Genomic DNA, 115343 nt, shown 5'->3' with positions numbered 1-115343 from the left:
CATCGGGGCCGGCAACATGGCCAGCGCCATTTTCGGCGGCATGATCGAGAGCGGCTATCCACGCGAAGCGATCACCGCCACGTCCCCAAGCGATGAGTTCTTGGCTCCGTTGCGGAGCCGCTATGGCATTCATACCCAAACCGACAACCGTACTGCCGTGGTCAATGCCGACGTGGTGGTATTGGCGGTCAAGCCACAAATCATGCAAAGCGTCTGCGCCGAGCTATGCGAGACCATCCAGGCGCGTAAGCCCCTGATCGTCTCGGTTGCGGCCGGCCTGCCCGCTGAAACACTGGAGCGTTGGTTGGGCGGGGATCTGGCGGTGATCCGATGTATGCCCAACACTCCTGCATTGGTGGGGGCCGGCGCCGCAGGTCTGTTCGCCAACCCACGTGTCACGACCGACCAACGCGAGTTGGCAACCCAATTGATGCAAGCAGTAGGTTTGGCGGAGTGGGTCGATGACGAGACACAGTTGGAAGCGGTAACAGCGATCGCCGGCAGTGCGCCAGCCTATTTCTTCCTGATCTTCGAAGCCCTGGAAGCCGCGGGCACACGCTTGGGGTTACCGGCAGACAGCGCGCGTCGGCTTGCCTTGCAAACCGCCTATGGCGCTGCTTGCATGGCCCAGCATAGTGATCAATCCCCGGATCAACTCAAACGTAATGTGATGTCTCCTGGCGGTACTACAGAACGCGCCATTCAGGTGCTCGAGGATGCCGGTCTACGCCAGACTTTTCTCGATGCCACCGATGCCTGCGCCAAGCGTGCTCGCGAGATGGCCGACGAACTCGGCAAACGTTAGCCCCATTCAGCCACAAGGAGCCCCCATGGGCAGTCAACTGGGAAATGCCGGCCTGCTGCTGGTCAACACACTGATCAACATCTATCTATTCCTGCTCATGCTGCGCTTTTTGCTGCAGGCATCGCGAGCGGATTACTACAATCCCATCAGCCAGTCCGTGGTCAAGATCACCCAGCCCGCGGTCGGTCCCTTCCAGGGGTTTTTACGTCCGATCGGCTCTTTCGATCTGGCCACCTTGGCTGCAGGTTTTCTCATCAAGGCCGTAAGCATCATCGTCATCCTGCAGATCGCCGGCTTTGGTATTCCTCCCATTGTGGGTGCGGCCATTGGGGCGGTGGCGGCGCTGGCCAATGCCATTCTCAAGATCTATTTCTTCGCACTGATCGCCATGATCATCCTGAGCTGGGTAGCACCTCAGGCGAGCCATCCTGCGGCACTGCTGATCTTTCAACTGGTCGAGCCGATCATGGCCCCGGTCCGCAAAGTGATTCCTCCACTTGGCATGATCGATTTATCTCCGATCGTGGTTTTCATCGGCATCAGTATCGTCGATGGCGTGGTGGTTGGCTCTCTGACCCGTGCCGCCGGTGTTTCCGGTGCCTTGGTAGGCTTGTGAAGCGACGCCATGCCAACGACAGGAACTAGAACACCATTGGACAGCGATACCCTGATGCCCGAGCTTCCTAGCGATTCGGTCGGTCTGGTCGCACCGCAGACGGCCCACTTCGACGTTCCCCTGGCCCTAGCCTGTGGCAAGACGTTGCAGTCCTATGATCTGGTCTACGAAACCTATGGCAAGCTCAACGCTAGCCGCAGCAATGCCGTGCTGATCTGCCACGCCCTGTCGGGACATCATCATGCCGCCGGCTACCATAGCCGCGAGGACCGTAAGCCTGGCTGGTGGGACGCTCACATCGGCCCCGGCAAGAGCATTGATACCGATCGATTCTTCGTAATATCGCTCAATAACCTCGGTGGCTGTCACGGCAGTACCGGCCCCTGCGCCATCAACCCCGACACCGGCCGCCAATGGGGGCCGGACTTTCCGATGATGACCGTTGGCGACTGGGTCCACAGTCAGGCCAGGCTAGCAGACAGGTTGGGCATCGAACGCTTTGCCGCAGTGATTGGCGGCAGCCTGGGGGGAATGCAAGTTCTGCAGTGGTCCCTGGCCTATCCGGAGCGCATAGCCAATGCCGTGGTGATCGCCGCCACTCCTAAGTTGTCAGCACAGAACATCGCCTTCAACGAGGTCGCGCGTCAGGCCATCCGCTCCGATCCCGATTTTTACGATGGTTGGTACGCAGAACACGACACGCTACCAAGACGTGGTCTTAAGCTGGCACGCATGGTCGGCCACATCACCTATCTCTCCGAAGATGCCATGGGCAGCAAGTTCGGCCGGGACCTGCGCAGTGACGATCTCAATTTCGGCTATGACGTCGAGTTCCAGGTCGAATCCTACCTACGCTATCAGGGCGACACTTTCTCGACCTCCTTCGATGCCAACACCTACCTGCTGATGACGAAGGCCCTGGACTATTTCGATCCGGCCGCTGCTCACGACGGTGACTTGGCGGCGGCAGTCGCACCAGCGTCCTGCCCTTTCCTGGTGGTGAGCTTCTCCACCGACTGGCGCTTCCCACCTTCGCGGTCGCGAGAGTTGGTCGACGCCCTGATTCGAGCCGGTAAGCCGGTGAGCTATGTCTGCATCGACTCTCCCCACGGTCACGATGCTTTCCTATTACCGGAAACACGCTATCAGGCAATATTCGCTAGTTTCATGGGGCGTGTAGCCCACGACTCCGGTCTGGAGGACAGTTGATGCGAGCCGATCTCGAACTGATTCATGGCTGGATACCGCATGGCGCCCATATCCTCGACCTGGGCTGCGGTGACGGCGCCTTGCTCGATGCTTTGGCCCGTGACAAGAACGTCACCGGCTATGGTCTGGAAATCGACCCCGACGGCATCACCGCCTGTATCGCACGTGGTGTCAATGTCATCGAACAGAACCTCGACCAGGGCCTGGCCAACTTCGACGACGACGCCTGCGACCTGGTGATCATGACCCAGGCCCTCCAGGCGCTACGCCGTCCAGACCGCATGCTCGACGAGATGCTACGCGTGGCGAGTGAATGCATCATCACCTTCCCAAACTTCGCCTACTGGCGCCACCGCGCCTATCTAGGTTTCAAGGGCTACATGCCGGTATCCAAGTCGCTACCTCATGCTTGGTACGATACACCCAATATCCACCTCTCGACCTTCAACGACTTTGAACGCCTATGCCGCGACAAAGGTCTGATCATCAGTGACCGCGCCGTGGGAAACGGCGACCATGAAGGTCACTGGAGTTCTCGGTGGTGGCCCAACTTGTTCGGTGAAACGGCCATCTTCCGTGTCAGTCGCGGCAGATAGTCAGGCCACCGCCAAACGACACGAGGAGGGAGAAAAACATGGCCATAAGAACTACCTTTCTCGCCTGGGGACTTGGCCTGTTGCTGACACTGAGCGCTGATCTGGTATCAGCCCAACAGTTCGAACGAGTCGGCGATTACCAGATTCACTACAGTGCGGTGAACACCAGTTTTCTGACCCCCGAGGTGGCTGCAGCCTATGACATCCAACGCAGCCAGGTGCAGGCACTGCTCAGCATCAGCGTGCGCCAGGAACTCGATGACGGCTCGACCCGTGCAGTCAACGCCACGGTCAATGGCCAAGTCAGCAATCTTGCCGGCCAGATCCAAGAGCTATCGTTCCGCACTGTGCGCGAGGACGAGGCCATCTATCATCTGGCAACGTTCCGCATCCAGGAAGACGAAGCGCTACGCTTCAACCTCGACGTAACCTACGACCGCAACCAGGAGCCAGCCAACATCAGTTTCATGCAACGCTTCTACTTCGACCGCTGACCGCCGGCAAAGCGCTCACGCAGCGCGCCACATACATCGCCACGTTCAACGGTGGGGGTGAACCAAGCCAAGTCGTAGGGCGGAGCATCGTCGACACTTACGGGAAGCGCTGAACGCCAGTCGTTCTGACTTGGAGCGAGTTCGATCAACCCCAGCGATAGTGGCATGCCATCAGAGTGCAGAGCCACGCCAAGATCGCGACGCGCATGCCCACTACCGCAGATCAGGACCGCGGTAGCCGGCAACTCGCCGAGCGCCACTGCCATGGCTTGATCACGCGCCACCTGCGCGGCAAGCAGACCATCCAACATGTGTTCCGGGAGCATGTTGCAGTGCCCTTCTATCAGTGCCTGCCGCTGCGCCGCTATCACCACCTGCGGTAACTCAGGCGCCTGATTGGCAGCCACGAGCTCCTTGATCGTCTGGCGTTCCAGGTTGGCTGCACGAGGCATTACCCCCAATTCCAGCACTCGTCGTAGTGTCGGGCCATAGGCCTGCCAGTCCCATCCTTCGTTCCATTGCAACAAGTTGCGTAAGTCGGCCTCCGACAACGCCAGCAGCTCGGCAGTCGAGTGCCTAGCCAATCGCGCCTGTTGGCTGGGATCGAGCATTTCCATCGCCACACCGCCCAGTTGGTCGTAGTGGGCCAGTCGATTGATCAACCAACGCTCCAAGCGATGGTGTTCCGGGTTGTCATGATGCTCACCAACGATCACGGCTTCCGCTGCAAGCAATCGCTTCATCAGCGCTGTCTCGCTCAACCAGATATCAGCTCGCAGATCGCGTACACGTCCCAGCGGACGTACGGCTTCGATGTCGGCCACGGCAGCGGGTATCATGCCCAGCGCCGCCAGGGCAACGAATCCCTTGAGACACTCGCGTCGCTGCATGGCAGCTCCTTGAACGACATGACATGAGGTTCCTTTGTCCCATCCTATCATTGCCCACGTGTCACAACTCGATGCTACCGGCGACCTCGGCACGACACTGCCTGACGGTCGCACCATCTTCATGGTTCGAGTACATGGCCGGATCAGTGCCTTCGAAAACCGTTGCCCCCATCAAGGAGTCGACTTGGATGGTGGTACCGACACCTTTCTCGAAGGTGGTAGGGAACTGATCCAATGCAGTAGGCACGGGGCTCTTTTCCTCCCAGAGAATGGTGAGTGCGTGTTTGGCCCCTGCCAAGGACGCATGCTCACCTCGCTGCCCATTTCAATCGATGGTGCGGGCAATATTCGCTTGTCGAGTCAGTGATACTGGCAGGTGCCGAGCCAAGCGAATGGCCTGGGGAATACCATTCACACACTCAACCTGGCATCCGTAAGCCAGCACCTCGACGCCACACTCAGCCACAGCACGCAATGTATGGGCATAAGCGGAGTCGAGGTGTGCTGCCGGGGCCACATCAGGGATACCGGTATGTGCCACGCAAAACAGCAGTACCGCCCGCAGCCCCTGATCGGCCAAGGCTGCCAAACTCTCCAAGTGCCTGCGCCCACGTTCGCTCACGGCATCGGGGAAGTAACCATGACCGTCGCTCTCTTTGAGGGTCACTTGCTTGACCTCTACGAAGGCACTGGGAGCGTTGGCCCGGTCGAGGCGAAAATCCAGCCGCCCCCCCGCGACCTTCACTTCACGTCGGAGCTCGGTATAACCATGCAATTCCTCGACCACTCCGTTACGCAGTGCTTCTTCAACGATGGCATTGGCACGCCCGGTCTGCACCGACGCCAAGGCAGCCGTGCCATCGGGCTGGGGAAGTTCGATCAGTTCCCAAGTCCAATCCAGCTTGCGCTTGGGGTTGTCGCTTGGCGACAGCCATACTCGGCAACCCGGCACATTGACCGCTCGCATCGAGCCGGTATTGGGGCAATGCGCTACCACTAGTGAGCCGTCAGCAAGTTCGACATCGGCCAGAAAGCGCTTGTAGCGGCGCCGCAAGAGGCCCGGTACCAAGGCGGGATATTCCATCAGGAGCTCACTCTATTGTCGGGCCAGGAAACGCTCTAGGCGATGCACCGCCTCCTCAAGGCGGTCTACGTCGTTGGTGAAAGCGATGCGCACGTGATACTCGCCACCGCGTACGGCAAAATCGACTCCTGGGGTAATGGCAACGTTTTCCTCTTCCAGCAAGCGTTGGCAGAACGTCTGGCTATCACGGCTGTAGCGTGAGATATCCAACCACACATAGAAGGCTCCTTGAGGGGGCACGGAGGGCGCCAACTCCAGCCGCCCCAGTCCTGCCAACAAGGCATCGCGTCGCCGTTGCAGCTCTCTCCGACGATGTTCGAGTTCCTCTCGGCATTCCGGGGTGAAAGCTGCCAAGGCGGCATGCTGGGACGGTGTCGGTGCGGCCAGGAAGACATTCTGCGCCAGGCGGGTAAGCGGTTCGATAGCGGCCTGCGGCGCTACCAGCCAGCCCAGACGCCAGCCCGTCATGCCGAAGTATTTCGAAAAGCTGTTGACGACGAACGCCTCGGACGTCACCGATGCTGCCGACACCGGATCGATGTCATAAGTCAGTCCTTGATAGATTTCGTCGACCAATAGATGACCGTCTCGCTGCCTTACTTCTTGAGCCACGGCCGCAAGCTGTGCCTTGTCGAGCATGTGCCCGGTAGGATTCGAAGGGGTCGCCAACATCGCCAAACGGGTATCCGCCTGCCAGTGAGTAGCAACGAGAGCGGCATCGAGTTGCCAACCACTCTCTGGCCCCACCGGCACCGTATCCAGCTCGGCGTCCGCCAGGAACATGAAGTGACGGTTACACGGATAAGTGGGATCGGCCATCAGCACCCGGTCACCCCGTTGCACCAGCAGTTGGCTGGCCAACAGCAGTGCTCCGGAAGCCCCAGGGGTCACGATGATACATTCAGGCTCAACCGTGGCATTGAAATGACTAGCGTAATGGTCGGCGATGGCCTCACGCAGGGCAGGGAGCCCCCCTGCTGGCGTATAGCGCGTATGTCCAGCCGCTAGGGCTTGCTGGCCCGCTGCCACCACCGCCTGGGGCGTGGCAAAATCGGGTTCCCCCACTTCCAGGTGAATGATATCGTGTCCAGCGGCTTCGCGTGCTTGAGCTTGTTCCAGCAGGCTCATCACGCGAAAGGGCTCGACATGATCGATTCGCGAACTAAAACGCATTTCCGGCTCCCACTTTATTGCGTGACGAGAGGGCCGATTTGATTACGGCACCCTTGGGGACCTCTGCGGTCAAAGCTGCATTGTACCCGCTTCTTCTACCTTGCTTCAGCCAAAACCCTTATCGTAGCGGTTGCAATGGCGGCGTTTTTTCGCTAAATAAGCAAGGTTTTGGGCGGGTGAGGCCGCGCCCACATCAGATCACGATGAGTCCCTGTATCGAACGATTCGTCAGCGATCGGAAACGGCCGGGCATCGGCCCCAATCACTTGTCAGTAATGAGGCAGCCCCATGCCAGTAGCAGAACAGAAGACGGAAGCGCCTAAAAAATTCACCCCGTACGAGCCGGCGCCGGGTGAAGAATACATGAACGAGAAACAGTTGGAGCACTTCCGGCAGATCCTGCTCGGCTGGAAACAGGAATTGATGGAAGAGGTGGACCGCACGGTCCGCCACTTGCAGGAAGACGCCAACAATTACGCTGACCCAGCGGATCGGGCCACCCAGGAAGAAGGCTTCAGCCTCGAACTGAGAACACGTGACCGTGAGCGCAAGCTGCTCAAGAAGATCAATGAAACCATCGACAAGATCGATGAAGAAGACTATGGCTTCTGCGAAGCTTGCGGTGTCGAGATCGGCATTCGCCGCCTTGAAGCACGTCCCACTGCCACGCTATGTGTCGACTGCAAGACGCTGGCCGAACTCAAGGAAAAGCAGCTCGGCGGATGAGACGAGAATGCGCCACCGCTCTCATAGACTGCGTAACGGGCACCTTGAGGTGCCCGTTAGCATTTGGTCCTTACCGACACCCTCGAATGCGTTATGAGTCACTATTGCGGCCGTTTCGCCCCCACACCGTCAGGCCCTTTGCACTTCGGCTCGCTAGTCGCGGCACTAGGTAGTTTTCTCGATGCCCGGCATGCGGGAGGGCAGTGGCTGTTGCGTATTGAGGATATCGATCCACCACGCTGTCCACCAAGTGCCAGCGACACCATTCTGCGCCAGCTGGAAGCCTTTGGCCTGCATTGGGATGGCCCAATACGCTATCAGCGTGAGCGTGGCGATGCCTATCAACAAGCACTGATACGTTTGTGCGATCTTGGGTTGGTCTACCCTTGCAGCTGCTCGCGTCGACAGTGGCGCGACCATCCTATCTATCCCGGCTGGTGTCGCACAGGCGCTTATGCTATGCACAAACCGCAGGCATGGCGGCTGCGTAGTGACCTGGGGTTACGACCGGCTGTCTGGTGCGATCGCCTCTACGGTGAGCAGACCTTCGACCCGGCGGAACTTGGCGATGTGATTCTCAAGCGTAAAGACGGCCTATGGGCCTATCAACTCGCCGTCGTGGTCGATGATGCCGACCAAGGCGTCAGTGACGTGGTGCGTGGCGCCGATCTACTCGATAACACTCCCTGGCAACGTCAGCTACAGCATGCGCTGGGACTGCCCGGACCACGTTACCTGCATCTGCCCTTGATCATTGGCAGTGATGGCCAGAAGCTATCCAAGCAGAACTTGGCTCCGGCACTGCCATACGACGAGGAACAAGCACGCCCACTACTGCATCGCGCCCTGCTTGCCCTCGACCAGCCAGTGGAAGACGCACAACGGCAAGCCCCCGTCGCCGAACAGCTTGCCATTGCCATAGAACGATGGGATAGCGAGCGGCTACAACCGGTTGCGCAGCGAGACTGTTAAACTCGGAATAATCAAGCACGCAAGGACTCCCATGTACGTCTATCGCATCATGCTGTTCCTGGTATTCGGTGGCTATCTACTGTCGCCGTTGCTGATGAGCGGCTGGTCGAGTCCCGACACGGCCTGGTACCGCCCCTTCGCGATTTGGGGAATACTGATTGCCCTGTCGATCTGGCTAGAGCAAAAGAGGAAGCTGGATGAGCGCTAGCCTAAGTGGCGTCTTCCTCCTCGGTGCCAGCTATCTGGCGCTGCTATTTGCTTGCGCTCTAGCAGTCGAACGAGGCTGGATCCCACTTCGTCTCGTACGCCATCCCGCTGTTTACACTCTGGCACTGGGGGTTTATGCCAGTGCCTGGGCGGTTTACGGTAGCCTCGAGTTGGCCAGTCAGGTCGGCTATGGCTACCTAGCCTATTATCTCGGTGTAGCTGGCGCTTTTCTACTGGCGCCGGTGCTGTTGCTACCGATTCAGCGCATGACACGCACGTATCAACTCTCGTCGCTGGCCGACCTATTCGCATTCCGCTTTCGTTCACGTTGGGTCGGAACTCTGGTGACCCTGGTCAGCAGCCTGGCCGTATTACCGCTGCTGGCACTGCAAGTGCAGACCATGGGCGATGCCATTCATCTGATGACGGGATCCACCTCTCCAGGCTTGCTGGCACTGGCCTTCTGCGCACTAATCGCGCTATTCACGACGCTATTCGGTGCTCGACATACCCGTTTGCACGCACGCCATGACACTCTGTTGGCCACCATCGCCCTAGACTCCTTGATCAAGTTGGCTGCCATGCTCGCCTTGGGTGCCATCGCCCTGTTCGGAATATTCGATGGCCCCACCGATCTGCAAACCTGGCTCGGAGGCCCAGGGCTGGCGCGTCAGGCAGCAGTGGCTCAACTCGACCCCGGACAATGGCGCACCCTGCTGTTACTGTTCTTCGCTGCGGCCTTCCTGATGCCGCACATGTTTCATATGACCTTCGCCGAGACTCTGTCTCGGCGCGCCCTGCTCCAGGCCGGCTGGAGCTTGCCACTATTCCTGTTGCTGATGGCATTGCCAGTGCCACTGATCCTGTGGGGCGCCCAGCGTCTCGGTGCCGACGAAGCAGGGTTGGGCTCCGCCTATCTTGTCTTTGGACTATCCAATGCCTGGTGGGTTGATGCATTGGCCTTCATTGCGGGTCTCGCCGCAGCCACCGGCACTCTGATCATCATCTCGCTGGCACTCTCGGGGATGATCCTCAACCACCTGGTACTGGTAGCGCACCCACCCGCACACCAGCCTGATCTCTATCGTTGGCTACGTTGGCTGCGCCGGGCATTGATAGCGGCGGTCATCTTCAGCGGCTGGCTTTTCTATCGCACTGTCGGTATCCATCATGACCTGGCCACACTGGGATTGGCATCGTTCGTCGGCATGGCACAATGCCTGCCAGGCATGCTCGCCGTGCTCTACTGGCCAGGAGCCAACCGCAAGGGTATGGTCGCTGGTTTGCTGGTGGGCGTGGCAATCTGGCTACTGGGATTATGGCTGCCGCTGCTGACCGGCATTCCCACACTGATATTTCTCCCTCCTGGCCTGGAAGCCCTACAGGGAGAGCCCGTCTGGTACATCGTTGCCCTGGAAGCATTAGCGGCCAACATCCTCACTTTCATTGTGGTCTCCCTGGCAACCCGCACCTCCGAGGGTGAACGTGCCGCCGCCGAGGCGTGCTCGGTGGATGCCGTCATCCGCCCCAAGCGCCTACCCCTGATGGCCAGTAGTGGGGAGGATTTCAAACGTCACTTGTCCGACGCCCTGGGTGAGGACGTCGCCACCCGAGAGGTGGACCGTGCCCTCTCCGCCTTGCACATGTCGCCTCTCGATGGTCGCCCCTATGCTCTGCGCCGCTTGCGTGATCGGATTCAAGCCAATCTCTCGGGCCTGATGGGTCCTTCAGTGGCTCAGGACATCGTCGACCGATTCCTGCCCTATCGGCACGATGGCCAAGCTGCCACCGACGATATCCATTTTGTCGAAAGCCGACTCGAAGCCTATCGTTCCCGACTCACCGGCCTGGCTCGCGAACTCGATGGCCTGCGACGCTACCACCGACGTACCCTCACCCAGTTGCCCGTTGGCTTATGTGCTTTCGGCGACGATGACGAACTACTGATGTGGAACGATGCCTTGGCCGAACTCAGCGGCATCGATGGGGCAAGTGTGATCGGTTCCCGACGTAATAGCCTGCCGGCTCCCTGGGCCGAGCTACTTGGGCGTGCTCTCGCCAACCCGAACAGCCATCTCTACAAGCAACCAGTCGAGTTGAGCAAAGGGCAACGCTATCTCACCTTGCACAAGGCCATATTGAACGAGGGTGAAGAGGAGCGAGGCGGCACCGTGATCCTGGTGGAAGATCACAGCGAGATGAAGTGGCTGGAAGACGAACTGGTGCATGCCGCTCGACTGGCCTCGATTGGCCAATTGGCCGCCGGGGTCGCCCACGAGATCGGCAACCCCATTACCGGTATTTCATCACTGGCCCAGAACCTTCGCTATGACACCGATGACCCCGCACTGCTGGAAACCGCCAACCAGATCCAGCAACTTACGGACCGCGTCTCGCGCATCGTCGGCTCCCTGGTCGGTTTCGCGCATGGCGGTCGCCACGTGCACGGCACGTCCTTCACTGACGTCACCCTACATCATGTCACCGAGGAAGCCCTGCACTTGATCCACTTGGCGCGCTCGGGTCAGGATGTAGTTTATCGTAACCTGTGTCCGCCCGATCTGCTGGTCAAAGGTGATGCCCAGCGCCTGATCCAGGTGTTGGTCAATTTGTTGAGCAATGCCCGCGACGCCAGCCCGGCAGGAGGGGAAGTGGTCATTGCCGCTGAACCGGAAGGCTTGGGCGCCTCACTGACGGTGACCGATGAGGGGCAAGGTATCGACGCCCGGATTCGCGACCATCTTTTCGAGCCTTTCACCACAACCAAGGCCCCAGGAGAGGGCACGGGACTGGGCCTGCCATTGGTCTACAGTATCATTGCCGAACACCACGGGCAGATACATATCGAGTCACCGCCCTCAGGGCGTGAACACGGCACCCGCATTCACTTGTGGTTGCCCACCACCAGAGAGGACGACGAAGACCGCGATGAGCCGGATTCTGATCGTTGAAGACGAAGCCATCATCCGCAGCGCCCTCAAGCGGCTGCTAGAGCGCCATGATTACCAGGTCAGCGAGGCTGGTTCAGTCGCCGAAGCTGAGGCCTTGGACCCTCAGCGTTTCGACCTGGTGATCAGCGACCTGCGCCTGCCCGGCGAGGCTGGCACTGCCCTGATCGAACGTGCTGCCCCCACGCCCGTGTTGATCATGACCAGTTATGCCAGCATGCGCTCGGCAGTGGATGCCTTGAAGCAAGGTGCCGTGGATTACATCGCCAAACCTTTCGACCACGACGAACTGCTCGATACGGTGGCCAAGACGCTTGCACAACACCGCCACGAAGCGCCTAGAGAGGTGTCGGCCACGTCTACGACCATACCCCAGGCCATGATTGGCAACTGTCCTGCCATGCAAGCGGTTTACACCCGCATTCGCAAGACTGCGCCGGCCGACGTCACAGTACTGATCCAAGGGGAATCAGGCACCGGCAAGGAACTTGTCGCACGCGCCATTCACCACCAGAGTCAACGCGCCCGGGCACCATTGATCTGCGTCAACTGTGCCGCCATTCCCGAAACCCTGATCGAGTCCGAACTGTTCGGCCACGAGAAGGGGGCTTTCACCGGCGCCAGTGCTGCCCGTACCGGCCTGGTGGAAGCTGCCGATGGCGGCACTCTATTCCTCGACGAAATCGGTGAATTGCCACTGGATGCTCAGGCACGCTTGCTACGTGTATTGCAGGAAGGAGAGATCCGCAAGATCGGCTCGGTGGAGACACGGCATGTGAACATACGCTTGATCGCTGCCACACATCGCGACCTGCATGCACTTTCGAAGAGTGGGGAATTCCGTCTCGATCTCTATTATCGTCTCAACGTGATGCAGATCGATCTGCCACCGCTGCGCGAGCGCGAGGACGATATTCTCGAGCTAGCCGACGTGTTGCTGGCAAGTGCTTGCCGTCGCCATGCTCGTGAAGGCCTTAAACTGTCACGTTCCGCACGTCGGGAGATTCGCGATTACCCTTGGCCCGGAAACGTCCGTGAGCTGGAGAATGCTCTCGAGCGAGGAGTCATTCTCGCCGAGGGCCATCTGATTCATCCTGACGACTTGGGTCTTAGCCCTCAAGCAGCATTGCGACCGATGACACCCCCCACCCCTCCCCCCCGAAGCGCAGCTGGCGCCCAAGACGACACCATTAGTGAAGAGGACCTCTCACTGGAGGATTACTTCCAGCACTTCGTGCTCGAACACCAAGACCAGATGAGCGAGACAGAGCTGGCCCAGAAATTGGGGATAAGCCGCAAGTGCCTGTGGGAGCGCCGCCAACGACTTGGTATCCCGCGCAAGAAAAGTGCCCGCAGCCGGGCAAGCTGATCACTCTCCCACATACAACACGACCATTGTCTAAGTGCCCGAGGACCAGCTTCTCGGGCATCTTCTTGCAACGAGAAGGAGCTGGGATGCACCAGTTGTTACCATCTCACACAACCAGCGCCCCGGGATGGCGCAGCAGAGGTAACACACAGCAAGTGCATATCGGAAGGAACTCAAGAAGAAAAAAGTAACCATCTGAAAAACAATGACTTTATCAAGCATGGCACGAGGCATGCAGTATCTAGGACAAGAAAAACAACACCCGGACGCCGAAGGCCACCTCCAACAACAACAAGGTGATACCACGGCGCTGACCCGGCACTTCAATAACAACAATGCTGCCGGGTGATCACCATGGGTAATGCATGGCGGTGCCAACAATAACAACACCGCGCGACCCAGCTTTGACGACAACAAGAACAATATGGTCGAAGATCCGGAAATGATTCAGGACGCGACGCATCCCGAACGGGCAACAACAAGAACAAGCTCGACAGCGATGCAACCTCGGCAACAAGAACAACAGGCCGAGGGGAGGTAGAATCCCTACCGTCGTGGTTGGATTATTGTTTTGAATACGAGACGGTCGCCGTCGGGAGATCGACAACAACAAGAATGCTGTTTGCCTGATGCTTCTTGGTGACTGTGGTGCGTATTCAAGGCGATGCGCCATCACGAAGAAAAATCAACAGCACGGACGCTAAGCGAGTGCTTGCAGGGGAGGCCATCGAGCCTCCCCTTTCTGCTTTTTGATAACCCCTCACCCTCGACACAGACAATAGGGAAGGTATGCCTCCTGCGACACAATGGTTCCCAAGGTGTCGGCAGTCGGCTACACTTGAAGTTTTATGACATAGCGAGTCGATATCGCTGCATGTTCAAAGGATTTGCACGCTTTCTCCAACGCCCCGGTGAACGATTGAAGACATTTCTCGGCAGCCAGGACGGCTCCAGTGACGGACCCGGCCTTCGAATCATTCCCCGCGAGGAGCACCCCGTTTCACGCAAGTTATTCAGTGAAGCGGCCCTGAAGGTACTTTACCGTCTGCACAATGCTGGCTTCGAGGCCTATCTGGTCGGCGGCTGTATTCGCGATTCATTGCTCGGTAAGGTGCCCAAGGACTTCGATGTCGCCACCAACGCCACCCCCGGGCAACTACAGGACCTGTTCCGCAACTCGCGCATCATTGGCCGTCGATTTCGCATCGTTCACGTACGTTTCGGTCGTGAAGTCATCGAGGTCACGACGTTCCGCGGTAAGCCCAATGACGACCACGGCGAGCACCTGGCCCACAGGTCCGAAGATGGCCTACTACTGCGCGACAACGTCTGGGGTAACATCGAGGAAGATGCACTGCGTCGTGACTTCACTGTCAATGCGCTCTACTACAATATCGCGGATTTCTCGATCCATGACTGGGCCAATGGCGTGCGCGACATCGAGTCACGTACCCTACGCCTGATCGGCGACCCTGAAACGCGCTATCGCGAAGATCCGGTGCGTATGCTGCGTGCTATCCGCTTCGCCACCAAGCTTGACTTCCGCCTCGCTGACGCGACTGAAGCCCCGATCCGCGAGTTGGCTCCATTGCTGCTGCGGATCCCTCCAGCACGTCTGTTCGATGAAATACTCAAGCTGTTCCTGGCTGGCCACGCTGTCGATACTTTTCATGCTCTGCGTACCTACGGCCTGTTTGAGATGTTGTTTCCCGAAGCCGAAGAGGCCATGGCAGAGTTACCCTGGGCCGAATCCCTGATCGAACGCGCCCTGGCTAATACCGATACGCGCATTCGTGAGGAGCGGCCAGTGACACCGGCCTTTTTGTTCGCCGCTCTGTTGTGGCCCGGTGTGACTCGGCGCATGGAAGCCATCCAGGCCGAAGGCATGCCGCCCATCCCCGCCTTGCAGGCCGCCTCGCAACAAGCCGTATCTCGTCAATTGCAGCATATCTCGATCCCCAAGCGTTTCAGCATGCCGATGCGTGACATCTGGGACTTGCAGCAACGTTTGCCCAAGCGCCGCGGCAAACGGGCCATCCAGACACGCGAGCATCCACGCTTCCGGGCCGCCTACGATTTCCTTCTACTGCGCGAGGAAGCCGGTGAGATCGAACCAGGACTTGGTCAATGGTGGACAGCCTTCCAGAATGCCGACGATCATGAGCAACACCGCATGCTGAGCAAACTTGGCGACGATCAAGCAAGCAATGGAAGCCGCAAACGCCGCCCACGCAAACGCCGTCGCCGGGCACCTTCCTCACTTGGGCATCATGACTGACCCACACGATCATCGCGTCTATATCGGCTTAGGTAGCAACCTCGAGTCACCTCGCAATCAGATCAACCGCGCCTTGGTCGAGCTGGAACACTTGCCGCTAAGCCATCTGGTCGCCCATTCACGTCTCTATGCCAGCCGGCCAGTGGGTCCTCAGGACCAGCCTGACTTCATCAATGCTGTCGCTGCCCTCGATACCCGACTATCTCCGCTTGCACTGCTCGATCAGCTTCAAGCCTTGGAGCAACGTCATGGTCGCCAACGCAAGCGCCACTGGGGGCCCCGCACGCTGGATCTCGACCTGCTACTCTACGACAATGCTCGAATCGAACTGCCCCGCCTGCGAGTCCCCCATCCGCAAATGAGCACCCGCGGCTTTGTCCTGATACCGTTGGCAGAACTGGCACCGACGTTGCGTCTACCCGATGGGCGTGACATCGCCAGCCTAGCGGGAGACCATGCACAAGATGACTTGCGAGTGTTGTTACCCTAAAGGTAGAGTTGTCCGAATTTTGTTACCGATCCACACTTCCCTGGATTAGAGGTAACAACCTGCGTAACAGTTCGAGTCCTAACGCGCCAGCCTGATGGCCACGGAATCCATCCAGCATGGCCGTCTGCACAAGAACGATGAGATCGAGCGCCTATGAAAACGGTTACCTTGAGTACACTGCAAGCCTACAAGCAAGCTGGTGAATCCTTCAGTTGTTTGACTGCCTATGATGCCACCTTTGCTCGCACGGCCAGTGACGCGGGCATTGAAGTACTTCTGGTCGGTGATTCCCTGGGGATGGTACTTCAGGGCCATCACAGCACCCTTCCCGTCACTCTCGCTGACGTCTGTTACCACACCCGCTGTGTGGCGCGGGGCAAGGGAAACAGTCTGTTGATGGTCGATCTGCCGTTCATGAGCAATGCAAGCCTGGAACGGCTGTTGCTGGATGCTGGTGAGTTGATGCGTGCTGGCGCCGAGTTGATCAAGGTCGAAGGTGAAGCCTGGATGGCTGACGACATCCGCGAACTAACTCGCCGTGGGGTACCAGTGTGCGTTCATCTTGGTTTGACACCCCAGACGGTCTATCAACTCGGCGGCTACAAGGTACAAGGCCGCGAGACCGAACGAGCCGAACAGATCATTGCCGATGCCTGTACCCTGGTCGACGCTGGTGCCTCGTTGGTCCTGCTCGAATGCGTACCTGCCGACCTGGGCCGCGCCGTGAGCGAAGCGGTGTCGGTCCCGGTGATCGGTATCGGTGCGGGACCGGATGTAGATGGCCAGATTCTGGTGATGCACGATGTGCTCGGCGTCACCCACGGCCGCACACCGCGCTTCGTCAAAAACTTCCTGGCTGAGACTGACGACATAGCGGGGGCATTCCGCCGCTACCACGAGGACGTCAAGGCCCGGCGCTTCCCCGCCGAGGAGCATTGTTTCTGATGCGTACGATCCACGCCATTGCTGACCTTCGACAGGCCTTGGGCGATGCCCGGCGACAGGGGCATCGCATCGCTTTGGTGCCGACCATGGGCAACCTGCATGCCGGCCACTTGGCCTTGATCGAGTCGGCCCGGGCCCGAGCGGATCTGGTAGTGGCCACTATCTTCGTCAATCCGCTTCAGTTCGGACCGAATGAAGACCTCGACAAATATCCACGCACCTTGGCCGAGGATCAAGCCGGGCTAGAAGCGGCTGGATGCGACCTGTTGTTCGCACCAGATACCGCCACCTTGTATCCTCGCGGGTTCGAGTCCCAGACTCGTATCAGCGTTCGTGGTGTAAGCGAGGGGTTATGCGGCGGTAGCCGGCCCGGCCACTTCGACGGTGTAGCCACCATCGTCGCCATGCTGTTCAACCTGGTGCAGCCGGACGTAGCCTGCTTTGGCGAAAAGGATTACCAGCAGTTGGCGGTGATTCGCCAACTGGTAGCCGACCTGCATTTCCCCATCGAGATTGTCGGCGTACCCATTGTGCGCGCTGAGGATGGCCTGGCGCTGTCCTCGCGCAATGGCTATCTGAGTGCCGAGGAGCGCGCCAAGGCCCCAGGCCTGTATCGCACCTTGTGCGAGGTACGGGACGCCTTGCAAGCCGGCCAACCCGCCCAACAGGCCATCGACGACGGCCTATCACGGCTTGCCGAGCGTGGCTTCGACCCAGACTACCTCGAAGTCCGCCACCCCCTTAATCTGCGACCACTCGACGAGAAGAACGATACCGATGCAGTGATTCTCGTGGCAGCCCGTCTAGGGCCAGCACGCCTGATCGACAACCTGACTGTTAGTTTGCCGCGCTAACGCGGCGAAGAAGATAAGGAAGAGCCAAACGCCATGTACACCATCATGCTCAAGGCCAAGCTACATATGGCCCGTGTCACACATGCCGTCCTCAACTACGAAGGTTCCTGCGCCATCGACGGCGAACTTCTCGACCTGGCGGGAATCCGCGAGAACGAACAGATTCAAATCTACAACGTCGAGAATGGTCAACGATTCACCACCTATGCCATTCGTGGTGAAGAAGGCTCCAGAATCATTTCGGTCAATGGCGCCGCTGCCCATCTGGCCAGCGCCGGTGATCGCGTCATCATTTGCAGTTACGCTCACTACAGTGAAGCCGAACTGGACGACCATCAGCCGGCACTGGTCTACCTGCAGGAAGGGAATGCGATCAGCCACACCAGTCATGCGATTCCCGTCCAGTTCGCCTAACGGTTTCCGAAAGCGGCAATGGATTGAGAATAGGCCGAATTGCCAAGACTTTGTCAGTTGGCATTGCCGCGGTGCACAAGGCTCACCTATGCTAGGAAGTCCATAGTCCAGTATCGAGGAGTCTCTTATGCAAGACGTGGTGATTGTCGCGGCTCGCCGTACCGCTATCGGTACCTTCGGAGGGTCGCTCTCCGGTATTCCCGCCAGTGACTTGGGTGCTCTCGTCATCAAGGACATCCTCGAGCAAACCGGTGTCGCCAGTGATCAGATCGATGAGGTGCTGCTTGGCCAAGTACTGACCGCCGGTGTCGGACAGAACCCAGCTCGCCAGGCAGCCATCAAGGCCGGCCTACCGGACGCCGTACCGGCCATGACCATCAACAAGGTCTGTGGCTCAGGGCTGAAAGCCTTGCATCTGGCCACCCAAGCGATCCGTTGTGGCGATGCCGAGCTGATCCTGGCTGGAGGTCAGGAGAACATGTCGTTGGCCCCCCATGTGTTGCCCAACTCACGCACCGGCCAGCGAATGGGAGACTGGAAGGCGCTCGATTCCATGGTTCATGACGGCCTATGGGATGCTTTCAACGACTATCACATGGGAATCACCGCCGAGAACCTGGCCGCGAAGTACGGTATTACCCGTGAAGAGATGGATGAGTTTGCTGCCGCCTCGCAGCAGAAGGCCAGCGCCGCCATCGAAGGTGGTAAGTTCAAGGGCCAGATCGTGCCGGTAGAAATCCCGCAACGCAAGGGAGCCCCCCTCGTCTTCGATACGGATGAAGGTCCGCGCGCCGGTACCACCGCCGAGAAACTGGCCGGCATGAGAGCGGCCTTCAAGAAAGATGGCACCATTACTGCCGGCAACGCCTCCACGATCAACGACGGTGCCGCCATCACCATGCTCTGCTCCGCCGAGAAAGCCAAGTCACTGGGACTGACACCTCTGGCCTATATCAAGGCCTACGCCAACGCTGGCGTCGATCCTTCTATCATGGGCATCGGCCCTGCCCCGGCGACTCGCCGCTGCTTGGAGCGTGCCGGTTGGAGCTTCGACGATCTGGAACTGATCGAAGCCAACGAAGCCTTTGCTGCACAGGCGCTTGCGGTGAACAAGGAACTCGGTTGGGACACCAGCAAGATCAACGTCAATGGTGGTGCCATCGCCTTGGGTCACCCCATCGGTGCTTCCGGCTGCCGTGTGTTGGTAACCCTACTGCACGAAATGATCGCCCGTGATGCCAAAAAAGGCCTGGCCACCCTATGTATTGGTGGCGGTCAAGGTGTGGCACTGGCTATCGAACGCTAACCCTTACGCCAGCTATATCCCGCATAGAAAAATGCCCGCGACACTGTCGCGGGCATTTTCGTTCCACCAACAAGATCGAGCGTTATTCGACCGTCACCTCGGAAGCCTCGAACTCGGCCTTCTCTTCCGGTGTGATTTCCTTGATCGAGAGCTTGACGCGGTTACGGTTGTCGATATCGAGCACCTTGACGATCACCTCATCACCCTCATTAAGGTAATCGCGTACGTCGTTGACCCGTTCGGGCACAATCTGCGAGATGTGCACCAGACCATCGGTGCCCGGCATGATGTTGACGAAGGCACCAAAGTCAGCAATACGCACCACCTTACCCTTGTACAGCTTACCTATCTCGGCCTCTGCAGTAATCGACAGTACGGTATCGATAGCCTTCTTGGCCGAAGCTTTATCCTCAGCGTATATGCGCACGGTACCGTCGTCGTCGAGATCGATGGAAGCGCCAGTGTCCTCGCAGATCTTGCGAATGGTAGCACCGCCCTTGCCGATCACGTCGCGGATCTTCTCCGGGTCGATCTTGATGGTAGCCATGGAGGGCGCGTTCTCGGAGAGCTCGCTACGGCTCTGGCTAATCACCTGGTTCATCTCAGTGAGGATATGCAGGCGAGCCTCGTGAGCCTGCTGCAGGGCAGTCTCCATGATCTCCTCGTTGATCCCCTCGATCTTGATGTCCATCTGTAAGGCGGTCACACCTGCTGCAGAACCGGCCACCTTGAAGTCCATGTCGCCCAAATGATCCTCGTCGCCAAGGATATCGGTCAGCACGGCGAATTTTTCATCGTCCTTGACCAACCCCATAGCGATACCGGCCACAGGAGCCTTGAGCGGTACCCCGGCATCCATCAAAGCAAGAGAGGTGCCACAGACCGAAGCCATCGAGCTGGAGCCGTTGGACTCGGTGATCTCTGATACCACGCGAATGGTGTAGGGGAAATCATCTTCTTCCGGCAACATGGCCTGCACACCGCGACGCGCCAAACGTCCATGACCGATCTCACGACGCTTGGGGCCACCCATGAAGCCAGCTTCACCGACGCAATACGGTGGGAAGTTGTAGTGCAGCAGGAAGCGATCCTTGCGCTCACCCTCCAAGGACTCAATCAACTGCGCATCACGCAGCGTGCCTAGGGTGGCGATGACCATCGCCTGAGTTTCACCACGGGTGAACAGTGCTGAACCGTGGGTCTTGGGCAACAGGCCAACGCTGATATCCAGCGGACGCACGGTCTTGTGGTCACGACCGTCGATACGCGGTTCGCCATTGATGACACGGGAACGCACCACCCGCTTCTCCAGGCTAGCGAAAGCACCGGCCACTTCTTCAGCTTCGAACTGACCCTCGCCCTCACCAGCAAGCTGCGCGATAGCGTCTTGCTTGAGCGCAGTCAGGGCGTCCTGTCGGGCCATCTTGTCAGTGATGCGATAGGCATCGCCAACTTTGGCTTCGAAGCCAGTCTTGATGGCATTCTTGAGCTCAGTATTCTCGGCGGGCGGTTGCCAGTCCCACTTGGGCTTACTGGCTTCCGACACCAGCTCATTGATCGCCTTGATAGCGACCTGCATCTCCTGGTGCGCGTAAAGCACCGCGCCCAGCATCTCGTCTTCCGAGAGTTCCTTGGCCTCGGATTCAACCATCAACACAGCCTTCTCGGTGCCAGCGACGACCATGTCCAATTCAGAGCCGGTGAGTTCTTCGACGCTAGGATTGAGGAAATACCCCTTATCTTCATGGAAGCCGACACGAGCGGCACCGATGGGCCCATTGAACGGCAGCCCAGAGATAGCCAATGCTGCCGAGGTGCCGAGCATTGCGGCGATGTCCGGATCCTGATTACGATCGGCAGACAAGACGGTACAGATGACCTGGACCTCATTCATGAAGCCCTTGGGAAATAGGGGACGGATCGGGCGATCGATCAGCCGCGACGTCAGGGTTTCCTTTTCCGTGGGACGCCCTTCGCGCTTGAAGAAGCCACCGGGAATCTTACCTACCGAGTAGGTCTTTTCCTGATAATGTACGGACAACGGGAAGAAGTCTTGGCCCGGCTTGAGCTCCTTCTTGCCGACCACGGTGCAAAGCACCACGGTGTCATCCATGGTTACCTGAACGGCGCCGGTGGCTTGACGAGCGACACGGCCCGTTTCGAGAGTGACGGCACTACGACCGTACTGGAATGTTTTCTTGACCGGATTCACGGTGGACATCCTTTACCTTGTCGATTTCATGTATGGGTCGTTTTGACTCGGCGACCATTTTAGGAGTTCGCCGGGGCAAGAGCCACCGCTAGTGCACAAAAAGAACAAGCAACCCCGAGAGGTTGCTTGTTCGAGAGCCCAAGGATGGTCCGAGGGCCCAAAGCAGACGCCAAGCGCTACCCTTGATGGGGACTGTCTATCAGCGACGCAGACCCAGACGCTGAATCAGCGACTGATAGCGCTCAAAGTCCTTACGCTTGAGGTAGTCGAGCAGCTTGCGGCGCTGGTTGACCATACGGATCAGGCCACGACGCGAGTGGTGATCCTGCTTGTTGGTCTTGAAGTGATCCTGAAGGCCATCGATGTTGGCGCTCAGCAGGGCCACCTGGACTTCAGGGGAACCGGTATCGTTTTCGCCACGGCCGAATTCCTTGACGATCTCGGCCTTTTTCTCAGCGGTCAATGCCATCTGTTTCTCCAGTAAGCAATATGCCTGAATGATGAATGTCGGAGACCACGCATATTTGCAGTCCCCACTTTCTCTACCACATTACTCCCCCTTACAGGAGGAGGTACTCAACAGGCGGCGAGGAGCAACTTCTCCCACCGCCTTGACCGTGGCCAGGCCCATAAAGGCCTCGTCACAGTAGAGTCGTGCCAAACTATCTGGCTCCAACCCATCGGTATCGGCACGAGCCGGCTGTCCATGCAAGAGACGCTCGGCTTGCGCATCCTCGACGGTAATCACCGGCAAGTGCGCAACCAGCACGTCCATCGGCAGCAATAGCGCTTCGCGAGCGGCCTGATCGGGTAACGCCTCCAGGCTCTCCACTGTATGCATGCCACTGGCATCGAAGGGTCCGGTGCGCAGTCGACGCAGCGCGGTGATATGCGCCCCACAGCCTAAATCCCGGCCGATGTCTTCGGCCAGGGTGCGAATGTAGGTGCCCTTGCTGCACGACACTTCAAATTCGAAGTCATTGTCACAGTGCGACAGAAGGCGCGTATCATAAACCTTAACGCGCCGAACTGCACGCTCGATCGTCTTGCCTTCCCGGGCCAATTCGTAAAGCGGACGCCCCTGGTGCTTGAGAGCCGAATACATCGGCGGCACCTGCTCGATTTCGCCACGAAAACGGCTCAGGACACCCTGCAAATCAGCCTCGTCGAGACGCGGTACCGGCAAGCGCTCGAGCACCTGTCCCTCGGCATCGCCGGTATCGGTCACCTCTCCCAGCCTGGCACGGGTGCGATAGACCTTATCGGCCTCGATCAGATGGGAGGAAAACTTGGTTGCCTCACCAAAACAGACCGGTAGCAGACCAGTTGCCATCGGATCCAGAGTGCCGGTGTGCCCGGCTTTCTGAGCCTGATATAACCGACGCACGCGCTGCAGTGCTTGATTACTCGATACCCCTTGGGGCTTATCAAGCAGCAACACACCATTCACCGGCAAGCCACGACGCCGACGTGCCATTAACGCGGACCCTCATCATCGCCATTCTCCGGCTCGTCATCACCTTGACGAGCACGGTCGCTGGCCACCGCCTCTTCAATCAGTGACGACAAACGCTGACCGCGGACCACGCTCTCATCGTAATGAAAGCGCAACTCCGGCACATGGCGCAGCTTGATGCGTCGGGCCACCTGGGTGCGCAGGAAGCCTGCGGCACGCCTGAGCACCTTGAGGTTGTCTTGGATGCGCTCGGGGTCATTCTCCCCGAGCAGCGTTATGTAGACATCCGCATAGCCGAGATCACGGCTGACCGTGACCCCGCTGACGGTGACCATGCCCAGGCGCGGGTCCTTGACCTCGCGCTGGATCAGCACCGCCAACTCCTGTTGCAGCTGATCGGCGACCCGGTCGGTACGCTTGAACTCACGCATGGACGTCGCTCCTAGGTGGCCTACAGGCTACGCTCGACTTTGACTTGATCGAATACCTCGATCTTGTCGCCCGCCTGGACATCATTGTAGTTCTTGACGCCGATGCCACACTCCATGCCGTTACGCACTTCATTGACGTCATCCTTGAAGCGACGCAGAGACTCCAACTCGCCTTCGAAGATCACCACATTGTCGCGCAACACACGAATCTTCTTGTTGCGATGGACGGTGCCCTCGACCACCATGCAGCCAGCCACGGCACCGATCTTGGGCGCCCGGAAGACATCGCGTACCTCGGCCACACCAATGATCTCTTCCTTCCATTCCGGTGCCAGCATGCCACTCATGGCTTGCTTGACCTCGTCGATCAGCTGGTAGATGACGCTGTAATAGCGCAAGTCCAATCCTTCGCGCTCGATGATCTCGCGGGCGGACGCATCGGCACGCACGTTGAAGCCGACCACGATGGCATCACTGGCCAGTGCCAGGTTGGCATCGGTACCGGTGATGCCACCAACCCCGGAAGACACCACGGCGACCTGCACCTCGTCGGTGGAGAGCTCCTCGAGTGCACCTTTGATTGCTTCCAGCGAGCCTTGCACGTCGGCCTTGAGGACAATATTGACCTTGGCTGCCTCGTCCTGGCCCATCTGGCTGAACATGTTCTCCAGCTTGGCCTTCTGCTGGCGCGCCAAGCGCACTTCGCGATACTTGCCCTGACGGAAGTTGGCCACTTCACGCGCCTTCTTCTCGTCAGCGACGACCATGAAGTCGTCACCAGCGTCGGGAGTCCCGTCCAGCCCCTGAATTTCCACTGGCATCGCCGGACCGACTTTCTCGACCTGCTGACCGAGTTCATTGGTCAGCGCCCGCACACGGCCGTAGTGCAAGCCGGCAAGCACGATATCCCCCTTCTTCAGGGTACCGTTCTGGACCAGCACGGTTGCCACGGGGCCACGCCCCTTATCGAGGCGCGACTCGACTACGACTCCTTTGCCAGGCGCTTCGGGTACTGCCTTGAGCTCGAGCACCTCGGCGACCAGCAATACGGCCTCGAGCAGTCCGTCAATGCCTTCCCCGGTTTTGGCGGAAACATGCACGAACTGAGTATCGCCGCCCCACTCCTCGGAAATCACCTCATGCTGGGATAGCTCGTTCTTGACCCGGTCCGGATCAGCGCCCTGCTTGTCGATCTTGTTGACTGCCACCACCAGCGGCACCCCGGCAGCCTTAGCATGCTCGACGGCTTCGATGGTCTGTGGCATCACACCGTCATCGGCGGCCACCACCAGAATCACCACGTCCGTGGCCTGGGCGCCACGAGCACGCATGGCGGTAAAGGCCGCGTGCCCCGGGGTATCGAGGAAGGTGATATCGCCATTCTCGTGTTCGACGTGATAGGCCCCGATATGCTGGGTAATTCCCCCAGCCTCCCCGGTAGCCACCTTGGTGCGGCGGATATAGTCGAGCAGCGAGGTCTTGCCGTGGTCAACGTGTCCCATCACGGTTACGACCGGCGCACGGGAGATCTCTTCGCCTTCGTAGGAGATACCCTCGAGCACCTCGGTCTCCAGCGCATCGTCCTTGACCAGCTTGGGCTTGTGCCCCATCTCCTCGACCACGATGGCCGCGGTGTCCTGATCGATGGTCTGGTTGATGGTCACCGCTGCACCCATGGTGAACATGGTCTTGATGACTTCGTTCGCCTTGATCGACATCTTGTCGGCCAAGTCAGCGACGCTGATCGACTCAGGAATGGACACCTCACGGACGATCGGCTGAGTCGGCTTCTGGAAGCCATGCTTGCCACCACCTGCATCGCGTCCACCACGACGACTCCCGCGGCGCTCGGCACGTTTGACTTTCTTACCGCCACGGCGACGCTCATCGCGGTCACCACGATCATCGTCATCGTCACGCCCACCATGACGACCTTTCTTGGCCGCTGCCTTCTTCGGCGGTGCAGTGCGGCGATCGCTTCGCCCTTCCTTGGGTGGCGCCGGCGGCTGCTCGGACGGCTGTCCGTCTAGCTCCGGCACAGGAACCTCGAGCTCAGGCTCCGGACGGGGCGCCTTAGCTGTGTGGGCCTTGGCTTGCTCAGGCTTGGCCTTCTGCTCAGGCTTGGCCTGCTGCTCAGCTTTCGCTTTAGCTTGCTCGGCTTTGGCCGCTTCCTCGCGGGCACGCTCCTCGGCCGCTTTGGCTTCGGCCTCAGCCTTGGCCGCCTGCTCAGCTTCGGCTTGAGCCTGCTGCGAATCGGCCATGTCACCTACGAGCTGACGCGGACCGGTTTCCTCTGCCTGAGGTTCGGTCGGCGCTTGTTCCTCTTCAGCACGCTTGACGTAGGTGCGCTTCTTGCGTACCTGCACCTCGATAGTCTTGCCACGCTCACCGGTCCGGATACGACTCTTGGTTTTACGCGTCAGGGTGATACGGTTCTTGGGACCACGACCGCCACCATGGCTTTTGGTAAGGTGGTCGAGCAGACACTGCTTGTCTTCCTCGGACACGGCATCGGCCTCTGACTTGTGAGGCAGACCCGCTTCCTTCATCTGTTCCAGCAGGCGAGGCACTTCTCGCCCCACCTTGGCTGCAAAATCTTTCACGGTCATTTCTGACATTACGACCCTCCTGAGCCCGTGACCTGTTTACTGTTCGCTCTCGAACCAAGGCGCACGGGCAGTCATGATCAGTGCCGCAGCGCGCTCCTCGTCCACGCCCTCGATGTCCTTGAGATCATCAACGGACTGCTCGGCAAGATCCTCCATAGTGACGATGCCCCGGCTGGCCAGAATAAAGGCCAGGTGACGTTCCATCCCTTCCATTTCGAGCAGATCATCGGCAGGCTGAGCGCCATCGAGCTGCTCTTCGGAAGCGATCGCCAGGTTCAACAGCTCGTCCTTGGCGCGCGCCCGTAGTTCCTCGACGAGATCCTCGTCGAAGTCCTCGATCTCGAGCATCTCCTCAAGTGGCACATAGGCAATCTCCTCGAGCGAGGTAAAACCCTCGTCGACCAGTACCCGTGCCAGTTCTTCATCGATTTCCAAGTGCTGGATGAAGTGCTCGACCAGGCTGTCAATCTCCTGCTCGCGCTTGCCTTCCGCTTCTTCCTCGGTCATCACGTTGAGCTTCCACCCGGTCAGCTCAGAAGCCAGACGCACGTTCTGTCCACTACGCCCAATGGCTTGTGCGAGATTGTCCTCAGCAACGGCGACGTCCATGGAGTGTGTGTCTTCATCGACGAGGATCGAGGCCACATCCGCCGGCGCCATGGCGTTTATCACCAACTGCGCGGGATTGTCATCCCACAGAATGATGTCAACGCGCTCGTTGCGCAGCTCGGTAGAGACTGCCTGCACGCGTGAGCCGCGCATACCGACGCACGCACCTACCGGGTCGATACGCTTGTCGTTGGTTTTGACGGCGATCTTGGCACGTGAACCGGGATCACGTGCCGCGCCCTTGATTTCGATGAGTTGCTCGGCGATCTCCGGCACTTCGATCTTGAACAACTCGATGATCAGTTCAGGGCAGGTTCGCGACAGAATCAACTGAGCACCCCGCGCATCGGCATCAACCTTGACCAGCAAAGCCCGCACGCGCTCATTCATGCGATAGCGTTCGCCGGGGATCATCTCGCTACGTGGTAAAAAGGCTTCAGCGTTATCCCCCAGATCGATGATCAACCCATCCCGGGTGGTCTTCTTTACGATACCGGCGACCAGTTCACTCTCACGCTCGGCATACTGCCGTACCACTTCGGCACGCTCGGCCTCGCGCACTTTCTGAACGATGACTTGTTTGGCCGTCTGCGCCGCGATACGACCGAACGCCGCGTTCTCGATATGCTCTTCGACCACATCGCCCAAACTCAGCGGTGGATCGCGACGCTCAGCAAACGACTGCTTGATCTCAGCATCCGGGTTCTCGAACTCATCGTCTTCAACGACCACCCAGCGTCGGAAGGTTTCATAATCGCCTGTCGAGCGATCGATCTTGACCCGGACGCTGACTTCCTGGCCCTCGAAACGCTTACGGGAAGCGCTCGCCAGAGCGGCTTCCACTGCCTCGAAAATCACGTCACGGGGCACGCCCTTTTCATTCGAGATGGCGTCAACGACCATCAGAATCTCTTTGCTCATGCCTTTGCCTCGCCAGAAAACCAGTCCTTATGCATCGATCTTAGTCATCAAACTGAGGCACAACTCGCGCCTGATCGATGGTATCAATGGGAAAGCAGTACTCTTCGCCGTCGAGCTGCAACAGCACCTCGTCACCTTCGATCCCAGCCAACAGCCCCTGAAACTTGCGCCGACCATCGAAGGGCGCTCGCAATTTCAGAGCAACCACGTGACCCTTGAAGCGCGCAAAATGGTCGAGGGTGAACAGAGGACGGTCCATTCCAGGCGAGGACACTTCCAGGCGATATTCGCCGGCAATCGGATCCTCGACATCGAGCACGGCGCTCACTTGTCGGCTGATACTGGCGCAATCTTCCACCGATACACCTTCGGGGCTGTCGATAAAGACCACCAGTCGAGAATGTTTACCCTGGGAAAGATAGTCTATTCCCCAGAGTTCGAAGCCCATGGATGTCACCACTGGCTCGATGAGCGCATATAGCGCCACGTCCTTGATTGCCACAGACGAAGACTCCTACAGCCGTTGCATCAGGCACCTGGCCAGGAGTTCATGAAAAAGCTAGGTGGCTGATTGGCATTGCTGTTAACACCTGAACGGTCAACAGATGAGCTGCTAACAAAAAGCCCCTTCACTGGAAGGGGCCTTTTACAAGAAACCTTTCACACCATCCACCGAGGCCCCTCGACAAGGCAACGACTTCGGCGAAATGGTAGCGGGGACCGGATTCGAACCGATGACCTTCGGGTTATGAGCCCGACGAGCTACCAGACTGCTCCACCCCGCATCATTACAGGTCGGCGATTATACGAGAGACTCACGATTCCGTCAAGAATGCGAGGCATCGCCGGAGTGCCAATCTTGCACTGAATACCCACAAACATATAGCATTCAGTTGGTGCCGAAGGCGGGACTTGAACCCGCACGACCATAAGGTCACTACCCCCTCAAGATAGCGTGTCTACCAATTCCACCACTTCGGCATCGGGGGATGCATCGAAAAGCGGCAACATCAGCTGCCGCTTTCCTCCAGCACTGGCGCGGCATTATCCACGTCCTTTGACTCCTCGTCAAGGGTCGGCACCCCGTTTTGCTGCTGTTCGATCAAGCGCGCATCTGGGATACCAGCCTTGGGCGCCTGACCAGTCTCAGAGGCAAAATATGCCAGCGCCATGGAGGTCACGAAAAACGCCGCTGCAAGCACTGCGGTCAGTTTGGACAGAAAACTGCCACTGCCACGTGAGCCAAACACGGTCTGGGAAGCTCCACCACCGAAGGCGGCTCCAGCTTCGGCTCCCTTGCCCTGCTGCAGCAGGACGAGAGCAATCAAGGCGATAGCGATCGCCACATGGATCATAAGGATGGCAACTTGCATGGATTCAACCTGCTGACTGGCAAATGGCTAGAAAATCGTCGATTTGTAGCGAAGCACCGCCCACCAGGCCGCCGTCGATATCCGGCTGGGCAAGCAGTTCCGCGGCATTGGCGGCCTTCATGCTACCGCCGTACAACAAACGTGTACCTGCAGCCAACGCTGCATCATATTCCTTGAGCCGGGCACGAATCGCCGCATGCACTGCCTGTGCCTGCTCCGGGGAAGCTGTCTTGCCGGTACCGATGGCCCATACCGGTTCATAGGCGATGAGCATTCGTTCCCGCTCGGAGGGCTCAAGAACGTCAAAAACCGCCGCCACCTGCCCCAACACAATGGCCTCGGTGCGGTTGGCTTCGCGTTCAGTCAGGCTCTCACCGACACACAAGATAGGGACCAGGTCCACAGCAAGCGCTGCCTTGACCCGCGCCAGCACTGCGGCATCATCCTCGTGGAACAGGGTACGCCGCTCGGAGTGGCCGACCAGCACATAGCGTGCCCCGAACTCGGCGAGCATTGAGCCGCTCACCTCGCCGGTGAAGGCGCCACCAGATTCCGAGTGCAACGTTTGAGCCCCCGTCGCCACCAGCGTACCACCAAATGCCTGCCGTGCTGCATCCAGGTAAGGTGACGGTACCATCAATGCCACTTCGACACCTGCCGGCATACGTGTCTCGACAAAGGCTTGAGCGAAACGCTCGACCAGCGCCAATGACCCGTTCATCTTCCAGTTGCCGGCAATCAGCGCCGTCCGCATAAGCAATCCCCTCTCAAGGTGGAGCGAAATGGTATAGGAGCGCTCCTAGCATGACAACCAACTCATGGCAACCGAAGCGACTATCCTTCGACTCGATGCCTCGACCTCGCGAGGCATGCGCTCATGTCAGCAACGCTTCGACATCATCGGCGATACGCTGAGCCAACCCCCTGACATCCAGGTGTGGCCGCCCTTCGACCATCACACGGATCAGCGGTTCGGTACCTGAGGGCCGCAACAGCACACGCCCCTCATCACCCAGTTCGGCCTCTACTGCCGCCACAGAGCGTTTCAAGTCATCACTGGCCATCAACGCGATCCGATCGACATCGGGGGTCAAGCGCACGTTGACAAGCGCCTGTGGAGCCTTCTCGAACCCTTCCAGCAGCCGGGCTAGCGACACACCCTCACGCACCATGATCGCCACGACCTGGAGCGCCGAGACAATGCCGTCACCGGTGGTCTGCACATGACCACAGACGATGTGTCCCGAGGATTCACCTCCGAGCTGCCAGCCATTGGCAACCAGGCGCTCAGTTACATATCGATCACCGACCTGCGCACGCTCGAAAGGCACCCCCATCTCTTCAAGTGCGGCGGCCAGACCAAAATTGGACATCAAGGTACCTACCACCCCCCCCCCAAGCTCACCACGCGCATGTCGGTCCCGGGCGATCAGGAACAGGATATCGTCACCATCGACCTCGCGGCCGTCGGCATCCACCAGCAGCACCCGGTCACCGTCACCATCCAAGGCGATACCGAGATCGGCTCCAGCCCCGATCACCGCCGCTCGCAAGCTGGAGGGATGGGTCGAGCCCACTTGCTGATTGATATTCAAGCCATCGGGTGTAGCACCGATCAGGCTGACCTCGGCGCCCAATTCACGGAACACGCTGGGGGCGATGTGATAGGTAGCACCATGGGCACAGTCGAGCACAATCTTGAGTCCATGCAGACTGACCCGATCGGGGATCGTCGATTTGCAGAATTCGATATAACGCCCCGGCGCGTCGCTAATGCGTACCGCCTTTCCCAGCGCATCGTTGGCCACTGTGGTCAGGGGCTTATCGAGCTCTTCCTCGATACGCGCTTCAATACCGTCATCGAGCTTGGTGCCCTCAGCGGAAAAGAACTTGATGCCGTTGTCGGCAAAAGGATTGTGAGAGGCCGAAATAACGATCCCGGCATCGGCCCGGAAAGTCCGAGTCAGATAGGCAATGCCAGGCGTCGGCATCGGCCCCAGCAACGATACATCGACACCCGCCGCCGACAACCCCGCTTCCAGCGCTGATTCAAACATGTAACCGGAAATCCGAGTATCCTTGCCGATCAGCACCTTGGCCCGTCCCTTTCGAGCGAGGACCCGCCCCATGGCCCAGCCCAGTTTGAGCATGAAGTCCGCGGTAATGGGATATTCGCCAACGGTACCGCGAATGCCGTCAGTACCAAAATAACGTCTTGTCATGGCTCCAAGCCTTCTTGTAGTACGGCCCAGGTCATATCGACCGCATCCACGCTGGGCCCAACATCATGAACACGCAGAATCCGCGCGCCACGCTCGACGGCCAAGGCGGCCAGTGCCAACCCTCCAGCCAAACGCTCTTCCACCGGTCGCTCCAACACTTTCCCGATCATGCTCTTGCGTGACATACCGGCTAGCAATGGCAATCCCAATATCTTCAACTGGTCCATGCGATTGAGCAGACGCAGATTGTGTTCGACGGTCTTGCCAAAGCCAAAGCCCGGATCGAGGATCAAACGCGAACGGCGCAACCCGGCCGACTCGCAGGCAGCAATCCTCTCGTCGAGAAAGGTCAACACCGCATCCTCGATATCCACATCATAGTGCGGCGCCTGTTGCATGTCCCCAGGCTCGCCAATCATGTGCATCAAGCACACCGGCAAACCGCTGCAAGCAGCCGCCTGCAGGGCACCCTCGCGCCTCAGTGCGCGCACGTCATTGAGCATGCCAGCCCCCAGACGAGACACCTCTCGCATCACCTCTGGCGCACTGGTATCCACCGAGACCAGGGCATCGAGTTCACGGACCAGATGCTCGACCACTGGTGCCACACGATCCAGTTCCTGCTGTGGCGAAACCGGCGAAGCCCCAGGACGCGTCGATTCTCCTCCTACATCGATGATCGCTGCACCTTCGGCCAGCATTCGCTCGGCATGGCGCAGGGCGTCATCGAGCAAGGTATGTTGACCGCCATCGGAGAAGGAGTCGGGCGTGACGTTGAGAATCCCCATCACTCTGGGGTAGGACAAATCGAGCCGATGTCGGCCACAGTGCAAGGGAGCCGTTGTCGGGGAATCATTCATGAAGGTGGATCCTACCGATGAGACATCTGCCACTCGCACGCTCTTGGGCGAAGACCGATGCCACTCGCAAAAAACATTCACTGTAAACAGCACCTAACCATGGTGCAAGAAGGCGCCCGATGCGGGCGCCTTCGCTTGCGACATCCATCGAGGTCAGTGACCAGCCGGCCCCCCCAAGGGATCGGAAGGCCGGCGGCGCGGGCCGTCATCATCCTCTTCCTCGTCGCCATCATCGACCGGCTCCGTCACATCAGAGGGTGACTCAGCCTTTGGCTCTTCAGCCACCGGCGTGCCGCTGCCCGGATCGTTCCAGCCCTCGGGTGGGCGAGGTTTGCGCCCCTCCATAATATCCTTGAGCTGATCGGCATCGATGGTTTCGTACATCATCAACGCTTCGGCCATGGTATCCAGCTTGTCGCGGTTATCTTCGAGGATCTGCCGCGCCTGGGCATAACACTCGTCGACGATACGGCGCACTTCCTTGTCGAGCTTGGTGGTGGTTTCCCCAGACTTGAGCTTGCCACCGCTGCCTGGCCCACCAAGGAACTGGTGCGACTCGTCCTCGTCGTACATCAGCGGCCCCATCTCGTCGGACAGGCCCCACTTGGCGACCATGTTGTGCGCCAGCTCGGTAGCGCGCTTGATATCGTTCGACGCGCCGGTAGTGACGCCATTCGGCCCCAGTGTCATCTCCTCGGCGATACGACCGCCGAACAGTGAGCAAATCTGACTGATGATCTGCTGACGCGAGAGGCTGTAGCGATCCTCTTCCGGCAAGAACATGGTCACGCCCAGTGCTCGGCCACGGGGTATGATAGTCACCTTGTACACGGGATCGTGCTCGGGCATTACCAGCCCAATGATGGCATGCCCTGATTCGTGATAGGCCGTGTTGCGTTTCTCTTTCTCGGACATGACCATCGACTTGCGCTCGGCGCCCATCATGATCTTGTCCTTGGCCAGTTCCAGTTCTTCCATGCTGACCAGACGCTTGTTGCGACGTGCCGCAAACAGCGCCGCCTCGTTGACCAGGTTAGCCAGATCGGCACCGGAAAACCCTGGAGTACCGCGAGCAATCAACTGCGGCTTGACGTCCTCGGCCAGCGGCACTTTGCGCAGGTGCACACCCAGAATATGTTCGCGGCCTCGAATGTCAGGCAGCCCCACGGTGACCTGACGGTCGAAGCGGCCTGGACGCAACAGTGCCGGATCGAGCACGTCGGGACGGTTGGTGGCAGCAATGACGATGATGCCCTCGTTAGCCTCGAAACCGTCCATTTCCACCAGCAACTGGTTGAGAGTCTGCTCACGCTCATCGTTGCCGCCGCCCATGCCAGCACCACGCGAACGGCCCACGGCATCGATCTCGTCGATGAAGATGATGCACGGCGCCTGCTTCTTGGCCTGCTCGAACATGTCGCGTACACGGGATGCCCCGACACCGACGAACATCTCGACGAAGTCGGAACCGGAAATCGAGAAGAAGGGTACTTTGGCTTCGCCGGCAATGGATCTGGCCAGCAGTGTCTTACCGGTACCTGGCGGGCCGACCATCAACACGCCGCGCGGAATGGTTCCGCCCAAGCGTTGGAACTTACTCGGATCACGCAGGAAGTCGACCAATTCCTCGACTTCCTCCTTTGCTTCGTCGCAGCCGGCCACATCAGCGAATGTCGTCTTGACCTGATCGTGGGACAGCAGCTTGGCCTTGGACTTGCCAAAGCTCATTGGGCCACCCTTGCCACCGGCCCCACCCTGCATCTGACGCATGAAGAACAGGAAAATAGCCAGGATGATCAGAATCGGGAAGCTAGCAATCAACAGCCGCGTCCACAGACTCTGTTCCTGAGGCTCTTTGCCAACAACAGTGACGTTGTTGGACAGTAAGTCATCCATCAACTTGGGGTCATCCGCCGCCGGGCGGATGGTCTGGAACTGCGATCCATCGGTGCGCTCACCGCTGATGGTATAACCATCGATGGTCACGCTACGAACCTGCTGGTTTTGCACCTGCTGGACGAACTGCGAGTAGTTCATCGACTGCGGCGCGCTATCGACGCTGAAGTTGTTGAACACCGTCAGCAGTACTGCTGCGATGACCAACCACAGGATCAGGTTCTTCGCCATGTCATTCAAGGGAGTACCCTCATTTTAAAAATCGGTCTACCAAATGAGCCTAGTAATTCGACACTACAGTACAAGGGGGCGTTCATCCATCCATCCCAGTCTTGACCTAATGTGCCATACGCTGTCTCGGGTGTCTGGCTATCGCCTCGTTAGCCCATTGCTATCGGCCAAGCGACGCTTAGCCACGAAATCCTTGCGCTAGCAGATAAACTTCGCGTGAGCGTGTGCGCGAAGCCTCCGGCTTGCGAGTGGCCACCTTGGCGAAACTGCCGCGCAACTCCGCCAGGTAGTCATCGAATCCTTCGCCCTGGAACACCTTGGCCAGGAAATGGCCTCCTGGCGTCAATGTCTGACGCGCCAGATCCAGAGCCAACTCGACGAGATACATTGCCTGAGGCTGATCAATGGCGGCCATACCACTCATATTGGGGGCCATATCGGACATCACAAGGTCTACTGGCCTATTACCCAGGGTGGTGAGAATGGCATCCAGCACTTCCTGCTCGGTGAAATCGCCAACAATGAACTCCACGCCAGCCACGGCATTCATGTCGAGAATATCGGAGGCAATCACCATCCCACCATCACCGACCTTCTCGGCTGCGACCTGGCTCCACCCTCCTGGCGCAGCCCCCAAGTCGATCACCGCCATACCTGGCTTGAACAACTTGTCCTTGGCATCAAGCTCGAGCAGCTTATAGCTGGCACGCGAGCGATAACCATCCTGCCAACTGCGCTGTACATACTGGTCGTCAAAGTGCTCCTTGAGCCAGCTTGCACTGGTTTTACTGACAGCGCTCTTGCTGGTACCGCGTCGGGACGCGGAAGGCTTGCTGGAGCTGGAGGCACGAGCCACGGCATCACCTGCGTATCAAACTGGGAATCACGGGGATTGCGGAAGGGGCCTGCATCGAGACGGCGGTTGGTGCTTTCACCGTTGCGACTTTCACCGTACCATGACGCGTTCAGCGCAACCGGAGCCGTTAAGATACCATGAGCTTGTCACAGGCACAAAAGAAAGCATTCCGCAGCATCGGCCACCACCTCGATCCAGTGGTCACGGTCTCCGAGAACGGTATCTCCGAGGGGCTATTGGCCGAACTCGAGCGCGCCTTGAACGATCATGAACTGATCAAGATCAAACTGGCCATTACCGAGCGCGACGATCGTGCCATCGTGCTCGACCAACTGATTGCCCAAAGTGGAGCGGAACGAGCACAGACCATCGGCAAGATGGCGTTGCTCTATCGCTCCAATCCCAGGGCCAATCCCAAGCTATCCAATATCAAACGCTTCGAAGACCATCACGGCCGCCACTGAGCTTACGCTCAGGGCTGTAAGTCGAGAGCTATAAGCTGTAAGCAAAATCAAACACCTCGCGGCTGATGCCACGAGGTGTTTTCTTACAGCTTACGGCTTGAAGCTTACAGCTGACCGAAGGTCAAAGATGCTCGACTCGGCCAATCTCATATTCGACTTCACCACCGGGCGTCCTGACCATCACCACATCGCCTTCTTCCTTGCCGATTAGAGCGCGGGCGATAGGCGAGGTGACTGAAATCTTGCCATCCTTAATGTCGGCCTCGTCCTCGCCGACGATGCGATAACGCATTTCTTCATCGGTATCCAGATTGCACAGCTCGACGGTCACGCCAAAGATTACCTTACCCGTCTTGGGCAGTTTGGTGACGTCGATTACCTGCGCGGCCGACAGCTTGCTTTCGATCTCCTGGATCCGCCCTTCGATGAACCCTTGCTGCTCGCGAGCTGCATGGTACTCGGCATTCTCCTTGAGATCGCCATGTTCACGCGCCTCGGCGATAGCATTGATCACCTTGGGACGCTCGACGCTCTTGAGCTGCTCCAGCTCTTCACGCAATCTGGCTTCACCTGCGACGGTCATCGGGACCTTGTTCATTGTGCCGCTCCTGCATGCAATTCTTGCAACCGCCGCACGGTAATCTCATTACCGTATTCCAACGCCATACACACCGCTCGGGCACCAGCCAACGTCGTGGCATAAGGTACCTTGCGGGCAAGGGCCGTGCGACGGATTACCGAGGAGTCGCTGATCGCCTGGCGTCCCTCGGTGGTATTGACGATATAGGCCACCTCGTCGTTCTTGAGCATGTCGACGATGTGTGGGCGACCTTCATAGACCTTGTTAACGACGTCCACCGCTAGACCGGCAGCCTCAAGAGCGGCCGCAGTCCCGCGAGTAGCACATAGTTTGAATCCTAATCCTAACAAAGATTTCGCCACCTCGATAACACCATCCTTATCCGGATCGCGCACCGAGAGGAAAGCCTTGCGTTCGCCATCGAGAGCAGGGATCGCCTCACCAGCACCCAACTGGGCCTTGTAGAAGGCTTCAGCGAACGTGGACCCCGAGCCCATCACCTCGCCAGTAGACTTCATTTCCGGCGACAGAATCGGGTCGACACCAGGGAATTTGTTAAACGGGAATACCGCTTCCTTGACGCTGTAAAAGTGCGGCACGATTTCACGCTCAAAGCCCTGAGAGGCCAGTGACCTACCAGCCATGCAACGAGCGGCAACCTGGGCCAGTGACGTTCCGATGCACTTGGAGACGAAAGGCACGGTACGCGAGGCACGCGGGTTGACCTCTATGACGTAAATCTCACCATCCTGCCAGGCCAACTGCACGTTCATCAGCCCCACCACACCCAGTTCCACCGCCATGCGCTTGACCTGGTCGCGCATCTCATCCTGCACGTTCGCTGGCAATGAATAGGGTGGCAAGGCACAGGCCGAATCGCCGGAGTGAACACCGGCCTGTTCGATATGCTGCATGATACCGCCGATTACCACCTGCTCCCCGTCGCTGACGGCATCGATATCGATCTCGATGGCAGCGTTTAGGAAATGATCAAGTAGTACCGGCGAGTCGTTGGAGACCTTCACCGCATGGGTCATATAGCCTTCCAACTCCGAGGCCGTGTAGACAATCTCCATAGCCCGGCCACCCAGCACATAACTGGGACGCACTACCAGCGGATAGCCAATGGCTTCAGCCTTGACAAAGGCATCCTCGAAGCTGCGCGCAGTAGCATTCGGCGGCTGCTTGAGACCCAGCTTGTCGATCATCTGCTGGAAACGTTCACGATCTTCGGCACGGTCGATGGCGTCCGGCGTGGTGCCGATGATCGGCACACCAGCAGCTTCGAGTTCACGGGCCAACTTGAGCGGTGTCTGGCCACCGAACTGCACGATGACTCCGACCGGATTCTCCTTGTCGGCAATCTCCAGCACGTCTTCCAAGGTCACCGGCTCGAAGTAGAGGCGATCACTGGTGTCATAGTCGGTGGAAACAGTCTCCGGGTTGCAGTTGACCATGATGGTCTCATAACCATCATCGCGCATCGCGAGTGCGGCGTGCACGCAGCAGTAGTCGAACTCGATTCCCTGCCCGACACGGTTCGGCCCACCACCCAGCACCATGATCTTCTGGCGGTCCGAAACCTCTGCTTCGCACTCCTCCTCGTAAGTGGAGTACATGTAGGCGGTGCTCGAGGCAAACTCGGCGGCACAGGTATCGACACGCTTGTAGACCGGGCGGATACCCAATTTCTGACGTGTCTTGCGCAATTCCTTCTCGGCAACACCCAGCAAGCTGGCCAGACGCGCGTCGGAAAAGCCCTTGCGCTTGAGCGCGAACAGCTCACGCGCACTGAACTCGGAGAGTGAGCGCTGGCTTATCTCAGCCTCGATACGTACCAGATCCTCGAGCTGAACCAAGAACCAGCGGTCGATCTTGGTCAAGGCGAAGACCTCATCGACGCTCAAACCGGCGCGCATGGCATCGGCGACATAGAAGATGCGCTCCGCACCAGGCGTCTGCAATTCGCCCTTGATATGGGCAAGGGCTTCCTCATCAAAGCTGGCAACCTTGGGATCAAGGCCGTCGTTACCAGTCTCCATGCCACGCAGCGCCTTCTGCAGCGACTCCTGGAAGGTACGACCGATGGCCATCACCTCACCCACCGATTTCATCTGGGTGGTCAGGCGGTCGTTGGCCTGGGGAAACTTCTCGAAAGTGAAGCGCGGGATCTTGGTAACGACGTAATCGATCGACGGCTCGAAGGAAGCCGGCGTGGCACCTCCGGTGATATCGTTTTGCAGTTCATCCAGGGTGTAGCCAACCGCCAACTTGGCGGCCACCTTGGCGATCGGGAAGCCGGTGGCCTTGGAGGCCAATGCCGAGCTACGCGATACCCGTGGGTTCATCTCGATGACCACCATGCGCCCGGTATCGGGGTCGACGCCGAACTGCACGTTGGAACCACCGGTTTCGACGCCGATCTCGCGCAGCACCGCCAGCGAGGCGTCGCGCATGATCTGGTATTCCTTATCGGTCAGCGTCTGCGCCGGCGCTACGGTGATCGAGTCGCCGGTATGCACGCCCATAGGGTCGAAGTTCTCGATCGAGCAGACGATGATGCAGTTGTCGTTCTTGTCACGAACGACCTCCATCTCATACTCCTTCCAGCCCAGCAGCGACTCGTCGATCAGCAGCTCGTGGTTGTTGGAGAGCTCGAAGCCGCGGGCGCAGATCTCCTCGAACTCCTCCTTGTTGTAGGCCACGCCGCCGCCGGAGCCGCCCATGGTGTAGGAGGGGCGGATGATCACCGGGAAGCCCAGAGACTCCTGGATGCGCCAGGCCTCCTCCATGGAGTGCGCCACTTCGGCCTTGGGGCACTCCAAGCCGATGCGCTTCATGGCCTGGTCGAACAGGTCGCGGTCCTCGGCCTTGTTGATGGCGTCGGCGTTGGCGCCGATCATCTCCACGCCGTACTTCTGGAGCACGCCATGCTTGTCCAGGTCGAGCGCGCAGTTGAGCGCGGTCTGGCCACCCATGGTGGGCAGGATGGCGGCGGGGCGCTCGGCCTCGATGATCTTCTCAACCGCCTGCCAGGTGATCGGCTCAATGTAGGTGGCGTCAGCCATGGCCGGGTCGGTCATGATGGTGGCCGGATTGGAGTTGACCAGGATGACCCGGTAGCCCTCTTCGCGCAGTGCCTTGCACGCCTGGGCGCCGGAGTAGTCGAATTCGCAGGCCTGGCCGATGACGATCGGGCCAGCGCCAATGATCAGGATGCTCTTGATGTCGGTACGCTTGGGCATGACGGTTTTCCGCGGCAAATTCGGTGAAAAACGGGCGATCTAACGATGACGTGCGCCTAACGGCGTTCTTTCATCATCTTGACGAAACGATCGAACAACGGCGCGACATCACGCGGCCCCGGGCTCGCTTCGGGGTGCCCCTGGAAGCTGAAGGCCGGTAGATCGATACGCTCGATACCCTGCAGCGAGCCGTCGAACAGCGAACGATGGGTGGCCCGTACATTGGCTGGCAAGGTCGTTTCGTCGGCGGCAAAGCCATGGTTCTGGCTGGTGATCATCACATGCCCGGTATCCAGATCCTGGACCGGATGATTGGCGCCGTGGTGACCAAACTTCATCTTCACCGTCTTCGCCCCACTGGCCAAGGCCAGCAGTTGGTGCCCCAGGCAAATGCCGAACACCGGGATCTCAGTTTCGAGAATGTCGCGAATGGCAGCGATGGCATAATCACAAGGCTCGGGATCACCAGGACCATTGGCCAGAAACACACCATCCGGATTCATGGCCAACACCTCGCTAGCCGGGGTTTGGGCCGGCACCACGGTCAGGCGACAGCCACGCGAGGCCAGCATGCGCAGAATGTTACGCTTCACCCCATAGTCGCAAGCCACCACGTGAAAAGGCCGCTCATGCATCGTGGTGTCAGCATATCCGGCACCCAGCGTCCATTCGCCTTCGCTCCATTCATAGGGCGCCTGGCAAGACACCACCTTGGCCAGGTCCATGCCTTTGAGCCCCGGAAACTCCCTGGCGGCCTGCAAGGCACGCGCTACGGCATTCTCCCCTTCAGCCTCGTCACCGGCGAGGATGGCACCGTTTTGCGCGCCTTTGTTGCGCAGGATGCGCGTCAGACGTCGGGTATCGATATCGGCGATACCCAGTATGTTCTGACTCTTGAGATAGTCGGAGAGCGTCTGTTCGGAACGGAAGTTACTGGCGATGAGCGGCAGATCGCGAATCACCAATCCAGCCGCGGCAATGGCGCCAGATTCGACATCCTCGTCATTGACCCCGGTATTGCCAATATGCGGGTAGGTCAGGGTCACGATCTGCCGGGTGTAGGAAGGATCGGTGAGGATCTCCTGATAGCCGGTCATGGCCGTATTGAACACGACCTCACCGCTGGTTTGCCCATCGGCGCCGATGGCAGTGCCGTGGAATACGCTACCATCTTCCAAGGCCAGTATCGCGGGTCTGTTCAACGCAACTTCCTCCCATGATCATATGAGACCGTCTGACGAGATCACCCCTCATCCGACGAATGAATCCGCTGACCGGCACCGGCATCGAGTCGTAAAAAAGCGGGACGAAACCCGATAAAGACCGGTTTCATCCCGCTTGTTGTCATTCGCTCGGAATGCCTGTGGCCCGACTCAACAAGCGCTAACACGGATGTCACACCCGGCGCCCGGCCAAAATTTTGGGGATGTTACAGGATTTGGCGCTCCACGGCTAGCCTTTGCCCTAGAAAAGTGCCCTAGAAAAGCATGCCGCAACCTTTCGGCATCAGGCCAGGCCCAGCACGTCCTGCATATCGTAGCGTCCTGCCTCGCGTGAAGCGACCCAACGTGCCGCACGTACTGCCCCCTTGGCAAAAGTCATGCGACTACTCGCCTTGTGGGTGATCTCGATACGCTCTCCTTCGGTGGCGAACATCACGGTGTGCTCACCGACGATATCCCCCGCACGCACCGTGGCAAAGCCAATTTCCTTGTCGGTACGCGGCCCACACTGGCCTTCCCGAGCAAACACGCCGTCCTCCTTCAGAGTCCGCCCCAAGGTGTCAGCGACCACCTCGCCCATCTTCAGCGCCGTACCTGAGGGGGCATCTACCTTGTGGCGGTGATGCGCCTCGATGACCTCGATGTCGTAGCCCTCGTCACCCAGCGCCTTGGCCGCGGTCTCCAGCAGCTTGAGTGTGAGATTGACGCCCACGCTCATATTAGGTGCAAATACCATCGGCACCCTGTCTTGATAACCATCGAGCTCAGCGAGCTGGTCGTCGTTCAGCCCCGTAGTACCAATCACGATGCGCTTGTCATGCGCGCTACAAAAGGCCAGATTGGCCAGGGTCACCTGTGGCGTGGTGAAATCGATCAGCACATCGAAATCATCGACGATGTCGGCCAACGATTCCGCCGTCGAAATTCCCAGTCTTCCCTGCCCGGCCAGTTCGCCGATATCCGCCCCGACCAGCGAGCTACCCGGCTCGACGATCCCACCAGCCAGGGTGGCGTCGGGGTCCTGTTCCACGGCGGCAACCAAAGTGCGGCCCATGCGGCCAGCGACGCCCATAATGGCAATACGAGCTGCGATACGGGTCATTCGGACTCCTGAATTCGATAGCCTGACGATGGTGGCAGTATATCAAAGCCAGGAAGGCTCCGGGGTAAGCGAACCTTGGGAGACATGGAATAAATCACCCACACTAGAGACCTATCGGACTGTCCTCGCGACGACTGGCCAAATCGACAGGCTATTGTGGCGGCAAAGGAGAGCACTCCCATGCGGCAGAACATTCTCCCACTCCCCGAGGATCACCCGCTGTTGGCCCTGATCAAACAGCATCGGCGAGCACTGCTGGTGGGTGCTCCGGGCAGTGGCAAATCCACACTTGTCGCGCAGGCCGCCGCTACCCTCGAAGCCCAAGGAATATCTTGTCATTGCCTGAGCGCCGACCCAGGATCCCCTGGCTTCGGGCCACCCGGCGCCGTGTGTCTGGGGAGTTGGTATCGAGATCGGTGGTATACCCAGCAACTCGAGGCGCTGTGCACGCTGGACGCTGCACGTTTCCGCCTACCGCTGATCGAGGCGGTGCGACGACTGGCCAGTGCTTTCGAGACTGGATTCCTGCTGGTGGACCCTCCTGGTGTCGTACGCGGTACAGCCGGCGCCGAGTTGCTACCCGCCCTCGCCGATGCCAGCGGAGCCAATGCTCTGGCGGTGCTGACACCGACAGGGACAGCGCCTCCTCTCTCCGAAGAGAGTCGTATCCTGGGACTCCCTCTCTTGCGTCTGGAAACGGACCCGCAAGCGCATTACCCAGGACGGCTCAGCCGCTCGCAACGCCGCACCAACATCTGGAATGACTACCTGAAGGGCAGTAGCGAGCAGACCCTGAATCTGGAAACACTACCGGTGATCGGCACCCCACCTCCACAATCCGCCCCGGAGGCCTGGCACAGTCGACAGGTTGGTCTGCTCGACGCCGCGAGAAACACGCTCTCGATAGGAGAAGTGATGGTGCTGGATGGTACGCAACTGCGACTACGAGCGGCACTACCGACACAGCCGGTTCAAGCACTGCTGGTCCGGGATGCCCACCGCGATGACGAACGCCTGTTGACCACCGCTCGCCCCTATCGCAACCCCACCGAAACCAAGCAATCACTGCCGGAGCTGGTATCACTGCCCCGTTCACAGGCAAACGATGACACCTCTCGTCCGGTAATACGCTTGGGCATGGCCACGGCGACCCTGGTGAATGGCGTCTATGGCGACCCTGCGTTGCACATCCGTTTGCGGCATCACCGCCGCAGCCTACTGTTCGATCTCGGCGATGTTGGCCGGCTGCCGGCACGCCTCGCTCATCAGATCACCGATGTTTTCATCACTCATGCCCATTTCGATCATATCGCCGGCTTCCTATGGTTGCTGCGCTCACGAATTGGCGAGTTCCCACCCTGCCGGATATACGGTCCGCCAGGGCTCGCCCAACACTTGGCCGGCATGGTGCGCGGCGTACTTTGGGACCGGGTGGGCGACAAGGCGCCACGCTTCGAAGTCAGCGAGTTGCATGAACACCACCTGCAACGCTATTACCTCGTGGCCGGCCAAACAGAACCGACACCCATGCCACCACGCTCGACCATCGATGGTGTATTGATTGAGGAGCCTTGGTTTCGCGTACGCGCGATAACGCTGGATCATGGCACGCCAGTGCTAGCGTTTTCCTTCGAGCCCTGCACACAGGTCAACGTGCGCAAGGAACGTTTGAGTGAGCATGGTTGGCCACCGGGCCCATGGCTGGGAGAGCTGAAATATAGAGTGTTGACCGGAGAGCTCGGCGCCACAGTCACACTTCCCGATGGCCACGTCGCACAGGTGCGAAAACTGAAGGAAGAACTGCTACTGACGCAACCAGGGCAGCGGTTGGTATACGCTACCGATCTTGGCGATACACCGGAAAATCGCCGGCGCCTCATCGACTTGGCTCGGGAGGCACAGACCCTGGTCTGCGAGGCCCCCTTCCTTCAATGCCAGGCTGACCAAGCCATGCGCACCAGGCACCTGACGGCCCGCGCCTGTGGCGAAATCGCAGCGGCAGCCCATGTCGAGCGGCTGCTGCCCTTCCACTTCTCGCGTCGCCATACCAACGACCGGCAAGCCCTCTACGACGAAATTCGCGCTGCCTGTCCCCAAGCAATCATGACATCCAATACCCATTCGGAATAAATCACAGACATACCAGAATCAGGTGCTTACCCGACCGTTGCGCAGCAACAGTGCGATAGCCGTCAATACCAAGGCACTACCTGGCAGCCACACCCAACCCGTCCTCTCGGGATGCTGGATGAACAACAGCAACATCGACACGAAAGGAACCAGATAGTTGTAGGCTGTCACTGCCCCGGGGGTCAGGGCTGCCGTGGCTCGTTGCAGCAACCAGAAGGTCAGTGCACTGGAGCACAATCCCAGATAGACCAGCAGTAGAGCATCACGCGGCGTCATGACCCCTAGGTTCGCCACCGGCTCCAGCGCTAGCCCGACAAGCCCGATCAGCACAGCACCGATGGCCAGGCTCCAGAAAGTACGTACCGCCGCCGACTGCGACAGCCATTCCCGCGACAACCCCCACTTGCTTAGTACCGGATACATTGCCGACGAGATACACCCCAGGAAGAATCCTGCCTCACCCAGGCCAAAACGCAGGCCGGTCGAACCATTCCGGGATTCTGCCCAAGCGAGGCCCAGGGCCCCTACCGCACCCAGCGCCAAAATTACGGGCAACCGCCACGCCAAACGTTCGACTCCAGCGGCAAGTCCAAGAACGAAGGCCAGCAATGGAACGCTGACGAACAACGTGGCCATCGATAGTGCCGTAGTGTGATGCGCTGCCCAGAACATAGTGCTGAAAAAGCCCGCTAGACACAGCCCCATCAGTGAGTAAAGAGGAAGTGAGCGTCTACTCGGCCACCAGTCTGGAGCCCGGCGCGCCAGTGCCCATAACGCGAGAGAGGCGATGATGAAGCGCAACGATGTGAGTAACAGAGGGGGCAGCGCTTCACTGACCAAGCCCACAGCGGGAAACGACAATCCCACCAGCATCGCCCACAACAACATTCCAAGATGGGCCTGGCGAGCTCCAGGCGGAGCAAAGGTCACACGCATGGGCACTCCCTAGGCTAGAGAAGGAGCGCCCAGCCTACCATGCGTCACGAACGATCAGTTTTCCCAGACGATATCCAGGCTTTCCTTGCCCGCCATACGCTCCAAGTGGCTATCCACCACCTCTTCCAGGCGATCGAGGCTCTCATCATCCAGCGCCTCGAGCGCCACGGTCAGCTTGCTATCCTCAGCATGCATCAGGCAAGTGCCCTCTTCGAAGGTCACCCGCGCCTGCCCTTCGCTCTTCTCCACATCCAGCTTATGTGCCCAGTGCTTGCACAAGCGATCGATCAATTTCACCCCCGATTCGGTGGTGATTTCGGCTCGGGAAATCGGCATGGCGGCCTCCATTCCATTGATGACGGATTCCTTAGACTATGACGCCTGAACACAAGAATGCCAGTCGTCGTCAGAAATCGGCGAAGCGCTCGGCACGAAACGGCGTCATATCCACGATAGGGGGTTCGCCAGACATCATTTCCCCGATCAGGCGCCCCGTTATCGGACCGAGCGTAAACCCCTGATGACCATGGCCGAAGGCAAACCACAACCCCATATGCCGAGAGGCAGGCCCGATCACCGGCTTCATGTCCGGCATGCAGGGACGACTGCCTTGCCACGGCTCGGGGTCTCGCCGCTCTCCCAAGGGAAGCAACTGCTTGGCCACCGCTTCGGCAGCATCGAGCTGGCCGTAATGCGCCGGCCCTTCGAGGGTAGTCAGCTCGGCCCCTGTGGTCAGACGGATACCAGCCTGCATCGGGGCTAGCAGAAACCCTGACTCGAAGTCCATCAGCCAGTGATGGAGTTGGGCACCACCATGCATAGCGTAATGCATGTGATAGCCGCGCTTGGGGAACATTGGCAGCCGATAGCCTAACGGCCGCAGCCAGTTCTGTGACCAAGGCCCAGTGGCAAGCACCACTTCCTCGGCGTCAAAACTTCCTGAGGCTGTGGTCAGTCGCCAGCCTGAAGAAGTCTGCTCGAGCTGATGTGCCTCAGTTTGTTCGATGTCTCCGCCCAAGGCATTGAAAGCCTGGGCATAAGCCTGCACCAGGGCACCCGGGTCGACCACCGTCCAGGCATTGGTCCAGTGAATGGCGCCGATCAGCTCATCGGAAAGATGTGGTTCCTTGGCCTTGAGCGCCTCACGATCCAACACCTGATGCTCTACCCCAAAGCGCACCTCGTTATTACGCGCGATATCGAGCTGCTCGTCGAAGACACGCTGGGTACGAAAGCCCTTGAGCCAACCGTTCTTGCGCACCAGCGACTCGGCCCCCGCCGCCTCGATCATGACCTGGTGCTCCTCCGTGCAACGCATGATCAGCGAAGCGTACTCGGGGACGATCTCGGCATAAGCCCGCGGTGCAGAGTGACGCCAGTACTCCCACAGCGGCCTGGCGGCAGCGAGCATGCCCTGGGGACGATAACGGATGTCGATGCGCCGATTGGGTAACACCCGCAGCAGCGTCGCCATGTCACGGGGAAAGGCATACGGTTTCACTGCCTCGCGCTGGATGATCCCGGCATTGCCGAACGACGTCTCGCGCCCCGGCTCACGCCGATCGACCAGCAGCACCGACCGACCGCGGCGAGCCAGATGAAAGGCAAGGGAAGTGCCGACCATGCCGGCACCCAGTACGATGGTGTCGCGAGTCATGCTGTCTGTCCTTACGCAAGAGGGTCATCCGCGTGATACTCGCAGCTCAGTACAACCTTTGATAGCACTATAAACGACGAAGCCCTCGCCATTTCATAATGACAAGGGCTCCTAGCCTACGTCGAAGTCCAGCCACTCTACGGCTTCATGTCCTCGAAGAATTTCTTCACGCCGTCGAAGAAGCTGCTTTTCTTCGGCGAGTGACTGTTGCTTTCGCCGAGGCTGTCCTGGAAGCGGCGCAGCAGTTCCTTCTGATCTTCGTTGAGCTTGATCGGGGTTTCCACCACGACCTTGCACAGCAGGTCGCCGGGGGGACCGCCACGCACCGGCTTGACGCCCTTGCCGCGCAAGCGGAACAGCTTACCGGTCTGGGTCTCGGGTGGAATCTTGAGCTTGACCCGACCATCGAGGGTCGGCACTTCGAGCTCACCACCCAACGCCGCGTCGACGAAGTTGATCGGCACCTCACACTGCAAGTGGCGGCCATCACGCTGGAAAATCGGGTGCGACTTGATCGCCACCTGCACGTAGAGATCGCCGGGCGGGCCACCGTTCATGCCGGCCTCACCCTCGTTATTCAAGCGGATACGGTCGCCGGTATCGACGCCGGCTGGAATCTTCACCGACAGAGTGCGAGTCTCACGCACTCGCCCTTCGCCGTGGCATTTGTGGCAGGGCACCTTGATCATCTGCCCGCTGCCATGGCAGGTCGGACAGGTCTGTTGCACAGCGAAGAACCCCTGCTGCATTCGAACCTGGCCGTGGCCACCACAGGTGGGGCAAGTTTCCTTGCTGGACCCCGGCTCCGCCCCATTGCCGTCACAGCGCTCGCACTCCACGTGACGCGGTACACGGATATCGACGGTAGTTCCCGACACGGCATCCTCAAGATCGAGCTCGAGGTTGTAGCGCAGATCCGAACCACGCTGCGGGGCATTGGGATTGCGCCGTGCGCTTCCGCCACCGAAGATATCGCCGAACACATCGCCGAAGATATCGCTGAAGCCACCGGCTCCAGCACCGCCGAAACCACCCGCACCGAAGCCACCGGCCTGACCCTCGACCCCAGCGTGACCGAACTGGTCGTAAGCAGCGCGTTTCTCGCTATCGGCCAGAACTTCGTAGGCCTCGGAGACTTCGCGGAACTTCTCGGCCGCGGTCTCGTCATCGGGATTGCGGTCGGGGTGATATTTCTGAGCGAGCCGCCGGTACGCCTTCTTGATCTCTTTCTGATCGGCTCCGCGCTCTAAGCCCAGCACCTCGTAATAGTCACGTTTGGACATGAATCTGTCCGCCTCCTATCGGCGCTACGCAAACGCCAACGCGGGAGTCGTGTAGCCCCCGCGCTGGCGTCGTCCATAGCGACTGACGTGGTTACTGCTTCTTCTGGTCGTCGTTGACTTCTTCGTACTCGGCGTCGACCACGTCGTCTTCCTTCTTCTCGCCGGCGCTGGCTTCGTCACCGCCCGACTGTGCACTCTCGGTCTGCTCGGCATACATCTTCTGTGCCAGCGAGCCAGAGGCTTCGGTCAGGGCATCCAGCTTGGACTGAATGGCATCCTTGTCGTCGTCCTTCACCGCTTCTTCCAGCTCGGTGATGGCAGATTCGATCTTCTGCTTCTCCTCGTCGCTGGCTTTATCGCCAGCTTCCTCGAGCGTCTTGCGCGCAGCGTGCACCATACCGTCGGCTTGGTTGCGCAGCTGTACCAGCTCCTCGAACTTCTTGTCCTCGTCGGCATGTGCCTCGGCATCGCGCACCATCTGCTCGATTTCTTCCTCGGACAACCCGCTGGAAGCCTTGATGACGATCGACTGTTCCTTGTTGGTCGCCTTGTCCTTGGCGGACACGTGCAGAATACCGTTGGCGTCGATGTCGAAGGAGACTTCGATCTGCGGCACGCCACGCGGCGCCGGCGGAATGTCGGCCAGGTCGAAACGGCCCAACGACTTGTTCTGGCCAGCCTGCTTGCGCTCGCCCTGCAGCACGTGAATGGTCACGGCTGTCTGGTTGTCATCCGCGGTCGAGAAGGTCTGCGTCTTCTTGGTCGGGATAGTCGAGTTCTTCTCGATCAGCGGCGTCATCACGCCACCCAGGGTCTCGATACCGAGCGTCAACGGCGTCACGTCGAGCAGCAACACGTCCTTGACGCTGCCACCCAGAACACCGCCCTGGATCGCGGCACCGACGGCCACGGCTTCATCCGGGTTGACATCCTTGCGTGCATCCTTGCCGAAGAACTCGGCGACTTTCTTCTGCACCAGCGGCATGCGCGTCTGGCCACCGACCAGAATTACGTCGTCGATCTCGGATGCAGACAGTCCGGCATCGGCCAGCGCGGTCTTGCACGGTCCCATGGAACGCTGCACCAGATCTTCCACCAGCGACTCCAGCTTGGCGCGGGTCACCTTGACGTTGAGGTGCTTGGGTCCGGTGTTGTCGGCGGTGATATAGGGCAAATTGACATCTGTCTGCTGAGCGCTGGACAGTTCAATCTTGGCCTTCTCGGCAGCTTCCTTGAGGCGCTGCATGGCCAGGTTGTCGCCTGACAGATCAATGCCGCTATCAGCCTTGAACTGGCTGACCAAATAGTTGATCAGCTGCATGTCGAAGTCTTCGCCACCCAGGAAAGTGTCGCCATTGGTGGCCAGCACCTCGAACTGGGTTTCACCATCGACATCGGCCACTTCGATGATCGAGATATCGAAGGTACCACCACCCAAGTCATAGACGGCAATGGTCTTGTCACCACGAGACTTGTCCATGCCGTAGGCCAATGCCGCTGCGGTGGGCTCGTTGATGATGCGCTTGACCTCGAGGCCGGCGATGCGACCCGCGTCCTTGGTAGCCTGGCGCTGGGAGTCGTTGAAGTAGGCCGGCACGGTAATGACTGCCTCGGTGACTTCTTCACCCAGGTAGTCTTCCGCCGTCTTCTTCATCTTCTTCAGCACTTCGGCGCTGACCTGCGGCGGCGCCAGCTTCTTGTCCTTGACCTCTACCCAAGCATCACCGTTGTCGGCTTCGGTGATCTTGTAGGGCACCATCTTGATGTCCTTCTGCACCACATCGTCGGAGAAACGACGACCGATCAGACGCTTGATGGCGTACAGGGTGTTCTTGGGGTTGGTGACCGCCTGGCGCTTGGCCGCCTGGCCCACCAGAATCTCGCCATCATCGGTGTAGGCGATGATGGACGGCGTGGTGCGGCCACCTTCGGCGTTCTCGATGACTTTGGCACTATCGCCGTCGAGTACGGCAACGCAAGAGTTGGTCGTTCCCAGGTCAATACCGATGATGCGTCCCATAGGAAATCCTCGAAATTCGTGTCACTGATTCACTGTTCGCGGCATTTACCGCAGAGTTGTCGTCTATGTGGGGGCCGCGGCGACCATTTCAAGTCCACCCCCGCGTTATGTCGTCAGCTTGCCGCCTGGCTCACCACCACCATGGCCGGACGCACCAGGCGACCGTTGAGCACATAGCCCTTCTGCATCACTTCCATCACAGTGTTGGGCTCGAGCTCCGGGTTAGGCACCATGGCCATGGCTTCATGGTATTGAGGATCGAACGGCTCGCCTTCCGGCTCGACCGTTTCGACGCCAAACTTGGTCAACACATCAAGCTGCATCTTCAGGGTCATTGCCACCCCTTCGCGATGAGTCTCGTCGGCACCTTCCTGCATGGCATCCAGCGCCTTCTCGAGGCTATCGACGACCGGTAGCAATTCCTTGACGAACCTCTCCAAAGCGAACTTGCGCGCCTTGTCGACATCCTGTTCGGCACGACGCCGTATATTTTGCGCTTCAGCAGCGGCACGCAATGCTTGATCCTTGGTTTCAGCCAGACTTTGCTCGAGTTCCTCGACGCGTGCGGCCAGCACCTCGGCCTCAGGTTCAGCCAAATTCTCGGCGTCCGCCGCTGTTTCTTCGGCGGCCTTGGCCGCATCGGCCTCTTCCAGCTCACCCTCCACGGGCTCTGACTGAGGCTCTCCGTCGCGTTCGGCGCGCTCCACTTCCTCTTCGAAGGGCGTCTGAGGTTCTTTGGCCATGAGCATCTCCTGACAGCGAAAACGGCGATGGGCCGTATTCGGCATGCATTGGTTCAACGAAAAACCGCATTACTAAAAGAGTTTCAGGCTATATGGGGATACCCCTATGAATCTCAAGGGATCATGACAAATCCCCTGTGACTGGCGATTGAAGGGTTAACCTGACTACTGTATAAACACACAGAATGACGATTCATGGGAACCCGCATTGCGGACGTTGCTCTTGGAGGTGGCCATGCTGGTGCAGCTTGCGATTCGTGATTACGCCATTGTCGATAGTCTGGACCTGGAACTGCACGGCGGCATGACCGCCATTACCGGCGAAACCGGTGCCGGCAAGTCAATCTTGCTCGGCGCCCTCGGCCTGTGCCTGGGCGAGCGAGCCGATGCCGGCAGCGTGCGCCATGGCGCCGAACGCACCGATCTCTCCGCTCGCTTCGACATTGCTGCCTTACCCGAGGCGCGCGCCTGGCTTGCCGAACGCGAGCTACCCAACGACGACTGCCTGCTACGCCGAGTCATTACCGCGACTGGCCGCTCGAAGGCATGGATCAACGGCCAGCCGGCAACCGTGTCAGACCTCAAGTCACTTGGCGAATACCTGATCGAGATCCACGGTCAGCACGCCCACCAGGCATTGCTGCGTGAAGAGACCCACCTACGCCTGCTCGATGATTTCGCCGGCCATGCCAATTCGGTCGACGAATTGTCTGCCCTCTATCGTCAGTGGCAGGACACACGCCGTCGTCTCAAGCGGCTCAGTGAAGATGGAGAGGAGATCCAGGCCCGCCGCCAACTGCCGCGCTACCAAGTCGAGGAACTCGATCAACTGGCACTAGCCGACGGCGAGTTACAAGCCTTGGAAGAAGAGCAGGAACGACTGGCCCACGCCGAAGAGACTCTGCGCGAAGCTCAGTATGCGGCCGAATGCTGCGACAATGACGAGGGCGGTGCCCTTCGCCTTCTGACGCAAGCGACTCAACGGCTCGGCCCGCTGCCCGGCAGCGACCGCGGCCTCCTGGCCGAGGTGCTGGGCATGCTGAACGAAGCCCATATCCAGATCGAAGAAGCCGCCCGCGAATTGCATCGCTTCGTCGACACCACGGAGTTGGACCCCGAGCGCCTGGCCTGGGTGGAAGAACGCTTGGGGGAAGTCCATCGTATCGCCCGCAAGCACCATGTGATGCCTGAAGAACTCGCCGGACTTCACCAGCGCCTGCGCGGTGAACTCGAGAACCTGGAAGGCGACGAACACGACCTCGAGTCGCTGTCCACTGAGGTAGAGGCGCTACGTGAGCGTTGGCGTCAGGAGGCCAAGGTCATCAGCGAGGCTCGCCGGGAAGCAGCCGCGCGATTCGGCCAGGCAGTACAGGAGCAGATGGCCTTTCTGGCCATGGGCAAGGCCACTTTCCAGGCACAGGTGGAAAGCCGTGACACGCCAGCACCGAACGGCCTGGACAACGTGCGTTTTCTGATCAGCGCCAATCCCGGACAGCCGGCACGAGCCTTGACCAAGGTCGCTTCCGGTGGCGAGCTGTCACGCATCAGCCTGGCCATCCAGGTGGTGGCCGCCAGTCACTCGACCATTCCCAGCCTGGTATTCGATGAGGTCGACGTGGGGATCTCCGGGGCCACTGCCGAGATCGTGGGCCAACTACTCAAGCGCCTGGGCGAAAGCGGCCAAGTGATGACCGTCACCCATCTACCCCAGGTCGCCGCACAGGCTCACCAACATCTGCATATCGAGAAGCAAGCACACGAGGAAACCACCCTGACGCGGATGGCGCTACTGGACACCTCCGGCCGTGTGCGCGAATTAGCGCGCATGCTGGGAGGCGTCACGCTTTCCGACCGCACCCTTGCCCATGCGCGGGAAATGCTGGACGCCAGCCAGCGTGCCCATCATTAGGACACGGGCCTAGAACGACATAAGCATACGACACTGCTGCTCCCCGACCAGGGAGCGGCAGTAATGGGCAAGGAGAGTCGCTCTCGGCAAGCTAGCCTTTCTTGACACCTTCCTGGCGGGTCGCTTTGGAGCCTTTAGGGCGTACATAAAGCACCAACGCGTGATCGACGAGCTCGTAACCGTGCTCCTCGACGATTTCCTGCTGGCGACGCTCGATGGCCTCATCGAAAAACTCGATGATTTCGCCACTCTCGAGACACACCATATGGTCATGGTGCTCGTCTTGGGACAATTCGAACAGGGCATGCCCACCATCGAAATTGTGGCGTATCACCAGGCCGGCGGATTCGAATTGCGTCAAGACGCGATAGACGGTAGCCAGCCCGACATCCTCCCCAGCTTCCAACAACGCCTTGTAGACGTCTTCGGCGCTCAAGTGGTGCTGCTCGGGAGCATTTTCGAGAATTTGGAGGATTTTGACGCGCGGCAGGGTCACTTTCAGACCCGCCTTGCGCAATTCATGGTTCTGATCAGCCATGGTTGCTCTTCGCAGTGACGTGTAGGGTCGGGTATCATCGACCGACTCAACGATAGTGAAGAACAGGCGCAAATGCAAAAGCTGATTAAAACGGTCACCCTTTCCCTCGCGCTGTCGCTGGCTGGCGGCTGCAGTTATGTCGGCGTGTACAAACGCGATCTACCCCAGGGAAATCTGGTGACACAGGAAATGGTCGCCCAACTCGAACAAGGCATGACACGTGAACAGGTCAAGTTCGTGATGGGTAGTCCGTTACTCGAGGCTCCCTTCAATGCCAACCAGTGGGACTACCTGTACCGTCTCGACGAGGCCTACGGAGGCGTGGAGCAACGCCGCGTAACCCTGACCTTCGCCAACGACCGCCTGGTGAACATCACCAGCGAGGGCAACCTGTCGAGCGACATAGAGCTGCCGTCATACGAGGGCCCGGGGCCGGCAACGGAGGGCACCGGACCTGATGACGGCATCATGTCTCCCCAGCCCACGACGCCGGATGGCCCCACAACCACACCTGGCGTGTAACAGCAATGGAAGTCACCCCGGCCGAAAGCGAGCCCGGCGATTTCTGAAGCGATGCTAGTGGCGGGACGCCCGCCGCTTGCGAGCATCCTTCGGATCGGTCTTCAGTGGCCGGTAGACTTCGACACGGTCCCCTGCCTGCAATTCATGGCGCTCGGGGTCGCGTAGCGGTTTGCCGAAAATCCCCAGGCTCGCCTCGCTGAACGTCTCAGGGGACAGCTCAGGAAAATAACGCGGCAGTTCCGCCAGCTCGACCGCACGACGTGCCGTGGTGCCCGGCGGTACCGCCAACGTTACGATCTTCTGCCGCTCGGGTAACGCAAAGGCCACTTCCACTTCGAAGGCGGGTTGAGCCGTACCTTTTCGCTCAGTAACGGCCATAGACCTCGTCGGCTCGACGTGTGAAGGAGTCCACCAACTGTCCCGCCACCTGCTGAAACAGCTTGCCGAAGGCCATGCCCAGCAGTCGGTTGGCGAATTCGAATTCCATTTCCAGGCTCACTTTGCAGGCATTTTCACCCATCGGCGTGAACAGCCAACGCCCTCTCAGGCGCCGAAAAGGACCTCGTACCAGCGACAGCTCGATCCGCTCCGGCGAATACAGGTCATTGCGCGTAGTGAAGCTCTGCTCGACACCCGCCTTGGACAGTGTCAGCTCACCGATCAAATGGGCCTCATCCTGCTCTATCAACCGTGCCCGGCGACAGCCCGGCAGAAACTCCGGGTAGCGCTCGAAATCATTGACCAGGTCGAACATCGCCTGGGGAGAATGCCGCACCAGGGCGGACTGATTGACCGTTGGCATCTACCTCTCCGCTGACTTTACAAGGCCTTGGGCGTATCATGGACGGTTATTTCGTCAAGCCTTGAATGGTACCACGCTTCCCCCCATCTCGAAGGGGGTAGCTGGCAACCGGCATATCGATCAACGAGGTTTCATGGCCAATAAGAAAGGCAAGAGCAAAGGGCCCAGCAGCAACGTCATCGCCCAGAACAAGAAGGCACGCTTCGAATATCATATTCAAGAGACCTTCGAGGCGGGACTGTCGCTGTCGGGCTGGGAGGTGAAGAGCCTGCGCGCGGGCAAGGCTCAGCTTACCGACACCTACATCCTGGTCAAGAACGGAGAAGCATGGCTGCTGGGCAGCCATATCACGCCGCTCAACACCGCCAGCACACACGAGCTGGCCGATCCAACACGCACCCGCAAACTGCTGCTGCATCGCAAGGAGATCGCCAAGATCTTCTCGCGGACCCAGGACAAGGGGCACACCTGCGTGCCGCTGAAACTGTACTGGAAGAACAACCTGGTCAAGTGCGAACTGGCACTGGTGACCGGCAAGAAGCTGCATGACAAGCGTGCCACGGAGAAAGACCGCGACTGGAACCGTCAGAAGGCGCGCATCATGCGTGAGAACAAGTAATGACGAGCCCTTGATCTGGTGCCCTCGAGACCCCATGTGATATAGTGGCGACGTGTTATGGGGGCGACATGGCTTCGACGCCGGTGGCAACCCCTGAGGTGCATGCCGAGAGCGTGATGTATCTCGTAAATCCAACATCACGACTAAATAGTCGCAAACGACGAAAACTACGCTCAGGGTGCCCTGGCAGCTTAAACGCTGTTAGCGGTTAGCCCGGCCCAGAAGCGATGTGCCCATTCATCGTGGACGGGAGATGAGCAAAGATTGATGGGATCGCGATTGGCGGCGTCTTCACGTCAATCGTTAAACTTTAGAAGACTCGCGTTGCTGGATCCTGCCCGTCGGAGCCAGTGGCGTTAAATCAGAAGACGGAACTAAGCATGTAGAGCCAATGGGCGAGTACCGACGGACGCGGGTTCGATCCCCGCCGCCTCCACCAATCAAGCAATGAAATCAGCCGCTTACGAGCGGCTGATTTCATTTATAGGGCATAGTTTGGTCTGTTTCGGCCATGGTGTGGTCAGCTTTTCCGATGACCGCCTGGTAGCGGCCAACAATCGAGGCATAGCTCTTGCCGGTCTGGAAATTTACCAAGCTATCTCGGGATCATGCGGCTTGCGAGCGGTGATACAGTGACACTCGAGGCCAAGATGAACTCGACCGTCTGCAGCCTGATATGGCTGAACCGCCTCGACGACAGCCTGCCAGGTGTCTTGCTGTTGCTCAGGAGACTGCCCTTCGGTGAGCCTCACGATGTCTTGGGCAACATCCTGCAGGAAGCGGACATAGGCATCGGGGGAGTCATGGACACATTCGCTAGCGACTTGCTCGAGTGCTATCTCACGGAAGCCTGCCGAATGGAATCGCCGTTCAAGGTCCGCACTGTCGGCGAGCCGGAAAATATTCGGTTCGTCGGGATTCGGCGGCCCGATACCGGTCGCACGGCGCACAGTGGCACCTGCAACCGACAGCAACGGCGTCTTCGCGGGCTCACTGAAAACCGCCATGGCAACGCGACCACCTGGCTTCAACAACTCATGGACCCGACTCAGACACGCATCCGGGTCGGCCATCAGCATTAATCCCCACCGGCACAGTGCGGCGTCGAAACCGGTTTCCGGAATCTCCAGTACCTCACCATTGCACGCATAGAAGGAAACGTTCGACATTCCCGTTTTGGCAACCCGCTCACGGGCGAGCGCGATCATCTCTGGCGAAAGATCCGTCGCCACGACCACTCCGCTGGAGCCCACCCGCTCTAGGATGCTCATCAAAGGCTCGCCATAGCCCGTGGCAATGTCGAGAACCTTGTGTCCGGCTTCGAGCTGCGCCATATCCACCAGTCGGTCGTTGACCACTTGGGCTGCCAGTTCAATAGTTGGGGCCCACTTTTGCCAGCCATAGGCCACCGAGTCCCAGCCCCGACGGGCTGCTTCCGTCCTCTGTGCTGAACCGTATGAGTTCTCGGTCATGGCGGCTTCTCCACCTGAACAAGCGTCCCGCCTTGCGCAAGACCACAAACACAGCTTAGCAGCAGTTCGGCAAGACGTTATCTAGACCGCTTGCCACTTTCCCCCTCGAATGGAATCATTTTTGTTTCCGCTACTCCCATGTTGCTGTGTTCCAAGCAGAGGAGAGTCAATGTGACGCACAAGGGAATCTATCGAGCGCTGAAGGCCACGGCTGGCGCGCTGTTGTTGTGTACCACCTCCCTGGCCCAAGCCGATGACGAGCAGAAGGTCTTTGGCTGGGTGGAGAAAGCCACCGTCGAGCCTTGGGGGGTCGAAGTGAAGGCCAAGCTCGATAGTGGCGCCCTGACCTCATCGTTGGACGCCCGCGATATCGAACGTTTTCAGAAGGATGGCGAGGAGTGGGTACGCTTTCGTCTTGAACTAGAGGACGAGGAGACTGGCGAGGTAACGTCTGAAGTCCTAGAGCGCGAGGTCAACCGCAAGCTGATCCTGCGCGGTGCTGGCGGGGAGTCCCGACGCCCTACCGTGATCATGACGATCTGTGTCGGCGATACTCTCTACGAGGAAGACTTCAGCCTGCGCAACCGCAGCAACATGCTTTATCCAATGCTGCTGGGGCGCCGCACCATCGAGCACCTGGGGCTTCTCGATGTCACCCAGACCTTCCAGCACCAGCCTGAATGCGACGAGGACTCACCACTAGTTCCCTATGAAGAAGATGAAGACGACGACGATGACTGACGCCTGCTGACACTAGGAGTACCTCGCGCATCACCAACAGCGCGACATATGCATAAACACGCCCCCGCCCTGGACGGCGAAAGGTTGCAATTATCTGTCACTCAAAGCGTCTTTCGCTATAATCTGGCGTAAGCATCGCATCATGTACAATATTTGTACAGCATGTGACATGCTCGACGCCAGACACTCGGGGCCCCGAGTCCAAGTGCATGGCACCTCTGATCGGTCCCGCCTTCTCACGCTGATTCATGGAGGTCCAAGCGTGCTTCAATCACGCCTTATCTGCTTGCTGGCAAGCTGGGTGCTGATGATAGCGATGGTCGTCAGCTCCCCCATCCAGGCCCAACAGAGTGAGGAATCCGCTACCCCTGCCTACTCGACATTGGCCGACCTACTCGAGAACGAGCAGGCCCGCAACAAGCTGATCGAGCAACTACGCAACCTGGCCTCACAAACTGAAGGGGCCGGATCCCAAAGCGGCGGAGAGAAAGCGCCGGCAACGGAAGGCACCGATGCCGCAAGCTCGGGCGGACAGAGCGACGAGCAGACGTCGCTGCCCCGACGCCTTGCTGAAACCACCAGCGGTATCGCTGGAGAGATCGGCAGCCAATTCAACAACTTGCTCGGAGTCATTGGAGCACTGTTCAGCGGCGACCCCACCTCGGGAGAGGGCGCTTTCGATATGGAGGCCTTCACCAATGCAGCGCTCAACCTCGCATTGGTGATCCTGGCCACCTTCGTGCTGTTCATGGGCTTCCGACGCCTCGCCAGGCCAGGATTCACCCGCGTCAGCCAATGGTCACTGCAGGGAGAGGGGCTCACGCCTGTTCTACGTCTGGTGATCGCCGTGGCAGTTGCTGCTGCGATCGACGTGCTGGTCGTGGCCTTGGCTTATGTCGGCGGCAACCTGATCGCCACCTTCGCGGTAGGCGAAAGCGGTGAACTCTCGACCCGCGCCTCGCTGTTTCTGAATGCCTTCCTGGTCATCGAGCTGCTCAAGGCAGCCATACGCATGCTGTTCTCGTCACACTACGAAGGACTGCGCCTGCTGCCGATCACGGCCAGCGATGCCTCGTACTGGAATCGCTGGATCGCCCGCCTGATCGGCCTCGTCGGTTACGGGCTGTTGGTCGTCGTGCCGCTGATCAATGTCTATCTGTCGCCGGCTCTGGGGCAGGGAATCGGCACCCTGATCATGCTTGGCGCCTTTGTCTATGCCGTTGTGGTGGTGGTCAAGAACCGCCTCAAGATACGCCGTGCCATCGAAGCAAAGGCGGAAACAACCACCATGAATGCCACGCGCCTGTCACTGCGCCTGTTCGCCCGGGTCTGGCACTGGATCGCCATTGCCTATTTCCTGATGGTGTTGGTGCTGACCCTGGTTCGCCCGGCCGATGCACTCCCCTTCGTGATGCTGGCCACGCTCAAGACACTGCTGATCGTCGGTGCCGGCATCCTGATCTCCAGCCTGCTGACCCAGACCATCGGTCGGCGCATCACCCTGCCCGAAGATCTGCGCCACAAACTGCCGAAGCTGGAACCACGCCTCAACTCCTACATTCCCAACGCACTGCGGGTGATCCGCGCGATCATTCTGGTAATCGTCGTCATGCTGGTGCTGAGCGCATGGGGCGCCTTTGACTTGAGCGCCTGGTATGCGTCTGAGTCTGGTCGTGATCTGATCGGTAGAGTCATCAGCATCGGCGTGATCCTGGTCGTGGCGGCGGCCATCTGGCTCACCTTGGCCAGCCTGATCGAGCATCGCCTGAATCCTGATGCGGGAGGTGGAGAACCGTCAGCACGGGCCAAAACCCTACTCAGCCTGTTCCGCAACGCCCTGGCCGTTGCCATCATCACCTTGACGGTGATGATCGTGCTCTCGGAACTCGGCATCAATATCGGCCCATTGATCGCCGGTGCGGGGGTGCTGGGTCTGGCGATCGGCTTTGGCGCCCAGAAACTGGTGCAGGACATCATCACTGGTGTCTTCATCCAGGTCGAGAATGCCATGAATACTGGCGACGTGGTCACCGTAGGGGGTATCACCGGCACCGCTGAGCGGCTGAGCATCCGCTCGGTTGGTATCCGTGACCTATCGGGCACCTATCACATCATTCCATTCTCCAGCGTCGACACGGTGTCCAACTACATGCGCGAGTTCGCCTATCATGTCGGCGAGTACGGCATCGCCTACCGCGAGAATATCGATGAAGCCATTGTCCGGCTACGTGAGGCCTTCGACGAGCTAGCCAGCGACGACGAGCACAAGATGAACCTGTTGGCACCGCTGGAAGTGGCCGGCGTTATTGCCCTGGCCGACAGTTCGGTGAATATCCGTGTGCGCATCAAGACCACACCAGGCACCCAGTGGGCGACCGGCCGTGCCTACAATCGCCTGGTCAAGATGCACTTCGATGCTGCCGGGATCGAGATCCCCTTCCCACACACCACGCTGTACTTTGGCGAGGACAAGGACGGTACCGCACCACCAGCCCGCTTGCACGTCGCACGGGAAGCGCGTCCCAGTGCCGATGACGGCAAGGACTACAGTGACGACCCCCGCTCCCAGCCCAACCCGAAGTTCAAGGGTGACTTCGACGAGGATTGACGCTATCTCATCTCTCATGAAACAGGGGGCTGCCGAATGGCAGCCCCCTGTTTCATTGGCGGTAGCGGCGTACCGGCTTGGTTCAGTGTGTGGTGACCAGCATCACCACGCTGAGCGCCGCCGAGGCCCACATCGCCGGCTTGATCTCTTCGATGCGCCCGGTGAAAACCTTGATCAGCACGAAGCTCAGGAAACCGAAGGCGATTCCCAGGGTGATCGAATAGGTCAGCGGCATCAGGATGATCGCCAGAAATGCCGGGAAGGCCTGGTCGTAGCGGGTCCAGTCGATCTTGGTGATCGGCGCCAGCATGAACAGGCCGACCAGCACCAGGGCCGGCGCGGTGGCAATGCTTGGCACCAGTGACAGCAGCGGCGACAAGAACAGGAACGGCAGGAACAGCAAAGCGATGACCACCGCCACCAGACCGGTACGACCGCCCTGTGCCACACCGGCACCGGACTCGATGAAGGTCTGGGCGGCACTGGTGCCCAAGGGCGCGGCGACCATCGAAGCGAAGGCATCGACTGTCATCGAGCGCTTGAGGTTGCGCGGATTGCCGTCCTTGTCCTTGAGGTTGGCCGACTCGGAGAGTGCCATGAAACATGACAGTGCGTCGAAGAAGTTGGTGAACAACATCACGAAGATGAACGGTAGATAGGCCACCTTCAGGGCACCCCAGATATCAACCTTCATCACCGCGCTGAAATCGGGCCAGGCGGCCAGACCGCTCCACTGCACGACCACTTCCTCGCCCCACAGACGCCCCATGGGCGCCGCCAATAACGTGGTCAAGGCAATGCCCAGGATCAGCGCCCCGTTGAAACGCAGGATTACCATGATCGCCGTGGCCATCATGCCGATGAAGAAGGTGATCAACGACGGCTCCAAGCTGCCCAACGACACCAGAGTGGCCTCGCTGCTGACGATGAAGCCGGCGTTCTTGAAGCCAATGAAGGTGATGAACAGGCCAATGCCACAGGTAATCGCATAGCGCAGTGAGGCTGGGATCGCCTCGATGATCGCCTTGCGCACGTTGAACATCGCGAGCAGCGCGAACAACACCCCGGACCAGAACACACAGCCCAGTGCCACTTCCCAGGACAGGCCGGCACCGAGCACCAGGGTATAGGTGAATAGCGCATTCATACCCATGCCCGGCGCCACCAGGATCGGGTTGCGCGCGTAGAGGCCCATCGCCAGGCTGCTCATGAAACTGATCAGCACGGTGGCCGACAGCGCCGCCGAGAAGGGTATGCCAGCGTCGCTGAGGATAGCCGGATTGACGACGATGATGTACATGGAAGCCAGGAAAGTGGCGATTCCAGCCAGGATCTCGGTACGCAGACTCGAACCCCGGCGGCTCACGCCAAAGTAGGTATCCAGCCAGCTTTCCCCCGTGGCAGATCCGGTAGTCGTATGTCGCGGGGCTTCAGGACGAGCGGTCGAGGTCTGTTCCATGGTGCGGTCCCATTGTTGTTGGAGTGGATAACAAGAGTGCTAGAAGCGGTTATCGTGTCATTGGAATCAGGATGCCAGCAATTTGACCTTTTGGTCAGAATCATGGCCCGCACCACAGCGTAGGCAATTTTTGACCGATTGGACAACACGGAAATGTGATGCCGTATATCCACAAAGCAAATACACCACCCATTGCAGACAATGGGTGGTGTATAAAAAAGGACGCCTCTCGGCGCCCAGGAGAGCAAAACGTCAGGCTTAGCGATTGGTGTCGCTGGGCTGAGGCAAGGCAGGAAGCGACTTGTCGAGCAATTCCACGCTCTGGCGGTAGTAGAGCTGGCTCTTGTTGTGTTCGCCGAGATTGGCATACAACCTGGCCAGCTCGGCACACACGACGCCGCTGGAACGCTGCCGCTGGCTGGCTTCGAAGTATTCCTGTGCCTTGCCCCAATAGGCATTGCGTAGCGACAACCGCCCCAGCGTAAGCAATAGATCCGGGTCGTTGGGGCGTTCCTGCAGCCATTTCTCGGCATACATCAATTGACGTGCGGCATCGACGTTGAGCAACCCATAACGCAATACCAGACGTGGATCCCAGTGTTCCTTGAGCGAATGACGCAACAATCGTTCGGCAATGCTTTCTTCACCACCGCGGACCAGCGCTTCGGCGTACAGCACCACCAGCTCCACGTCACCACGCAGGTGGTCCGGCATGTCAGCCCAAAGGCTACGCACCCGTTCTATGTCGTTGGGATTGCGTGCCGCCTGGACAATGAGTTCACGATAGGCGCGCTGCTCGAGTTCCTGGCGCTCTTCGTCGGCTATCAGTTGCTGCTGGGCCAGACGTGGCGTCAATCGTCGCAGACCGTCCCAATCACTAACGCTCAAGTAGGCTTGCTTGAGGAGCTTGAGCACCTGCGGGTGATTCGGCAGTTGCTTGTCGAGCCGGGTCAGCGTGGCAAGGGCCTCCTCGAACTGCTGTCGGTCGAGCATCAACTGCGCCTGCACCATGCCCACGGCGGTATCGGCACCTTCGGTACTCAGATGAGCGCGCTTGAGCAAAGTGTCGGCCTGCTCATAGCGGCCTTGGTAGTGCGCCGCCAGTGCCGCCGAGAGGTAATTGACCAAGGGCGTGCTGGAATCATTGGCGGCTTTGACCAAGGACTTCTCGGCACGCTTCCAACGCCCTTCGGCCAATGCCACCAGGCCACGCACGGTGCGCTTCATGGCGTTACGGTGGCGCGTTCGGCTGTTCCAGACCTTGAGCCGGCTCACGGGGCGTCGTAATCGCACCAGCACTCGCAAAATGAAATGCAGAAGCAGGAAACCCGCCAACAGCAGGATCAGCCCGAACCAGAACGATGTCTGGAATGAGGTGTCGCCGACTCGCACCAGCCAATAGCCAGGGAAGGAGTGCATTAATTGTCCGAACAGCGCCCCGATGGCCAAGCCGAAAACGACGAGGAGAATCAGCTTTCTCATGCTTCGTCTCCCCCTCCGCCATTGGCCGGCGACTCGAAGCGACGCTCGATGAAAGTGGCCAATGCTTGCTGGGAACCGCTGATGTCCGGCAACTCGGGACGAATCGATGCCTCGCGCAACTCGCTCAAGCGATCGACCGAGGTCTGAACATTACTGCGGTCGGTGGCGTAATAGTCGTGAACCATGCGCAATGCCTTGTCGAGGCTTGCGCGGTAAAGCTCCGGCTCTTCCCTGAGCAGCGCCAGTTGCGCCTGCTCGAGCACCAGTCGCACGTTTTGCCGCAGGTAGGACTCCTGCTCCGGCGTGATCAGCGCTTCGAGCGCCTCGTCATGTCTTCGTACCGTGACCAGTTCCTTGAGCTCCCCGGCAAAGCGCGCCAACTGCTGCTGCCAACCGCCACTCGGTGGCGTGTTATTACCCGGCTGGGCAGCAATCTGTTCGATGTCCTGTTTGAGCGGCAGACGGGCAAGTTGCTGTTGCTGGGCATTGAGTGACAGATACAGGCCAGTACGGTCGATACGCGGTACGGCGTCCAACGCCGCAAGTTCGGAGGCAATTTCCCGACGCACAGGCACCAGGGCCGGGTTGTCGGCGTCACGCAGGCGCGCATCTGCCGTACGCAACAACGCCGCAGCACCTTCGACGTCACGCTCGAATTGCAGACGCTGATTGGCCAGGCGCAGCAGGTAGGCAGCTTCGGCATGCAACCACTCACGCTCGTCGGTCTGCTGCTGACTGGACAGCTCATCGAGAACCCGATCCAGGGTCTCGTCGACATTGCTACGGTAATCGCTGAACTCGTTGCGCAACGATGCCAGGGCTTCATCGATAGAAGCCTGACGCTCCTTTTCGCTGGACTCGAGCCGCGACTCCAACCCGGCAATCGCCTCGGCATTGGCCTCCACTTCTGCCAGACGTTGTTGCTGCGCTTCGAGTCGCTGCCAGCCCAGCCCCACCGCCACGACCAACACGACCGCCAGCACCAGGGCGGCAACAGCCAAGGGTTTGCCAGACCGGCCACCTCTACCCGAAGTGCCACTACCCCCGGAGACTCCGCCCCCACCGCTCGGGGGGGGCGTCTTATCTGTCTTGCGCTTGTCAACCGTGTCGTCGGCAGCAGGTTTGTCGGTACGCGACGAACCACTGCCAGAGGTGGAAGTCTCCGCTTTCTTGTCAGTGCCACTGGTTTTCTTTTCGGTATCGGGCTTGTCGGTACCAGAGGGCTTGTCATTGCCGTTAGTACCTTTCTCCTCGTCGCCGTCCTTCTTGTCACCTTCCTTTGGCGCCACTGGCTCGGATGCCGCTTGGTTGGCCGCGGCACTCTTGCCGCCTTGACGGCTACGCCCTTGCCTCGGCTTATCGGTATTCGACGCTTGGGAAGCAGAATCCGACGTGGAATCCCCGGCTGTCTCGGAAGGTGCCGACGTCGACTCGTCCTTGTCCGAGCGGGAAGCATCTGCGCCGCTAGGCGCCTGCTGTTTGTCCTGATCGTGTGGTTGCTTGCTCATCTATCGCTAGCCTTTTTCAAGATCGTCATGATCGACATCGGCACCATTCAGGTCACAAGCTTCGGCGACCGCCGCCGCCAGAGCGGCTGGCATGGCACCTGGCGCCACATGAAGGGCGGAAAATCCCAGGCTGCCGGCCAGTGTAGCCAAACGCTGACTGGAAACGATTAGCGGTTGGTTCAACGCTGCTCGAGTACACCATCCTGCCAGATATTCGAGTATTTCTCCGCTGCTCACCACCAACGCATCGAAATCGCCCTGTGTCAGCAAACGGACGCTGGTATCGTCTGGCGGCACGAGAATACGCCGATAGAGTGCCAGACGCGTGAGACGCGCGCCACGTGTCTCGAGTGTCTCGGCCAGCAACGAGCGGCCACCAACGCCGGCCACCAACAACACCTTTTGCTCGTTGGGCGCCTGCAGCGAAGGCAGTGACAACAGAGCCTCGCTGGTATCCCCCCGACCAGGGGCCGCCACGTGCACGCGTACGCCAAGCCGCTCATGCAATGTCTCGGCAGTGGCGCGGCCAACGGCATAGAATTGTGGACCCACCGGCAACTGCGGCCAATAGCGATCCAATGATTCAGCCAGGCACTCGGCAGCAAAGGGGCTGACCACCACTACCTTGGCGAATTGATCGAAGTCTAGCCAGACATTGCGCATGGCCTGAGACTCGGGCAGGGCTTCCTGGCGCATGATATCGAGTAGTATTGCCTCGGCTCCCAATGCCGTAATGGCACGTGTCAAGGGCAGGGCCCGCCTGCCCGGTCGCGTGATCAGAACCCGCGGCCGCATACCCATTCAAGCGTCGCCATAGACCTGAGCCAGAATCTCACCGGCGCCCTGCTCGAGCAGGTCTTCGGCAACCCGTACCCCCAGCGCTTCCGGTTCACTGGCCGCCCCCCGGCCCTCGGCACGCAAGACTTGGGTACCATCAGGGCTACCCACCAGACCACGCAACCACAAGGTCCGACCATCGCTTTCGAACACCGCGTGACCGCCGATAGGCACCTGACATCCGCCATCCAGGCGGGTATTCATGGCGCGTTCGGCACGTACCCGTGTGGCGGTGACGGGATCGTCGAGTGGTGCCAGCATGGCAATCAGTTCGGCATCGTCGGTGCGGCACTCGATTCCCAGTGCCCCCTGCCCACAAGCTGGCAGGCATACCTCGGGCGGCAATTCCATAGCGATCCGCTCCCCCAGGCCCAAACGACGTAAGCCGGAGGTTGCCAGGATGATGACGTCGAACTCGCCGGCGTCGAGTTTGCCCAGGCGGGTCTGTACATTGCCACGCAACGTGAGGATCTCCAGATCGGGCCGTGCTTCGCGTAATTGCAGGCCTCGACGCAGACTCGAGGTACCGATCCGTGCACCTTCAGGCAGAGCCTCGAGCGAGTCGTAGTCGTTGGAGACGAAGGCATCGGTAGGCTCGGCACCTTCAAGGATCACCGACAGACCCAGCCCTTCGGGAAAGTGCATGGGCACATCCTTCATGGAATGCACGGCAATATCGGCACGGCCATCGAGCATCGCCTCTTCCAACTCCTTGACGAACAGCCCCTTGCCGCCGACCTTGGCCAGCGGCGTATCGAGGATCTTGTCGCCACGGGTGGACATGGCGACCAACTCCACCTCGAGCCCGGGGTGTACCGCTTGCAGGCGGTCACGAACGTGTTCGGCCTGCCAAAGGGCCAAGCGGCTCTTGCGGGTAGCGATACGCAGGATGTTGTCGGCGAGCACGATGATCCCCCTGTGGGCGGCCTGTCTGGGTTCTATTGATCCCTTATCATAAAGCACGCGCCGGATCAGGAAAAATGCCTGCCACGACCCTGGCATGTCCCCCTGCATCCGCCCTCACCTGTCTGGCCGACTCTGGTACACTTCCCTGCAACTCCTCACTTCAACCATGCAGGATGTCCAGTTCGATGTCGCAGCCAACCAATCAGTCCTGGGGTGGACGTTTCAGCGAACCCACCGATGCCTTCGTCGAGCGTTTCACTGCCTCGGTGGACTTCGACCAGCGCCTCGCCCAGCACGACATACAAGGCTCCATTGCCCACGCCACCATGCTGGCCCGAGTCGGTGTGCTCGATGAAACCGAGCGTGACGCCATTATCGCCGGACTCCAGGAGATCGGCCAGGAAATCGCCGACGGTACCTTTGCCTGGTCGGTCAAGCTCGAAGACGTGCACATGAACATCGAAGCACGCCTCACCGAAAAGATCGGCATTACTGGCAAGAAATTGCACACCGGTCGCTCACGCAACGACCAGGTGGCCACCGACATTCGCCTCTACCTACGTGACGCCATCGACGCGGTGGATGGCGAATTGCTGCGCTTGCGCAAGGGCCTGATCGAGTTGGCAGCTCGTGAGGCCGATACCATCATGCCCGGATTCACCCATCTGCAGACCGCACAGCCAGTCACCTTCGGCCACCACCTGCTGGCCTGGCAGGAGATGCTGGCTCGCGACCAGGAACGTCTGCGCGACTGCCGCAAGCGGGTCAATGTGATGCCGCTCGGCGCCGCCGCACTGGCCGGTACTACCTACCCCATCGATCGCCATGTCACGGCCGAGTTGCTGGGCTTCGAGCGTCCGGCCGAAAACTCGCTCGACGCAGTAAGCGACCGCGACTTCGCCATCGAGTTCACGGCGTTTGCCAGCTTGCTCTTGATGCACCTGTCGCGCATGAGCGAGGAACTGGTGCTGTGGACCAGCGCCCAGTTCGACTTCATCGACCTACCCGATCGCTTCTGCACCGGTTCATCGATCATGCCGCAAAAGAAGAACCCCGATGTCCCGGAGCTGGTACGTGGCAAGACCGGGCGTGTCTATGGCCACCTGATAGGCCTACTGACACTGATGAAGTCACAGCCGCTGGCTTACAACAAGGATAATCAGGAAGACAAGGAGCCGCTGTTCGACACCCTCGACACCGTGCAGGGTTGTCTCAAGGCATTTGCCGACATGGTGCCAGCGATCGAAGCCAAGTCCGATAACATGTATGAAGCCGCACGTAAGGGCTTTTCCACCGCCACAGACCTGGCCGACTATCTGGTACGCAAGGGCGTGGCGTTTCGCGATGCCCATGAGATCGTCGGCCAATCGGTGGCCTATGGTATCGAGCACAAGAAGGACCTGTCCGAGATGAGCCTCGACGAACTGCGCCAGTTTTCCACATCGATCGACGATGACGTCTTCGAGGTGCTGACGCTCGAGGGTTCGGTCGCCGCGCGCAACCATATCGGCGGCACCGCCCCGGATCAGGTCCGCGCTGCAGCGCAACGCGCGCGGGATTCGTTGACGGCCCTGCGTGAGGAAAATTGAGATGCGCTGGCTTGCCATCACCGCTTTGTTGCTGGCACTTGTCGGCTGTGGACAGAAAGGGCCGCTCTATCTGCCTGGCGACGAAGCGGCCGAAGAGCGCTACGGCACCGGTGCCGCGCGCGAGGAAGCGGACAACGACAAAGACGCCCAGAACGGCAGTGATACCGCCAGCGACAGCGAAGACGAGAACTGAGCATGGACCATTTCGAATACCGCGACGGGGTGCTGTTCGGCGAAGAAGTCTCTTTGGCCGATATCGCCGAACGCTTCGGCACCCCTTGCTACGTCTATTCACGAGCGACCCTGGAGCGACATTTTCGGGCTTATACCGAGGCATTGGGTAGTCATCCACACCTGATCTGCTATGCCGTGAAGGCCAATTCCAACCTGGCAGTGCTGGGGTTATTAGCACGTCTCGGTGCTGGCTTCGATATCGTTTCTCAAGGTGAGTTAGAACGTGTATTAGCAGCCGGCGGCGACCCCGCCAAGGTAGTATTCTCCGGTGTCGCCAAGCAGGAAGGCGAGATGGCCCGCGCACTGGAGGTCGGCATCAAGTGCTTCAACGTGGAGTCGCTGTCCGAGCTTGAACGACTCGATCGTGTTGCCGGGAAGTTGGGCAAAATTGCCCCGGTCTCACTGCGCGTCAACCCGGATGTGGATGCACGCACCCATCCCTACATCTCCACCGGGCTCAAGGCCAACAAGTTCGGGATTCCCGTCGACGAAGCGCTCAAGGTCTACGAAATTGCCGCTGGCATGGACAACCTGCGTGTGGTGGGGGCCGATTGCCATATCGGCTCTCAGCTTACTGAGCTTTCGCCTTTCCTCGACGCGCTGGATCGCCTTTTGGTATTGCTCGACCGGCTCAAGGACCGTGGCATTACAGTCGAGCACCTGGATCTCGGTGGTGGCCTGGGTGTGCCCTACCATGACGAACATCCACCAGCTCCTTTCGACTACGCTGCCTCGCTGCTCGAGCGGCTTGCCCAACGTCATGGCGAACAGCAGTTGACGCTGCTGTTCGAGCCAGGGCGCTCGATCGCCGCCAATGCCGGGGTATTGCTGACCCGAGTCGAATTTCTCAAGCCCGGCGAAACCAAGAACTTCGCTATCGTCGACGCGGCCATGAACGACCTGATCCGCCCCGCGCTGTATCAGGCCTGGCAGACGATCCTACCGGTCGATACCCGGTCAACCCGCGAAACGAACACCTTCGACGTGGTCGGACCGGTCTGCGAAACCGGTGACTTCCTGGGCAAGGATCGTGAACTAGCGATTGCCGCAGGCGACCTGCTGGCGGTACGCTCGGCAGGAGCCTATGGGTTCGTGATGGCCTCGAATTACAATAGTCGCCCGCGCCCACCCGAGGTAATGGTCGATGGCGATCAGGCCCACCTGATCCGCCGACGCGAACGCCTCGAAGATCTGTGGGCCGGCGAGTCCCTGCTACCCAGCAAGGGGTCGGAGACAGAGTGATGCTGCTGCACTTCACCAAGATGCATGGCTTGGGCAATGACTTCATGGTCGTCGACCTGGTTACCCAGCGTGCGCGGCTGCGCGACGAGCAGATCCGCCACCTGGCCGATCGCCACTTCGGCATCGGCTTCGATCAGTTGTTGACCGTCGAGCCCCCGCTCAACCCGGACATGGATTTTCGTTACCGGATCTTCAACGCCGACGGCGGCGAAGTCGAGAACTGTGGCAACGGCGCTCGCTGCTTCGCTCGCTTCGTGCGCGATCAACGCCTGACGCACAAGCGCGAGATTCGTGTCGAAACTGCTGGCGGGCCGCTGACGCTAGTCGTGGAGGACGATGACCGGGTAACCGTCGATATGGGCACGCCACGCTTCGCGCCGTCGGCACTGCCCTTCGATGCCGCCGAGGACCGGATGCTGCACGAACTCGTCGTCAATGACGAGCGCCTGGAAGTCGGGGTGGTCTCGATGGGCAATCCACATGCCGTGTTGCGCGTGGATGATGTGCAGCAAGCTCCAGTGGAACGTCTTGGGCCCTTGATCGAGGCGCACCCGCGCTTTCCTCAGCGTGTCAACGCCGGCTTCATGCAGATCGTCTCGCGCCAGGAAATCCGCTTGCGAGTGTTCGAGCGCGGTAGCGGGGAGACCTTGGCTTGTGGCACCGGTGCTTGTGCCGCGGTGGCCTGCGGTATTCGCCAGGACCTGCTGGATAGCCCGGTGACCGTGCATCTGCGCGGCGGTGACCTGACCATCGCCTGGGCCGGTGGCGATGCCAATCTCAAGATGACCGGTCCCGCCGAACGTGTCTTCGATGGACGAGTGGCGCTGAACTGAACTCGCCACCCCAGTGACAGGAGAATCCTGCATGTCTCGTGCCCAGGCTCCAGAACCACGTCAGACGCTGGATCCCGACCGGGTCGCCCAGTGGCTAGCCCGACACCCCGATTTCTTCGTCGGTCGCGAAGGGCTGTTGCAACAGCTCAAGGTGCCGCATCCTGAAGCCCGCGGCGCCACCTCGCTACTCGAACGCCTGATCCATGACCTGCGTGCGCGCGCCGAAAGCGCCGAGTGGCGCCTCGAACAGCTCCTCGACTCAGCGCGCCACAACGAAGCCCAATACCGGCGAACCCGAGAGCTGGTTCTTGCCCTACTCGAGGCGGAAGATAACGACGCTCTGGGTCAGGCACTCGCCACCCAGCTCAGCGAGCGCTTCCGCACCCCAGCGGTGGCATTATGGTGTCCTGCCTCACTAACTGACCGCGAACCACGTCCCCCCCAGGCACCCCGCCACGTACTCGACGACGCTGCGGGTCTGCGGCTGGCCGCCTTGCTCGACGGTCGAACCAGCCGCTGTACACGTCTAAGTCGCACCGACTGGCAACGCCTATTGCCACATGCCCCCCCTCCCGAGCAAGCCGGCTCCTGTGCTCTGACCCGTTTGACCCTTGGCGAGCCTCTGGGTTACCTGGTGCTGGCCAGTCCTGACCCGGAGTACTTTCGTGCCAGCCTCGACACCCTATTTACCGAGTACCTGGGCGAGGTCATAGCACGTTTGCTGGTACGGCTGGCAGAACCTCGGCATGGCTAAGGACGTTGACCATGGTTGAGGGCCCAGGCATGACCGAGTCGGTTCTGCGGGCCGATATCGAGGCCTTTCTCGCCGACTTGGCCCAAAGCGCCAGCCCAGCGACGCTCGACGCCTACCGTCGCGACCTTGCTGCCCTGACTGCCTTCGCTGCGGAGCAAGACCTGCCTGGCTGGCACGCCTTGGATACTGCCCTGTTGCGCCGCTTCCTTGGTCGCGAGCGCTCACGCGGTCTTGCACCGCGCAGCCTGGCTCGGCGCCGTGCTGCCTTGTCACGTTTCACTGAGTATCTGGTCAGCCTTGGGCGCTTGTCCCACAATCCGGTCAGCTTGACCCAAGCTCCGCGCCAGCCCAAACACCTGCCGCATCCGCTGGATGTCGATCGGCTGGCACAATTTCTGGATGCACCGCATGACGACACGCCACTGGCACGCCGCGATCAGGCGATGCTCGAGCTGTTCTACTCCAGCGGACTACGTCTAGCCGAACTGGCAGCACTCGACCTCGACCAACTCCAAGGCCCCCGGGTAAGGGTGATGGGCAAGGGCAGCAAACCACGTCAAGTACCGGTTGGCAGCCGCGCCAGAGCGGCTCTAGAGGCCTGGCTGACGGTTCGCGGCCAGCTGGCCGCTAGCGGCGAAACTGCACTGTTCGTCGGCATCCGCGGCCAGCGTCTGGGGCATCGCGCCATCCAGTTGCGTCTGGCACACCTGGCCAAGGAGCGCGGGTTGGCCGAGCACCTGCATCCACACAGGTTGCGACATTCATTCGCCAGCCATTTGTTGGAGTCCAGCCAGGACCTGCGCGCCGTCCAGGAATTGCTGGGTCATGCCAACCTGTCGACGACCCAAATCTATACCCGGCTCGATTGGCAACACCTGGCCGACAGTTACGATGCCGCCCATCCCCGTGCTCGGCGTAGTGAAACTCGAAAGAAATAAAAACTACCCATCAACTCTGGCGATGATCCACTCCATGAAGTTCTTCACTTTGGCTACTTCACCCATGTTTTCTGGGCAAGCCATGTAATACGCATCAGGACTTCTTAGCGAGAAATGCCAGGGGATGATCAGCTTCCCCTCCTCCAACTCCTCCGTCACCAGGAATCTTGGGATCAAAGCGACGCCACACCCAGCCTGTGCAGCACGAATTGCCATATAGAACGTATCGAAGCGAGGCCCATGGTAGCTATGCTCCGTATAATAGCCTTGTGCTTCGAACCAATCGTGCCAGGCTTCGGGCCGGGTAGCGCTCTGCAACAGGACTAGCTGTGTCAACTGCAAGGGATCGTCAAAAGGAATTTGCGGGACGATCGTAGGCGAACAGACGGGCACGACATCTTCGTCGAGTATTTTGATACATTCAGTCTTGGGCCAAGCACCATGCCCATAAAAGAAAGCGACGTCCACTCGCTCCTTATCCATGTCGAATGGTTCCACACGGTTGGTTATATTTAGATATATCCCTGGATGCGAATATCTAAATCCATTGAGTCTCGGTATCAGCCAACGCGCACCAAACGTAGGCAACGTGGTGACATTGAGCACCTCGCTTTCTCCGCCATAAGACAGCATATACCGAGTGGACATCTCTACCTGAGCAAGAATCTTGCGCGCTTCTGTCAAATACAACGACCCCTCCGGGGTCAATTGAAGCCGCTTTCTCACACGCCTGAACAGTTTATGCTCCAGCGTGGCTTCCAGTTGAGCCACCTGCTTGCTGACAGCACTTTGCGTCAGGTTCAGCTCCTCGGCCGCACGGGTGAAACTCAGGTGCCGAGCAGACGCCTCGAAGCATTGCATGGACGACAATGAAGGTAAGTGTCTGCGGCTCATGATAAAACCATATTCATGAAAATTAGGAATGACGTCTATCTTAAACGTCGTTTGCCTAAGCCCAAAGCCCCTTATGATACTGGGATTCACCCCTTACACGGCAACAAGAACGATAGGAGAAAGAATGATTGACTCTATCATGAAACGCCTCGGTGTCTCCCACGACCTGTACCGGAATGGGAGTTACGCGGTTAGAAGCCCCATCGATGGCAGCGTCATTGGACAAGTATCGCTGGAAGGCGCCGAGATTGTTGATGAGCGAATTGCCAATGCTCAGCAAGCCTTCGAAGCCTGGAAAGAAGTGCCTGCTCCTCGGCGAGGTGAGCTGGTAAGGCTCTTTGCACAGCAACTACGCGACCATAAAGAAGACCTGGGCCAACTGGTTACCTGGGAATGTGGAAAGATCCTCCAGGAAGGCCTGGGGGAAGTTCAGGAAATGATCGATATCTGCGACCTGGCCGTGGGTCAGTCCCGCCAGCTCTTTGGGTTGACCATTGCCTCCGAGCGCCCCGGCCACCACATGCGTGAATCCTGGCACCCACTGGGCCCGATCGGCCTGATCACCGCATTTAACTTCCCGGTAGCGCCTTGGGCATGGAACGCTGCGCTGGCCCTGGTCTGTGGCAACAGCCTGCTTTGGAAACCTTCCGAGAAGACGCCGCTCTGCGCCCTGGCCTGCCAGGCCTTGCTGGAACGCGCCATGGAGAAATTCGGCGATGAAGCCCCTGCCAACCTTAGCCAAGTAATCATTGGTGACCGGGACGCCGGCGAACGATTGGTAGATGACCCGCGCGTCCCGCTCATCAGCGCCACTGGCAGCACTCGTATGGGGAAGGAAGTCGGTCCGCGTGTCGCCGCCCGCTTCGGCCGTAGTATCCTCGAGTTGGGTGGCAACAATGCCATGATTCTGGCACCCAGCGCCGATCTCGACATGGCGGTGCGTGCCATTCTGTTCTCTGCAGTCGGAACGGCGGGGCAGCGTTGCACGACGCTTCGCCGGTTGATCGTTCATGCGTCGCTCAAAGATGAAGTCGTTGAACGCCTGAAGAAGGCCTATACCAATATTTCCATTGGCGATCCGCTTTCCGGAGCACTTGTTGGCCCGCTAATCGACAAGCAGAGCTTCGAACTCATGCAAGATGCCTTGGAAAAGGCACGCCAACAAGATGCAAAAGTCTTCGGTGGCGAACGTCAGCTTGCCGAGCAATACCCTGAGGCCTACTACGTCTCTCCCTCCATCGTGGAAATGCCACAGCAAAATGAACTCGTCCGCAGCGAAACCTTCGCGCCGATACTCTATGTCATGACTTATAACGAACTCGATGAGGCCATTGCCATCAATAATGATGTCCCGCAAGGATTATCATCGTGTATTTTCACCACCGATGTAAGAGAAGCGGAAACCTTCGTCTCCGATGTCGGTAGTGACTGCGGTATTGCCAATGTCAACATTGGGCCAAGTGGTGCCGAAATCGGTGGTGCGTTCGGTGGTGAGAAAGAAACCGGTGGCGGACGTGAATCCGGATCCGATGTCTGGAAGAGTTATATGCGCCGTCAAACAAACACGGTCAACTACTCTCGAGAGCTTCCTCTAGCCCAAGGCATAAAGTTCGATTAATTGATGGTTAACCCCCTGGGTTCGAAAGTGCCGAGGGGGTATTCGCCTAGGAATGAGCACCGGCATCGTATTTGGAATGAGGCCTCTTGATGGAAATACGTTGTTTATGGGAAGCCACATCCCTCGAATCACCTATCGTCTCTTCCACACTTGACTCACAGCAGGATACCGATGTCTGTATCATCGGTGGCGGAATTACAGGACTGTCTACAGCGCTCCATTTAGCCGAGCAAGGTGTGGCCGTTTCTCTCCTCGAGGCCAAGGAGATCCCCAGCGGTGGCTCAGGACGCAGTGTCGGATTGGTAAACGCAGGCCTCTGGATCCCGCCGGAGGATAATGTCGATGCCCTTGGCAAGGAAAATGGAGAAAGAGCCAATTCCGTTCTTGGTAGCGCTCCCGGCGAAGTTTTCAACATAATCGAAAAGCACAATATCGCGTGTGACGCAACGCGCACCGGTACACTGCATTTGGCACACAACGCCAAAGGGGCCAAGGAATTGGCGAGACGCCGCGACCAGCTACAAAGTCGCGATGCTCCTGTCGAGCTTATCGAGGGCAACGACTGCCAGAGATTGACAGGGACCGAACATATCAAGGGAGCGCTTCTCGATCGGCGAGCAGGTACGCTGAACCCAACGGCATACACAAGGGGATTGGCTCGCGCAGCTCAGTCGGCCGGAGCGAACATTTACACACAGAGCCCAGTCCTGCGGGTGGAGAGTACTGGGGATGCTTGGCGTGCCACGACACCGAAGGGCAGTATCACGGCCCAAAGGATCGTACTGGCGACCAATGCCTACACCGAAGAAGCTTGGAATCAGGTACGCAACAACTTCTTCCCTGGATACTTCTTCCAAGTGGCATCCGGTCCGCTAACGGAAGATATCCTTCCCGATATTCTGCCTGAGCGGCAAGGCGCATGGGATACACGCACTGTGCTAAGCAGCATTCGCCGAGATAGCGCAGGAAGGTTGATCCTGGGTAGTCTGGGATGCGGTGACGATAAACCCTTATCGTATATACAGTGCTGGGCAAACCGTGTGAAGGATCACTATTTCCCGCAGCTTGGGAAATTGGAGTGGGAGTGCACATGGACAGGAAGAATTGCTTTCACTCCTGATCATACACTTAGGCTTTTCGAGCCTGCTCCAGGCATATTGGCAGTTACCGGTTATAACGGACGTGGTATCACGACAGGAACAGTGGTTGGAAAAGGGTTTGCGCATTACATAATCAATAATGACGACCAACTTCTTCCATTGGAAATGCAGTCATCCCGACCGATTCGTGGAAGATGGTTATGGCAAGCCGCTTATGAAACCGGCTTTTCTCTTTACCATACAGGACAATGCCTCAAGATATTGATTTAGTAAATTATGGAGAAAGCCATGCAACCCTGTGTTAGCCAGTCCTTAGGAATTATTCATCCAATCGTGCTCGAAAAAGGACTGAATTCTGAGGTATGGGATAGCAACGGGAAACGCTACATTGACTTTGTTGGTGGCATAGGCGTTCTTAACTTGGGCCACTGTCACCCTGCCATCACCGCCGCCGCCAAGAGTCAGATAGACAAGCTCATTCATTCAGCATTCAATGCCGTCCCTCATCAAGGATACTTGGATATTGCAGAGGCTCTGCAGTCCTTCATCCCGGTTGGCTATGCGCTTTCCTGCATGCTGACTAACTCTGGCGCTGAAGCCACGGAAAATGCCTTGAAAATATCTCGGGCTGCCACTGGCAAACAGGCAGTGATTGCATTTGACGGTGGTTTCCATGGCCGAACGCTTGCAGCGCTCAACTTGAATGGCAAGGTGAATCCGTACAAGGTCGGGATAGGAACGCTTCCTGGTCCTGTGTATCACATACCCTTTCCAAGTCCTGACAATGGAGCCAGTACTAGCGAAGCCATTCAAGCATTGGATAGGCTCTTCGAGGTTGAGATTTCATCAGATGAGATCGCCTGCATAATCGTCGAGCCTGTTCAGGGAGAAGGCGGCTTTCGCGTACTCGATCATGTCTTTGCTAAGCACTTGCGCAAGGTCTGCGACGAACGAGGCATTGTTCTGATAATGGATGAAATCCAATCGGGGTTTGGAAGAACCGGGACACGTTTTGCCTTCACTCACTTAGGTATCGAGCCCGACCTGTTGCTGATGGGGAAAAGCATGGCGTCAGGGCTCCCTCTGGCTGCCGTAGCCGGACGTGAGAGCCTGATGAGCGTGCTACCGAAAGGTGGGCTTGGCGGGACATATTCTGGCAATGCCGTCGCATGTGCCGCTGCCAAAGTTGTCATGGAAGTTATGAGCGATGCCAACCTCTCTCAGTGGAGCAATGCTCAAGAGTCTCTCTTGCTGGAAACCCATGACCGCTGGAAGAGAAGCCAGCGTTTCCCAATGCTGGGCCCCATCACGGGTATCGGCTCGATGCGGGGTATCGTCTTTGAAGATACCGTCAATGCCACGGCGGCCGAACACTTGGCAGCTTTGCTGATCGCTGCTCGACAGGCGGGGGTCCTGTTGATGCCTAGCGGCAGGAAGCGCAACGTCCTTCGCCTACTTCCCCCATTGACTATCTCGCAAGAGCACCTGTCGGAAGGTCTGTCCAAAATCGAGCGGGCGTTGGGAACGTTACAGACATGACCACCAGGCAAAGCACCTATCCGATTCGAAAATCCCACATTCGTTGCAAGCTTTACTGACGATGTGTAGAGCTTGGAAAACCAAGTACCAACTTATAACCAATGAGGCAAGCGATGTTAAGAAGCCATCATGTATCACCCGACCTGATACGCGACATGTTTTCAAAAGCAATGTCTGAAATGTATCAGAAAGAGGTGCCGCTATATGCTGACCTTCTTGACTTAGTAGCACGGGCAAACCGTACTGAGTTAGAGAACAATGAAGCACTACGCTTGAGAATGGAAAAAAGCGGTGAACTTGACCGCTTGGAAGTCGAGCGCCATGGCGCCATTCGAGTGGGGACTGCCGAAGAGCTCTCTGTGCTATGTCGTCTCTTTGCGGTGATGGGCATGTATCCTGTCGGATATTATGACCTCACCGAAGCTGGGGTACCGGTACATTCAACGGCATTTCGACCTATTAGCGAAGAGTCTTTGCAGAAAAATCCATTCCGAATATTCACATCGTTGCTACGTCTAGAGCTCATCGAGAACGAAAAGCTCAGAGCAATAGCGTCAGAAATACTGTCATCAAGAGATATATTCACAAAGAGAGCACTGGAGCTCATTGAGATTCATGAGAATCAAAATGGACTCAGACTAGAACAAGCTGAAGAATTCGTTGCTGAGGCGTTGGAAACCTTTCGCTGGCATGGCGATTCAACAGTAGACAAGGATATTTATGAAGCATTGCATGCCGAACATCGTCTGATAGCAGATGTAGTATGCTTCAGAGGCCCCCACATAAACCATCTGACACCTCGCACCCTAAACATTGACGAGGTACAAAGACTAATGCCTCTGCATGGCATTTCACCCAAAGCCATTATCGAAGGCCCCCCGCGCAGAGATTGTCCTATCCTACTGCGCCAAACGAGCTTCAAAGCTCTGGATGAGCCAGTTAATTTCTCAGGAGATCGGCAAGGTAGCCATACTGCTCGGTTCGGAGAGATTGAGCAGCGAGGTGCTGCACTTACCAAGAAAGGGCGTGAACTATACGACCGTCTGCTACGGCAGTCTCAGAACAAAGGCAGCATAACAGACAACAACGAATATCAGAACAACCTGAAAGATGTTTTCTCCGAGTTCCCAGACAATGAAACAACACTGAGAAAACATGGGCTGGTATTTTTCTATTATCAACCGACTTCTGATGCAAACACAAAGGCTAGGACGGCAGCGAAAATCGAAAATCTGGAAGATTTGATTCAGTCAGGTATCGTTTCAGCCACACCCATCACCTATGAAGATTTTCTGCCAGTTAGCGCCGCCGGCATATTCCACTCAAACCTTGGAGGAGAGTCTAACAGCATGTATGAAGGCAATCCCAACAAGGCTGAGTTTGAAAAGTGCCTAGGAACTTCTGTTAACGATGAGATAGACATTTATGCGGAAATCGAAAGGAAATCCATTGCCAACACGTTGAAACGAATCAACCTATGACAGAAGTCAGCCTGGCCGAATCACAGCCAGGCTCATCTCAATAATGTATTCAGTCGATTGATTTCATCGAGCACCTATGCCAGCTTATGGTCCAACCATGACATAGTCCCCACGACGACCCTGCTCGCTGAGAATACCCGATGCCCCTCCATGCCCCGCTCGATGCCCTGACATTCGATCTCGACGATACCTTGTGGGACAACCGCCCGGTCATGGAACATGCTGAAACCGGGCACTACGCCTGGCTCGACGAAGCTCTGGCAGCATGGCATGGAACGCATCTCGACCAGAATGGGCGCTATGGCGAGCGCTTTCCGCTAAGTGCTTACCAAGCACGTCGCCTTGAATTGGCCAAGCGTCACCCTCTAAGGCGCGGCGACTTCACCTGGATCCGTGAACGGTCACTGAGCGAGCTCCTGGAGGAATACGGACTACCGCGCAGCGCCGCCAGAATGTGGGCAGCCGCGGCCATCGATCGTTTTCTCGAGCTACGTCATCACCTGACGCCCTACCCGGAAGTCGAGACACTGCTCGACGAATTGCGCAGCCGTTACCGCCTCGCAGCGATTACCAACGGTAATGCCGACCTGACACGGCTACCCTTGGCAGCTCACTTCCCGGTAACGATCGCCGCCGGTGAGATGCTCGCCCCCAAGCCTGACGCACGCCCTTTCCTGGCTGCGCTGGCACGTCTCGGCAGCACTCCTTCACGCGCGCTGCATGTCGGTGACTCGTGGCGCGAAGACGTGCTGCCAGCCTGGCGGCTGGGCATGCGCGTGGCCTGGATCGATGTCCATGACGACTCCGAGAGAGCGTTGCCGGCCGGCGTCTATCGCCTTCGTCACGTTCGCGAACTACCCAATCTTCTCCAGCGGCTGGACTCGACTCTCCGCGACTAGGGGTTATCCGAGAAGTCGCGTAGCAACCAATCGTCCAAACGCTCGTGAGCCTCTTCGACTCCTTGGCGCTTGAGTGCCGAAAACAGCTGGACGCTGACCAGGTCCTCCCAATCGCGCAGGCGACTCCTCACTTGCTGTAAAGCGTTCTTGACGGCACCGCTCTTGAGCTTGTCGGCCTTGGTCAACAGGATATGTACTGGCATGTCCTTATCGTCGGCCCAACCCAGCATCATTTCGTCGAACTCGGTCAGCGGATGGCGCACGTCCATCACCAGCACCAACCCACGCAACGACTGGCGCTCGCGTAAGTATTCAGCGAGATGGCGTTGCCATTCGAGTTTGACCTTCTCCGGCACCTTGGCAAAGCCATAGCCCGGCAGATCCACCATGCGACAAGCATCGTCGCCCGCCAGGGAGAAGAAGTTGATGAGCTGCGTGCGCCCCGGCGTCTTGGAGGTACGGGCCAGCGCCTTCTGCTGTGTCAATGCATTGATTGCACTGGACTTTCCGGCATTGGAGCGTCCCGCAAAAGCAACTTCGCAGCCCAGATCAGGCGGGCACTGCGCCAGTGTCGGGGCACTGGTGAGAAAGCGGGCGGTCTGGTAGTTGAGACGCGACATTAGGGCGAAATCCTGGCAGTAGTAAGGCGTGAATAGCACGCAGGGCTCGTTCACCTCATTCGGGTGAGTCGTTATAATACAGTGTATTTTTTTTGTGACCTGGGGCACGCTAGTGTACCACCGTGCTCTCGCCGACAGCGAACCGCGCTTCACCACAGGCGCAAACAACGACGGACGGCGCCCAGGGTACGTACCGGTCAACAATCAAAGGCATAGTGGATTAGCGATGAGAAAGTTACTGGCAAGCCTGGCAATGACCATGAGCGCCATCGGCGTGGCCCATGCGCAAATGGAAGGCGACCCTGCGGCGGGGCGCGAGAAAGCACAAACCTGCGCAGCCTGTCACGGCCAGCAAGGTATCAGTCCTTCTGGCGCCTTTCCCAACCTTGCAGGCCAACAGGCCTCCTACCTGGCCAAGCAGATCATGAACATCCGTGATGGCGACCGGAACGTGCCACAGATGGCTGGTCAGGTCGATGACTTCTCCGACCAGGACGCGTGGGACGTCGCCGCTTTCTTCTCTCAGCAGGAATCCAACCTGGGCCAGGCGAATCCCGACGAAGCGTTGTTGGAGCGCGGCCGCGAGCTGTACCGTGCCGGCGACATGGCCAAGGGTATCCCCTCCTGTGCCGCCTGCCATACCCCCACTGGCGAAGGTATCGGCACCGCTGTTTACCCAGCGCTATCCGGCCAGCACCGCGAATACCTGGTCTCGACCCTGCAGGCATTCGCTGCCGGCGAGCGCAGCAACGATCCCAATGCCATCATGCGCGATATTGCCGCCAAGATGAGCGATAGCGATATGCAAGCCGTGGCCAACTATCTCTATGGCTTGCACTGATCACAATCCCGACCGGTGAATCGTAAAAGGCGGCTCGACGACCGCCTTCCAACTTTTCACCAGGAGGGTGGGAACCTTGATCAACGCTTGATGCTCAAAGCCAGCGTTGCGAGGCCTCGGAACGAATGCTGCCCGCGATAGCGTTTCCTGTTACCTTTCCCGAATACTTCGCAAGAGCTCGACAAGGAGTCTGTTCGCATGTTCAAGACATTGGTTGCCGTACTCGCCGGCCTTAGTCTATCGACCCTGGCCTCAGCGCAATCGCTGGTCGAAGGCGAGCAATACAAGGTGCTCGACGAGGCGGTGCCTACCCAGGTTGAAGAGGGTCAGATCGAGGTTGTCGAAGCTTTCTGGTATGGCTGCCCCCACTGTTACAGTCTGGAAGATCCGCTCAATGCCTGGGTCGCCGAGTTGCCCGAGGATGTAACCTTCCGGCGTATGCCCGCCACCATGGGCGGCGATTGGAACAAGCATGCCGTCGCCTTCTATGCCGCCCAGGAACTGGGCATTCTCGAAGACGTGCACGACGATTTCTTCGATGCCGTTCACCAGGAAGGCCGCCATCTCACCGAGGTCGACGATATCGCCGACTTCTTCAGCGACTACGGTGTCAGCGAAGACGAAGCCCGCCAGGCCTTGACGTCGTTCGGCGTCAAGAGCCAAGTCAACCAGGCCCACGCTCGCATGCGTGCTTACGGACTAATGGGGGTTCCGGCGTTGATCGTCGAAGGCCGCTATGTGATCACGCCGTCGAGCGCCGGCAGCCTCGAGAACATGCCACAGATCGCCAGCGCACTGATCGAGAAGGTTCGTGACGACGGGAATCAGTAAATCCAGCAGAGGGGACGGTAGCCACCCGGTAGTGGATAGCGGCCACCTGCGTCTTCTGACCTTCAACCTGCAGGTCGGCATCCAGACCTCGGCCTATCACCACTACCTGACCCGTAGTTGGCAGCATTTCCTGCCACACCCTACGCGTCAACGCCGCCTCAACATGGTCAGCGAGGTGCTGAGCAACTTCGACATCGTCGGCCTCCAAGAGGTCGACGGTGGCAGTTTCCGCTCCGGCAACGTCAATCAGGTCGAGTACCTGGCGGCGCGCGCTGGCTTTCCCCACCATTTCCAGCAGCTCAATCGCAACCTGGGCCGTGTCGCCCAGCACAGCAATGGTTTGCTGTCGCGGCTGCATCCCACGCGCATCGAAGAGCACCGGCTACCCGGCACGCTACCGGGACGCGGTGCCATTCATGCCCGTTACGGCGATGGCGAGGACGCCCTGCACCTATTCGTGGCTCATCTGGCACTGAGCCATCGTGCCCGCATTCGTCAGCTCGACTATCTGAGCGAAATCATCACGCCGCTGCGTCATGTGGTGGTGATGGGCGATCTCAACTGCACACTGGAGCAGCTCCACTCGCATTCACGTTTCTGCACCTCGCTACCCTTGCACCCGGTGCGTCCGCTGCTCAGCTACCCATCCTGGCAACCGCGACGCGCGCTCGACCATATCCTGCTCTCCAACTCACTGGTCGCTCATGACGTGCGAGTTCTCGACCAGCTCTTTTCGGACCACTTGCCAATCGCTGTCGACGTGCAATTGCCCAGTGCCTGCCAGAAGACACTGGCATCGCTTTTACACCCCAACAAGCACTGATCGCCTTTCAATATTAGGCATAAGGGATGACGATTGTCGCTCAATCGGCGATGATTGCGCGCTCCTGCTGCTTTACCTTGAAACCATTTTACCGCGAGAGGTTCCATGAATCGCGCGACTCGCGAGCCGGCCCCACTCAGCCGGCTCGATGCTCTGACCGATATCGTCGGCCGCAGTATCGCCTGGCTGGTCCTGGTAATGATGGTGGTGCAATTCACCATCGTGGTGATGCGTTACGTTTTCAGCGTGCATAGCGTTGCCATGCAGGAGTCGGTGATGGCCATGCATGCCATGGTGTTCATGCTCGGCGCCGCCTATACCCTCAAGCATGACGGCCACGTACGGGTGGATATCTTCTACCGTCGCCTATCGCCACGCGGTCGCGCTTGGGTCGATCTCGGCGGCACTCTGTTTCTGCTGATGCCGGTGGTGCTGTTCATCGCCTTTACGAGCTGGCACTACGTCTTGAGTAGTTGGGCGATTCTGGAACGAACGTCGGATGGCAACCTGCCTATCGTATTCCTGATCAAGTCTCTGATCCTGCTGATGATGACACTGCTATTGCTGCAAGGCATCGCTCAAATCATCCGTCAGATCCTGATTCTGCACGGTCGCCTACCTGCCGAGCCCTTACACGAGCACGAGGAGGTACTGTAGTAGTGGACATCGTGCTCGACTATATGCCGTTCCTGCTGTTTGCCGCCGTCTGCGCCGTTCTCATGCTGGGCTATCCGGTAGCGCTGTCACTGGCCGGTACCGCCCTGATCTTTGCCGGCCTTGGCCTGGGACTGGACACCATGGGTGTGGCCGTGTCATTCGATGCGGGTTTCCTGTCGGCCATGCCCAACCGCCTTTACGGCATCATGACCAACCAGACGCTGCTGGCGGTACCACTGTTCGTGCTGATGGGGGTACTGCTGGAGAAATCGCGGGTCGCCGAAACTCTGCTCGATGCCATGGCACTGCTGTTCGGTGCCTTACGCGGCGGGCTGGGCATTTCGGTCACCCTGGTAGGGATGCTGCTGGCCGCCTCGACCGGCATCGTCGGTGCCACCGTGGTAACCATGGGCCTGCTTTCACTGCCAACGATGCTCAAGCGCGGCTACTCACCGGCACTGGCCACAGGAACCATCTGCGCTACCGGCACTCTGGGCCAGATCATTCCACCGTCGATTGCCTTGGTACTGCTCGGCGACGTACTTTCCACCGCCTATCAGCAAGCCCAATTGGCGATGGGTGTCTGGAGTCCAAAGACTCTATCCGTCGGCGATCTGTTCATCGGAGCCCTGGTGCCCGGTCTGGTACTGGTGGCCGCCTATATCGTGTTCGTTGCGCTCATCGCCTGGGCACGCCCGAGCCTGGCACCACCAGTCGAGCGACAACAACTGATGCAGGAAATGAACCATCAAGGCAGCCTATGGCCACTGCTGCTCAGGGGAATGCTGCCACCAGTGGCGCTGATCGTCGCGGTACTGGGTTCAATACTCGGCGGTTTTGCCACGCCCACTGAGGCCTCGGCGGTGGGAGCCTTCGGTGCACTACTGCTGGCCATGGCCAAACGCAGTCTCGATGGTCCCACGCTCAAGGCCGTGGTGCAGACCACCACCCAAGTCACCAGCATGGTATTCTTGATCCTGATTGGTGCGGCACTATTCTCGCTGGTGTTCCGTGCCTACGGCGGCGAAGAACTGGTCACCGAGCTGTTCGAATCCCTGCCCGGCGGCGTGCTCGGCGCCATGATCGTGGTCATGTTGGTGATCTTTCTGCTTGGCTTCATACTCGACTTCATCGAGATCACCTTCGTGGTGGTGCCGATCGTCGGTCCGGTACTGCTGGCGATGGGCGTCGATCCCATCTGGCTGGGCATCATGATCGCCGTCAACTTACAGACATCGTTCCTGACGCCGCCGTTCGGCTTCGCACTATTCTACCTGCGCGGCGTGACGCCGGACTCGGTACCAACATCGGCGATCTACAAGGGGGTGATCCCCTTCATCCTGCTGCAACTCACCATGCTCGCCACTCTGGCATTGTTCCCGGAATTGGCCACTTGGTTGCCATCGGTGCTGTGAGCCGGAAGAGCGTGCCGGTCCGTGCGGGCCGGCACATTATCCAGCAGTAATGCGCTCCACCACCCCCACCCATTCGATCATCGGCGCGGGATAGATGCCCAACAGCACAATCAACAGCGCCAACCCAAGCACGACCACACCTCCAGCGCGTACACTCCAGTCTCGCGGCGCATCGCGGCGCTGCATCCCGGGCTCGACCAGGAACAGGGTGACCATCACCCGCAGGTAGTAGTAGAGACCGATCGCGCTGCCCACCACGATCCCGCCGACCAGCCACCAGCGCTGTGCTTCGACACCCAGCGCAATGATGTAGAACTTACCGATGAAGCCGGCCGTGAAGGGAATGCCGGCCAGCGACAGCAGGCTCACGGTGAGTACCGCGGTGAGATAGGGGCGCCGCCAGAACAGGCCCCGATAATGGTGCAGTGCTGCCGCATCCTCGCCGCTGTAGGGGCTCGAGAGCAACGTCACCACACCGAAGGCGCCCAGTGTGGTCACCAGGTAGGTAAGCAGATAGACCCCTCCGGTTTCCGTGGCCAGCCCGTCGCCGACCACCAGTGCCACCAGCAGATAGCCGAAATGAGCGATCGACGAATACCCCAACAGGCGCTTGAGATTCGATTGGACCAAGGCCAGCAGGTTGCCCACCAGCATGCCGGCTAGCGCCATCGCCGCCAATACGTCACGCAGCCAGTCATCCTGAAAGCCTGGCGCCGACAGCACCAGGCGAAGCAGCACCACGAATACCGCCACCTTGCTTGCCGAGGCCAAGAATGTGGCGGCAGGGCCAGGAGCTCCTTCATAGACATCCGGTGTCCACAGATGAAAGGGGACGATCGACAGCTTGAAGCCCAGTCCGACCAACAACAAGCCGATGCCGGCCAGCCCCCAGGCATCGGGACGTTCAGAGAATGACGCCGCCACACCTGTCAGGTCCAGGTGGCCCACCTGGGCGTAGAGCAGCGCCATACCGAACAACAAAAAGGCGGTGGCCGCCGCCGACAGGATGAAGTATTTGATGCCCGCCTCCAACGAGCGACGTTCAGGGAAGGCATATGCCAGCATGCCGTAGAGCGGCATGGATAGCAGTTCGAGACCAACGAATAGCGAGGCCAGATGTTGGCTTGCCGCCAACACCATGCCTCCCGCTGCGGCACACAGCAAGAGCAAGTAGAACTCTTCACGGGGACCGGGGTAGTTCTCCAGGTAGACATACGCCAAGGCGGTACATGCCAAGGAAGAGACCAGTATCATCACGCCGGCGAACAGTGTCAGACCATCGACGACCAGTAATGGCACCTTGATCGGGGCCATCGTCCAGATCGACAGCAACGATATCAGGGCCAGAACGAGCCCCATGACGGTAACCGCTGCCGTACCGGCATGATGGCGTCGCCAGGCGATCCCCAGCATCGCCGCAATCGCTGTGGCACAAACCAGGATCAGCGGCAGCAGCGCCATGAGGTGTGTCACGGTCAACGTCATAGCCCCCCCATCAGCTCAGTGATCGATGTAGGCGCCGCGGCATCGCTGAATAGCTGCTGTACCTCGTGCATGGTGGCGCCGGAGGTCTCGAGCAATGGCTGCGGAAACAGCCCGAGCAGCAACACCAGCGCCAGCAGCCCGAGCATCATGGCATATTCACGCCGATCGAGATCGGCAAAACGCCCCTCACCCCGGGGAGGACCGTAATGCACCCGCTGCATCAACAGCAACGAATAGATTGCAGCCAGCACCAGCCCGGCACTGGCGATCGCCGCCACCCATGGCACTACCGGAAAACTGCCGAACAGGATCATGAACTCGCCAACGAAGTTGACGGTACCTGGCATACCCAACGAGGCAACCACGAAACACAACATGAACCCCGGCAGGCTTCCCATGCGCCCCCACAGGCCACCCATCTCGCGCATGTCACGGGTATGCAAGCGCTCGTATATCTGGCCGCTGATGATAAACAAGGCCGAGGTCGAAAAGGCGTGCGCCACCATCAGTGCCACTACCCCTTGTAGCGCCAATTCGGTGCCGGCATAGATGCCAATCAGCACGAAGCCCATGTGCGAGATACTGGTGTAGGCGATCAGTCGCTTGATGTCCTGCTGGCCACAAGCCAGCAGCGCACCGTAGAAAATACCGACCAACCCCAGCCCCATCGCTACCGGAGCAAATGCCTGGGAGGCTTCAGGAAACAACGGCAACGCGAAACGCAGCATGCCGTAGGCGCCAGTTTTGAGCAGGATGCCGGCAAGATCCACGCTGCCGGCGGTTGGTGCCTGGGCATGCGCGTCAGGCAACCAACCGTGGAAAGGCACCACCGGCAGTTTGACCGCAAAAGCGAAGAAGAAACCCAGCATCAGCCATACCGACAGTTCGTCGGAAAGCGGCGTCTCTCGCAGCGCCGCATAGCTGAAGGTGTATTCGCCGGTCGCATTGTAATGGGCGAAGACCAGGCCGAGGATCGCCACCAGCATCAGGAGGCCACTGGCCTGGGTATAGATGAAAAACTTGGTTGCCGCACCGATTCGCGTTCTGCCCCTCGAGCCGCTGTGCCCCCACAGCGCGATCAGGAAGTACATCGGCACCAGCATCATTTCCCAAAAGAAGAAGAACAGGAACAGATCGATGGCCAGGAAGACCCCGACTACCCCCGCCAGGATCCACAGCAGGTTGAGATGGAAAAAACCGACTCGGCGCCCAATCTCATGCCAGGAGCACAATACCGCCAGCACACCGAGCAAGCCGGTCAGCGCTATCAGCACCAGCGACAGGCCATCCAACGCCAGGTGCACTTCAATGCCAAAGCGCGGAATCCATACGGCGCGCCACTCGATGGCCCAAGACACGGCCTCAGCCTCGGCGCCAGCTGGCAACCGATAATCGCCATGCCACCACAATCCCAGTGTGATCAGAAGCACCAGCAGCATGGTACCCAGGGCGATCCAGCGCGGAGGCTGGTCGCCCCAGCGCTCCCCTTGCCAGCACAGCAAGCCGCCAATGAAGGGGATCAGGATCAACCAGACCAAAGCCATGAGTTCCGGACTCCTCGCCATTGACATCTCGTCATTGCCATTCTCCTTGTCCGCGCAGGCATACCACGAGCCTTATAGGAAGCGCTGGATAAATCGGCGAGCGGCATCAAGCACGAGGCGCACGGAGTACAGGAACCGGAGTTCCCTTACGCCGCCAATGCCATCGCCACCAATACCAGCGTAGCCCCGAGCACCATCGAGGCAGCGTAGAGTCGCAACTTGCCGGTCTGCGTTCGCGCCAATCCCACGTGCAGCCACCATGCCAGCCGAGCGACGAGCCCGACTACCGCATCAACGACATCGCTTCGCATCCACGCCACCAAGCTACGATAAGGACTCACCAACAGCCGGTCGTAGCCAGTATCGAAGCCCCAGGCGTGGTGCCAGAGCCGCCATGACTTGGCCCCCCAACCGTGCGATACGATGTCGGCAAGCCATGCCTGCCGACGTAGGAATAGCCAAGCGCCCAGTGCAATGCCTGCCAAAGCAACGCCACTAGCCATGATCTCGAGCGCCAGGTGCCATCCTTCACCACCCTCATGGGGGCCGGGTAGCACCGCACCCAGTGGCGGCTCGATCCAGGCACCGAGAAGCGTCGACAGCAGCGCCAGCACGATCAGCGGCAGGCCATGCGCCAAACCACTTCCTGATTCGGCATCGCGGGCGTTGTCACTGCCCGGTTTGCCGTGGAAGACGCCGACGATCAAGCGCAAGGTGTACAGCGAGGTCAACAGCGCCCCGAGCAGCCCAGCCAGTAGCAACCCGCCATGCCCCGATGCCAGTGCCTGCCACAGGATCTCGTCCTTGCTGTAGAAGCCGGCAGTGACCAGCGGTAGAGCCGCTAGTGCCGCGCCCCCCACCACGAACCCGGCGTAGGCCAGCGGCAGTCTTTGCCATAGTCCACCCAGACGCCGTATGTCCTGTTCGTGATGACAACTGACGATTACCGCACCTGCCGATAAGAACAACAGAGCCTTGAAGAACGCGTGGGTCATCAGATGGAAGATCGCGGCCTCGAAGCCGCCTACCCCTAATGCCAGGAACATGTAGCCTATCTGACTCATGGTCGAATAGGCCAACACGCGCTTGATGTCAGTCTGCGCCAAGGCAGCGAAAGCGGCCATCAGCAACGTCAAGGCACCGATGACACCAACCAGCAGCAGCACATCCGGGGCGAGCAGGAACACGCCATGCATCCGTGCGATCAGATACACTCCTGCGGTGACCATGGTCGCTGCATGGATCAGTGCCGACACCGGCGTGGGGCCAGCCATGGCATCGGCCAACCAAGTGTGCAACGGTAACTGCGCCGACTTGCCCAGCGCTCCCCCCAATAGCAGCAACGCCGCCAGTTGGACCGTGGGATCGCCAGCAGACCAGGCCTCGGGAGCGCGTTGGAGAATCTCGGCAACGTTCAGCGTGCCCAATTCATGGAACAGCAGAAACAGCCCAATGGCCAGGAAGGCGTCACCGATCCGGGTGACGATAAAAGCCTTGAACGCTGCCCAGCCGTTGGCAGCAGTATGGTAGTAATGGCCGATCAGCAGGTAGCTGCACAGCCCCACGCCTTCCCAGCCGAGAAACAGCAGCAGCAGATTGTCGCCCAGTACCAGCAGCACCATGCTGGCCACGAACAGGTTCATATAGGCATAGAAACGCGTGACACCTTCTTCACCATGCATGTACCAGGCAGCAAACCAGTGGATCAACAAACCGACGCCGGTGATGACACCAAGCATGGTCAGTGATAAACCATCTAGCCTCAGGCCGAAGGTCGGCTGGAAATCTCCCACGGCAATCCAGCGCCATAGTGTCATCTCATATGCCCTAGGCGCGCCAATGAACTGGTAGGTCAGCAACGCCGTGACCAGGGCCGCCAGGCCCACGCTAGTCACGCCGACCCAGGCACTGCCACGCACACCCAGGCGAGCATGGGAAAACGCCAGTATCAGCGTACCGGCCAAGGGCAGCAGGAAGGTCAGTGGCAGCAGCAACGTCATCGGTACCTCCCCTAGAGCAGGCTTTGTCTGAAAAGTCGGCGAGCGATGGTCAGACAAGGCAAAAATTGGCGAAAAGACGGAGTTTACGTGGTTGTAAATGAGTACTTTGAGCCGATTTTTAACGCCGTATGGCCGAGCGCAGCACTTTTCAGGCAAAGCCTAGCCACGCATCCTGCTGGCCATATCGATGTCGAGTGTCTTGAATCGGCGATACAACTGGATCAATAGTGCCAACCCGACACTGGCTTCCGCCGCCGCCAGGGTGATCACCAGCAGGAACATCGCTTGCCCCTCGGCCTGCCCCCAGGCCATGCCGGCAACGATGAAGGCCAGTCCCGCCGCGTTGAGCATGATTTCCAGGCTGATCAGCATGAATACCATGTTGCGGCGGAACATCAGTCCCGCCAGACCCAGTGCAAACAATACGGCCGCCAGTGCCAAGCCATGCTCCATCGGGACGCCGTTCATGACTCTCCACTCCTGGTATTCGATGGCTGGGATGAAGTCCTACCAACATGCGAGGCGGTGACCAGTGCCGCCAGCAACAACATCGCCGCCAGCTCGACGGCAATCAGCCAGGGGCCGAACAGCGTCGTACCGACCACCTTGGCAGTCAGCGTCTCGCCCTCGATCACCAGGTCGACATCACCTCGCCACAGGGTCGTGATCAACACCAGCAACAGCACGGTGGCGAGCGCGACAGGCCCCAGCCAGGTTCGCGGCCCAAGCCAGGCACGTTCCTGGGCGGCCACGCCTTCATTCAGGTTGAGCATCATCACGACGAACACGAACAGCACCATGATCGCCCCGGCATAGACGATGACCTCCAGGGCGCCAGCAAAAGGCGCACCGAGGGCGAAGAACACCATGGCCACGGCGAGCAATGACACGATCAGATACAGCAGCGCATGTATCGGATTGGTGCTGGTAATGACTCTCAGTGTCGCCAGCACAGCGACCAAGCCACTCAGATAGAAAGCGATTTCCATTTCCTCATCCTCTGACGACTAACCAGCGAAATTCTCGTTTTCACGTCATCGGGGTAAGCACAGTCAGTTCTTTATCGTGCCTAGGGCAGTAGCGTCCTGACATCGATCGGCTTCGCTTCGTCCTGTCCTTGCCCCTTGTTCTTGCCGGCAATCGCCAGCCCGGCCACCTTGTAGAAGTGGTAATCGTGGTCCTTGCCAGGACCGGCGATCTGCAGGTCCTCCTTTTCATAAACCATGTCCTGACGCCGGTACTCACTCATCTCGAAGTCTGGAGTGAGCTGGATCGCCGAGGTCGGACATGCCTCCTCACACATGCCGCAGTAGATACAACGCGAAAAGTTGATACGGAAGGACGACGGGTACCAGCGGCCGTCCTCCATTTCGCCCTTCTCCAGTGCGATGCAGTCCACCGGACAGGCCACGGCGCACAGGTTGCAGGCCACACAGCGTTCCTCGCCATCCGGGTCACGGGTCAATACGATACGCCCGCGGTAGCGCGGCGGCAGGTAGACCTCCTCCTCGGGATAATTGACTGTCTCGCGCTTGCGGAAGGCATGCATGAACACCATGCCGAGCGTGCGCAGTTGCGACCAGGTTCCGGAGATTAGCGACGTCAACATCTCAGGCCTCCTCGCTTCAGTTGCCGGCCGGCGACACCAAGAGGATCACAGCGCCGGTCAAGAGCAAATTGATCAGTGTCAACGGCAGGCAGATCCGCCAGCCAAAGCTCATCACTCGATCGTAGCGGGGACGTGGCAGTGAGGCGCGCAGCAACACGAACAACACCAGCAACGCCGCGGTTTTGAGCGCGAACCAGACGAAAGGCGGCAGCCAAGGGCCTAGCCAGCCGCCGAAGAACAACGTCACGATCAGTGCCGAGACCAACACCATGCCGATGTATTCACCGATGAAGAACATGCCGAACTTCATGCCCGAGTACTCGATATGGTAGCCATCGGCCAGTTCCTGCTCGGCCTCGGGTTGATCGAAGGGGTGACGATGGGTCACCGCGACACCGGCAATCAGGAAGGTACAGAAACCAAGGAACTGCGGAATGATGAACCACAAACTCTGCTGAGCGGCAACGATCTCGCGCATATTGAACGAACCGGCCAGTGCCACCACTCCCATCAGCGACAGCCCCATGAATACCTCGTAGGAGAGTGTCTGCGCCGTGGCACGCATGGCGCCGAGCAAGGCGTACTTGTTGCCGCTCGACCAGCCGCCCAGCAGCACGGCGTAAACATTGATTCCGGCCATAGCGAAAAAGAACAGCAACCCGATGTTCCAGTCCGCCACGCCCCAGGCAGGGGTCAAGGGAATGATCATGAACGCCAGCAACAGCGACGCCATGGCAATGATCGGTGCCAACACGAACAACGCACGGTCGGCAAAAGGCGGAATCCAGTCTTCCTTGAACAAGATCTTGATCATGTCGGCGACCAGTTGCAGCGAACCGAAAGGCCCGACACGATTGGGCCCGTAGCGATCCTGCCACAAGCCCAGCAAGCGGCGCTCAACCACCGTCATCACAGCACCAAGCAGCATCACGACAACCAGAATCACCAGTGCCTGCGACATGGCGATGAGAACCTCCACGACTGTCGGTGTCAGCCAGCTCATGAGGGGCCTCCCTCTCCTTCGGGCACCTGGGAAAGCCCTGCCCGATCCCCCGTCGCCAGCGCCGCCTCGCACATCGCGGGCACCCCTACCAGGCCACTGGGAAGCGCCGCATCGATCTGCAACGGTAGTATCAGCCTCGATAGTGAGGTTTCCACCACCAGTGAGGTGCCTTCCTTGACCTCGAGCCGCCTGGCATCCTCCCTCGATAGCGTCAACGCCACGGCTGCCGCACGTGCCATGATCGGTGCCACTCGTGACGACGTTTCCTCACCGCCAAACAGTCGAGGCAACACCACGATCTGCCACGCATCGTCGCGGGGCACGAAAGGAGGCGGTATCTCGTCGGCGTAATCGCCGATGCTCTCCGCTGGCTCCAGCAACCTGGCACCCGGATCGCCACCGCGTAGATGGCCACCTACTTCATCGGTGAACTTGTTCCAGGCCTGGGGCGAATTCCAGCCCGGTGCCCACGCAAAAGGCACCTCCCGGCGCGGCCGATCGAAGCCGTAATAACCCTCCATGGAGAAGGTGAAGGGCGTGCCGGGGTCCTGCGGGGGGCGCGGCTCACTGACATCGAGATGAGCACGCATCGACGTGCGACCGCTATAGCGGTGTGGAGCGCGGGCCAGTTTGAGTCCGCTGACCCGATAGTCGGCACCCAGCGAAGCTTCGACGATGCCGGCCAGTGCAGGGTGGCGTCGCGCGCAGTCGCGAGTGACTACATCAAACGTAATATCGGGTACCGCTTGGCGCTTGAGACTCGCACGCAATGCCTGCAACCAACGCCAGCCCTGATGAATTCGCGACTCGGGGCGGTGGTAACGTGGCTCGAACACCTGGAAGAATCGCTGTGCCCGTCCCTCGAGACTGACCAAAGTGCCATCGCCCTCGGTAAAGCTGGCTGCTGGCAAACCCAAATGAGCACGTTCCCAAGTCGGCGTGCGCTGATGATCGAGCACGATCACCGCTTCGGCGGCCGACAAGGCTCGATCGACGCGTTCACGCGGCACACGCCGGTAGAGGTCATTTTCCAACACCACCACGGCATCGGCAGCTCCATCGATCAACTCATCGAGCGCCCATTCCAGCGACCGGCCGTCGAGCAGTTCCACGCCCGTGCTATTGGCCTCGCGACGCACCAAGCTCAAGCCGCCCCGGCGCCCCTTGGTCGCCAGCGCACGTGCGATGTTGCCGGCGGCATCGAGGATTGCCGTCGACTCGAGTGAACCGCCACTGATCACCAACGGGCGTTCTGCCGCCAACAGCGTATCGGCGATCCGTTCAGCGGTCGCTCTCGTACTTTCGTCAATCCCCTCGACGGCGGGTGCTGCCGCGTCAATGGCATGGGCCACCGCGAAGCCCAGGCGTGCGATGTCATCCGGTGCCAGGTGCAGACGACACTCGGCGATATCGTCCAAGCCGGTCGCCGTGGGATAGGCAATGAACAGCGGATGGCGCGTATCTTGTGCCAAGGTCAACACCGCCTCGGCATTCCAGACAGGAATGCCACGGGATTCGGCCAAACTATCGCGACGGGCCAGCACTGCCTGACGCACCGACAATCCCAGCCGTGCGGCGCTCTGAATCAGGTCCTCGCCAAGCACCAGCATGGCATCGTGCGACTCGACATCGCTCAGCGTCGGAGTTGGCAAGCCACAATCGCGATTGAGCCGGCGCATTCGTGCCAGGCACGTCTGCTCGCGCTCGGCGATACCGCTAGAGAAGTTGGCTTGACCGACCAGTTCGCGTAGTTGGTCGTTGCTTTCCAGGCTGGCCCGTGGGGAGCCGATACCGATCACTCGCCGCGCCCCACGTAGTGCATCGGCACCACGATCCAGGGCCTCGTCGACATCGAGGATGATGGTTCCTTCTACCTCGCCGCGCCATTCCGGGCGGCGAGGACGATCGTCGCGATTGACGTAGCCATACCCGAAGCGCCCTCTGTCGCACAGGAAGAAGCGATTTACCTCACCATGATAGCGGTTCTCGATACGCCGGATATCGCCATAGCGCTCGCCAGGGCTGATGTTGCAGCCCACCGCGCACTGGTGGCAGATACTGGAGGCGAATTGCATGTCCCACTTGCGGGTATAGCGCTGCGAATGGGTCTGATCGGTGAACACGCCGGTGGGACAGACCTCGGTCAGGTTGCCAGCGAACTCGTTCTCGAGCACACCCTCGCGATGGCGGCCGAAATAGATGTTGTCGTTGGCACCGAAAGCGCCGAGATCCGTACCGCCAGCATAGTCGCGATAGAAGCGCACACAGCGATAACAGGTGATGCAGCGGTTCATCTCGTGGGCGATGAACGGTCCCAGGTACTGATTGCGATGAGTACGCTTACGGAAGCGATAACGTCGCCGATTATGGCCAGTCATCACCGTCATGTCCTGCAGGTGGCAGTGGCCGCCCTCCTCGCACACCGGGCAGTCGTGGGGATGATGGACCATCAACCATTCGATGACACTGGCACGAAATTCACGGGCTTGTTCGTCCTCGATCGAAATTCGACTGCCATCGGCAGCCGGAGCCATGCAAGCCATGACCAACGATCCTTGGGCGTCGTCAGCATCCCGATACTGCTTGACCGCACACTGGCGGCATGCCCCCACGCTGCCCAGCGCCGGATGCCAGCAGAAATACGGCAGATCGAAGCCCAGCGTCAGGCAGGCCTGGAGCAGGTTGTCCTTCTCGTTGACCTCGTAACTTCGACCGTCGACCTGAATCGTCGCCATCACCGTCACTCCCCGACTCACCGTTCGGCATCGCCTCGTTCCCCGTTGGCCGATAGCGGCCTTTCGGGCATCACGTCATCCTTACCTGGGTGGGCGATACCACGTTCGAATTCATCGCGGAAATATTCGATTGCCGATGCCAGAGGCATGGCCGCGCCAGGAGCATGAGCACAAAAGGTCTTGCCGGGCCCTTGATCCTCGGCCAGTTCCTCTAGTAGCTCGATGTCTCCCGGGATCCCTTCACCACGCTCTAGTGCACGAAGCAGCTTGACCGCCCATGGCAAGCCATCGCGACACGGCGTACACCAACCACAGGATTCGCGGGCGAAGAATTCTTCCAGGTTGCGGACCAGCGAGACCATGCTCTGATCGTCGGCCACCAGCGTGAGAATGCCGGTACCCAGGCGGCTGCCAGCCTGAGCGACAGTATTGAAGTCCAGTGCCAGATCGAGATGCTCGGGTAGCAGGAATCCGGTACTGCCACCACCGGGCAACCAGGTCTTGAGCGTACAGCCGTCATGCATGCCACCGGCACGGTCGAGCAATTCACCCGCCGGAGTCCCCATGGGCAGCTCCCACAAGCCGGTGCGACGCACCTTGCCCGAGACGCCATAGAGCTTGGTACCACCATCATCGCTGCGTTCACCGGAGAGCTGCTGGTACCAATCGGCACCGAAGCGTAGTACCGCCGGCACATTGCACAGCGTCTCGACGTTGTTGACCACTGAGGGCTTGCCCCAGGCGCCGGATTGGCCGGGAAACGGCGGCTTGGCTCGCGGGTTGGCGCGCTGCCCCTCTAGTGAGTTGATCAATGCGGTCTCTTCGCCACAGATATAGCGGCCGGCACCGGTATGCAGAGCGATGTCGAAATCGAAACCGCTACCGGCAATGTCCCGCCCCAACCAGCCAGCAGCCCGCGCCTCCTCGATCGCCCGACTTATCGCCCTTGCCGCCTCGACGTATTCACCGCGCAGGAAGATGTAGCCGTAGAACGAGTCGTTGGCATAGCCGCCGAGGATCATGCTCTCGAGCAGCAGATGCGGCACTTGCTCGAGCAGCAGCCGGTCCTTGAAGGTACCGGGTTCCATCTCGTCGGCATTGCATAGCAGGTAACCGCGCGGCAAGTTTTCTCCCTTGAGCGTCAAGCTCCATTTGACGCCCGCTGAAAAGCCTCCGCCCCCGCGGCCGCGGATATTGGCTGCCTTCAGGGTCTCGATCACCTCATCGGGGCCCTGGTGCCCAAGCACCTGACGCACGACGGCATAGCCGTCCTTGGCGACATACTCGCCAAGGCCAACGCATTCACCATCATCACGCAACCACCAGGTCAGCGGGTGTGTCTCAAGACGTCGCTCATGTGCTGAATGATGCAGCTGGCAGCGATAACGGTTCACTGTCATGGATAACTCTCCAGCAAGTCAGCCACATCCTCTACCGCAACCGGACCGTAGGTATCGTCATCGATCATCAGCACAGGCCCGCTATCGCAGGCCCCCAGACAGCACACCGGTAGCAGCGTGAATCGGCCATCGCTGGTGGTTTGACCAAAGCCAATGCCCAGTCGGCTGGAAAGGGCCTCACGCAGTGCGTCGTAACCGGTGAGGAAACACGAACTGCTGTCACAGACCAGGATCACATGACGTCCCACCGGCTGGCGAAACACCAGACTGTAGAAGGTCGCCACGCCCTCGACCTCGGCAGGCCCGATGCCCAGTGCCTCGGCGATGGCGACGATTGCCCCATCCGGCACCCAGCCATGCCGGCGCTGGACGATCTTCAGCGCCTCGATGCAAGCCGCTTGCGGCTGCTCGTAATGGTCTCGCTCCTGCTCGATGGTACGACGATCTTCAGGATCCAGGACGAAACCGTCGCCATCGCTTGCCAGAAGATGTGAATTTCCATTCATGGGTCAGCGGTCCACGTCGGCCATGACGAAGTCGATACTGCCCAGGTGGGCGATCAGGTCCGATACCAAGCCACCCCGTATCACTACCGGAATCTGCTGCAAATGAGGGAAGCTCGGCGTACGGATACGCGTGCGATAACTCATGGTGCTGCCATCGCTGGTCAGGTAGTAGCCGTTGATGCCCTTGGTCGCCTCGATCATCGACAGCGACTCGTTGGCCTCGAGTACCGGTCCCCAGGAAACCTGGAGAAAGTGAGTGATCAAGGTCTCGATGTGCTCTAGCATGCGTTCGCGAGGAGGCGGCGTGGTCAACGGGTGGTCAGCCTTGTAATCGCCGGCAGGCATGTGGTCGACGCACTGCTGGATGATGCGCAGACTCTGACGCATCTCCTCGATACGGATCCAGCCACGATCGAAGACATCGCCATTGGCAGCCACCGGCACTTCGAAGTCGAATTGCTCGTAACCGGAATAAGGGCGCCGTTTGCGCAGATCGAAATCGAGACCGGTGGCGCGTAAGTTGGGACCGGTCACCCCCCAGGCAAGCGCCTCTTGGGTGTTATAGGCGGCAATGTGGCGGGTGCGATCGCGCACGACGGCGTTGTCCATCATCGCTCTTTCGTATTCGCGCAGCCGTTTCGGCATCCAATCGAGGAATCCTTGCATCAGCCGATCCCATCCCCGTGGCAGGTCCTGGGTTACCCCCCCGATGCGGAACCACGACGGGTGCATGCGAAGCCCAGTGATCGCCTCGATCACCTCATAGGCCTTCTGGCGGTCGGTGAAGGTGTAAAACACCGGCGACATCGCCCCCAGGTCTTGCAGGTAGGTACCGAGAAACAGCAAGTGACTATTAATGCGAAACAACTCGGTCAGCATTATCCGAATGGCCTTGACCCTCCCCGGTACTTCGATACCGGCGAGCTTCTCCACCGCGAGCACGTAAGGCAGGTTGTTCACCACTCCGCCGGTGTAGTCGACCCGATCGGTATAAGGGATAAAGCTGTGCCATGACTGACGCTCGCCCATCTTCTCGGCACCGCGATGGTGATAACCGATATCCGGCACACAATCGACGATCACTTCGCCATCGAGTTGCAGTACGATACGGAAGGCACCATGGGCCGAGGGATGGTTGGGACCGAGGTTGAGGAACATGAATTCGGTGTCATCGCTCTCGCGACGCATGCCCCACGCTTCGGGGTCGAACTGCAGCGCTCGTTGCTCCCTGTCCTGACCCTCGACGGTCAGGGTATAGGGATCGAACTCGGTAGCCCGTGCCGGATAGTCCTTGCGCAACGGATGCCCTTGCCAGGTCGGCGGCATCAGGATACGTGTCAGGTGTGGGTGGCCTCGAAAGTCGATGCCGAACATGTCCCACACCTCGCGTTCGTACCAGTCGGCATTGGGGTATAGCGAAATGACACTAGGCAGTTCCAGATCACCCTCACGCAGCGCGACCTTGAGCATGACATCGCGATTTCGCGATACCGACAGCAAATGGTAGAAGACGGTGAAATCCGACTCGGGCAACCCCTCACGCCGCGTGCGCAGGCGTTCGTCGATCGCCGATAGATCGAACAGCATCTCGAAAGGGTCGGGCATATCGCGCAGGAAGGCCAACGCCTCACTTAGCACGTCGCGCGATAGCCACACCACCGGAATCCCGGTCAGGGTGGCTTGCTCGTGAATCCCCCGTTCACCGAAGCGCTGCTTGAGGGCAACGACGATGGGATCGTTCGTCACCCCCTCACCAGCCACAGCGCTTGTCGATATCTCCAGGTTCATCGATGGCACCCCGCTCCCGTTCGAGAATCCATGACAATAGTCGCTGTCGACTCAAACACTATCGGGCTTGCGCAACTCAGTAGCGTGAATGCGGCGCTCGCGTAGTGTCTCGCGCCGCGAGGGCAGCTCAGCACGATAGATACCCTGATCGCCAACCACCCATGACAGTGGTCGGCGTTCCTCCTGAATCGAGTCCTGCAACAGACGCAAGCCCTCCAGAAACGCCTCCGGCCGTGGCGGACAACCCGGGACATAGACGTCTACCGGCAGAAACTTATCGACCCCTTGTACCACCGAATAGATGTCGTACATCCCCCCTGAATTGGCACAGGAACCCATCGAGATCACCCACTTGGGTTCGAGCATTTGGTCGTAGAGCTGCTGGATTACTGGCGCCATCTTGATGAAACAGGTACCAGCGATGACCATGAAGTCCGCCTGGCGAGGGGAGGCGCGAATCACCTCCGAACCAAAGCGGGCAATGTCGTGAGGTGCGGTGAACGCCGTGGTCATCTCCACGTAGCAACACGACAGGCCGAAGTTGTATGGCCACAGGGAATTCTTGCGGCCCCAGTTGACGACCGCATGAAGCACTTCGTCGAGCTTGCCGGTGAAAACGTTTCGCTCGAGTTGCTGCCTCATCGGCTCTTCGACACGACGGCGTTCGCCGAGGGGATAGCGGGCGTTTCCCGCCTCGGCTGCGTCAGTTGCCAAGACATCATCGGCACGCGTCAAGGTATACGGCATGCGACTCCTCCAACACGGGACATGTCATACCTCGCTCTGGCCTGCCCCGGGATGCAACGGCATCAAGTACTACGATCGGAAAGACGGTGACGCGGCGCCCAATCCAAGGCACCGACGCGGCTATCGTAGATCAGGCCGGCGAGCAGAATGATGATGAAGACCGCCGCCCCCCAGAAGCCGGGCCATCCCACCTCGTGTATCGCAACGGCCCAGCCGAACAGGAATACGGCCTCGATATCGAAGATCACGAACAGCATCGCGACCAGATAGAACTTGACGGAGAAGCGTTGGCGGGCACTACCGGCTCCGACAACGCCGGACTCGAAAGGCAGGGACTTGGCACGTCCCCAACTGCGACCACCCAACAGACTGGCGACTCCGGCCGCGACAGCACACAGTGTCAGTACGGCAAGGACGAACAGCCCCACCGCCCATTGCTCGGCAATCAATGCGGTGGTGGTTTGGCTCATGCCTCTCCTCGCTAGTCCACCGGCCCGCCCCCTGCATGGCGCTACCACAATATTGGGGCTGCACAACATTGGGTCAGCGCAACACTGGAGCAGGCTCCTTAAGAAAACGTCCCTGATTTCCCGATTGGGGACGGCTGTTCTTGAGCGTAGGAGATGACGAAGGATTTGTCAGAGATACCCCGTGACGATCAGCACAGCGGCACCAACCACACCTCGGTCAGCCATAGCACTACCGCATAACGTGTACCCTTGGCCAAAGCGATCAGTAGCACGGCCTTCCACCAGGGCAACCGGAAGATCCCGGCCAAGACGGTGAGCGGGTCGCCGATCACCGGGACCCAGGAAAGCAGCAGGCTCCACTCGCCAAATCGGTGATACCAGCGCTCGGCCCGCGCCAATCCCTCGGCTGAGGCAGGAAACCAGCGGCGGTCTTGGAAACGCCGCGCATAACGCCCCAACCACACGTTGATCAGACTTCCCACGGTATTGCCGGTGGTGGCCACCAGCCATAGCACCGCGGCTGGTTCACCAAGGCACCACAGGCGTGCCAACCATACCTCAGATCCACCAGGCAGCAGCGTGGCACTGGCCAGTGCCACCACGAACAGGCTCAGCATGGCCGCAAAGGGGTGAGTGGTAGTAGGCTAGAGGTCTCGCTTGCCGATGACCGTTTCCGCGACTCCAAGATGACCGACATGTCCGCTTCCCGTTCGATTCCCAATGTCCTGACCATCGCCGGCTCCGACCCCAGTGGTGGTGCTGGTATTCAGGCCGATCTCAAGACGTTCTCTGCACTGGGCGCCTATGGTACCAGTGTGATCACCGCCCTAACCGCCCAAAACACCCGCGGCGTCACCGGCGTCCACCCGATACCGGCTGATTTCATTGCCACCCAGCTCGAGACCCTGTTCGACGACGTGGCCATCGACGCGGTGAAGATCGGCATGGTGGCAAGCCGCGATGTCGCCGAGACGATACGCGAGGCATTGACACGCCATCGGCCACGCTGGATCGTGCTCGACCCGGTCATGGTCGCCAAGAGCGGCGATGTCCTGGTAGACGATGCCGGCATCCGGGCCGTTCGCGAGCTCCTGGTGCCATTGGCCGATCTGATCACCCCCAACCTACCCGAAGCCGCGGTGCTGCTCGACACCACGACGCCCAATACTCCCGACGCCATGGAAGCCCTATTGCCACAGCTGACATCACTGGGCACTCGCCATGTACTGCTCAAGGGCGGTCACCTGCGTGGAGAGCGTTGCCCCGATCTGTTGGTCAACAACGGCCAGGCACAATGGCTGGACGGCCCACGCATCGCAACCGATAACCTGCATGGCACCGGTTGTTCGCTGTCCTCGGCGATCACCGCCTGCCTGGCCCACGACGATGACTTACCCACAGCCGTCGCCCAGGCTAAGCGCTGGCTCAGTGCAGCACTGGAAGCCAGTACACGGCTCGATGTCGGCCGCGGTCATGGTCCGGTGCATCATTTCCATGCCTGGTGGTAAGACTCGACACAAGTGCTCGCCGAGCCCAGTGGTTTTTGGTATCGAGTCCAACCAATTCACCTTGCAGGACACCCCCTGTACCACCATGCTGAAGGCTGCGTGACTGCGATCCCGACTCATCCGGGCTGCTGCGACAGGGGCGCTAAACAAGATTAAGACACGAGCGGCGTGCCACGCAGCGACGTTGTGCAGGTAATCATTCAGCGGTTCCACGAGGGAGGGAGACGCCATGACCAAGACCCTGCTGTTCGCCTGCGATCTATCCGCCGAGAATCGCGCTGCCTTCGCCAGGGCCATACGCCTGGCTTACGAAACTGGCGCTCGTCTGGATGTGGTGCATGTGCTCGACCCCCATCTGCCGCGCCAGGCACTGCACGACCTGGAGCAGGCGGTAGTGGCCGAAATGGAGAGCATGATGAGCGATATCCGCGAGGATTACGCCCTCTCTTCACCCGCATCACTGATTCAGACCGTGGCTGGCGCGCCCTACGCCGAGATCATCCGCGAGGCGCACGAGCGCGAAGTCGACATGATCATACTCGGCGCCCATCGCAAGCGTGGACAACCGGATCTGGTCAGTGGCACGACCCTTGCCCGGGTGCTGCGTGGCGCCCCTTGCCCAGTGCTCTCGGTCAGCCATCCAGCCACTCAGGACTGGCAGGATATCCTGGTACCGGTAGACTTCTCCCTGACCTGCCGTCATACCCTGCGCGAGACACTCAAGCGCTTCCCCGAGGCCAGGCTCACACTGCTGCACGCCTGGGACATCCCTGGTGAACGCGAACTCGGTTCAGACAGCGACTACGCCCGCTGGAGAGACCGTGAAGTCGAGCGACTGCGCGTGCAGCTCGAGCGCGAGATCGATCATATGATGGCCGATTTCGACGATGTCCCCGAATTGGAGTTGAAGCTCGAACAGGGCGACCCGCTGGAGGTGTTGATGAATCATTTGCGGCGCCAGCCACCGGACCTGTTGGCGCTGGGCAGTCGTGGTCAATTGGGGCGCCAAGGGCAGCTTACCGAACAACTGCTGGCCGAACCCCACTGCGACATCATGGTGTGCCGCGCCTGGTAAAGCTTCGCTTCACCTGCTTCGTGTTACTCTCTCGGCCTGATCCATCATCGGGACGAGGGCAGCATGCGCGCATTGATTCAACGAGTGAGGCGAGCCAGTGTCGAGGTCGAAGATCGTACCGTTGGTGCCATCGACCAAGGCCTGCTGGCACTGGTTGGCGTGGAAAAGGGCGATGACGAGGCGCGTGCTGACAAGCTGCTGCACAAACTACTGCATTACCGCGTATTCAGCGATGACGAAGGCAAGATGAATCTCGACCTGCAGCAGGTCAACGGCGGCTTGTTGCTGGTATCGCAGTTCACTCTGGCCGCCGATACCCATAAGGGCCTGCGTCCAAGTTTCTCCAGCGCCGCCCCGCCTGCCGAGGGTGAACGCCTGTTCGCCTACCTCGTCGCCAAGGCCAGGGAGCGCTGGCCACAGGTCGCCACCGGCGAATTCGCCGCCAACATGCAAGTCTCACTGGTCAACGACGGGCCGGTGACCTTTCTGCTGGAAAGTTGAAAGCTCGGCCGCTTCCAATGCCTCTGCGGCATCCAACCACTGTTGTTCGAGCACTTCGAGGCGCGACTTGAGCTCTCCCTGGCGGGCCAGCATCTCGGTCAATTCGTCTCTGCGCGTCTCGTCGGTATAGAGATCGGCATCGCCCAGCCGTGCCTCGACCTCTTCCAATGCCGTCACCACCTTGGTCATCTCAGCCTCGGCGCGATCACGTTCGCGCTTCAGCGGACGCAACTTCTCACGCAACTCGGCGGCAGCCCGTCGAGCGGTCTTGCGATCCTCGCGGGACGCTGAGTTCTCCTGGCGTTCGGCCTTGTCCTGGCGCGCCTCTCGTCGCTCGCCTTCCAGACGCGCCTTGAGCCAGGCGCGGTAGTCGTCGAGATCACCGTCGAAGGGTGCCACGCGGTGGTCGGCGACACGCCAGAATTCGTCGACTGTCGCTCGTAGTAGATGGCGGTCGTGAGAAACCACGATCACCGTGCCTTCGAAGCCAGCCAACGCCTCCGTCAATGCCTCGCGCATTTCCAAATCGAGATGGTTGGTAGGCTCGTCGAGCAGCAACAGGTTGGGCTTCTGCCAGGCCACCAGCGCCAAGGCCAGGCGAGCTTTTTCTCCTCCCGAGAAGCATCCCACCTCCCCGAACACATCGTCGCCATGGAAGCCGAAACCGCCTAAAAAGTTGCGAATCTCCTGATCACTGGTCGTGGGTGACAGGCGTTGAACATGTAGGAAGGGAGTTGCCGACAGATCCAACCCCTCGACCTGGTGCTGAGCAAAGTAGCCAATGGCCAGGTTCTCACCAGGTACCCGTTTTCCAGCCAACAGTGGCAGCTCACCGGTCAGCGACTTGATCAGCGTCGATTTACCAGCACCATTGGGTCCCAGCAGGCCAATGCGTTGCCCGGGCAACAGGGTCAGCTTAACGTGGTCGAGTTGAGCGTACTCACTCTCCTCCGCTCGATAGCCAAGACGCGCCTCGTCGAGCACCAGCAAGGGGTTGGAGGTCTTGTCCGCGGCCGGAAAGGTGAAATGGAACGGCGAGTCGACGTGCGCTACCGCGATGGTTTCCATGCGTTCGAGCATCTTGAGACGGCTCTGTGCCTGGCGAGCCTTGGTGGCCTTGGCACGGAAACGGGCCACGAAACGCTCGATCTCCTCGCGCCGCGCCTGTTGCTTGGCAGCTTCCGCCTGCTGCTGGGCGAGCTTTTCCGCCCGAGTGCGTTCGAAGGCAGTGTAGTTGCCGCGGTAGGTCACCAGCCTGCCTTGATCGAAGTGCACGATGTAGTCGCATACTGCATCAAGAAAGTCGCGATCGTGGGAAATCAGCAACAGTGTGCCGGGATAGCGGATCAACCACTGTTCGAGCCACAACAAGGCATCGAGATCGAGGTGGTTGGTCGGCTCATCAAGCAACAGGATATCGGAAGGCATGAACAGGGTTCGCGCCAGATTGACGCGCATACGCCAACCACCAGAAAAGTCGGAAAGCGGACGTTCCAGGTCACCCTGTACGAAGCCCAGCCCCACCAGCAACTGCGACGCGCGCGCCGGGGCACTGTAGCCGTCCAACGCTTCAATACGGCCGTGAAGCTCGGCCTCGCGATGAACATCGCCACTGGCCTGAGCTTCCAACAGGGCTCGTTCAGTAGCACGCAGTTCCCGGTCGCCGTCGAGCACGTAATCGACAATGGCGCGGTCGAGTGCCGCCACTTCCTGTTCCATGTGGGCAATGCGCTGCCCACCAGACATTTCCACTTCCCCCTTGTCCGGCGTCAAACCGCCAAGCAATAACTGGAACAGGCTCGATTTGCCGGCGCCATTGGGGCCGACGATACCGGCCTTGTGACCGGCATGCAGGGTCAATTCAGCATTCTCGAGCAGGATCTGGGTGCCGCGTTGCAGAGCAACCTGGCGCAATGCGATCATTCGAACTCCACTCGGCAGTACGTAATAGCTGCCTTCACTCGGTCGACAGCCGTGATATGAACAGCGATTCTACCCGATTGCGCGACACTCTGCGGCCCCTCCTCACCGCTGACTCTCTATGGAATTTCGCGCTGGCGCTCTATGGCCGTGCGGGCGTGGAAGCGGCTTGCCTGCAACTACAAGACGAAGCAGGCGTGGATGTCTGCGAGTTGCTGTGGCACTGCTGGCTGTATCATCACGGCCTGATGGTCATCAGCGAACCCAAGGGGCTGGAAGAGGTCCGTCGATGGCAGCGAGGCGTCACTGAGCCACTGCGCCAGCTACGCCGAACACTCAAGACGGAAGCGCAAGAAAGGCAAGAAATAGCTGACGTACGTTATCACCTGAAACGTGCCGAGCTTGCCGCGGAGCGGGAAACGTTGGAACGGCTGCAAGCCCTGGTCACGACCGGACACCACCTCAAGGTACTCTCCAGTCCCCCGCCCAGTCTGGAAAAAACCCTGGCAAATGCCTTGAAACTGCAGAAAAAATCGCATCTTTCGGCGTTGAAAACCCTAGAAACCCGCCTTGACCCCCCCTCTCAGCCACGCTAGCCTCAATTAAGCAGAGTCTATTGATTTTCCTGTAATTCAGACCCAAGGAAGCGCTGAATAAATCGGCGAGCATGCTTAAGCGCAAGGCGCACGGAGCACAGGAGCCGGAGCATATTAGGTATATGTGAGGATTCCGAGCACCGCGCAACGCAGCGATTGAGTAGCGCAGACATTTATGCAGTGTTTCCCAAACGCAGGCTCAAATCCGTCGCCACTATATGGCTAAGGGGAACAGAATAATGAAGGTGAAAAAACTACTGACCACCGCGAGTGTGAGTGCCCTGGTACTTGGCATGTCTGCTGCGGCCTATGCCGATAACTGGCGTTATGCCCACGAAGAATACGAGGGAGACGTTCAGGATGTCTTTGCCGTCGCCTTCAAGGAATATGTCGAGGAGAATTCCGACCACACCGTACAGATCTATCGCTTTGGCGAACTGGGTGAATCCGAAGACATCATGGAACAAACCCAAAGCGGTATTCTGCAGTTCGTCAACCAATCCCCCGGCTTCACTGGTGCCTTGATTCCTGCGGCTCAGATATTCTTCATTCCTTATCTGATGCCCACCGACATGGAAACGGTGCTCGAGTTCTTCGACAAGAGCAAGGCCATCAACGAGATGTTCCCCGAGCTCTACGCCAACCATGGCCTGGAACTGCTGAAGATGTATCCGGAAGGGGAAATGGTCGTCACCACGGATGAGCCGTTTACCACCCCCCAGGATCTCCAGAACAAGAAGATCCGCGTCATGACCAACCCGCTGCTGTCGGAGACCTATCGCGCCTTCGGTGCCACCCCCACGCCGCTTCCGTGGGGCGAGGTCTACGGCGGGCTGCAGACCGGCGTCATCGACGGCCAGGAGAACCCGATCTTCTGGATCGAGTCCGGTGGCCTGTATGAAGTGTCGCCCCACCTGACCTTTACCCACCACGGCTGGTTCACCACCGCCATGATGGCCAACAAGGACTTCTTCGATGGTCTAGGCGAGGAAGACCAGCAGGTGATCCGTGACGCTGCCGATGCGGCCTATGATCACACCATCGAGCATATCCAAGGCTTGGCCGAGGAGTCGCTCGACAAGATCCAGGAAGCCTGCGACGAGTGCACCGTCACGCGTCTGAACGAGGAACAGACCCAAGCCTTCAAGGAGCGTGCCCCCCAGGTCGAAGAAGCCTTCCTCGAGATGACCGGCGAGAACGGCAAGAAATTGCTGGAGCAGTTCAAGGCCGACCTCGAAGCCGTCACCGGAGAGTAATCACACCCGATGTCATACACAGGGGGCAGCCATTGCTGCCCCTTTGTATTCGTCATCGGCGCAGCGTCCACCAAGCGTTGAGGACGCTCGCTACTCGCTGGCGCATTTCGATTAGCCTTGAAACATGGTGATACCGGCTGCCCACAAGGGTTTCGCTAAATGGTTTGCTGAAAGGAGTGCGGTTTCATGTCCGACGAAGATTCAGAAAAGCACTACCGATCTGGCCTGCCGGGCTTCCTGGGGACTATCGATACCGCTATCAGTCGTATTGAGTCGGTCATCCTTGCTCTCGGTGTGCTGTTGATGGCCTTCAATACCATCGCCAATGTCATTGGGCGCTTCGTGTTTGGCCAAAGCATCTTTTTTTCCGGAGAAATCAATCGCATCCTGATCATCATGATCACCTTTGCCGGCATCGGGTATGCCGCTCGCCACGGTCGCCATATCCGCATGTCGGCGATTTACGATGCCTTGCCGGTAGGGGGGCGCAAGGCCTTGATGATTTTCATCTCGCTGTTTACCTCACTGATCATGTTTTTCCTGCTCTATTATTCGATCATCTATATTCTCGACCTGTACTCACGGGGACGAATCCTGCCCGCTCTGAGCTTTCCCATCTTCATCATCTATGTCTGGGCGCCGATCGGCTTTCTGATCACCGGCATTCAATATCTGCTGACCGCGATCAAGAACATGAGAACACGAGACGTCTACCTTTCGACCTCGGTCGTCGATGGGTACAAGGATACGGAAACGGAAGTCTGAAGTAGGGTTATCGGCCCGGAGGAACGCTCAATGACAACGATAATGGTCTCCACCATGATAGTCCTGCTGCTGCTGGGCTTCCCGATGATGATTCCGCTAATCACGGCAGCGGCTATCGGCTTCTACATGATGTTCAACGGCTTTGGCCAGATGGATACCTTGATCCAACAGATGATGGCCGGTATTCGCCCCGTTTCCTTGATTGCGGTCCCGATGTTCATTCTGGCCGCCGACATCATGACCCGCGGTCAGTCGGCCAATCGACTGATCGATATGGTCATGGCCTTCATCGGCCATATAAAGGGCGGCTTGGCGGTGAGCACAGCGGCTTCCTGCACATTGTTCGGCGCTGTCTCCGGCTCGACCCAAGCCACGGTGGTGGCGGTTGGCTCGCCATTACGCCCCAAGATGCTAAAGGCCGGCTATTCCGACTCCTTCACCCTGGCGCTGATTATCAACGCCAGCGACATCGCCTTTTTGATCCCGCCAAGCATCGGCATGATTATCTACGGTGTCATCTCCGGCACTTCCATCGCTGAGCTGTTCATCGCCGGTATCGGCCCAGGGTTGCTGATCCTCGTCATGTTCTCGGTGTATTGCGTGATCTATTCGATCATCAAGGACGTCCCTACCGAGGCCAAGGCATCATGGAGAGAGCGCTTGACTGCCGTGCAACAAGCACTATGGCCGTTGGGTTTCCCGGTGATCATCGTCGGCGGTATCTACGGCGGTATCTTCAGCCCCACTGAGGCCGCTGCTGCCTGCGTACTCTATGCCATCATCCTGGAGTTCGTGGTGTTCCGCTCACTGAAGTTGCCAGACATTTATGCCATCGCCAAGTCCACCGGCTTGATTACTGCCGTGGTCTTCATCCTGGTCGGCGTCGGCAACAGCTTCTCATGGATCATTTCCTTTGCTCAGATTCCCCAGCAGATCCTCACCGCCGTGGGCATTCAGGAGGCCGGCCCAATCGGTGTACTGATCGCCATCTGCGTGGCCTTCTTCGTCGCCTGCATGTTCGTCGACCCGATCGTGGTGATCCTGGTGCTGACTCCCATTTTCGCCCCGGCCGTGGAAAGCACCGGGCTCGACCCCGTACTGGTGGGTATCCTGATCACCCTGCAGGTGGCGATAGGCTCGGCGACACCACCCTTTGGCTGTGACATTTTCACCGCCATCGCCATCTTCAAGCGACCCTATTTCGATGTGATCAAGGGCACCCCGCCATTCGTCTTCATGTTGATCCTGGCTGCAGCGCTGTTGATCATGTTTCCACAGATCGCCCTGTTCCTGAGGGACCTGGCCTTCGCCGACTAGGGGTTATCCGAAAACCGCATGAAGGGGCTGCGTCATGTTCAAGAAGATTCTGGTGCCGGTCGATGGTTCGAAGGGCGCTCTGGCAGCGCTGGACAAGGCTGTCGAGCTACAAAAACTAACCGATGCCGAGTTGTACATATTATGTGTGTTCAAGCACCACAGTCTTCTCGAGGCATCGCTGTCGATGGTGCGCCCCAAGAAACTCGATATCCCCGACGACGCCCTCAAGGAATATGCCACCGAGATCGCCGTTCAGGCCAAGCACGAGGCCATTGAGCGTGGCGCTGATAAGGTACGGGCCTTCGTCAAGGGTGGCCGCCCCTCCAGCACCATCGTGCGCTTTGCCAGAAAACGCGATGTCGACCTGATCGTGATCGGTTCTCAGGGCACCAATGGCGATAAGACGGCTTCCATTCTGGGCAGCGTTTCCCAGCGAGTCGCCAGCATGGCCAAATGTCCAACACTAGTGGTATGACGAGAGCACTCCTCATGCGTTGACAGCCCAAGCTCGGGATGCGGAACCCAGTGAGTCCTGATAGAGTCCGAAAGGTTTACCTACAATCACGCGTTAAGGACCTTCAATGAAAACACTGGTGACCGCCGCCGCCCTTGGCACCCTGCTGAGCGCTTCGACTTTCGCCCTGGCCGAGGCGCCGCAGAGCGAAGAAGCCAAGCTCAGCTACAGCCTGGGGGTGACCCTGGGACAGAGTCTGGTACAGGATGTCGCCGATCTCGATCTCGATGCCTTCACCCAAGCGATCGAGGATGTCTACGCAGGCAATGAACTGGCCATGAGCGAAGAGGAAATGGCCGAAACTCTGACTCGCTTCCAGCAACAGGCCATGGCAGAACGTCAGCAGCAGGCCGAGAAGCTCGCTACCGACAACCAGGCCGCAGGGGAAGCCTTCCTCGCCGAAAACGCCGATAAGGAAGGCGTCGAAGTCACTGACTCCGGTTTGCAATACAAGGTACTGGAAGAAGGAGAAGGTGCCTCTCCTAGCGCGGAGTCAGAAGTCGAAGTGCACTATGAGGGCAGCTTGCTCGACGGTACCGTGTTCGACAGCTCTTACGAGCGGGGCGAGCCGGTCAGCTTCCGGGTCAATCAGGTCATCGAAGGCTGGCAGGAAGCACTACAGATGATGAGTGTCGGTGATACGTGGATGCTCTACATTCCGCCGGAACTGGCTTACGGTTCACGCGGACAGGGTCCCATTGGCCCCAACGAAACCCTGACATTCAAGGTCGAACTGCTCGACGTCAGCGAATGATACCAACCGCATGAGGTTTCCTCTCGCGATAGTCGGCCTGGCGCTGGGTCTTGTCACTCAGGCCATGGCCGACGATTCGTCGCTCTCACCGTTACCCGTACTGACGGTAGATCCCGATGCCATCAGCATCGTCGGCGTCTCCTCGGGAGGCTACATGGCGACACAACTGGCGGTCGCCTTTCCCACCCGTTTCCATGGTCTGGGGGTGTTTGCTGCCGGCCCATGGGGTTGTTCTCGCGGTGACTTGAGTCGTGCCCTCGGGCAATGCATGTTGACCCGCCTAGGCCCCCCCGACCTGGCCTTGTTGGCCGATCGGCGAGACGCTTATCAGGCCGATGGCCTGGTCGGGCCAGGCCGGGAGCTCGCCGACCAGCGGGTCTACATCTGGCATGGGAGTGCCGATACCACCGTCGATCCTAGCCTTGGCGAAACACTTGCCGAGCAATATCGCGCCTGGCTTGACGACGGCGACGAGCAGTTACGGCTGGATATAAGCGAAGGCGCCAGTCACGGTTGGCCGGTACGAAACCGTGACAACGGCCCCCCTATGGCCGACTGCACCGACAGCGGCAGCCCTTATCTGTTGGATTGCAACGAGGATGGTGCAGGTGAAGCGTTGACTTGGCTATACGGCGACCTGGAAGCCCCGCAAGAGCCGCATCGCGGCATGCTATGGACATTCGATCAAGCCCCCTTCGAAGGTGGTCGTGGCTTTGATGAACAAGGCTATTTGTTCGTGCCCAAGACTTGCGAAGAAGGAGCCGAATGCGGCCTGGTGGTAGCCTTGCATGGCTGTGAGATGGGACGCGAGCGTATCGGCGAGACGTTCGCGCGATACAGTGGGCTCAATGAGTGGGCCACCGCCAACGAACTGGTAGTGCTCTACCCCCAGGCGAGATCCAGCCTGCCCAACCCCCGAGGCTGTTGGGATTGGTGGGGCTACGCCGAAAGCACATGGCAACTCCACCCCATCCACGATACTCGAGAAGGTCGGCAAGTCAGCGCCATCATGGATATGGTCGAGCAACTCGCTGGCCTCTCACCTCCCATAGAGCCGGGACACCACTAAGCGCCCCAGACATGACGTCAGCCACTGGCTCCCAGCTCTTCCTCCAGCGCCGCGATCAGCCCATGGGGATTGGGTGAATACAAGACACGCTGACGAATCCGGCCCTCTCGATCGACCAGATATAGCGAGGAGCTGTGATCGACGGTGTATTCCATCTCGGAATCCTCCATCTCCACCTTGCGCCAGAAAATGCCATAACGTTCGGCGATATCCTCGAGCTGTGCCTGGCTGCCACGAGCGCCGATGAAAGATTCCCCGAAATAGCCGACATACTCCTCCAGGCGCTCGAGCGTATCGCGTTCGGGGTCAACGGTGACCAACACTGGCACCACACGTGCTGCCAGGTCACTATCCAAACGCTGCAACGCCTGACGCACCACGGTCAAGGTCATCGGGCAGACATCCGGACAGTGGGTATAGCCGAAGAACAATACGGCCAGTTGGTCATCCTCGAGCTGTGCCAATGAAAAATCGCCCTGTGTCGAAGGCAAGGCTACTTCGCCCCCCACCGGCTCATCGCTACTGGAAGCCCGATGTTGCTGAAAGGCCCATACAGCCATCGTCACGACGACCAGAAAAGCCGCGCCAAGCCCCATCCAGAGCTTTTGTCGCTTCATGACGATCTCCTTCTGATGTCGAAATCGAACCAGCTACCCTTGCGCCCTTCGGCAGTCTCGACGATCACTTGAGCTCGCCAGGGCATGGCAGCTTCGGTACAGGCACCGAGTTGACCATTGCCCCGGAAGCGACCATCACCCTGGGATGCCAAGGGAAAGCGGTTGAACCCCATACTCATGCTGCGCCCGACGAACTCGACCGTCACCGTTTCGGCTTCGATGCCCTCGAGACGGACCTCGATCGGTAGGACTTCCAATGCCTGCAAGTCGTCTTCGATTTCCAGGACGAGACGAGCATTCAGGCCCAGACTGGCCTCACAAGGTTCCTGGTGCAAGTCGCAGGGCATGGTCGGTGGATACCAGGTGATGTCCTCACTATTGCCACGCACGTAATAGTCGATGAGATACCACAGTGCCACGACCACCGTGATCAGGGTGACCACAATCAGTAAATTGAGCAGTGGCGAGCGCGGCGCATCATCATCCGGGTGCGACCTAGGGGGTGTCATCACGGCGAAAGAATTACTCCAGAAACCTCATTGGAACGGTAAGCTTATCAGTTCTTACTTGCACAAGGACTGCGAATGGATGTCGCAGTCCAGCCACATCCCGTAAGAGGAGGCGACATGACTGGCGTCGACAACGCCCTTGGACCGTTGTTTCTGCTGATTCTACTCGGTGTCGTATTGGGTTGGCGACGTCTTCCCGGAGGGGATTTCTGGCCTCAGCTCGAGCGCATCATCTATTTCCTGCTGTTTCCGGCCATGCTGGTCTCCACGCTGGCCACCGCCGATGTCAGTCAGGTACCGGTAGTGCGTGTGGCTATCGCACTGCTCGGCGCCATGCTGCTCTTTGCCGTTTGCCTGTGGGGGCTACGTTCTCGATTGCAGCTTGAAGCGCCAGCCTTCACCTCGGTCTTTCAAGGGGCATTACGCTTCAACACCTATGTCGGCGTGGCAGGAGCCAGTGCCCTGCATGGCAGTACCGGGGCCACCGTAGCCGCTGTGGCCGTAGCGTTGATGGTGCCGGTGGTCAATGTGTTATGCGTGGTGAGCTTCATTGCCGCCGGCACCTTGGGCCCTGCCAGCCTCGGCCGTAGCCTGACCGCGCTGCTCCGTAATCCGTTGATCATTGCATGCGTGGCCGGTATCACCTTGAATCTCAGTGGCATCGGATTGCCGGGCTGGAGCGAAGCCAGCGTCTCGCTACTCGGCCGTGCCGCACTGCCGTTAGGCCTGGTGGCCGTTGGCGTGGCACTTCGCCCCAAGGCGTTGACCCGCCTGGACCGGGGGGTGTGGACAGCCAATCTGGTAAAGCTGGCGCTGATGCCAGCGCTGGTACTCGGACTGGCCATGGTACTGGGGCTCGATCCGATCAGCCGTGATATCACCCTGTTGTTCGCTGCCCTGCCCACCGCCACATCCGCCTATATCCTTGCCCGCCAACTCGGCGGCGATGCTGAACTGATGGCCGCACTAATCACTGGCCAGACCCTGCTGGCGATGCTGACACTGCCACTCTGGCTATCGTTGACGGGAGGATAGCCATCACAAATAAAAAATATTCTCGTTTAGCTTGACGCCACAAATGAGAATGATTATCTTAAAACCGTGGCGCTCGCCAGGCGCCGCACCCATCGCAGAGGATGTCAGGTTCTCTGCCATGGTTTCTCCTCATCAAGCTAGTCACGGTCTTGACGCCACCCACTGGGTGGCGTTTTTTTGCTGCTGACGCCCTACTCTCGGACTCGGACACTCGGCCTGAGTGGTGCTTGTAAGATATCACCTACAACATGTAGGAGATTTGCCACTGACAGCACACTTGGGCCGTTGTTAAGCTGCCACGCAAATAAGCGATCGCTTCATATCAAGAAAAAGAACCGACAATACGGTTGTTCGAACGCAGGGAGGCGTTGATCATGGCCCAGACCGGCCTCCAGTTTACCCTTCAATTGACCGGCGCCGAAGACCTGGCACTAGCGGTCACCAAGTTCAAGTACACCGAGCACCTATCGCGGCCATTCGAGTTGACGGTGACCTTCGCCAGCCGCGATACCGAGCTTTCCGCCGAGGACTGGTTGGACCGCGAGGCAAGCTTCACCATCTGGCAGCGCGGTGACGTACGGCGTCATCTCCATGGGGTGGTGTGCGCCTTTCGGCGTGGCGACCCAGGACATCGCCGCACCTACTACGACGTGGTGATCCGACCGGCCATACGGCGGCTTGGCTTGTTTCACGACTGCCGTCTCTTCCAGGATCTGAGTGCTCAGACGATCATCACCCAGCTCTGCCACGAGGTGGGCATCACCGACGTCACCTGGGCGGTGACGCGGGAACTGCCGGTCAGAGAGTATACCGTTCAATACCGAGAAACGACGCTGGCCTATCTCGAGCGTCTGGCGGCCAGTGAAGGTCTGGTCTACTTCCACGAGTTCGAGGGTGACGCCCACCGTCTGGTGTTCACCGACGATCCCCAAGCGCTGCCACGCCTGGGCGAACGCCCCTACCACAGCCGTGCCGGTGGCAGCGCCGCCGCCCATCATGTGCATCACCTGCAGCGGCAGTCGCGTATCAGCCCGGCCAGCGCCACGCTCGAGGACTGGTACTTCAAGAAGCCAGCCTACCGACAGCACCACACTCAGGACACCGACGAATCCCGACTCGAGGGGCAGCGTGCCAACTACACCCATTACGACTGGCATGGCGGCTTCAAGGCCGATGAGCCGGGCCGGCGACTGACCCGCTACCGCCTCGAGCACTTGCGCGGCGATGCCCTGGTCGCCACGGGCAAGAGCGACCTCGCCGAACTACGCCCCGGCGTGCGCTTCGACCTGACCGGCCACGATAGGGACGACATGAACCGCGACTGGCAGGTGATCGGCGTGGTTCATGAAGGCACCCAGCCCCAGGCCGCCGAAGAGGAGGCCATCAATGCCACGTCAGGCGCCACCACCTACGGCAATACCCTGACGCTGACCCCCGGTGACCAGGCATGGCGCACCGACCCCACCCCCAAGCCGCGTGTCCACGGACCGCAGATGGCCACCGTCGTCGGCCCCGAGGGCGAGGAGATCTACGTCGACGAATTCGGTCGCGTGAAAGTGCGCTTTCACTGGGACCGCGACGCCACCCCCGACGAAGCGGCCAGCGCCTGGATCCGGGTCGCCCAGGGCTGGGCCGGCAGCGGCTACGGCGTCATGGCCATCCCCCGTATCGGCATGGCCGTGATCGTGGACCACCTGGAGGCGGACCCCGATCAGCCGATCATCATCAGCCCGGCTTACCATGCCACCAACGTCCCGCCCTACGCCCTCCCCGAGCACAAGACCCGCACCGTCATCAAGACCAAGACTCACCTCGGGTCAGGTTCCAACGAGCTACGTTTCGAAGACGCCAACGGTGCGCAACAGATCTACCTGCACGCCGAACGCGACCTCGACCTCAAGGTCAAGCACGACCGCTCGGAAGAGATCGGTCACGACCGTCACCTCAAGGTGCACCACGACCGCATCAGCGAGATCGAGCACGACGACCACCTGAGCGTGCAAGGCGAGCGGCGCACCGAGATCCACGGTGACGACCACCATATCGTTCGCGGCACCCACCACGAAAAGGCCGAGCGGGCGCTCCTGTTCGAAGGCGGCCAGCACGTACACCTCAAGGCCGGGGCCAAGCTGGTGCTCGAAGCCGGCGGCGGTTGGCTGCGCGTCGATGGCAGCGGCGTGACCTATAGCCCCACGCTCACCGAAGCCGGCGGTGGCAGTGCTGGCGGCATGGGCCAGCAGGCCCTGCCACCCAACGGCGCCGTCGACGTCGAGACCACCCCCGCCCCGCAGGCGTTGGAGCGTGCCATCCGGCGCGAGCGAGCGCTATGCCCGGTGTGCGAGGAAGGCTGATCAGAATGACACCCATGAGTGAGGAAGCGACCACGAGACCGGGCGCCACCGATCCGTTGGGGTGGGACCGACATTCCTCCCGGCCACGCGCAAGAGGCCAAGAGCCTCCTGGACGATTGGCTG

The 115343-nt window shown here is 59.3% G+C and carries 106 protein-coding genes, 2 tRNA genes, 1 other RNA gene and 1 pseudogene (1 of these 110 running past the window's edge); 54 read left to right on the top strand and 56 right to left on the bottom strand.

The window, feature by feature from the left end; translation table 11 throughout:
- The 5 genes in view from proC to L861_RS22925 are tightly spaced (at most 54 nt apart) and all read left to right on the top strand, a layout consistent with a single transcriptional unit that may run on beyond the window.
- Positions 1 to 805 carry the 3' portion of a pyrroline-5-carboxylate reductase gene (proC, locus tag L861_RS22945; RefSeq protein ID WP_016419061.1) on the top strand. The gene continues 20 nt to the left of window position 1, outside the view, so 805 of the gene's 825 nt are visible here — the last part of the coding sequence; its start codon lies beyond the left edge, outside the window; the stop codon is at positions 803 to 805.
- Between the two features lie 25 nt (positions 806 to 830).
- On the top strand, positions 831 to 1421 hold the full coding sequence (locus L861_RS22940; protein ID WP_016419060.1) for a YggT family protein: 591 nt from the start codon (positions 831 to 833) through the stop codon (positions 1419 to 1421).
- 54 nt (positions 1422 to 1475) lie between these two features.
- Positions 1476 to 2630, top strand: coding sequence for a homoserine O-succinyltransferase MetX (gene metX / locus L861_RS22935; protein ID WP_027947790.1), 1155 nt, complete (start codon positions 1476 to 1478; stop codon positions 2628 to 2630).
- Positions 2630 to 3226, top strand: coding sequence for a methionine biosynthesis protein MetW (metW, locus tag L861_RS22930; protein ID WP_016419058.1), 597 nt, complete (start codon positions 2630 to 2632; stop codon positions 3224 to 3226). Before metX ends, metW begins: the two co-directional genes overlap by 1 nt.
- A gap of 38 nt (positions 3227 to 3264) precedes the next feature.
- On the top strand, positions 3265 to 3720 hold the full coding sequence (locus tag L861_RS22925) for a DUF4426 domain-containing protein (RefSeq protein ID WP_016419057.1): 456 nt from the start codon (positions 3265 to 3267) through the stop codon (positions 3718 to 3720).
- Here the strand turns inward: L861_RS22925 and L861_RS22920 are convergent.
- The gene (locus L861_RS22920; protein WP_016419056.1) at positions 3705 to 4610 is read right to left on the bottom strand and encodes a ChaN family lipoprotein; all 906 of its coding nucleotides are present in this window, start codon (positions 4608 to 4610) and stop codon (positions 3705 to 3707) included. The two genes, L861_RS22925 and L861_RS22920, sit on opposite strands and share 16 nt — an antisense overlap.
- A gap of 58 nt (positions 4611 to 4668) precedes the next feature.
- Here L861_RS22920 and L861_RS25350 point away from each other — a divergent pair, with 58 nt between their 5' ends.
- Positions 4669 to 4977, top strand: coding sequence for a Rieske (2Fe-2S) protein (locus L861_RS25350; protein ID WP_371827882.1), 309 nt, complete (start codon positions 4669 to 4671; stop codon positions 4975 to 4977).
- Here the strand turns inward: L861_RS25350 and sfsA are convergent.
- Together sfsA and L861_RS22905 are read right to left on the bottom strand one after the other, a co-directional pair.
- The gene (gene sfsA, locus L861_RS22910) at positions 4936 to 5694 is read right to left on the bottom strand and encodes a DNA/RNA nuclease SfsA (protein WP_016419054.1); all 759 of its coding nucleotides are present in this window, start codon (positions 5692 to 5694) and stop codon (positions 4936 to 4938) included. The genes L861_RS25350 and sfsA overlap by 42 nt on opposite strands.
- A gap of 12 nt (positions 5695 to 5706) precedes the next feature.
- On the bottom strand, positions 5707 to 6867 hold the full coding sequence (locus L861_RS22905; protein ID WP_016419053.1) for a pyridoxal phosphate-dependent aminotransferase: 1161 nt from the start codon (positions 6865 to 6867) through the stop codon (positions 5707 to 5709).
- A 288-nt stretch (positions 6868 to 7155) separates the two neighbouring features.
- Here L861_RS22905 and dksA point away from each other — a divergent pair, with 288 nt between their 5' ends.
- The 12 genes from dksA (at position 7156) to L861_RS22850 (ending at position 19376) form a co-directional block, all read left to right on the top strand.
- Entirely contained in the window at positions 7156 to 7593 is a 438-nt protein-coding gene (dksA, locus tag L861_RS22900; protein WP_016419052.1) for an RNA polymerase-binding protein DksA, read from the top strand.
- Positions 7594 to 7686: 93 nt separating this feature from the next.
- Positions 7687 to 8565, top strand: a complete 879-nt coding sequence (gene gluQRS, locus L861_RS22895) for a tRNA glutamyl-Q(34) synthetase GluQRS (RefSeq protein ID WP_016419051.1) — start codon at positions 7687 to 7689, stop codon at positions 8563 to 8565.
- A gap of 31 nt (positions 8566 to 8596) precedes the next feature.
- Positions 8597 to 8773, top strand: a complete 177-nt coding sequence (locus L861_RS24850; RefSeq protein WP_016419050.1) for a hypothetical protein — start codon at positions 8597 to 8599, stop codon at positions 8771 to 8773.
- Entirely contained in the window at positions 8763 to 11723 is a 2961-nt protein-coding gene (locus L861_RS22885; RefSeq protein ID WP_016419049.1) for an ATP-binding protein, read from the top strand. Before L861_RS24850 ends, L861_RS22885 begins: the two co-directional genes overlap by 11 nt.
- Positions 11701 to 13089, top strand: a complete 1389-nt coding sequence (locus L861_RS22880; RefSeq protein WP_016419048.1) for a sigma-54-dependent transcriptional regulator — start codon at positions 11701 to 11703, stop codon at positions 13087 to 13089. Before L861_RS22885 ends, L861_RS22880 begins: the two co-directional genes overlap by 23 nt.
- A gap of 205 nt (positions 13090 to 13294) precedes the next feature.
- The gene (locus L861_RS25150) at positions 13295 to 13438 is read left to right on the top strand and encodes a hypothetical protein (protein WP_236617196.1); all 144 of its coding nucleotides are present in this window, start codon (positions 13295 to 13297) and stop codon (positions 13436 to 13438) included.
- A 525-nt stretch (positions 13439 to 13963) separates the two neighbouring features.
- Entirely contained in the window at positions 13964 to 15367 is a 1404-nt protein-coding gene (gene pcnB, locus L861_RS22875; RefSeq protein ID WP_016419047.1) for a polynucleotide adenylyltransferase PcnB, read from the top strand.
- Complete coding sequence (gene folK, locus L861_RS22870) at positions 15360 to 15857, top strand: 2-amino-4-hydroxy-6-hydroxymethyldihydropteridine diphosphokinase (protein WP_016419046.1); 498 nt, start codon at positions 15360 to 15362, stop codon at positions 15855 to 15857. The genes pcnB and folK overlap by 8 nt, the downstream gene beginning before the upstream one ends.
- A gap of 153 nt (positions 15858 to 16010) precedes the next feature.
- Positions 16011 to 16802, top strand: coding sequence for a 3-methyl-2-oxobutanoate hydroxymethyltransferase (gene panB / locus L861_RS22865; protein WP_016419045.1), 792 nt, complete (start codon positions 16011 to 16013; stop codon positions 16800 to 16802).
- Positions 16802 to 17656: a pantoate--beta-alanine ligase gene (gene panC, locus L861_RS22860; RefSeq protein WP_016419044.1), complete on the top strand. Its 855-nt coding sequence runs from the start codon at positions 16802 to 16804 to the stop codon at positions 17654 to 17656. The genes panB and panC overlap by 1 nt, the downstream gene beginning before the upstream one ends.
- A 33-nt stretch (positions 17657 to 17689) precedes the next feature.
- Entirely contained in the window at positions 17690 to 18070 is a 381-nt protein-coding gene (gene panD, locus L861_RS22855; protein WP_016419043.1) for an aspartate 1-decarboxylase, read from the top strand.
- A gap of 127 nt (positions 18071 to 18197) precedes the next feature.
- Positions 18198 to 19376 carry an acetyl-CoA C-acetyltransferase gene (locus L861_RS22850; RefSeq protein ID WP_016419042.1) on the top strand — a complete coding sequence of 393 codons (1179 nt, stop codon included), beginning with the start codon at positions 18198 to 18200 and terminating at the stop codon, positions 19374 to 19376.
- Positions 19377 to 19458: 82 nt separating this feature from the next.
- On the opposite strand, the gene pnp is transcribed toward L861_RS22850, so the two are convergent.
- The 15 genes from pnp to rlmE all read right to left on the bottom strand — a co-directional run bounded on the left by pnp (position 19459) and on the right by rlmE (position 35052).
- Positions 19459 to 21588 (bottom strand): polyribonucleotide nucleotidyltransferase, encoded by a 2130-nt coding sequence (gene pnp, locus L861_RS22845; protein WP_016419041.1) that lies wholly within the window; start codon positions 21586 to 21588, stop codon positions 19459 to 19461.
- Positions 21589 to 21787: 199 nt separating this feature from the next.
- Positions 21788 to 22057: a 30S ribosomal protein S15 gene (gene rpsO, locus L861_RS22840; protein WP_016419040.1), complete on the bottom strand. Its 270-nt coding sequence runs from the start codon at positions 22055 to 22057 to the stop codon at positions 21788 to 21790.
- Positions 22058 to 22138: 81 nt separating this feature from the next.
- The gene (gene truB / locus L861_RS22835) at positions 22139 to 23065 is read right to left on the bottom strand and encodes a tRNA pseudouridine(55) synthase TruB (RefSeq protein WP_016419039.1); all 927 of its coding nucleotides are present in this window, start codon (positions 23063 to 23065) and stop codon (positions 22139 to 22141) included.
- A complete protein-coding gene (rbfA, locus tag L861_RS22830; protein WP_016419038.1) occupies positions 23065 to 23475 on the bottom strand; it encodes a 30S ribosome-binding factor RbfA in 411 nt (136 codons plus the stop codon). Before rbfA ends, truB begins: the two co-directional genes overlap by 1 nt.
- 20 nt (positions 23476 to 23495) lie before the next feature.
- Positions 23496 to 26093: a translation initiation factor IF-2 gene (infB, locus tag L861_RS22825; RefSeq protein WP_016419037.1), complete on the bottom strand. Its 2598-nt coding sequence runs from the start codon at positions 26091 to 26093 to the stop codon at positions 23496 to 23498.
- Between the two features lie 27 nt (positions 26094 to 26120).
- A complete protein-coding gene (nusA, locus tag L861_RS22820) occupies positions 26121 to 27614 on the bottom strand; it encodes a transcription termination factor NusA (protein ID WP_016419036.1) in 1494 nt (497 codons plus the stop codon).
- 40 nt (positions 27615 to 27654) lie between these two features.
- The gene (gene rimP, locus L861_RS22815; RefSeq protein ID WP_016419035.1) at positions 27655 to 28116 is read right to left on the bottom strand and encodes a ribosome maturation factor RimP; all 462 of its coding nucleotides are present in this window, start codon (positions 28114 to 28116) and stop codon (positions 27655 to 27657) included.
- A 206-nt stretch (positions 28117 to 28322) separates the two neighbouring features.
- Positions 28323 to 28399 (bottom strand) — tRNA-Met (locus L861_RS22810).
- Between the two features lie 109 nt (positions 28400 to 28508).
- A tRNA-Leu gene (locus tag L861_RS22805) sits at positions 28509 to 28595 on the bottom strand.
- Between the two features lie 29 nt (positions 28596 to 28624).
- A complete protein-coding gene (gene secG, locus L861_RS22800) occupies positions 28625 to 28987 on the bottom strand; it encodes a preprotein translocase subunit SecG (RefSeq protein WP_016419034.1) in 363 nt (120 codons plus the stop codon).
- 4 nt (positions 28988 to 28991) lie between these two features.
- On the bottom strand, positions 28992 to 29741 hold the full coding sequence (tpiA, locus tag L861_RS22795) for a triose-phosphate isomerase (RefSeq protein WP_016419033.1): 750 nt from the start codon (positions 29739 to 29741) through the stop codon (positions 28992 to 28994).
- A 121-nt stretch (positions 29742 to 29862) separates the two neighbouring features.
- Positions 29863 to 31209 (bottom strand): phosphoglucosamine mutase, encoded by a 1347-nt coding sequence (gene glmM, locus L861_RS22790; RefSeq protein ID WP_016419032.1) that lies wholly within the window; start codon positions 31207 to 31209, stop codon positions 29863 to 29865.
- The gene (gene folP, locus L861_RS22785; RefSeq protein WP_016419031.1) at positions 31206 to 32069 is read right to left on the bottom strand and encodes a dihydropteroate synthase; all 864 of its coding nucleotides are present in this window, start codon (positions 32067 to 32069) and stop codon (positions 31206 to 31208) included. The genes glmM and folP overlap by 4 nt, the downstream gene beginning before the upstream one ends.
- A gap of 153 nt (positions 32070 to 32222) precedes the next feature.
- A complete protein-coding gene (gene ftsH / locus L861_RS22780; RefSeq protein WP_027947792.1) occupies positions 32223 to 34205 on the bottom strand; it encodes an ATP-dependent zinc metalloprotease FtsH in 1983 nt (660 codons plus the stop codon).
- Between the two features lie 169 nt (positions 34206 to 34374).
- On the bottom strand, positions 34375 to 35052 hold the full coding sequence (gene rlmE / locus L861_RS22775; RefSeq protein ID WP_016419029.1) for a 23S rRNA (uridine(2552)-2'-O)-methyltransferase RlmE: 678 nt from the start codon (positions 35050 to 35052) through the stop codon (positions 34375 to 34377).
- Between the two features lie 137 nt (positions 35053 to 35189).
- Between rlmE and L861_RS22770 the strand changes: the two genes are divergently transcribed.
- Complete coding sequence (locus tag L861_RS22770; RefSeq protein ID WP_016419028.1) at positions 35190 to 35516, top strand: YhbY family RNA-binding protein; 327 nt, start codon at positions 35190 to 35192, stop codon at positions 35514 to 35516.
- A 121-nt stretch (positions 35517 to 35637) separates the two neighbouring features.
- On the opposite strand, the gene greA is transcribed toward L861_RS22770, so the two are convergent.
- The 4 genes from greA to dapB all read right to left on the bottom strand — a co-directional run bounded on the left by greA (position 35638) and on the right by dapB (position 41666).
- Entirely contained in the window at positions 35638 to 36114 is a 477-nt protein-coding gene (gene greA, locus L861_RS22765) for a transcription elongation factor GreA (protein WP_016419027.1), read from the bottom strand.
- Positions 36111 to 39341, bottom strand: coding sequence for a carbamoyl-phosphate synthase large subunit (carB, locus tag L861_RS22760; RefSeq protein WP_016419026.1), 3231 nt, complete (start codon positions 39339 to 39341; stop codon positions 36111 to 36113). The genes greA and carB overlap by 4 nt, the downstream gene beginning before the upstream one ends.
- 56 nt (positions 39342 to 39397) lie before the next feature.
- Positions 39398 to 40543 (bottom strand): glutamine-hydrolyzing carbamoyl-phosphate synthase small subunit, encoded by a 1146-nt coding sequence (carA, locus tag L861_RS22755; protein ID WP_016419025.1) that lies wholly within the window; start codon positions 40541 to 40543, stop codon positions 39398 to 39400.
- A gap of 304 nt (positions 40544 to 40847) precedes the next feature.
- A complete protein-coding gene (gene dapB / locus L861_RS22750) occupies positions 40848 to 41666 on the bottom strand; it encodes a 4-hydroxy-tetrahydrodipicolinate reductase (RefSeq protein WP_016419024.1) in 819 nt (272 codons plus the stop codon).
- 180 nt (positions 41667 to 41846) lie between these two features.
- Here dapB and L861_RS23880 point away from each other — a divergent pair, with 180 nt between their 5' ends.
- Positions 41847 to 43796, top strand: coding sequence for a Clp1/GlmU family protein (locus L861_RS23880; RefSeq protein WP_016419023.1), 1950 nt, complete (start codon positions 41847 to 41849; stop codon positions 43794 to 43796).
- Positions 43797 to 43814: 18 nt separating this feature from the next.
- Here L861_RS23880 and L861_RS22740 read toward each other — a convergent pair whose 3' ends face one another.
- The 6 genes from L861_RS22740 to grpE form a co-directional block, all read right to left on the bottom strand.
- Positions 43815 to 44732: a DMT family transporter gene (locus tag L861_RS22740; RefSeq protein ID WP_016419022.1), complete on the bottom strand. Its 918-nt coding sequence runs from the start codon at positions 44730 to 44732 to the stop codon at positions 43815 to 43817.
- Between the two features lie 54 nt (positions 44733 to 44786).
- The gene (locus L861_RS22735) at positions 44787 to 45068 is read right to left on the bottom strand and encodes a DUF2218 domain-containing protein (protein ID WP_027947794.1); all 282 of its coding nucleotides are present in this window, start codon (positions 45066 to 45068) and stop codon (positions 44787 to 44789) included.
- 70 nt (positions 45069 to 45138) lie between these two features.
- Positions 45139 to 46389: an NAD(P)/FAD-dependent oxidoreductase gene (locus L861_RS22730; protein WP_016419020.1), complete on the bottom strand. Its 1251-nt coding sequence runs from the start codon at positions 46387 to 46389 to the stop codon at positions 45139 to 45141.
- Positions 46390 to 46526: 137 nt separating this feature from the next.
- On the bottom strand, positions 46527 to 47672 hold the full coding sequence (gene dnaJ / locus L861_RS22725) for a molecular chaperone DnaJ (RefSeq protein WP_016419019.1): 1146 nt from the start codon (positions 47670 to 47672) through the stop codon (positions 46527 to 46529).
- A 91-nt stretch (positions 47673 to 47763) separates the two neighbouring features.
- Positions 47764 to 49692 carry a molecular chaperone DnaK gene (dnaK, locus tag L861_RS22720; protein ID WP_016419018.1) on the bottom strand — a complete coding sequence of 643 codons (1929 nt, stop codon included), beginning with the start codon at positions 49690 to 49692 and terminating at the stop codon, positions 47764 to 47766.
- A gap of 113 nt (positions 49693 to 49805) precedes the next feature.
- Positions 49806 to 50435 carry a nucleotide exchange factor GrpE gene (gene grpE / locus L861_RS22715; protein WP_016419017.1) on the bottom strand — a complete coding sequence of 210 codons (630 nt, stop codon included), beginning with the start codon at positions 50433 to 50435 and terminating at the stop codon, positions 49806 to 49808.
- A 235-nt stretch (positions 50436 to 50670) separates the two neighbouring features.
- On the opposite strand from grpE, the gene recN reads away from it, so the two are divergent.
- The gene (recN, locus tag L861_RS22710; RefSeq protein WP_016419016.1) at positions 50671 to 52344 is read left to right on the top strand and encodes a DNA repair protein RecN; all 1674 of its coding nucleotides are present in this window, start codon (positions 50671 to 50673) and stop codon (positions 52342 to 52344) included.
- Positions 52345 to 52435: 91 nt separating this feature from the next.
- Here recN and fur read toward each other — a convergent pair whose 3' ends face one another.
- Positions 52436 to 52882, bottom strand: a complete 447-nt coding sequence (gene fur, locus L861_RS22705) for a ferric iron uptake transcriptional regulator (RefSeq protein ID WP_016419015.1) — start codon at positions 52880 to 52882, stop codon at positions 52436 to 52438.
- Positions 52883 to 52954: 72 nt separating this feature from the next.
- On the opposite strand from fur, the gene L861_RS22700 reads away from it, so the two are divergent.
- Entirely contained in the window at positions 52955 to 53404 is a 450-nt protein-coding gene (locus L861_RS22700; RefSeq protein ID WP_016419014.1) for an outer membrane protein assembly factor BamE, read from the top strand.
- Between the two features lie 54 nt (positions 53405 to 53458).
- On the opposite strand, the gene L861_RS22695 is transcribed toward L861_RS22700, so the two are convergent.
- Both L861_RS22695 and L861_RS22690 read right to left on the bottom strand, forming a co-directional pair.
- The gene (locus tag L861_RS22695; protein WP_016419013.1) at positions 53459 to 53782 is read right to left on the bottom strand and encodes an RnfH family protein; all 324 of its coding nucleotides are present in this window, start codon (positions 53780 to 53782) and stop codon (positions 53459 to 53461) included.
- Complete coding sequence (locus L861_RS22690) at positions 53769 to 54206, bottom strand: type II toxin-antitoxin system RatA family toxin (RefSeq protein ID WP_016419012.1); 438 nt, start codon at positions 54204 to 54206, stop codon at positions 53769 to 53771. The genes L861_RS22695 and L861_RS22690 overlap by 14 nt, the downstream gene beginning before the upstream one ends.
- A 133-nt stretch (positions 54207 to 54339) precedes the next feature.
- On the opposite strand from L861_RS22690, the gene smpB reads away from it, so the two are divergent.
- Positions 54340 to 54825: an SsrA-binding protein SmpB gene (gene smpB, locus L861_RS22685; protein ID WP_016419011.1), complete on the top strand. Its 486-nt coding sequence runs from the start codon at positions 54340 to 54342 to the stop codon at positions 54823 to 54825.
- Positions 54826 to 54884: 59 nt separating this feature from the next.
- Positions 54885 to 55264: a transfer-messenger RNA gene (gene ssrA, locus L861_RS24380) on the top strand.
- A gap of 148 nt (positions 55265 to 55412) precedes the next feature.
- On the opposite strand, the gene L861_RS23875 is transcribed toward ssrA, so the two are convergent.
- Positions 55413 to 56297, bottom strand: a complete 885-nt coding sequence (locus L861_RS23875) for a class I SAM-dependent methyltransferase (protein WP_016419010.1) — start codon at positions 56295 to 56297, stop codon at positions 55413 to 55415.
- 138 nt (positions 56298 to 56435) lie between these two features.
- Here L861_RS23875 and rloA3 point away from each other — a divergent pair, with 138 nt between their 5' ends.
- On the top strand, positions 56436 to 57038 hold the full coding sequence (gene rloA3, locus L861_RS22675) for a retropepsin-like aspartic peptidase RloA3 (RefSeq protein ID WP_051149400.1): 603 nt from the start codon (positions 56436 to 56438) through the stop codon (positions 57036 to 57038).
- 262 nt (positions 57039 to 57300) lie between these two features.
- Positions 57301 to 59646, top strand: a complete 2346-nt coding sequence (gene ybiO / locus L861_RS22670; RefSeq protein ID WP_016419008.1) for a mechanosensitive channel protein — start codon at positions 57301 to 57303, stop codon at positions 59644 to 59646.
- 82 nt (positions 59647 to 59728) lie between these two features.
- Here ybiO and L861_RS22665 read toward each other — a convergent pair whose 3' ends face one another.
- The 5 genes from L861_RS22665 to hemC form a co-directional block, all read right to left on the bottom strand.
- A complete protein-coding gene (locus L861_RS22665; protein WP_016419007.1) occupies positions 59729 to 61105 on the bottom strand; it encodes an NCS2 family permease in 1377 nt (458 codons plus the stop codon).
- Between the two features lie 258 nt (positions 61106 to 61363).
- On the bottom strand, positions 61364 to 62587 hold the full coding sequence (locus L861_RS22660; protein WP_016419006.1) for a heme biosynthesis HemY N-terminal domain-containing protein: 1224 nt from the start codon (positions 62585 to 62587) through the stop codon (positions 61364 to 61366).
- Complete coding sequence (locus L861_RS22655; protein WP_016419005.1) at positions 62584 to 64095, bottom strand: uroporphyrinogen-III C-methyltransferase; 1512 nt, start codon at positions 64093 to 64095, stop codon at positions 62584 to 62586. The genes L861_RS22660 and L861_RS22655 overlap by 4 nt, the downstream gene beginning before the upstream one ends.
- Before the next feature lie 6 nt (positions 64096 to 64101).
- Positions 64102 to 64890, bottom strand: coding sequence for a uroporphyrinogen-III synthase (locus tag L861_RS22650; protein WP_027947796.1), 789 nt, complete (start codon positions 64888 to 64890; stop codon positions 64102 to 64104).
- 6 nt (positions 64891 to 64896) lie between these two features.
- Positions 64897 to 65838 carry a hydroxymethylbilane synthase gene (gene hemC, locus L861_RS22645; RefSeq protein ID WP_027947797.1) on the bottom strand — a complete coding sequence of 314 codons (942 nt, stop codon included), beginning with the start codon at positions 65836 to 65838 and terminating at the stop codon, positions 64897 to 64899.
- Positions 65839 to 66023: 185 nt separating this feature from the next.
- On the opposite strand from hemC, the gene argH reads away from it, so the two are divergent.
- From argH to L861_RS22615, 6 genes and pseudogenes are all read left to right on the top strand, one after another.
- Positions 66024 to 67427, top strand: coding sequence for an argininosuccinate lyase (gene argH, locus L861_RS22640; protein ID WP_016419002.1), 1404 nt, complete (start codon positions 66024 to 66026; stop codon positions 67425 to 67427).
- Position 67428: 1 nt separating this feature from the next.
- Positions 67429 to 67533, top strand: a pseudogene (lptM, locus tag L861_RS25365) (LPS translocon maturation chaperone LptM); the annotation flags it as partial.
- Between the two features lie 89 nt (positions 67534 to 67622).
- Positions 67623 to 68903 carry a diaminopimelate decarboxylase gene (lysA, locus tag L861_RS22630; protein WP_016419000.1) on the top strand — a complete coding sequence of 427 codons (1281 nt, stop codon included), beginning with the start codon at positions 67623 to 67625 and terminating at the stop codon, positions 68901 to 68903.
- A complete protein-coding gene (gene dapF, locus L861_RS22625) occupies positions 68903 to 69736 on the top strand; it encodes a diaminopimelate epimerase (protein ID WP_016418999.1) in 834 nt (277 codons plus the stop codon). Before lysA ends, dapF begins: the two co-directional genes overlap by 1 nt.
- A 31-nt stretch (positions 69737 to 69767) precedes the next feature.
- Complete coding sequence (locus tag L861_RS22620) at positions 69768 to 70490, top strand: DUF484 family protein (RefSeq protein ID WP_016418998.1); 723 nt, start codon at positions 69768 to 69770, stop codon at positions 70488 to 70490.
- Positions 70491 to 70519: 29 nt separating this feature from the next.
- Complete coding sequence (locus L861_RS22615; protein ID WP_035569305.1) at positions 70520 to 71428, top strand: tyrosine recombinase XerC; 909 nt, start codon at positions 70520 to 70522, stop codon at positions 71426 to 71428.
- Between the two features lie 3 nt (positions 71429 to 71431).
- Here the strand turns inward: L861_RS22615 and gcvA are convergent, their stop codons facing one another.
- On the bottom strand, positions 71432 to 72322 hold the full coding sequence (gene gcvA / locus L861_RS22610) for a transcriptional regulator GcvA (protein ID WP_021029269.1): 891 nt from the start codon (positions 72320 to 72322) through the stop codon (positions 71432 to 71434).
- 124 nt (positions 72323 to 72446) lie between these two features.
- Between gcvA and amaB the strand changes: the two genes are divergently transcribed.
- The 5 genes from amaB (at position 72447) to L861_RS22585 (ending at position 78959) form a co-directional block, all read left to right on the top strand.
- Positions 72447 to 73940 carry an L-piperidine-6-carboxylate dehydrogenase gene (gene amaB, locus L861_RS22605; RefSeq protein WP_016418995.1) on the top strand — a complete coding sequence of 498 codons (1494 nt, stop codon included), beginning with the start codon at positions 72447 to 72449 and terminating at the stop codon, positions 73938 to 73940.
- An 89-nt stretch (positions 73941 to 74029) separates the two neighbouring features.
- Positions 74030 to 75310 (top strand): L-pipecolate oxidase, encoded by a 1281-nt coding sequence (gene amaA / locus L861_RS22600; protein WP_016418994.1) that lies wholly within the window; start codon positions 74030 to 74032, stop codon positions 75308 to 75310.
- A gap of 18 nt (positions 75311 to 75328) precedes the next feature.
- Positions 75329 to 76579 carry a 2-aminoadipate transaminase gene (locus L861_RS22595; protein WP_016418993.1) on the top strand — a complete coding sequence of 417 codons (1251 nt, stop codon included), beginning with the start codon at positions 75329 to 75331 and terminating at the stop codon, positions 76577 to 76579.
- 113 nt (positions 76580 to 76692) lie between these two features.
- The gene (gene hglS, locus L861_RS22590; RefSeq protein ID WP_016418992.1) at positions 76693 to 78060 is read left to right on the top strand and encodes a 2-oxoadipate dioxygenase/decarboxylase HglS; all 1368 of its coding nucleotides are present in this window, start codon (positions 76693 to 76695) and stop codon (positions 78058 to 78060) included.
- A 140-nt stretch (positions 78061 to 78200) separates the two neighbouring features.
- Positions 78201 to 78959: an HAD family hydrolase gene (locus L861_RS22585; protein ID WP_016418991.1), complete on the top strand. Its 759-nt coding sequence runs from the start codon at positions 78201 to 78203 to the stop codon at positions 78957 to 78959.
- Here the strand turns inward: L861_RS22585 and yihA are convergent.
- On the bottom strand, positions 78956 to 79579 hold the full coding sequence (yihA, locus tag L861_RS22580) for a ribosome biogenesis GTP-binding protein YihA/YsxC (protein WP_016418990.1): 624 nt from the start codon (positions 79577 to 79579) through the stop codon (positions 78956 to 78958). The genes L861_RS22585 and yihA overlap by 4 nt on opposite strands.
- Positions 79580 to 79805: 226 nt before the next feature.
- Between yihA and L861_RS22575 the strand changes: the two genes are divergently transcribed.
- The 5 genes from L861_RS22575 to L861_RS22555 all read left to right on the top strand — a co-directional run bounded on the left by L861_RS22575 (position 79806) and on the right by L861_RS22555 (position 84146).
- Positions 79806 to 80420 (top strand): c-type cytochrome, encoded by a 615-nt coding sequence (locus L861_RS22575; protein ID WP_021029268.1) that lies wholly within the window; start codon positions 79806 to 79808, stop codon positions 80418 to 80420.
- A 198-nt stretch (positions 80421 to 80618) separates the two neighbouring features.
- A complete protein-coding gene (locus L861_RS22570; RefSeq protein WP_016418988.1) occupies positions 80619 to 81251 on the top strand; it encodes a thiol:disulfide interchange protein DsbA/DsbL in 633 nt (210 codons plus the stop codon).
- Positions 81244 to 82074, top strand: a complete 831-nt coding sequence (locus L861_RS22565) for an endonuclease/exonuclease/phosphatase family protein (protein WP_035569303.1) — start codon at positions 81244 to 81246, stop codon at positions 82072 to 82074. Before L861_RS22570 ends, L861_RS22565 begins: the two co-directional genes overlap by 8 nt.
- Before the next feature lie 105 nt (positions 82075 to 82179).
- The gene (locus tag L861_RS22560; RefSeq protein WP_016418986.1) at positions 82180 to 82731 is read left to right on the top strand and encodes a TRAP transporter small permease subunit; all 552 of its coding nucleotides are present in this window, start codon (positions 82180 to 82182) and stop codon (positions 82729 to 82731) included.
- An 11-nt stretch (positions 82732 to 82742) separates the two neighbouring features.
- Positions 82743 to 84146, top strand: a complete 1404-nt coding sequence (locus tag L861_RS22555; protein WP_027947800.1) for a TRAP transporter large permease — start codon at positions 82743 to 82745, stop codon at positions 84144 to 84146.
- A gap of 36 nt (positions 84147 to 84182) precedes the next feature.
- On the opposite strand, the gene nuoN is transcribed toward L861_RS22555, so the two are convergent.
- The 14 genes from nuoN to L861_RS22485 all read right to left on the bottom strand — a co-directional run bounded on the left by nuoN (position 84183) and on the right by L861_RS22485 (position 100050).
- The gene (gene nuoN, locus L861_RS22550) at positions 84183 to 85631 is read right to left on the bottom strand and encodes an NADH-quinone oxidoreductase subunit NuoN (protein WP_016418984.1); all 1449 of its coding nucleotides are present in this window, start codon (positions 85629 to 85631) and stop codon (positions 84183 to 84185) included.
- The gene (nuoM, locus tag L861_RS22545) at positions 85628 to 87175 is read right to left on the bottom strand and encodes an NADH-quinone oxidoreductase subunit M (RefSeq protein ID WP_016418983.1); all 1548 of its coding nucleotides are present in this window, start codon (positions 87173 to 87175) and stop codon (positions 85628 to 85630) included. The genes nuoN and nuoM overlap by 4 nt, the downstream gene beginning before the upstream one ends.
- A 146-nt stretch (positions 87176 to 87321) precedes the next feature.
- A complete protein-coding gene (nuoL, locus tag L861_RS22540) occupies positions 87322 to 89175 on the bottom strand; it encodes an NADH-quinone oxidoreductase subunit L (protein WP_016418982.1) in 1854 nt (617 codons plus the stop codon).
- Positions 89176 to 89334: 159 nt separating this feature from the next.
- Complete coding sequence (nuoK, locus tag L861_RS22535; RefSeq protein ID WP_016418981.1) at positions 89335 to 89643, bottom strand: NADH-quinone oxidoreductase subunit NuoK; 309 nt, start codon at positions 89641 to 89643, stop codon at positions 89335 to 89337.
- Positions 89640 to 90164, bottom strand: a complete 525-nt coding sequence (gene nuoJ / locus L861_RS22530) for an NADH-quinone oxidoreductase subunit J (protein ID WP_016418980.1) — start codon at positions 90162 to 90164, stop codon at positions 89640 to 89642. The genes nuoK and nuoJ overlap by 4 nt, the downstream gene beginning before the upstream one ends.
- Before the next feature lie 80 nt (positions 90165 to 90244).
- On the bottom strand, positions 90245 to 90784 hold the full coding sequence (gene nuoI, locus L861_RS22525) for an NADH-quinone oxidoreductase subunit NuoI (RefSeq protein ID WP_016418979.1): 540 nt from the start codon (positions 90782 to 90784) through the stop codon (positions 90245 to 90247).
- Between the two features lie 16 nt (positions 90785 to 90800).
- Complete coding sequence (nuoH, locus tag L861_RS22520; protein WP_016418978.1) at positions 90801 to 91787, bottom strand: NADH-quinone oxidoreductase subunit NuoH; 987 nt, start codon at positions 91785 to 91787, stop codon at positions 90801 to 90803.
- On the bottom strand, positions 91784 to 94522 hold the full coding sequence (nuoG, locus tag L861_RS22515; protein ID WP_016418977.1) for an NADH-quinone oxidoreductase subunit NuoG: 2739 nt from the start codon (positions 94520 to 94522) through the stop codon (positions 91784 to 91786). Before nuoG ends, nuoH begins: the two co-directional genes overlap by 4 nt.
- Positions 94523 to 94539: 17 nt before the next feature.
- On the bottom strand, positions 94540 to 95922 hold the full coding sequence (locus tag L861_RS22510; RefSeq protein WP_016418976.1) for an NADH-ubiquinone oxidoreductase-F iron-sulfur binding region domain-containing protein: 1383 nt from the start codon (positions 95920 to 95922) through the stop codon (positions 94540 to 94542).
- Positions 95919 to 96428, bottom strand: coding sequence for an NADH-quinone oxidoreductase subunit NuoE (gene nuoE / locus L861_RS22505; protein ID WP_016418975.1), 510 nt, complete (start codon positions 96426 to 96428; stop codon positions 95919 to 95921). Before nuoE ends, L861_RS22510 begins: the two co-directional genes overlap by 4 nt.
- 3 nt (positions 96429 to 96431) lie before the next feature.
- Positions 96432 to 98216: an NADH-quinone oxidoreductase subunit C/D gene (gene nuoC, locus L861_RS22500; protein WP_016418974.1), complete on the bottom strand. Its 1785-nt coding sequence runs from the start codon at positions 98214 to 98216 to the stop codon at positions 96432 to 96434.
- Positions 98217 to 98267: 51 nt separating this feature from the next.
- Positions 98268 to 98963 carry an NADH-quinone oxidoreductase subunit B gene (locus tag L861_RS22495; protein WP_016418973.1) on the bottom strand — a complete coding sequence of 232 codons (696 nt, stop codon included), beginning with the start codon at positions 98961 to 98963 and terminating at the stop codon, positions 98268 to 98270.
- 62 nt (positions 98964 to 99025) lie between these two features.
- Positions 99026 to 99433 carry an NADH-quinone oxidoreductase subunit A gene (ndhC, locus tag L861_RS22490; protein ID WP_016418972.1) on the bottom strand — a complete coding sequence of 136 codons (408 nt, stop codon included), beginning with the start codon at positions 99431 to 99433 and terminating at the stop codon, positions 99026 to 99028.
- Positions 99434 to 99621: 188 nt separating this feature from the next.
- Positions 99622 to 100050 carry a YqaA family protein gene (locus L861_RS22485; RefSeq protein ID WP_016418971.1) on the bottom strand — a complete coding sequence of 143 codons (429 nt, stop codon included), beginning with the start codon at positions 100048 to 100050 and terminating at the stop codon, positions 99622 to 99624.
- Positions 100051 to 100128: 78 nt separating this feature from the next.
- Here L861_RS22485 and thiD point away from each other — a divergent pair, with 78 nt between their 5' ends.
- The 3 genes from thiD (at position 100129) to dtd (ending at position 102517) form a co-directional block, all read left to right on the top strand.
- Complete coding sequence (gene thiD, locus L861_RS22480; RefSeq protein ID WP_016418970.1) at positions 100129 to 100941, top strand: bifunctional hydroxymethylpyrimidine kinase/phosphomethylpyrimidine kinase; 813 nt, start codon at positions 100129 to 100131, stop codon at positions 100939 to 100941.
- Positions 100942 to 101170: 229 nt separating this feature from the next.
- On the top strand, positions 101171 to 102016 hold the full coding sequence (locus L861_RS22475) for a universal stress protein (RefSeq protein WP_016418969.1): 846 nt from the start codon (positions 101171 to 101173) through the stop codon (positions 102014 to 102016).
- Positions 102017 to 102079: 63 nt separating this feature from the next.
- A complete protein-coding gene (gene dtd / locus L861_RS22470) occupies positions 102080 to 102517 on the top strand; it encodes a D-aminoacyl-tRNA deacylase (RefSeq protein ID WP_016418968.1) in 438 nt (145 codons plus the stop codon).
- On the opposite strand, the gene L861_RS22465 is transcribed toward dtd, so the two are convergent.
- Complete coding sequence (locus L861_RS22465; RefSeq protein ID WP_016418967.1) at positions 102473 to 104440, bottom strand: ATP-binding cassette domain-containing protein; 1968 nt, start codon at positions 104438 to 104440, stop codon at positions 102473 to 102475. The genes dtd and L861_RS22465 overlap by 45 nt on opposite strands.
- 56 nt (positions 104441 to 104496) lie before the next feature.
- Between L861_RS22465 and L861_RS22460 the strand changes: the two genes are divergently transcribed.
- The 7 genes from L861_RS22460 (at position 104497) to L861_RS22430 (ending at position 110708) form a co-directional block, all read left to right on the top strand.
- Positions 104497 to 105033, top strand: coding sequence for a TIGR02444 family protein (locus tag L861_RS22460; protein WP_027947802.1), 537 nt, complete (start codon positions 104497 to 104499; stop codon positions 105031 to 105033).
- 239 nt (positions 105034 to 105272) lie between these two features.
- Positions 105273 to 106289, top strand: coding sequence for a TRAP transporter substrate-binding protein (locus tag L861_RS22455; protein ID WP_016418965.1), 1017 nt, complete (start codon positions 105273 to 105275; stop codon positions 106287 to 106289).
- Positions 106290 to 106475: 186 nt separating this feature from the next.
- Positions 106476 to 107054 carry a TRAP transporter small permease gene (locus L861_RS22450; RefSeq protein WP_016418964.1) on the top strand — a complete coding sequence of 193 codons (579 nt, stop codon included), beginning with the start codon at positions 106476 to 106478 and terminating at the stop codon, positions 107052 to 107054.
- 30 nt (positions 107055 to 107084) lie between these two features.
- Complete coding sequence (locus tag L861_RS22445; protein WP_027947803.1) at positions 107085 to 108371, top strand: TRAP transporter large permease; 1287 nt, start codon at positions 107085 to 107087, stop codon at positions 108369 to 108371.
- Between the two features lie 34 nt (positions 108372 to 108405).
- Positions 108406 to 108846, top strand: coding sequence for a universal stress protein (locus L861_RS22440; protein WP_016418962.1), 441 nt, complete (start codon positions 108406 to 108408; stop codon positions 108844 to 108846).
- A 106-nt stretch (positions 108847 to 108952) separates the two neighbouring features.
- A complete protein-coding gene (gene bamJ / locus L861_RS22435) occupies positions 108953 to 109639 on the top strand; it encodes a BamJ family beta-barrel-assembly machinery protein (RefSeq protein WP_016418961.1) in 687 nt (228 codons plus the stop codon).
- A 10-nt stretch (positions 109640 to 109649) separates the two neighbouring features.
- Positions 109650 to 110708, top strand: a complete 1059-nt coding sequence (locus L861_RS22430) for an extracellular catalytic domain type 2 short-chain-length polyhydroxyalkanoate depolymerase (RefSeq protein ID WP_016418960.1) — start codon at positions 109650 to 109652, stop codon at positions 110706 to 110708.
- Between the two features lie 17 nt (positions 110709 to 110725).
- On the opposite strand, the gene L861_RS22425 is transcribed toward L861_RS22430, so the two are convergent.
- Both L861_RS22425 and L861_RS22420 read right to left on the bottom strand, forming a co-directional pair.
- The gene (locus tag L861_RS22425; protein WP_016418959.1) at positions 110726 to 111325 is read right to left on the bottom strand and encodes an SCO family protein; all 600 of its coding nucleotides are present in this window, start codon (positions 111323 to 111325) and stop codon (positions 110726 to 110728) included.
- A complete protein-coding gene (locus tag L861_RS22420) occupies positions 111322 to 111834 on the bottom strand; it encodes a hypothetical protein (protein ID WP_016418958.1) in 513 nt (170 codons plus the stop codon). The genes L861_RS22425 and L861_RS22420 overlap by 4 nt, the downstream gene beginning before the upstream one ends.
- 117 nt (positions 111835 to 111951) lie before the next feature.
- On the opposite strand from L861_RS22420, the gene L861_RS22415 reads away from it, so the two are divergent.
- Both L861_RS22415 and L861_RS22410 read left to right on the top strand, forming a co-directional pair.
- Complete coding sequence (locus L861_RS22415) at positions 111952 to 112869, top strand: AEC family transporter (RefSeq protein ID WP_016418957.1); 918 nt, start codon at positions 111952 to 111954, stop codon at positions 112867 to 112869.
- A gap of 374 nt (positions 112870 to 113243) precedes the next feature.
- Positions 113244 to 115220 carry a type VI secretion system Vgr family protein gene (locus L861_RS22410; protein ID WP_016418955.1) on the top strand — a complete coding sequence of 659 codons (1977 nt, stop codon included), beginning with the start codon at positions 113244 to 113246 and terminating at the stop codon, positions 115218 to 115220.
- Positions 115221 to 115343: the final 123 nt, after the last annotated feature.

Origin of the sequence: Litchfieldella anticariensis FP35 = DSM 16096, from assembly GCF_000409775.1 — a bacterium.
GTDB lineage: Bacteria > Pseudomonadota > Gammaproteobacteria > Pseudomonadales > Halomonadaceae > Litchfieldella > Litchfieldella anticariensis.
The sequence above is the reverse complement of the archived record's forward strand: the minus strand, read 5'-3'. Positions and strand labels throughout refer to the sequence as shown.

Coding starts and splice junctions, on each gene's coding strand:
- bamJ (WP_016418961.1), top strand. CDS start 108,953: ATGAAAACACTGGTGACCGCCGCCGCCCTTGGCACCCTGCTGAGCGCT.
- yihA (WP_016418990.1), bottom strand. CDS start 79,579: ATGTCGCGTCTCAACTACCAGACCGCCCGCTTTCTCACCAGTGCCCCG.
- secG (WP_016419034.1), bottom strand. CDS start 28,987: ATGCAAGTTGCCATCCTTATGATCCATGTGGCGATCGCTATCGCCTTG.
- L861_RS22455 (WP_016418965.1), top strand. CDS start 105,273: ATGAAGGTGAAAAAACTACTGACCACCGCGAGTGTGAGTGCCCTGGTA.
- L861_RS22560 (WP_016418986.1), top strand. CDS start 82,180: ATGAATCGCGCGACTCGCGAGCCGGCCCCACTCAGCCGGCTCGATGCT.
- rloA3 (WP_051149400.1), top strand. CDS start 56,436: ATGTTGCTGTGTTCCAAGCAGAGGAGAGTCAATGTGACGCACAAGGGA.
- L861_RS22420 (WP_016418958.1), bottom strand. CDS start 111,834: ATGACACCCCCTAGGTCGCACCCGGATGATGATGCGCCGCGCTCGCCA.
- L861_RS22410 (WP_016418955.1), top strand. CDS start 113,244: ATGGCCCAGACCGGCCTCCAGTTTACCCTTCAATTGACCGGCGCCGAA.
- folK (WP_016419046.1), top strand. CDS start 15,360: ATGACTGACCCACACGATCATCGCGTCTATATCGGCTTAGGTAGCAAC.
- L861_RS22485 (WP_016418971.1), bottom strand. CDS start 100,050: ATGCTGAGCCTGTTCGTGGTGGCACTGGCCAGTGCCACGCTGCTGCCT.
- truB (WP_016419039.1), bottom strand. CDS start 23,065: ATGGCACGTCGGCGTCGTGGCTTGCCGGTGAATGGTGTGTTGCTGCTT.
- L861_RS22920 (WP_016419056.1), bottom strand. CDS start 4,610: ATGCAGCGACGCGAGTGTCTCAAGGGATTCGTTGCCCTGGCGGCGCTG.
- tpiA (WP_016419033.1), bottom strand. CDS start 29,741: ATGCGGACGGCGCTGATTGCCGGCAACTGGAAGATGAACGGGTCATTG.
- L861_RS22450 (WP_016418964.1), top strand. CDS start 106,476: ATGTCCGACGAAGATTCAGAAAAGCACTACCGATCTGGCCTGCCGGGC.
- L861_RS23880 (WP_016419023.1), top strand. CDS start 41,847: ATGCGGCAGAACATTCTCCCACTCCCCGAGGATCACCCGCTGTTGGCC.
- L861_RS22925 (WP_016419057.1), top strand. CDS start 3,265: ATGGCCATAAGAACTACCTTTCTCGCCTGGGGACTTGGCCTGTTGCTG.
- fur (WP_016419015.1), bottom strand. CDS start 52,882: ATGGCTGATCAGAACCATGAATTGCGCAAGGCGGGTCTGAAAGTGACC.
- L861_RS22885 (WP_016419049.1), top strand. CDS start 8,763: ATGAGCGCTAGCCTAAGTGGCGTCTTCCTCCTCGGTGCCAGCTATCTG.
- L861_RS22850 (WP_016419042.1), top strand. CDS start 18,198: ATGCAAGACGTGGTGATTGTCGCGGCTCGCCGTACCGCTATCGGTACC.
- nuoC (WP_016418974.1), bottom strand. CDS start 98,216: ATGAACCTGGAGATATCGACAAGCGCTGTGGCTGGTGAGGGGGTGACG.
- L861_RS22770 (WP_016419028.1), top strand. CDS start 35,190: ATGAGCTTGTCACAGGCACAAAAGAAAGCATTCCGCAGCATCGGCCAC.
- L861_RS22415 (WP_016418957.1), top strand. CDS start 111,952: ATGACTGGCGTCGACAACGCCCTTGGACCGTTGTTTCTGCTGATTCTA.
- rpsO (WP_016419040.1), bottom strand. CDS start 22,057: ATGGCATTGACCGCTGAGAAAAAGGCCGAGATCGTCAAGGAATTCGGC.
- dapB (WP_016419024.1), bottom strand. CDS start 41,666: ATGACCCGTATCGCAGCTCGTATTGCCATTATGGGCGTCGCTGGCCGC.
- L861_RS22510 (WP_016418976.1), bottom strand. CDS start 95,922: ATGACAGTGAACCGTTATCGCTGCCAGCTGCATCATTCAGCACATGAG.
- nuoN (WP_016418984.1), bottom strand. CDS start 85,631: ATGACGTTGACCGTGACACACCTCATGGCGCTGCTGCCGCTGATCCTG.
- dnaK (WP_016419018.1), bottom strand. CDS start 49,692: ATGGGACGCATCATCGGTATTGACCTGGGAACGACCAACTCTTGCGTT.
- L861_RS23875 (WP_016419010.1), bottom strand. CDS start 56,297: ATGACCGAGAACTCATACGGTTCAGCACAGAGGACGGAAGCAGCCCGT.
- L861_RS22655 (WP_016419005.1), bottom strand. CDS start 64,095: ATGAGCAAGCAACCACACGATCAGGACAAACAGCAGGCGCCTAGCGGC.
- L861_RS22595 (WP_016418993.1), top strand. CDS start 75,329: ATGCAACCCTGTGTTAGCCAGTCCTTAGGAATTATTCATCCAATCGTG.
- dksA (WP_016419052.1), top strand. CDS start 7,156: ATGCCAGTAGCAGAACAGAAGACGGAAGCGCCTAAAAAATTCACCCCG.
- metW (WP_016419058.1), top strand. CDS start 2,630: ATGCGAGCCGATCTCGAACTGATTCATGGCTGGATACCGCATGGCGCC.
- dnaJ (WP_016419019.1), bottom strand. CDS start 47,672: ATGTCCAAACGTGACTATTACGAGGTGCTGGGCTTAGAGCGCGGAGCC.
- L861_RS22695 (WP_016419013.1), bottom strand. CDS start 53,782: ATGGCCGTTACTGAGCGAAAAGGTACGGCTCAACCCGCCTTCGAAGTG.
- L861_RS22425 (WP_016418959.1), bottom strand. CDS start 111,325: ATGAAGCGACAAAAGCTCTGGATGGGGCTTGGCGCGGCTTTTCTGGTC.
- nuoI (WP_016418979.1), bottom strand. CDS start 90,784: ATGTTGACGTCGCTAATCTCCGGAACCTGGTCGCAACTGCGCACGCTC.
- argH (WP_016419002.1), top strand. CDS start 66,024: ATGTCGCAGCCAACCAATCAGTCCTGGGGTGGACGTTTCAGCGAACCC.
- folP (WP_016419031.1), bottom strand. CDS start 32,069: ATGAATGATTCCCCGACAACGGCTCCCTTGCACTGTGGCCGACATCGG.
- hglS (WP_016418992.1), top strand. CDS start 76,693: ATGTTAAGAAGCCATCATGTATCACCCGACCTGATACGCGACATGTTT.
- L861_RS22660 (WP_016419006.1), bottom strand. CDS start 62,587: ATGAGAAAGCTGATTCTCCTCGTCGTTTTCGGCTTGGCCATCGGGGCG.
- panC (WP_016419044.1), top strand. CDS start 16,802: ATGCGTACGATCCACGCCATTGCTGACCTTCGACAGGCCTTGGGCGAT.
- rbfA (WP_016419038.1), bottom strand. CDS start 23,475: ATGCGTGAGTTCAAGCGTACCGACCGGGTCGCCGATCAGCTGCAACAG.
- nuoL (WP_016418982.1), bottom strand. CDS start 89,175: ATGACGTTGCTGCTGCCACTGACCTTCCTGCTGCCCTTGGCCGGTACG.
- ndhC (WP_016418972.1), bottom strand. CDS start 99,433: ATGAGCCAAACCACCACCGCATTGATTGCCGAGCAATGGGCGGTGGGG.
- L861_RS22740 (WP_016419022.1), bottom strand. CDS start 44,732: ATGCGTGTGACCTTTGCTCCGCCTGGAGCTCGCCAGGCCCATCTTGGA.
- greA (WP_016419027.1), bottom strand. CDS start 36,114: ATGAACAAGGTCCCGATGACCGTCGCAGGTGAAGCCAGATTGCGTGAA.
- gluQRS (WP_016419051.1), top strand. CDS start 7,687: ATGAGTCACTATTGCGGCCGTTTCGCCCCCACACCGTCAGGCCCTTTG.
- L861_RS22665 (WP_016419007.1), bottom strand. CDS start 61,105: ATGGAACAGACCTCGACCGCTCGTCCTGAAGCCCCGCGACATACGACT.
- L861_RS22575 (WP_021029268.1), top strand. CDS start 79,806: ATGAGAAAGTTACTGGCAAGCCTGGCAATGACCATGAGCGCCATCGGC.
- nuoM (WP_016418983.1), bottom strand. CDS start 87,175: ATGGCTTTGGTCTGGTTGATCCTGATCCCCTTCATTGGCGGCTTGCTG.
- thiD (WP_016418970.1), top strand. CDS start 100,129: ATGTCCGCTTCCCGTTCGATTCCCAATGTCCTGACCATCGCCGGCTCC.
- L861_RS24850 (WP_016419050.1), top strand. CDS start 8,597: ATGTACGTCTATCGCATCATGCTGTTCCTGGTATTCGGTGGCTATCTA.
- dtd (WP_016418968.1), top strand. CDS start 102,080: ATGCGCGCATTGATTCAACGAGTGAGGCGAGCCAGTGTCGAGGTCGAA.
- infB (WP_016419037.1), bottom strand. CDS start 26,093: ATGTCAGAAATGACCGTGAAAGATTTTGCAGCCAAGGTGGGGCGAGAA.
- L861_RS22615 (WP_035569305.1), top strand. CDS start 70,520: ATGACCGAGTCGGTTCTGCGGGCCGATATCGAGGCCTTTCTCGCCGAC.
- nuoH (WP_016418978.1), bottom strand. CDS start 91,787: ATGAGCTGGCTGACACCGACAGTCGTGGAGGTTCTCATCGCCATGTCG.
- panB (WP_016419045.1), top strand. CDS start 16,011: ATGAAAACGGTTACCTTGAGTACACTGCAAGCCTACAAGCAAGCTGGT.
- L861_RS22440 (WP_016418962.1), top strand. CDS start 108,406: ATGTTCAAGAAGATTCTGGTGCCGGTCGATGGTTCGAAGGGCGCTCTG.
- L861_RS22475 (WP_016418969.1), top strand. CDS start 101,171: ATGACCAAGACCCTGCTGTTCGCCTGCGATCTATCCGCCGAGAATCGC.
- L861_RS22735 (WP_027947794.1), bottom strand. CDS start 45,068: ATGCCGATTTCCCGAGCCGAAATCACCACCGAATCGGGGGTGAAATTG.
- nuoE (WP_016418975.1), bottom strand. CDS start 96,428: ATGAATGGAAATTCACATCTTCTGGCAAGCGATGGCGACGGTTTCGTC.
- L861_RS22730 (WP_016419020.1), bottom strand. CDS start 46,389: ATGACTCGCGACACCATCGTACTGGGTGCCGGCATGGTCGGCACTTCC.
- glmM (WP_016419032.1), bottom strand. CDS start 31,209: ATGACAAGACGTTATTTTGGTACTGACGGCATTCGCGGTACCGTTGGC.
- L861_RS22570 (WP_016418988.1), top strand. CDS start 80,619: ATGTTCAAGACATTGGTTGCCGTACTCGCCGGCCTTAGTCTATCGACC.
- L861_RS22700 (WP_016419014.1), top strand. CDS start 52,955: ATGCAAAAGCTGATTAAAACGGTCACCCTTTCCCTCGCGCTGTCGCTG.
- recN (WP_016419016.1), top strand. CDS start 50,671: ATGCTGGTGCAGCTTGCGATTCGTGATTACGCCATTGTCGATAGTCTG.
- L861_RS22460 (WP_027947802.1), top strand. CDS start 104,497: ATGAACAGCGATTCTACCCGATTGCGCGACACTCTGCGGCCCCTCCTC.
- gcvA (WP_021029269.1), bottom strand. CDS start 72,322: ATGAGCCGCAGACACTTACCTTCATTGTCGTCCATGCAATGCTTCGAG.
- amaA (WP_016418994.1), top strand. CDS start 74,030: ATGGAAATACGTTGTTTATGGGAAGCCACATCCCTCGAATCACCTATC.
- L861_RS22430 (WP_016418960.1), top strand. CDS start 109,650: ATGAGGTTTCCTCTCGCGATAGTCGGCCTGGCGCTGGGTCTTGTCACT.
- panD (WP_016419043.1), top strand. CDS start 17,690: ATGTACACCATCATGCTCAAGGCCAAGCTACATATGGCCCGTGTCACA.
- L861_RS22690 (WP_016419012.1), bottom strand. CDS start 54,206: ATGCCAACGGTCAATCAGTCCGCCCTGGTGCGGCATTCTCCCCAGGCG.
- lysA (WP_016419000.1), top strand. CDS start 67,623: ATGGACCATTTCGAATACCGCGACGGGGTGCTGTTCGGCGAAGAAGTC.
- L861_RS22445 (WP_027947803.1), top strand. CDS start 107,085: ATGACAACGATAATGGTCTCCACCATGATAGTCCTGCTGCTGCTGGGC.
- L861_RS22465 (WP_016418967.1), bottom strand. CDS start 104,440: ATGATCGCATTGCGCCAGGTTGCTCTGCAACGCGGCACCCAGATCCTG.
- nuoK (WP_016418981.1), bottom strand. CDS start 89,643: ATGAACGGCGTCCCGATGGAGCATGGCTTGGCACTGGCGGCCGTATTG.
- L861_RS25150 (WP_236617196.1), top strand. CDS start 13,295: ATGACTTTATCAAGCATGGCACGAGGCATGCAGTATCTAGGACAAGAA.
- L861_RS22495 (WP_016418973.1), bottom strand. CDS start 98,963: ATGCCGTATACCTTGACGCGTGCCGATGATGTCTTGGCAACTGACGCA.
- L861_RS22650 (WP_027947796.1), bottom strand. CDS start 64,890: ATGCGGCCGCGGGTTCTGATCACGCGACCGGGCAGGCGGGCCCTGCCC.
- amaB (WP_016418995.1), top strand. CDS start 72,447: ATGATTGACTCTATCATGAAACGCCTCGGTGTCTCCCACGACCTGTAC.
- L861_RS22585 (WP_016418991.1), top strand. CDS start 78,201: ATGCCCCTCCATGCCCCGCTCGATGCCCTGACATTCGATCTCGACGAT.
- carB (WP_016419026.1), bottom strand. CDS start 39,341: ATGCCCAAGCGTACCGACATCAAGAGCATCCTGATCATTGGCGCTGGC.
- smpB (WP_016419011.1), top strand. CDS start 54,340: ATGGCCAATAAGAAAGGCAAGAGCAAAGGGCCCAGCAGCAACGTCATC.
- nusA (WP_016419036.1), bottom strand. CDS start 27,614: ATGAGCAAAGAGATTCTGATGGTCGTTGACGCCATCTCGAATGAAAAG.
- grpE (WP_016419017.1), bottom strand. CDS start 50,435: ATGGCCAAAGAACCTCAGACGCCCTTCGAAGAGGAAGTGGAGCGCGCC.
- nuoJ (WP_016418980.1), bottom strand. CDS start 90,164: ATGGAAATCGCTTTCTATCTGAGTGGCTTGGTCGCTGTGCTGGCGACA.
- nuoG (WP_016418977.1), bottom strand. CDS start 94,522: ATGGCGACGATTCAGGTCGACGGTCGAAGTTACGAGGTCAACGAGAAG.
- metX (WP_027947790.1), top strand. CDS start 1,476: ATGCCCGAGCTTCCTAGCGATTCGGTCGGTCTGGTCGCACCGCAGACG.
- L861_RS22905 (WP_016419053.1), bottom strand. CDS start 6,867: ATGCGTTTTAGTTCGCGAATCGATCATGTCGAGCCCTTTCGCGTGATG.
- pcnB (WP_016419047.1), top strand. CDS start 13,964: ATGTTCAAAGGATTTGCACGCTTTCTCCAACGCCCCGGTGAACGATTG.
- dapF (WP_016418999.1), top strand. CDS start 68,903: ATGCTGCTGCACTTCACCAAGATGCATGGCTTGGGCAATGACTTCATG.
- sfsA (WP_016419054.1), bottom strand. CDS start 5,694: ATGGAATATCCCGCCTTGGTACCGGGCCTCTTGCGGCGCCGCTACAAG.
- L861_RS22880 (WP_016419048.1), top strand. CDS start 11,701: ATGAGCCGGATTCTGATCGTTGAAGACGAAGCCATCATCCGCAGCGCC.
- L861_RS22620 (WP_016418998.1), top strand. CDS start 69,768: ATGTCTCGTGCCCAGGCTCCAGAACCACGTCAGACGCTGGATCCCGAC.
- L861_RS22940 (WP_016419060.1), top strand. CDS start 831: ATGGGCAGTCAACTGGGAAATGCCGGCCTGCTGCTGGTCAACACACTG.